This window comes from Litoribacter ruber (assembly GCF_018449405.1).
Taxonomy (GTDB): domain Bacteria; phylum Bacteroidota; class Bacteroidia; order Cytophagales; family Cyclobacteriaceae; genus Litoribacter; species Litoribacter ruber.
This window is the reverse complement of record NZ_JAHCMY010000009.1, coordinates 1-115,343: the sequence shown is the minus strand read 5'-3', so window position 1 is coordinate 115,343 and position 115,343 is coordinate 1. Positions and strand designations below refer to the sequence as shown.

Annotated in this window: 109 protein-coding genes, 2 tRNA genes and 1 riboswitch (1 of these 112 running past the window's edge); of the genes, 45 read left to right on the top strand and 66 right to left on the bottom strand. The window is 44.3% G+C overall.

Features of this window, described 5'->3' with window-relative positions:
• On the bottom strand, window positions 1-736 hold the 5' portion of the coding sequence (gene sucC, locus KI659_RS14595) for an ADP-forming succinate--CoA ligase subunit beta (RefSeq protein ID WP_213946096.1). 482 nt of this gene lie to the left of the window's left edge; 736 of the gene's 1,218 nt are visible here — the first part of the coding sequence; its start codon is at window positions 734-736; its stop codon lies beyond the left edge, outside the window.
• A gap of 138 nt (window positions 737-874) precedes the next feature.
• Between sucC and KI659_RS14590 the strand changes: the two genes are divergently transcribed.
• A complete protein-coding gene (locus tag KI659_RS14590) occupies window positions 875-1,525 on the top strand; it encodes an ABC transporter ATP-binding protein (protein WP_213946095.1) in 651 nt (216 codons plus the stop codon).
• A 19-nt stretch (window positions 1,526-1,544) separates the two neighbouring features.
• On the opposite strand, the gene KI659_RS14585 is transcribed toward KI659_RS14590, so the two are convergent.
• The 4 genes from KI659_RS14585 to KI659_RS14570 form a co-directional block, all read right to left on the bottom strand.
• A complete protein-coding gene (locus KI659_RS14585) occupies window positions 1,545-1,910 on the bottom strand; it encodes a response regulator (protein ID WP_213946094.1) in 366 nt (121 codons plus the stop codon).
• A 170-nt stretch (window positions 1,911-2,080) separates the two neighbouring features.
• A complete protein-coding gene (locus tag KI659_RS14580) occupies window positions 2,081-2,764 on the bottom strand; it encodes an IS1096 element passenger TnpR family protein (RefSeq protein ID WP_213946093.1) in 684 nt (227 codons plus the stop codon).
• 141 nt (window positions 2,765-2,905) lie between these two features.
• Window positions 2,906-3,523 (bottom strand): plasmid pRiA4b ORF-3 family protein, encoded by a 618-nt coding sequence (locus tag KI659_RS14575; protein WP_213946092.1) that lies wholly within the window; start codon window positions 3,521-3,523, stop codon window positions 2,906-2,908.
• 44 nt (window positions 3,524-3,567) lie between these two features.
• The gene (locus KI659_RS14570) at window positions 3,568-4,020 is read right to left on the bottom strand and encodes a peroxiredoxin (RefSeq protein ID WP_213946091.1); all 453 of its coding nucleotides are present in this window, start codon (window positions 4,018-4,020) and stop codon (window positions 3,568-3,570) included.
• A 136-nt stretch (window positions 4,021-4,156) separates the two neighbouring features.
• Here KI659_RS14570 and KI659_RS14565 point away from each other — a divergent pair, with 136 nt between their 5' ends.
• From KI659_RS14565 to KI659_RS14545, 5 genes are all read left to right on the top strand, one after another.
• On the top strand, window positions 4,157-4,960 hold the full coding sequence (locus KI659_RS14565) for a DMT family transporter (RefSeq protein ID WP_213946109.1): 804 nt from the start codon (window positions 4,157-4,159) through the stop codon (window positions 4,958-4,960).
• Window positions 4,957-6,423 (top strand): nicotinate phosphoribosyltransferase, encoded by a 1,467-nt coding sequence (locus KI659_RS14560; RefSeq protein WP_213946090.1) that lies wholly within the window; start codon window positions 4,957-4,959, stop codon window positions 6,421-6,423. Before KI659_RS14565 ends, KI659_RS14560 begins: the two co-directional genes overlap by 4 nt.
• Complete coding sequence (locus KI659_RS14555; protein WP_213946089.1) at window positions 6,423-7,340, top strand: ribose-phosphate diphosphokinase; 918 nt, start codon at window positions 6,423-6,425, stop codon at window positions 7,338-7,340. Before KI659_RS14560 ends, KI659_RS14555 begins: the two co-directional genes overlap by 1 nt.
• A 1-nt stretch (window position 7,341) precedes the next feature.
• Window positions 7,342-7,953 (top strand): bifunctional nicotinamidase/pyrazinamidase, encoded by a 612-nt coding sequence (pncA, locus tag KI659_RS14550; RefSeq protein WP_213946088.1) that lies wholly within the window; start codon window positions 7,342-7,344, stop codon window positions 7,951-7,953.
• A gap of 207 nt (window positions 7,954-8,160) precedes the next feature.
• Window positions 8,161-8,952 (top strand): PhzF family phenazine biosynthesis protein, encoded by a 792-nt coding sequence (locus KI659_RS14545; RefSeq protein WP_213946087.1) that lies wholly within the window; start codon window positions 8,161-8,163, stop codon window positions 8,950-8,952.
• 182 nt (window positions 8,953-9,134) lie between these two features.
• Here the strand turns inward: KI659_RS14545 and KI659_RS14540 are convergent, their stop codons facing one another.
• Complete coding sequence (locus KI659_RS14540; protein ID WP_213946086.1) at window positions 9,135-9,308, bottom strand: hypothetical protein; 174 nt, start codon at window positions 9,306-9,308, stop codon at window positions 9,135-9,137.
• A gap of 9 nt (window positions 9,309-9,317) precedes the next feature.
• Complete coding sequence (locus KI659_RS14535; protein ID WP_213946085.1) at window positions 9,318-10,370, bottom strand: saccharopine dehydrogenase family protein; 1,053 nt, start codon at window positions 10,368-10,370, stop codon at window positions 9,318-9,320.
• Window positions 10,371-10,548: 178 nt separating this feature from the next.
• Here KI659_RS14535 and KI659_RS14530 point away from each other — a divergent pair, with 178 nt between their 5' ends.
• The 3 genes from KI659_RS14530 (at window position 10,549) to KI659_RS14520 (ending at window position 13,446) form a co-directional block, all read left to right on the top strand.
• Window positions 10,549-11,109: a LemA family protein gene (locus tag KI659_RS14530; protein WP_213946084.1), complete on the top strand. Its 561-nt coding sequence runs from the start codon at window positions 10,549-10,551 to the stop codon at window positions 11,107-11,109.
• Window positions 11,110-11,113: 4 nt separating this feature from the next.
• Window positions 11,114-12,067 carry a M48 family metallopeptidase gene (locus tag KI659_RS14525; protein ID WP_213946083.1) on the top strand — a complete coding sequence of 318 codons (954 nt, stop codon included), beginning with the start codon at window positions 11,114-11,116 and terminating at the stop codon, window positions 12,065-12,067.
• Window positions 12,068-12,450: 383 nt separating this feature from the next.
• Window positions 12,451-13,446, top strand: a complete 996-nt coding sequence (locus tag KI659_RS14520; protein ID WP_213946082.1) for a bile acid:sodium symporter family protein — start codon at window positions 12,451-12,453, stop codon at window positions 13,444-13,446.
• A gap of 115 nt (window positions 13,447-13,561) precedes the next feature.
• Here the strand turns inward: KI659_RS14520 and KI659_RS14515 are convergent, their stop codons facing one another.
• Window positions 13,562-13,759, bottom strand: a complete 198-nt coding sequence (locus tag KI659_RS14515) for a hypothetical protein (RefSeq protein WP_213946081.1) — start codon at window positions 13,757-13,759, stop codon at window positions 13,562-13,564.
• A gap of 1,070 nt (window positions 13,760-14,829) precedes the next feature.
• On the opposite strand from KI659_RS14515, the gene KI659_RS14510 reads away from it, so the two are divergent.
• The 5 genes from KI659_RS14510 (at window position 14,830) to KI659_RS14490 (ending at window position 23,147) form a co-directional block, all read left to right on the top strand.
• Window positions 14,830-16,320, top strand: coding sequence for a calcineurin-like phosphoesterase C-terminal domain-containing protein (locus KI659_RS14510; RefSeq protein ID WP_213946080.1), 1,491 nt, complete (start codon window positions 14,830-14,832; stop codon window positions 16,318-16,320).
• Window positions 16,321-16,476: 156 nt separating this feature from the next.
• Complete coding sequence (locus KI659_RS14505; protein ID WP_246535426.1) at window positions 16,477-17,085, top strand: RNA polymerase sigma-70 factor; 609 nt, start codon at window positions 16,477-16,479, stop codon at window positions 17,083-17,085.
• Between the two features lie 153 nt (window positions 17,086-17,238).
• Window positions 17,239-18,132 carry a FecR family protein gene (locus tag KI659_RS14500; protein ID WP_213946079.1) on the top strand — a complete coding sequence of 298 codons (894 nt, stop codon included), beginning with the start codon at window positions 17,239-17,241 and terminating at the stop codon, window positions 18,130-18,132.
• A gap of 123 nt (window positions 18,133-18,255) precedes the next feature.
• On the top strand, window positions 18,256-21,699 hold the full coding sequence (locus KI659_RS14495) for a SusC/RagA family TonB-linked outer membrane protein (RefSeq protein WP_246535425.1): 3,444 nt from the start codon (window positions 18,256-18,258) through the stop codon (window positions 21,697-21,699).
• Between the two features lie 11 nt (window positions 21,700-21,710).
• Window positions 21,711-23,147 (top strand): SusD/RagB family nutrient-binding outer membrane lipoprotein, encoded by a 1,437-nt coding sequence (locus tag KI659_RS14490; RefSeq protein WP_213946077.1) that lies wholly within the window; start codon window positions 21,711-21,713, stop codon window positions 23,145-23,147.
• A 912-nt stretch (window positions 23,148-24,059) separates the two neighbouring features.
• On the opposite strand, the gene KI659_RS14485 is transcribed toward KI659_RS14490, so the two are convergent.
• Complete coding sequence (locus tag KI659_RS14485) at window positions 24,060-24,740, bottom strand: DUF6624 domain-containing protein (protein ID WP_213946076.1); 681 nt, start codon at window positions 24,738-24,740, stop codon at window positions 24,060-24,062.
• 992 nt (window positions 24,741-25,732) lie between these two features.
• Window positions 25,733-26,731, bottom strand: a complete 999-nt coding sequence (gene gap / locus KI659_RS14480) for a type I glyceraldehyde-3-phosphate dehydrogenase (protein ID WP_213946075.1) — start codon at window positions 26,729-26,731, stop codon at window positions 25,733-25,735.
• Window positions 26,732-26,937: 206 nt separating this feature from the next.
• Here gap and KI659_RS14475 point away from each other — a divergent pair.
• A tRNA-Glu gene (locus KI659_RS14475) sits at window positions 26,938-27,009 on the top strand.
• A 25-nt stretch (window positions 27,010-27,034) separates the two neighbouring features.
• Window positions 27,035-27,106: transfer RNA gene (locus KI659_RS14470), tRNA-Glu, on the top strand.
• Between the two features lie 377 nt (window positions 27,107-27,483).
• On the opposite strand, the gene KI659_RS14465 is transcribed toward KI659_RS14470, so the two are convergent.
• The 11 genes from KI659_RS14465 to pdeM all read right to left on the bottom strand — a co-directional run bounded on the left by KI659_RS14465 (window position 27,484) and on the right by pdeM (window position 38,196).
• Window positions 27,484-28,155 (bottom strand): TIGR02117 family protein, encoded by a 672-nt coding sequence (locus tag KI659_RS14465; protein ID WP_213946074.1) that lies wholly within the window; start codon window positions 28,153-28,155, stop codon window positions 27,484-27,486.
• Between the two features lie 140 nt (window positions 28,156-28,295).
• Complete coding sequence (locus tag KI659_RS14460; RefSeq protein ID WP_213946073.1) at window positions 28,296-29,753, bottom strand: hypothetical protein; 1,458 nt, start codon at window positions 29,751-29,753, stop codon at window positions 28,296-28,298.
• A gap of 10 nt (window positions 29,754-29,763) precedes the next feature.
• A complete protein-coding gene (locus KI659_RS14455) occupies window positions 29,764-32,628 on the bottom strand; it encodes a TonB-dependent receptor (RefSeq protein WP_449566798.1) in 2,865 nt (954 codons plus the stop codon).
• A gap of 244 nt (window positions 32,629-32,872) precedes the next feature.
• Complete coding sequence (gene gldC / locus KI659_RS14450) at window positions 32,873-33,214, bottom strand: gliding motility protein GldC (RefSeq protein ID WP_213946071.1); 342 nt, start codon at window positions 33,212-33,214, stop codon at window positions 32,873-32,875.
• A 110-nt stretch (window positions 33,215-33,324) separates the two neighbouring features.
• Entirely contained in the window at window positions 33,325-33,987 is a 663-nt protein-coding gene (locus KI659_RS14445) for a 3-oxoacid CoA-transferase subunit B (RefSeq protein ID WP_213946070.1), read from the bottom strand.
• A gap of 21 nt (window positions 33,988-34,008) precedes the next feature.
• The gene (locus KI659_RS14440) at window positions 34,009-34,704 is read right to left on the bottom strand and encodes a CoA transferase subunit A (protein WP_213946069.1); all 696 of its coding nucleotides are present in this window, start codon (window positions 34,702-34,704) and stop codon (window positions 34,009-34,011) included.
• A 6-nt stretch (window positions 34,705-34,710) separates the two neighbouring features.
• Window positions 34,711-35,655 (bottom strand): bifunctional riboflavin kinase/FAD synthetase, encoded by a 945-nt coding sequence (locus KI659_RS14435; RefSeq protein WP_213946068.1) that lies wholly within the window; start codon window positions 35,653-35,655, stop codon window positions 34,711-34,713.
• Window positions 35,652-36,359, bottom strand: coding sequence for a tRNA pseudouridine(55) synthase TruB (gene truB / locus KI659_RS14430; RefSeq protein ID WP_394370093.1), 708 nt, complete (start codon window positions 36,357-36,359; stop codon window positions 35,652-35,654). The genes KI659_RS14435 and truB overlap by 4 nt, the downstream gene beginning before the upstream one ends.
• A gap of 9 nt (window positions 36,360-36,368) precedes the next feature.
• On the bottom strand, window positions 36,369-36,578 hold the full coding sequence (locus KI659_RS14425) for a DUF3098 domain-containing protein (protein ID WP_213946067.1): 210 nt from the start codon (window positions 36,576-36,578) through the stop codon (window positions 36,369-36,371).
• A gap of 3 nt (window positions 36,579-36,581) precedes the next feature.
• Window positions 36,582-37,457 (bottom strand): cell division protein FtsX, encoded by an 876-nt coding sequence (locus KI659_RS14420; protein ID WP_213946066.1) that lies wholly within the window; start codon window positions 37,455-37,457, stop codon window positions 36,582-36,584.
• Between the two features lie 61 nt (window positions 37,458-37,518).
• On the bottom strand, window positions 37,519-38,196 hold the full coding sequence (pdeM, locus tag KI659_RS14415; RefSeq protein WP_213946065.1) for a ligase-associated DNA damage response endonuclease PdeM: 678 nt from the start codon (window positions 38,194-38,196) through the stop codon (window positions 37,519-37,521).
• Between the two features lie 222 nt (window positions 38,197-38,418).
• Here pdeM and KI659_RS14410 point away from each other — a divergent pair, with 222 nt between their 5' ends.
• A complete protein-coding gene (locus KI659_RS14410; protein WP_213946064.1) occupies window positions 38,419-38,853 on the top strand; it encodes a hypothetical protein in 435 nt (144 codons plus the stop codon).
• Window positions 38,854-38,865: 12 nt separating this feature from the next.
• The gene (locus tag KI659_RS14405; protein WP_213946063.1) at window positions 38,866-39,180 is read left to right on the top strand and encodes a hypothetical protein; all 315 of its coding nucleotides are present in this window, start codon (window positions 38,866-38,868) and stop codon (window positions 39,178-39,180) included.
• 4 nt (window positions 39,181-39,184) lie between these two features.
• Here the strand turns inward: KI659_RS14405 and KI659_RS14400 are convergent, their stop codons facing one another.
• Window positions 39,185-40,126, bottom strand: a complete 942-nt coding sequence (locus KI659_RS14400) for an aldo/keto reductase (RefSeq protein ID WP_213946062.1) — start codon at window positions 40,124-40,126, stop codon at window positions 39,185-39,187.
• 664 nt (window positions 40,127-40,790) lie between these two features.
• Here KI659_RS14400 and KI659_RS14395 point away from each other — a divergent pair.
• Window positions 40,791-41,210, top strand: a complete 420-nt coding sequence (locus tag KI659_RS14395) for a LytR/AlgR family response regulator transcription factor (RefSeq protein ID WP_213946061.1) — start codon at window positions 40,791-40,793, stop codon at window positions 41,208-41,210.
• Between the two features lie 20 nt (window positions 41,211-41,230).
• Here the strand turns inward: KI659_RS14395 and KI659_RS14390 are convergent, their stop codons facing one another.
• Window positions 41,231-42,445, bottom strand: a complete 1,215-nt coding sequence (locus tag KI659_RS14390) for an S-adenosylmethionine:tRNA ribosyltransferase-isomerase (RefSeq protein WP_213946060.1) — start codon at window positions 42,443-42,445, stop codon at window positions 41,231-41,233.
• Window positions 42,446-42,547: 102 nt separating this feature from the next.
• On the opposite strand from KI659_RS14390, the gene KI659_RS14385 reads away from it, so the two are divergent.
• Window positions 42,548-43,624, top strand: a complete 1,077-nt coding sequence (locus KI659_RS14385; RefSeq protein ID WP_213946059.1) for an o-succinylbenzoate synthase — start codon at window positions 42,548-42,550, stop codon at window positions 43,622-43,624.
• A gap of 57 nt (window positions 43,625-43,681) precedes the next feature.
• Here KI659_RS14385 and KI659_RS14380 read toward each other — a convergent pair whose 3' ends face one another.
• From KI659_RS14380 to KI659_RS14335, 10 genes are all read right to left on the bottom strand, one after another.
• Entirely contained in the window at window positions 43,682-43,873 is a 192-nt protein-coding gene (locus tag KI659_RS14380; RefSeq protein ID WP_143961448.1) for a cold-shock protein, read from the bottom strand.
• A 105-nt stretch (window positions 43,874-43,978) separates the two neighbouring features.
• A complete protein-coding gene (gene asnA, locus KI659_RS14375) occupies window positions 43,979-45,013 on the bottom strand; it encodes an aspartate--ammonia ligase (protein WP_213946058.1) in 1,035 nt (344 codons plus the stop codon).
• Window positions 45,014-45,191: 178 nt separating this feature from the next.
• Window positions 45,192-46,298 carry a lactonase family protein gene (locus tag KI659_RS14370; protein WP_213946057.1) on the bottom strand — a complete coding sequence of 369 codons (1,107 nt, stop codon included), beginning with the start codon at window positions 46,296-46,298 and terminating at the stop codon, window positions 45,192-45,194.
• Between the two features lie 234 nt (window positions 46,299-46,532).
• Entirely contained in the window at window positions 46,533-46,916 is a 384-nt protein-coding gene (gene mnhG, locus KI659_RS14365; RefSeq protein ID WP_213946056.1) for a monovalent cation/H(+) antiporter subunit G, read from the bottom strand.
• Window positions 46,909-47,184 (bottom strand): cation:proton antiporter, encoded by a 276-nt coding sequence (locus KI659_RS14360; protein ID WP_213946055.1) that lies wholly within the window; start codon window positions 47,182-47,184, stop codon window positions 46,909-46,911. The genes mnhG and KI659_RS14360 overlap by 8 nt, the downstream gene beginning before the upstream one ends.
• Window positions 47,181-47,660 (bottom strand): Na+/H+ antiporter subunit E, encoded by a 480-nt coding sequence (locus KI659_RS14355; RefSeq protein ID WP_213946054.1) that lies wholly within the window; start codon window positions 47,658-47,660, stop codon window positions 47,181-47,183. The genes KI659_RS14360 and KI659_RS14355 overlap by 4 nt, the downstream gene beginning before the upstream one ends.
• A complete protein-coding gene (locus KI659_RS14350; RefSeq protein ID WP_213946053.1) occupies window positions 47,657-49,183 on the bottom strand; it encodes a proton-conducting transporter transmembrane domain-containing protein in 1,527 nt (508 codons plus the stop codon). The genes KI659_RS14355 and KI659_RS14350 overlap by 4 nt, the downstream gene beginning before the upstream one ends.
• Window positions 49,180-49,533 carry a Na+/H+ antiporter subunit C gene (locus tag KI659_RS14345; protein WP_213946052.1) on the bottom strand — a complete coding sequence of 118 codons (354 nt, stop codon included), beginning with the start codon at window positions 49,531-49,533 and terminating at the stop codon, window positions 49,180-49,182. Before KI659_RS14345 ends, KI659_RS14350 begins: the two co-directional genes overlap by 4 nt.
• On the bottom strand, window positions 49,534-49,944 hold the full coding sequence (locus KI659_RS14340) for a Na+/H+ antiporter subunit B (protein WP_213946051.1): 411 nt from the start codon (window positions 49,942-49,944) through the stop codon (window positions 49,534-49,536).
• A 2-nt stretch (window positions 49,945-49,946) separates the two neighbouring features.
• A complete protein-coding gene (locus KI659_RS14335) occupies window positions 49,947-52,253 on the bottom strand; it encodes a putative monovalent cation/H+ antiporter subunit A (RefSeq protein WP_213946050.1) in 2,307 nt (768 codons plus the stop codon).
• Between the two features lie 320 nt (window positions 52,254-52,573).
• On the opposite strand from KI659_RS14335, the gene KI659_RS14330 reads away from it, so the two are divergent.
• The gene (locus tag KI659_RS14330; RefSeq protein ID WP_213946049.1) at window positions 52,574-55,084 is read left to right on the top strand and encodes a phosphoenolpyruvate carboxylase; all 2,511 of its coding nucleotides are present in this window, start codon (window positions 52,574-52,576) and stop codon (window positions 55,082-55,084) included.
• 44 nt (window positions 55,085-55,128) lie between these two features.
• Here KI659_RS14330 and KI659_RS14325 read toward each other — a convergent pair whose 3' ends face one another.
• Together KI659_RS14325 and KI659_RS14320 are read right to left on the bottom strand one after the other, a co-directional pair.
• Window positions 55,129-55,674, bottom strand: a complete 546-nt coding sequence (locus tag KI659_RS14325; protein ID WP_213946048.1) for a ferritin — start codon at window positions 55,672-55,674, stop codon at window positions 55,129-55,131.
• 161 nt (window positions 55,675-55,835) lie between these two features.
• Window positions 55,836-57,695: a CocE/NonD family hydrolase gene (locus KI659_RS14320; protein ID WP_213946106.1), complete on the bottom strand. Its 1,860-nt coding sequence runs from the start codon at window positions 57,693-57,695 to the stop codon at window positions 55,836-55,838.
• A gap of 104 nt (window positions 57,696-57,799) precedes the next feature.
• On the opposite strand from KI659_RS14320, the gene kdsB reads away from it, so the two are divergent.
• Entirely contained in the window at window positions 57,800-58,534 is a 735-nt protein-coding gene (gene kdsB, locus KI659_RS14315; RefSeq protein WP_213946047.1) for a 3-deoxy-manno-octulosonate cytidylyltransferase, read from the top strand.
• On the opposite strand, the gene KI659_RS14310 is transcribed toward kdsB, so the two are convergent.
• The 3 genes from KI659_RS14310 to KI659_RS14300 all read right to left on the bottom strand — a co-directional run bounded on the left by KI659_RS14310 (window position 58,531) and on the right by KI659_RS14300 (window position 60,223).
• On the bottom strand, window positions 58,531-58,875 hold the full coding sequence (locus KI659_RS14310; protein ID WP_213946046.1) for a hypothetical protein: 345 nt from the start codon (window positions 58,873-58,875) through the stop codon (window positions 58,531-58,533). The genes kdsB and KI659_RS14310 overlap by 4 nt on opposite strands.
• A gap of 146 nt (window positions 58,876-59,021) precedes the next feature.
• Window positions 59,022-59,516 (bottom strand): hypothetical protein, encoded by a 495-nt coding sequence (locus KI659_RS14305; protein WP_213946045.1) that lies wholly within the window; start codon window positions 59,514-59,516, stop codon window positions 59,022-59,024.
• The gene (locus tag KI659_RS14300) at window positions 59,513-60,223 is read right to left on the bottom strand and encodes a 16S rRNA (uracil(1498)-N(3))-methyltransferase (protein WP_213946044.1); all 711 of its coding nucleotides are present in this window, start codon (window positions 60,221-60,223) and stop codon (window positions 59,513-59,515) included. Before KI659_RS14300 ends, KI659_RS14305 begins: the two co-directional genes overlap by 4 nt.
• Before the next feature lie 294 nt (window positions 60,224-60,517).
• Here KI659_RS14300 and KI659_RS14295 point away from each other — a divergent pair, with 294 nt between their 5' ends.
• Window positions 60,518-61,759: a S8 family peptidase gene (locus KI659_RS14295; RefSeq protein ID WP_213946043.1), complete on the top strand. Its 1,242-nt coding sequence runs from the start codon at window positions 60,518-60,520 to the stop codon at window positions 61,757-61,759.
• Between the two features lie 78 nt (window positions 61,760-61,837).
• Here the strand turns inward: KI659_RS14295 and KI659_RS14290 are convergent, their stop codons facing one another.
• The 11 genes from KI659_RS14290 to KI659_RS14240 form a co-directional block, all read right to left on the bottom strand.
• Window positions 61,838-63,547, bottom strand: coding sequence for a DEAD/DEAH box helicase (locus tag KI659_RS14290; protein WP_213946105.1), 1,710 nt, complete (start codon window positions 63,545-63,547; stop codon window positions 61,838-61,840).
• Between the two features lie 228 nt (window positions 63,548-63,775).
• Entirely contained in the window at window positions 63,776-64,036 is a 261-nt protein-coding gene (locus KI659_RS14285) for an acyl-CoA-binding protein (RefSeq protein ID WP_213946042.1), read from the bottom strand.
• A gap of 173 nt (window positions 64,037-64,209) precedes the next feature.
• The gene (locus tag KI659_RS14280; protein WP_213946041.1) at window positions 64,210-65,496 is read right to left on the bottom strand and encodes a citrate synthase; all 1,287 of its coding nucleotides are present in this window, start codon (window positions 65,494-65,496) and stop codon (window positions 64,210-64,212) included.
• 298 nt (window positions 65,497-65,794) lie between these two features.
• On the bottom strand, window positions 65,795-66,211 hold the full coding sequence (locus tag KI659_RS14275) for a BrxA/BrxB family bacilliredoxin (protein WP_213946040.1): 417 nt from the start codon (window positions 66,209-66,211) through the stop codon (window positions 65,795-65,797).
• A 12-nt stretch (window positions 66,212-66,223) separates the two neighbouring features.
• Window positions 66,224-66,565 carry a DUF59 domain-containing protein gene (locus tag KI659_RS14270; protein ID WP_213946039.1) on the bottom strand — a complete coding sequence of 114 codons (342 nt, stop codon included), beginning with the start codon at window positions 66,563-66,565 and terminating at the stop codon, window positions 66,224-66,226.
• Window positions 66,562-66,996, bottom strand: coding sequence for a SufE family protein (locus KI659_RS14265; RefSeq protein WP_213946038.1), 435 nt, complete (start codon window positions 66,994-66,996; stop codon window positions 66,562-66,564). The genes KI659_RS14270 and KI659_RS14265 overlap by 4 nt, the downstream gene beginning before the upstream one ends.
• A complete protein-coding gene (locus tag KI659_RS14260) occupies window positions 66,993-68,216 on the bottom strand; it encodes a cysteine desulfurase (protein ID WP_213946037.1) in 1,224 nt (407 codons plus the stop codon). The genes KI659_RS14265 and KI659_RS14260 overlap by 4 nt, the downstream gene beginning before the upstream one ends.
• A gap of 9 nt (window positions 68,217-68,225) precedes the next feature.
• The gene (sufD, locus tag KI659_RS14255) at window positions 68,226-69,479 is read right to left on the bottom strand and encodes a Fe-S cluster assembly protein SufD (protein WP_213946036.1); all 1,254 of its coding nucleotides are present in this window, start codon (window positions 69,477-69,479) and stop codon (window positions 68,226-68,228) included.
• A gap of 29 nt (window positions 69,480-69,508) precedes the next feature.
• Window positions 69,509-70,270, bottom strand: coding sequence for a Fe-S cluster assembly ATPase SufC (gene sufC, locus KI659_RS14250; protein WP_213946035.1), 762 nt, complete (start codon window positions 70,268-70,270; stop codon window positions 69,509-69,511).
• 23 nt (window positions 70,271-70,293) lie between these two features.
• The gene (gene sufB, locus KI659_RS14245; RefSeq protein ID WP_213946034.1) at window positions 70,294-71,739 is read right to left on the bottom strand and encodes a Fe-S cluster assembly protein SufB; all 1,446 of its coding nucleotides are present in this window, start codon (window positions 71,737-71,739) and stop codon (window positions 70,294-70,296) included.
• Window positions 71,740-72,017: 278 nt separating this feature from the next.
• Window positions 72,018-72,491: an Lrp/AsnC ligand binding domain-containing protein gene (locus tag KI659_RS14240; protein ID WP_213946033.1), complete on the bottom strand. Its 474-nt coding sequence runs from the start codon at window positions 72,489-72,491 to the stop codon at window positions 72,018-72,020.
• A 410-nt stretch (window positions 72,492-72,901) separates the two neighbouring features.
• Here KI659_RS14240 and KI659_RS14235 point away from each other — a divergent pair, with 410 nt between their 5' ends.
• The gene (locus KI659_RS14235) at window positions 72,902-73,522 is read left to right on the top strand and encodes a toxin-antitoxin system YwqK family antitoxin (protein ID WP_213946032.1); all 621 of its coding nucleotides are present in this window, start codon (window positions 72,902-72,904) and stop codon (window positions 73,520-73,522) included.
• Window positions 73,523-73,780: 258 nt separating this feature from the next.
• Entirely contained in the window at window positions 73,781-76,597 is a 2,817-nt protein-coding gene (locus KI659_RS14230; protein WP_213946031.1) for a S9 family peptidase, read from the top strand.
• Between the two features lie 42 nt (window positions 76,598-76,639).
• Here KI659_RS14230 and KI659_RS14225 read toward each other — a convergent pair whose 3' ends face one another.
• The 4 genes from KI659_RS14225 to KI659_RS14210 are packed head-to-tail and all read right to left on the bottom strand — an operon-like array spanning window position 76,640 to window position 80,652.
• Window positions 76,640-77,029, bottom strand: a complete 390-nt coding sequence (locus KI659_RS14225) for a VOC family protein (protein WP_213946030.1) — start codon at window positions 77,027-77,029, stop codon at window positions 76,640-76,642.
• A gap of 39 nt (window positions 77,030-77,068) precedes the next feature.
• Entirely contained in the window at window positions 77,069-78,289 is a 1,221-nt protein-coding gene (locus tag KI659_RS14220) for a homoserine dehydrogenase (protein ID WP_213946029.1), read from the bottom strand.
• Entirely contained in the window at window positions 78,279-79,340 is a 1,062-nt protein-coding gene (locus KI659_RS14215; protein WP_213946028.1) for a homoserine O-acetyltransferase family protein, read from the bottom strand. The genes KI659_RS14220 and KI659_RS14215 overlap by 11 nt, the downstream gene beginning before the upstream one ends.
• A complete protein-coding gene (locus KI659_RS14210) occupies window positions 79,315-80,652 on the bottom strand; it encodes an O-acetylhomoserine aminocarboxypropyltransferase/cysteine synthase family protein (RefSeq protein WP_213946027.1) in 1,338 nt (445 codons plus the stop codon). The genes KI659_RS14215 and KI659_RS14210 overlap by 26 nt, the downstream gene beginning before the upstream one ends.
• A 193-nt stretch (window positions 80,653-80,845) precedes the next feature.
• Window positions 80,846-80,955: riboswitch (SAM riboswitch) on the bottom strand.
• Window positions 80,956-81,056: 101 nt separating this feature from the next.
• Between KI659_RS14210 and KI659_RS14205 the strand changes: the two genes are divergently transcribed.
• Window positions 81,057-82,100 carry an acyloxyacyl hydrolase gene (locus KI659_RS14205; RefSeq protein ID WP_213946026.1) on the top strand — a complete coding sequence of 348 codons (1,044 nt, stop codon included), beginning with the start codon at window positions 81,057-81,059 and terminating at the stop codon, window positions 82,098-82,100.
• Here the strand turns inward: KI659_RS14205 and KI659_RS14200 are convergent.
• From KI659_RS14200 to KI659_RS14180, 5 genes are all read right to left on the bottom strand, one after another.
• A complete protein-coding gene (locus KI659_RS14200; RefSeq protein WP_213946025.1) occupies window positions 82,085-83,011 on the bottom strand; it encodes a glycosyltransferase in 927 nt (308 codons plus the stop codon). The two genes, KI659_RS14205 and KI659_RS14200, sit on opposite strands and share 16 nt — an antisense overlap.
• A 2-nt stretch (window positions 83,012-83,013) precedes the next feature.
• On the bottom strand, window positions 83,014-84,177 hold the full coding sequence (locus tag KI659_RS14195) for an NAD(P)-dependent oxidoreductase (protein WP_213946024.1): 1,164 nt from the start codon (window positions 84,175-84,177) through the stop codon (window positions 83,014-83,016).
• 342 nt (window positions 84,178-84,519) lie between these two features.
• Window positions 84,520-87,000 (bottom strand): TonB family protein, encoded by a 2,481-nt coding sequence (locus KI659_RS14190; RefSeq protein WP_213946023.1) that lies wholly within the window; start codon window positions 86,998-87,000, stop codon window positions 84,520-84,522.
• A 1-nt stretch (window position 87,001) separates the two neighbouring features.
• Complete coding sequence (locus KI659_RS14185) at window positions 87,002-87,370, bottom strand: BlaI/MecI/CopY family transcriptional regulator (protein ID WP_143961411.1); 369 nt, start codon at window positions 87,368-87,370, stop codon at window positions 87,002-87,004.
• A gap of 184 nt (window positions 87,371-87,554) precedes the next feature.
• Window positions 87,555-88,304, bottom strand: a complete 750-nt coding sequence (locus KI659_RS14180; RefSeq protein ID WP_213946022.1) for an acyl-CoA desaturase — start codon at window positions 88,302-88,304, stop codon at window positions 87,555-87,557.
• A 295-nt stretch (window positions 88,305-88,599) separates the two neighbouring features.
• Here KI659_RS14180 and KI659_RS14175 point away from each other — a divergent pair, with 295 nt between their 5' ends.
• Window positions 88,600-88,962 (top strand): phage holin family protein, encoded by a 363-nt coding sequence (locus tag KI659_RS14175; protein ID WP_213946021.1) that lies wholly within the window; start codon window positions 88,600-88,602, stop codon window positions 88,960-88,962.
• Window positions 88,963-88,971: 9 nt separating this feature from the next.
• Here KI659_RS14175 and KI659_RS14170 read toward each other — a convergent pair whose 3' ends face one another.
• Window positions 88,972-89,400 (bottom strand): AlbA family DNA-binding domain-containing protein, encoded by a 429-nt coding sequence (locus KI659_RS14170; RefSeq protein ID WP_246535423.1) that lies wholly within the window; start codon window positions 89,398-89,400, stop codon window positions 88,972-88,974.
• Between the two features lie 144 nt (window positions 89,401-89,544).
• On the opposite strand from KI659_RS14170, the gene KI659_RS14165 reads away from it, so the two are divergent.
• From KI659_RS14165 to KI659_RS14145, 5 genes are all read left to right on the top strand, one after another.
• Window positions 89,545-90,126, top strand: a complete 582-nt coding sequence (locus KI659_RS14165; protein ID WP_213946020.1) for a hypothetical protein — start codon at window positions 89,545-89,547, stop codon at window positions 90,124-90,126.
• Between the two features lie 34 nt (window positions 90,127-90,160).
• Entirely contained in the window at window positions 90,161-91,063 is a 903-nt protein-coding gene (locus KI659_RS14160; protein ID WP_213946019.1) for a histone deacetylase family protein, read from the top strand.
• Window positions 91,064-91,221: 158 nt separating this feature from the next.
• Window positions 91,222-91,836, top strand: coding sequence for an OmpH family outer membrane protein (locus KI659_RS14155; RefSeq protein WP_213946018.1), 615 nt, complete (start codon window positions 91,222-91,224; stop codon window positions 91,834-91,836).
• Between the two features lie 102 nt (window positions 91,837-91,938).
• Entirely contained in the window at window positions 91,939-92,910 is a 972-nt protein-coding gene (locus tag KI659_RS14150; protein ID WP_213946017.1) for a deoxyhypusine synthase family protein, read from the top strand.
• A gap of 9 nt (window positions 92,911-92,919) precedes the next feature.
• Entirely contained in the window at window positions 92,920-94,560 is a 1,641-nt protein-coding gene (locus tag KI659_RS14145) for an OmpA family protein (protein ID WP_213946016.1), read from the top strand.
• A 237-nt stretch (window positions 94,561-94,797) separates the two neighbouring features.
• Here the strand turns inward: KI659_RS14145 and ggt are convergent, their stop codons facing one another.
• From ggt to KI659_RS14130, 3 genes are all read right to left on the bottom strand, one after another.
• Window positions 94,798-96,525, bottom strand: a complete 1,728-nt coding sequence (ggt, locus tag KI659_RS14140; RefSeq protein ID WP_246535422.1) for a gamma-glutamyltransferase — start codon at window positions 96,523-96,525, stop codon at window positions 94,798-94,800.
• Window positions 96,522-98,876, bottom strand: a complete 2,355-nt coding sequence (locus KI659_RS14135) for a S9 family peptidase (RefSeq protein ID WP_213946015.1) — start codon at window positions 98,874-98,876, stop codon at window positions 96,522-96,524. The genes ggt and KI659_RS14135 overlap by 4 nt, the downstream gene beginning before the upstream one ends.
• Before the next feature lie 138 nt (window positions 98,877-99,014).
• Entirely contained in the window at window positions 99,015-99,353 is a 339-nt protein-coding gene (locus tag KI659_RS14130; RefSeq protein WP_213946014.1) for an Hpt domain-containing protein, read from the bottom strand.
• 529 nt (window positions 99,354-99,882) lie between these two features.
• On the opposite strand from KI659_RS14130, the gene KI659_RS14125 reads away from it, so the two are divergent.
• The 3 genes from KI659_RS14125 to KI659_RS14115 are packed head-to-tail and all read left to right on the top strand — an operon-like array spanning window position 99,883 to window position 101,184.
• Window positions 99,883-100,098 carry a hypothetical protein gene (locus KI659_RS14125; RefSeq protein ID WP_246535421.1) on the top strand — a complete coding sequence of 72 codons (216 nt, stop codon included), beginning with the start codon at window positions 99,883-99,885 and terminating at the stop codon, window positions 100,096-100,098.
• Window positions 100,070-100,537 carry a DUF2452 domain-containing protein gene (locus tag KI659_RS14120; RefSeq protein ID WP_213946013.1) on the top strand — a complete coding sequence of 156 codons (468 nt, stop codon included), beginning with the start codon at window positions 100,070-100,072 and terminating at the stop codon, window positions 100,535-100,537. Before KI659_RS14125 ends, KI659_RS14120 begins: the two co-directional genes overlap by 29 nt.
• Entirely contained in the window at window positions 100,537-101,184 is a 648-nt protein-coding gene (locus KI659_RS14115; protein ID WP_213946012.1) for a DUF7255 family protein, read from the top strand. Before KI659_RS14120 ends, KI659_RS14115 begins: the two co-directional genes overlap by 1 nt.
• Here KI659_RS14115 and KI659_RS14110 read toward each other — a convergent pair.
• Together KI659_RS14110 and KI659_RS14105 are read right to left on the bottom strand one after the other, a co-directional pair.
• Window positions 101,181-101,795 (bottom strand): deoxynucleoside kinase, encoded by a 615-nt coding sequence (locus tag KI659_RS14110; RefSeq protein ID WP_213946101.1) that lies wholly within the window; start codon window positions 101,793-101,795, stop codon window positions 101,181-101,183. The two genes, KI659_RS14115 and KI659_RS14110, sit on opposite strands and share 4 nt — an antisense overlap.
• Before the next feature lie 116 nt (window positions 101,796-101,911).
• Window positions 101,912-102,802 carry a 3-hydroxybutyryl-CoA dehydrogenase gene (locus KI659_RS14105; protein WP_213946011.1) on the bottom strand — a complete coding sequence of 297 codons (891 nt, stop codon included), beginning with the start codon at window positions 102,800-102,802 and terminating at the stop codon, window positions 101,912-101,914.
• Between the two features lie 232 nt (window positions 102,803-103,034).
• Between KI659_RS14105 and KI659_RS14100 the strand changes: the two genes are divergently transcribed.
• Entirely contained in the window at window positions 103,035-103,862 is an 828-nt protein-coding gene (locus KI659_RS14100) for a CvfB family protein (RefSeq protein ID WP_213946010.1), read from the top strand.
• Here KI659_RS14100 and KI659_RS14095 read toward each other — a convergent pair.
• Complete coding sequence (locus tag KI659_RS14095; protein ID WP_213946009.1) at window positions 103,859-104,218, bottom strand: arsenate reductase family protein; 360 nt, start codon at window positions 104,216-104,218, stop codon at window positions 103,859-103,861. The two genes, KI659_RS14100 and KI659_RS14095, sit on opposite strands and share 4 nt — an antisense overlap.
• Before the next feature lie 111 nt (window positions 104,219-104,329).
• On the opposite strand from KI659_RS14095, the gene KI659_RS14090 reads away from it, so the two are divergent.
• Both KI659_RS14090 and KI659_RS14085 read left to right on the top strand, forming a co-directional pair.
• A complete protein-coding gene (locus tag KI659_RS14090; protein ID WP_246535420.1) occupies window positions 104,330-104,815 on the top strand; it encodes a YkgJ family cysteine cluster protein in 486 nt (161 codons plus the stop codon).
• Between the two features lie 48 nt (window positions 104,816-104,863).
• Entirely contained in the window at window positions 104,864-105,787 is a 924-nt protein-coding gene (locus KI659_RS14085; protein WP_213946008.1) for an ROK family protein, read from the top strand.
• Here KI659_RS14085 and KI659_RS14080 read toward each other — a convergent pair.
• Window positions 105,777-106,163 (bottom strand): magnesium transporter CorA family protein, encoded by a 387-nt coding sequence (locus tag KI659_RS14080; protein ID WP_213946007.1) that lies wholly within the window; start codon window positions 106,161-106,163, stop codon window positions 105,777-105,779. The genes KI659_RS14085 and KI659_RS14080 overlap by 11 nt on opposite strands.
• Window positions 106,164-106,337: 174 nt before the next feature.
• Between KI659_RS14080 and KI659_RS14075 the strand changes: the two genes are divergently transcribed.
• The 7 genes from KI659_RS14075 to rplT all read left to right on the top strand — a co-directional run bounded on the left by KI659_RS14075 (window position 106,338) and on the right by rplT (window position 115,070).
• A complete protein-coding gene (locus tag KI659_RS14075; RefSeq protein ID WP_213946006.1) occupies window positions 106,338-106,826 on the top strand; it encodes a DNA topoisomerase IV in 489 nt (162 codons plus the stop codon).
• 32 nt (window positions 106,827-106,858) lie between these two features.
• Window positions 106,859-108,763 carry a DNA topoisomerase IV subunit B gene (locus KI659_RS14070; protein WP_213946005.1) on the top strand — a complete coding sequence of 635 codons (1,905 nt, stop codon included), beginning with the start codon at window positions 106,859-106,861 and terminating at the stop codon, window positions 108,761-108,763.
• Window positions 108,764-108,883: 120 nt separating this feature from the next.
• Complete coding sequence (locus KI659_RS14065) at window positions 108,884-111,478, top strand: DNA gyrase/topoisomerase IV subunit A (RefSeq protein WP_213946004.1); 2,595 nt, start codon at window positions 108,884-108,886, stop codon at window positions 111,476-111,478.
• Window positions 111,479-111,734: 256 nt separating this feature from the next.
• Window positions 111,735-113,681: a threonine--tRNA ligase gene (gene thrS / locus KI659_RS14060; RefSeq protein ID WP_213946003.1), complete on the top strand. Its 1,947-nt coding sequence runs from the start codon at window positions 111,735-111,737 to the stop codon at window positions 113,679-113,681.
• A 167-nt stretch (window positions 113,682-113,848) separates the two neighbouring features.
• Window positions 113,849-114,403 carry a translation initiation factor IF-3 gene (gene infC / locus KI659_RS14055; RefSeq protein ID WP_213946002.1) on the top strand — a complete coding sequence of 185 codons (555 nt, stop codon included), beginning with the start codon at window positions 113,849-113,851 and terminating at the stop codon, window positions 114,401-114,403.
• Window positions 114,404-114,428: 25 nt separating this feature from the next.
• Window positions 114,429-114,623: a 50S ribosomal protein L35 gene (gene rpmI, locus KI659_RS14050; RefSeq protein ID WP_143961388.1), complete on the top strand. Its 195-nt coding sequence runs from the start codon at window positions 114,429-114,431 to the stop codon at window positions 114,621-114,623.
• A 102-nt stretch (window positions 114,624-114,725) separates the two neighbouring features.
• The gene (gene rplT / locus KI659_RS14045; RefSeq protein WP_213946001.1) at window positions 114,726-115,070 is read left to right on the top strand and encodes a 50S ribosomal protein L20; all 345 of its coding nucleotides are present in this window, start codon (window positions 114,726-114,728) and stop codon (window positions 115,068-115,070) included.
• The last annotated feature ends 273 nt before the right edge of the window (window positions 115,071-115,343 follow it).

The following is a 115,343-nucleotide window of genomic DNA, read 5'->3' as shown; positions in this document are numbered from 1 at the left end:
CAAGGTCTTTTTGTCTGTAAAGGGCGTTGTCGTCAAGGTTTACTTTAGCATCTACGGCCAAGATCTGGTCGTCAGAAGTCTTCAACACAGGGTTGATTTCAAACTGGGAAGAATCAGTAGCATCGTATGCATTATATAAAGCAGTGATAAATTTCACCATTTCCTTGAAAGCAGTTCCTTCCAAACCAAGTTTGAAGGCTACTTTTCTAGCTTGGAAGCCTTGCAGGCCTACTTTAGGGTCAACCCACTCCTTGATGATTTTCTCCGGAGTCTTTTCGGCTACCTCTTCGATATCCATACCACCTTCGGTAGAAGCCATGATGACATTGCTGCCAGTAGCTCTGTCCAAAAGGATGGAAAGGTAATATTCTTTTGGCTCGGAGTTGCCAGGGTAGTAAACATCCTGGGCTACCAAAATCTTGTTTACTTTCTTGCCTTCAGGTCCTGTCTGGATAGTCACCAAAGTCCCGCCTAGGATGTTTTTGGCTTTTTCTGTTACCTCATCCTGGCTTTTGGCCAATACCACACCATTGGATTGAGTTTCCTGGATTTTACCTTTACCACGTCCTCCGGCATGAATCTGAGCTTTCAGTACATACCATGAAGTACCTGTTTCTGCATTGAGTTGCTTTGCGGCTTCAAGTGCTCCTTCCGGACTATCGGCTACGATGCCCTCCTGGATTTTTACGCCGTATGACTTTAAAACTTCTTTAGCTTGATATTCGTGTATATTCATCCTAGTGAAAATTTTTGCCCGAAGTTAACTTTATATGTCCGTTTTTTCAAGGATTCAACCGCTCTTTTTGCCAAAAGAACCCTAATTTTAAGTTATTCCGTCAAATAGTTTTAAATTTGAACGTGTCAAAATTTAATTATGCTTACAGCTCAGGGAATTCATAAATATTACGGGGATCTACATGTACTTAAGGGTGTGGATGTTACTATCAAAAGCGGAGAGATCGTCTCTATAGTAGGGGCTTCGGGGGCCGGTAAAAGTACCCTGCTCCACATTCTCGGCACTTTGGACCAGCCCGACGAGGGGATGGTCAAAGTAGATGAAAACGAGCTCACCCGCATGAAAGGGGACAGGCTGGCCGAATTCAGAAACAGCAAGATCGGTTTCATCTTCCAGTTTCACAACTTGTTGCCGGAATTCACCGCTGAGGAAAATATTATGATCCCTGGGATGATCTCCGGGAAATCGCCTGAAGAGCTAAAGCCAAAGGTGCAGAAGCTTGCCGACCTGCTGGGTATTTCCGGTAGACTGGATCACAAGCCAGCCGAACTTTCCGGAGGGGAGCAGCAGCGGGTAGCTGTGGCGAGGGCGCTGATCAACGATCCGCAAATTATTTTTGCCGATGAGCCTAGCGGAAACCTAGACTCTGCAAGTGCCCAGTCTCTGCACGAACTGTTTTTTAAATTAAGGGATGAATTTGGACAATCCTTTGTGATCGTTACCCACAATCAGGAACTTGCCCAGATGGCAGACAGGATGCTGACCATGCAAGATGGAATAATGGTTTAAGGAAACTTAAACCATTATTCTATTTTAATTCATTGTCTTTTTCTAGTATTTCGGAAGGATCTACAGGTTTGGTAAAATAATGGTCAAATCCTGCATCCATGCATTTTTTCTCCCAGTTTTCGTGGGCATAGGCTGTCAAGGCATAAAACCGAGTGGAATTTTGCTTTTTGAAGCCATTTTGAGTCAAGGTGCGCATTACCTCAAATCCGTCAATCTCCGGGTCGTTGAGGTTCAGATCAATGACTACTATGTCAAACTGCGCGTTTACCAAAAGTTCAAGGGCTTCCGAACCACTGCTTACACAAACCACATCGGCCACCTTGGCCAACAATGCTGCGAAAACAACTCTATTGAGTTCATTGTCTTCGATATAAAGTATTCTCATTCCTATAAAAAAGGGGGGCTGGTATAAAACTTTTCTTTATGTTTTAAGCCCATTTGTTTCGTGTTATCCGCAAGTCGACTTAAATAAGTTAAGTAAAGATAGTAAAGAAAATTGATTTAGCCCCACCTTTTATTTTTGGAAAAAAACCTGAAACCATCTGAGGATACTGCTTAATCCACCTCAATAGTTTCTTGATTTCTTTTATGTTTTCTTTCCCACCTTTCGTCTTCCAAGATATCTTCATATTCCTCCATCAGATCCTCTAACCATTGACTTAGATGTAATGAGTCATCTTCTTCCTCAAGATCCTGTGGTGTCCAATCTACAAACTCCAGTAATGCATCGCGTAAAGCGTTTTTGGGGTTGTTGACAATTTCGCGGAATACCCTATATGCCTCAGCTCCGCCCAGATTTTCTGGAGGATTTATCCCTTCGTATTCCAAAAGGACTTCCTTCCCATCATATTTTTCCAAATCTTCTGGGGTGATTTCTTGGAAGGTAATGGTATGTGACCATCTGTATTTGTGATGATAGTTATACTGAAAAGGGGCGCCCTTACCCTTTAATAAAAATGACCTCTGTAAATAGGTTCTTTTGGGATTAAGAAGGTTTTGATTTTCAGGTATATTTTTGCCTCTTAATTCCCCTATTTTGGTTTTTGGCCGGTTTACATTGTCAACGAAGACATAGGAACTATCATTTTCCCAAATAAATACGCTTATAATTACGTGATTCAATCTGTGAAAATTAATGTCTCCTGGTACAAGCAATACTCTGCGAACTGGCTTGGGCATGTTGTCCAAAGAAATTTCAATCTTAATGGGACTTTTTGAAAGTGTTGTTTTGGTTTGCATAAAAAATATGGTTTAAAAATTTGCATGAATATAAAATACAGAAATTAAAAATAAAATTTTCGATTAAAAAAAATACCCAATGGACAGTAGGTAGATTGTCCATTGGGCAAATATTCTTATATCAAAAATGATAATAGACAGCTATAGATCATAATCCTCCAAAAAGTCCCGGAGCATCTTCATATTCACTTCATTTACATCCCAGGGATCCGTGTCATCTTTTTCCCAATCCAGCCATTCACGCATGCTGTGAAATTCGGGATGGTTGGGGTCATTGATCACGGTGAGGAAATACTGATAGCCGGCCGGTCCTCCAATGTCTTCTGGAGGGCAGTTACCCACAGCCTCCAGTAGTACTGGACTGCCTTCATATGCCTTGCGATCTGACAGGGTGAGCTTTTCAAAAGTGATCTCATGGAACCATTCATCTCCTAAATCGTAGAGGTACCAAAACGGAGCGGCATTTCGCTTGATGAAAAACTCCTCTTTTAAAAGAGTATTTTCCGCATCATCTATCTCATTGTCGACTTTGCAATGGTCCACTCGCCCAGTCTTATATTTCGGGTGATCCCTTTTGTCAGAAAATAGATAAAAGTGGATGTCATCCCAAGGCATAATGTATTGGATGATTTCATGGAGCCTTTCCATGGTAACATTGTCGGGTACCAGTACGGTCCTGAAAACCGGTACCGGCATGTGCTCCAACGAGATTTTGAGTTTGTAGAAATCGGGTTGGATAGATATGATTCGGGCTGTCATATTTGGTTATTATGGTATTAAAATCCAAGAATAAGAATTAAAAACTATTTTTCCACGACTTTCCCCATGCTTTCTATCATTTTTTGGATATGTTTTTCTGCTCCAAAAAGATCCTGGAAAACAGCGGCTATTTTGTGCTCACTATCCAAAAGATAAGTCACCCTTTTAGGCATATTGATGATGGGCATCAGGGCACCATACTGCTTGCAAACTTTTCCCGACCTGTCGGAAAGCAGTTCATAAGGTAATTTATGGGTCTTTTTGAACTTCTCGTGGCTTTCCATGCTGTCCTTGCTTATGCCGTACACCGGGATTTCAAAGGTCTCATAATTGTTGCGGAATGAGCAGACCTCTGCCGTGCAGCCTTTAGTAAAATCCTTGGGGTAGAAAAACAGGATGCAGGCCTGTCCCTGCAAATCTTTGGATAAACTGATGGTTTTGTTTCCTGTGGCCGGAAGAGAAAAGTCCGGTGCTTTTTGTCCGATTTTTAATGCCATAATCTTTTTGTGAATTGTATCTGGTTGAAAATGAGTAGGTGATAATTGGGCTGAACCAATTCCTGGTAATTTTAATTAATTTAACATTCTGATATAAAAATAAAGTTCTGTTTTGAGCAACAAAAGTATACAGCACATGCTCTTGGCAGGGGCGTTTTTTGCCATCATGAATGCCATGGTGAAATACATTTCCCACCTGCCTGCCATTGAAATCATCTTCTTCCGCTCCCTTTTTAGTTTGGTCTTTACATACTTTTTCCTCAAAAGGAAGCGTATCCCGCTATTTGGAAATAATAAAAAGCTATTAGTATTAAGAGGAATAGCCGGATCTATCGGCCTGATAGCATTCTTCTATACCCTGCAGAACATGCCCTTGGCGAGTGCAGTCACCATACAGTACCTTTCGCCGATATTTACCACGCTGCTGGGCATAGTGATTGTCAAGGAGAGAGTAAAACCCATGCAGTTTATTTATTTTGGAATTGCCTTTGCCGGGGTGTTGATGATCGAAGGTTTCGATCCCAGGATTTCGACTTGGTGGATGTTTGTCGGGATTCTGTCGGCGCTGTTTTCTGGCTTGGCCTATAATATCATACGCAAGCTCAACGTATCGGAGCATCCCTTGGTCATCGTTTTTTACTTCCCATTAGTTACGCTGCCGTTGGTCACGTTGATCAGTATTTTTACCTGGGTACAGCCACAGGGCTGGGATTGGGCTATTTTGTTGGGAATAGGTATCTTTACACAACTTGCCCAATATTACATGACCATGGCGTATCAAAATGCCCAGTTGTCCAAAGTGGCAAGCCTCAAATATATCGGGATCGTATATGCCCTAGGATTTGGTTTCTTTTTGTTTGGCGAGACCTACGACCTTCTGATCTATGTGGGAATGTTTATGGTTTTGGCCGGCGTGATTTTAAACTTGAAAAATAAATGAAAATAACCAAAGACCTCTACCAGAGCTCCCTGGCACTTTTGACTGATTTTTACCAGCTCACCATGGCCTATGCCTACTGGAAATCCGGAAAAGCGGAAGAGGAAGCCGTCTTCAACCTTTTCTTTAGAAAAAACCCCTTTCAAGGTGGCTTTACCATAGCCGCAGGGCTGGATTATGTGATCGATTATTGCCGCAATTTCCATTTTGACGAGCAGGACCTTTCCTACCTCGGGCAGATGAAAGGCAAATCGGGCGAGGCCATGTTTGAGGTTGCTTTTATCGACTATCTCAGGGAGATGAGATTCTCCTGTGATATAGATGCGGTAGAGGAAGGATCGGTGATATTCCCAAACAGCCCCCTGATCAGGGTGAAAGGCCCATTGATCCAATGCCAGCTTTTGGAAACGCCCTTGTTGAACATCACCAATTTCCAGACCCTAATTGCTACCAAGGCTGCCCGGATTACCTTGGCAGCCAAGGGGGAGGACGTGTTGGAATTTGGCCTTCGGCGTGCCCAGGGGATAGACGGTGCCTTGGCGGCCAGCAGGGCGGCCTACATAGGCGGTTGCTCGGCCACTTCCAATGTGATGGCTGGCAAACTCTTTGGCATTCCGGTTTCGGGTACCCATGCGCATAGCTGGATCATGTCTTTTGATTCCGAGATAGAAGCCTTCAAAGCCTATGCTGAGGCCCTGCCCGACAACTGTGTGTTTCTGGTGGATACCTATGACACAATTAAAGGAGTGGAGCATGCCATTGAAGTGGGCAAGGCCCTGCGGGAAAAGGGAAAAGAAATGCTGGGCGTGAGGATTGATTCCGGAGATTTGGCCTACTACAGCAACCGCGCAAGGCAAATGCTCGATGAGGCCGGCTTTGAAAATGCGAAAATTGTAGCCAGCAATGACCTGGACGAACATATTATGTTTTCCCTAAAAGTGCAGGAATCTTCCATCAACGTATGGGGGGTGGGAACCAAACTCGTAACAGCCTACGACCAACCGGCCTTGGGGGCGGTATACAAGCTTTCGGCCATCAAAAAAGAAGGCAAGTGGATACCCAAAGTCAAAGTATCACAGCAATCCATCAAAATAAATATACCAGGCTTTCACAATGTGCGCCGATTCTATAAAAACGGGGTAGCCAATGCAGATATGATTTTTCTTGAAAATGGAACTAACGACAAAAAGGAATTTCTGCTAATAGACCCCATAGACCCCACCAAGCGCAAGAAAGTAGGTAAGGACTGGGACAGTGAAGTCTTGCTGAAAAATATTTTTGTAAAAGGGGAAAAGGTGTACCAAAGGCCCGATATTCACACAATCAGAGAAAACACCAAGGCGAATCTGGCCAAATTTGACAAAGCCCACAAGCGGCTGGTCAACCCACACATTTACGCTGTGGGGCTTGAAGAAACACTTTATAACTTAAGAACATCATTGGTGTTAGAAGCCAAGGCAAAATAATGGAAGAAAGAAAGATAATATTTAGCACCGTTGCCTATCAATACCTTCAGGATCAGGTTTTGGAGTTGGGGGATTTTGAAAAAGGGGAAGTAGAAGTCAAAACTTTTCCTGACGGGGAGAGGTACCAGCGCATTCTGACTACCGTAAGGGGCCGGGATGTGGTATTAATCGGAGGCACGGTGAGCGATTCCGACACCTTGGAGATTTATGACTTGGCCTATGCCTTGATCAAGTTTGGGGCAAGGTCCATCTACTTGGTTTTTCCGTATTTTGGCTATTCCACCATGGAAAGAGCCGTGAGACCCGGCGAGGTGGTGACAGCCAAATCCAGGGCGGTGATGTTTTCATCCCTTCCCAGAACCAGCCTGGGCAATAACTTCATCTTCTTTGACCTGCACACGGAAGGCATACCCTATTATTTTGAAGGGCAGGCTTTGCTCAACCACATTTACTGTAAACCGATTGTTACTAGGGTAGCCCGTGAGTTGGCAAGTGATGGCTTTGTGATGGCCTGTACCGATGCGGGAAGGGCGAAATGGGTGGAATCCTTGGCCAACGACATGGGGGTAAATGCCGCGTTTGTCTTCAAGAGAAGAGTGAGCGGGGAGGAAACCGAAGTGACTTCCATCAGTGCCGATGTGGCGGGCCGGGATGTGGTAATCTATGACGACATGGTGCGCACCGGCGGTTCATTGGTCAACGCTGCCATGGCCTATAAAGAGGCAGGAGCTCAAAAGATTTTCACCATCACTACCCATGGGCTTTTCAACAATTACGCAATTGAAAAAATCCGGGACAGCGGGGTGATTGAAAAAGTAATCACCACCAACACCTATCCTCAGACCAACGACCACAACGGGTTTTTGCAGATAGAAAGTATAGCTTCATTGATTGTGGAAAGATTAAATATGAAATGATATGAAAGCATTAATTATCGTAGACGTTCAATATGATTTTTTGCCTGGAGGAGCTTTGGCTGTAAAGGAGGGCGACAAAATCATTCCTGTGATCAATTCGCTTCAGCCCAAGTTTGACCTTGTCGTGGCCACCCAAGACTGGCACCCAGCCGACCACGGAAGTTTTGCGAGCAACCATCCGGGCAAAAAGGTGGGGGATTTCATCAAACTGGGAGGAGTAGACCAAATCCTCTGGCCCGAGCACTGTGTGCAGGAAAGCCCAGGAGCCGAATTTCATGCAGATTTAGATAATAGCTACTGGGCCAAGGTTTTCAGAAAAGGAATGGATCAAAACCTGGACAGCTACAGCGGTTTTTATGATAATAACCGAAAGCAAGACACAGGGCTTGCCGCATACCTGAAGGGCAGGGGAGTGGATGAAGTGGTTGTCGTGGGACTGGCCGCCGATTACTGTGTAAAGTTTACCGTGCTGGATGCCATCCATGAGGGATTCAAAACCACTCTCATCAAAGACGCCACCAAGGCCGTAAATATACAGGAGGGCGATTTCGATAAAGCCCTTTACGAAATGCAACAAGCCGGCGCTCAAATCATACTTTCTGACAATTTTTAACCCGCGGGCAGGCATCGGTGTAAATGGGCCACAAAGGCCACCAAGTTTTCACGAAGTTTCACAAAGGCCACTTCGCGGAGAAAAATTTAAAAGTTTGAGAAAAAAGTGTAAAGTAAACTTAGGGCCAGACACCGACATCCGACCCGCCTCAGCGTGCAGGCATCCGACATCGGTCATCCGACATCTCACATACAAACACAAAAAAACATGCAACTACCCATTATCCAAATCGACTCTTTTACAGACACCCCATTTGCGGGGAATCCTGCCGCGGTATGCTTGCTTCCTGCGCCTATCAGCGAAGAGGGCATGCAGTTGATCGCTGCCGAAATGAACCTGAGCGAAACAGCTTTTTTGCAGCAAACTGGCGAAAACAGCTTTGGTTTGCGTTGGTTTACCCCCACCACCGAGGTGGACTTGTGCGGGCATGCCACCTTGGCCTCGGCTTTTATGCTGTATGAGGAGGGAGTGGTAGCATCAGATGCCGAACTCCTTTTTGATACCCGAAGCGGGATGCTGGTAGTAACCCGGTCTGGGGACGAGATCGTCATGGATTTTCCCCTGATTGAGACCAGAGCGCAGATCCATCCTGCTTTTGAAAAGGAGTTCTGCGGAAAAACCGTGGCAGGGGCAGCTACACTCAACGGGAATTGGATTATAGAATTGGAGAGCTATGATGAAGTGGAAAGCCTGCAACCTGATTTTGCCCAGATCGCTGAGCACAGCGAAGAAGGCATTATTATCACCGCCAAAGGGGACGACAAATACGATATATTTTCCCGCTACTTCGCCCCAAATATAGGCGTGATGGAAGATCCCGTGACGGGCTTTGCCCATTGCGCCCTGATAGACTACTGGCATAAGAAAACTGGAAAGACGGCATTGAAGGCCTATCAAGCAAGCCAACGCGAGGGCGAGATGCGACTGGAACTCCACGGTGACCGGGTGAAAATCTACGGCAAAGCCATCAAAATATTCGAAGGCTTTATGGAGGTTTAAGTCTAGAGGTTTAGTGTCCCGTGGCACATCACTTCGTTATATGCGCCACGGGACTGTTTAGGAGTTTAGGGGGCGATGTGTAATTTCATCCCAATTAAGCGAGCACTTCAGCTACTTAGAAAACCATCGTCCTAAAAATACTTTACTTAGTACCTAGTACTTAGTACCTAGTACAATATCAACTACCTTCTCCGCTTTCTGTAATATCTAAATATCACTATCATAAATATAGGCAGCAATATCACGGGCCAATAGGTGAGGAAAAGATCCGAAAGGTCCTCGTCGGCCGTTTCTCCTTGTGCAAATAAAATCAAGGGCAACACTGCCAAAAGTGTAAATAATAGCGATTTTTTCATATCAGGTGTTTATTGGTCTAGCCACTCTACCCCCTCAATTTCAAATATCAGCTTCGGTCCAAAGAGTTGTGCTGGTGTAAAATACCCATAAGTTTCCTTCAATTCCAAGACTTTCTGGGAAATAAGTACGGCCAGTTTAGCAGTAAGCAGATATGTCTCCGGCGTCTTAAATCTCAGCTCCACGGTGTCCTCCATCCGGTGATTGGTAGCTTTGCCATATACCAGGGCGATCCCCTTTTTGTTCTGCTCAGGGGTGGGGCCACTGAAGTTCTCGTCCACGTATTCCTTGATCATTCCTTTCACCCAGGAGTTTTGAAGGATTGGGTTGATCAATAATTGGGCTTTTAGCAGGTTATATGTCGTTTTTGAAACAGCCGAATACACTTCTATATTATCAATCCCTGTAGAAGTATAGGCCGTGGAGATATCGCCCCAGGGGATGGTCATGGCCCAGTTTTTCTTCATGCCGAAATGGATTTCCTTTCCCTCATGGCCTACGGGTACATTTTCGATTTTGCCGTCTTTGCGCACAGCGCCACCTTTGCCGAGGCTTTCCACCATCGTGGCCATGGTACCGTGGGACATAGCCCCGCCTAGGCCCATAAAAGCCAATTCCAAATGGGTGGCTTCCGGTAGCTTTTCCTTCAAAAAATTGGCCATACAGTCAGTAGGTACCACATCAAATCCTACCCCTGGCAGCACAATGATCTCGTTGTCTTTGGCCTGAAGGTCAAATTCCTTGGCCATCTCAAAAACCTCGATCTCCCCAGTGATGTCCAAATAATGGGTTTGGGTAAGCAGGCAGGCTTCGATCAAGTGCTTGGCAGTATGGATAAATGGCCCGGCACAGTTTAGCAAGACTTTTACACCACTGATGGCATCCACGATTTTGGGCACATTGTCGAGTGAAAACACCTTGTATTCCAGGTCGTAAGTAGCTGCAAGTGACTTTACTTTGCTTTCAGATCGGCCGGCGACGATAGGTTTCAGTCCTTTCAATACGGCTTGCTCCACTACTAGTTTTCCTGTATATCCCGTTGCTCCGTAAATAAGAATTGACATAGGCTGTTGGTTAGAGTTAATTTAAAAATAACGATTTTAATGAAGAATGGAAAGAGAAGATTGAGAAAATAGGATGCCATAAAGAACACTTATTAAGTCCTTGCGGAAAACATCCCGGGTATGAGACTTGTTGAAAATTGGCTATATTGTAGTGGTTTTTACATTTTAACATTAAAACATGAGCACAACTGTTATTTTGATAATTGTGGCGGTGGTTATAGGAATCTTTTTGGTTTCCCTTTACAACCGCCTGGTATCCCTGAGACACAACCGGGAAAATGCATTTGCCGACATTGATGTCCAACTCAAGCAAAGACATGATCTAATCCCCCAACTCGTCAGCAGTGTGAAGGGCTATATGGAACATGAAGCCGGAGTGCTGACCCGGGTGACTGAGGCGCGGGCCAAAGCCATGGGGGCATCAACGATTGAGGGGAAAATATCAGCTGAAAAGGAGCTAACCTCCGCCTTACAGGGTTTGCGTGTCTCAGTGGAGGCATACCCTGACCTGAAGGCAAATACCAATTTCCTCCAATTGCAGAATGAGATTTCGGATGTTGAAAACAAACTTGCAGCTTCCCGTAGGTATTTTAACTCTGCCACCCGCGAATACAACATTGCTGTGGAAAGCTTTCCTTCCAATATTGTGGCCGGGATGTTCGGCTTCCACAAAGAGCCTATGTTTGATGTTGGCGAAGACAGACAGAGACTGGACCAGGCACCTGAAATAAAATTCTGATTCTATGGCAGAGAAGTTTGTGGGTATACAAACCCAGATTTATAGAAACAACCTCAAGTCGACATTTCTGTTGATGGGATTCCCTTTACTGATTCTTGCTGCCGTATATGCCTTTTTCTACTTTATGTTGGCCGACCAATATGGGCAGCGTGACGTGGGCATAATCAACGATGCCTTTGTGTCTACCATCCCGGGGGTATTAATTGCCGTGGGGATCTGGTTTGGCATTGCTTACCTGATGCACAACCGCATGATCAGCAAAGCGGCAGGTTCCAGGCCCCTTACCCGAAAGGAAAACATGCGGGTGTACAACCTGACCGAAAACCTCTGCATCAGCAAGGGCATGAAGATGCCAAAAATCAACATCATAGAGGATCAGGCCCTGAATGCATTTGCCAGTGGGATCAATGAAAGCACCTACACAGTGACCCTGACCAGGGGCATTATGGAAAAGCTCAACGACGAGGAGCTGGAGGGGGTCATCGCCCATGAGCTGATGCACATCCGAAACCGGGATGTGAGGCTATTGATAGTTTCCATCATATTCGTCGGGATTTTCTCCTTTGTAGCCCAGATCCTTTATCGCAACATGCTGTATGGGAGCATGATGGGAAGAAGGAGGGACAAAAACCAAAACAACGCCATGTTGATCGCAATGGTGATTGCTTTTGTGGCGTTTTTACTCTCCATGGTCTTTAGATTTGCCATATCCCGCAAACGGGAATACATGGCGGATAGCGGCGCGGCCGAAATGACCAAAAACCCCAGAGCCCTGGCTTCCGCTTTGCGGAAAATATCGGGCAACTACCAGGTGCGTTCGGTTAAAAGTGACGATGTGGCCGAACTATTCATCGAGAACCGCCCCGATAAGTCCTCCGGCCTGATGGCCGCCATCACCGGCCTCTTCGCCACTCACCCGCCAATTGAAAAAAGGATTAAGTTCTTGGAACAGTTTTGATTGTGGTTTAGACGTTTAGTCGGCCTGCGGCCTGGTTTAGGGGTTTAGAAACCGCAAGCGGGGAGGAGGATGTGAGGTGGTTTCGCGCGAAGGGCGCTAAGAGGTCGCAAAGGGCGCGGCGTGTTGGTGTACTTCAATTTCTTTTTCGATCATCTTGGTCCTTGATCGAAGATACAGGGCACGAGCTGGTTTGAAGGTTTAAGGTCCAGAAGGGAATAGCTGCGCTGGATTCCCTTCTGGACTGATTAATGGATTAAGAATCTGGAGTATCTTACGTTAATCCAATAATCCATTAATCCATTCAACCTATTCATAGATTCGCGAAGCGGTTATCGGGAAATACCCCTGCCTTTGCCGGCAGGCTCTTAAACAGCGTAACAAACTTGAAAAAAATAAAGATAGACACCTTTGTATTGGCAATCATTGCCGTGGTGATAATAGCATATTTATTCCCTGAATGGGGTTCGCAAGGAAGCCAAGTGCCATTGGATATGGTTGCCAGCATTGGGATTTCCTTAATATTCTTCTTTTATGGGCTCAAACTCAGTCCGGAACGGATAAAAACAGGTCTAAAAAATTGGCATCTCCATATCCTTATCCAATCTGCTACTTTCCTGGTTTTTCCATTGATCATTATAGCTTTTCAGCCGTTTCTGGAAAGGCTATTTGACCACAAAATATGGCTTGCCTTCCTTTTCTTGGCAGCCCTCCCGTCTACGGTTTCTTCTTCAGTGGTAATGGTATCAATGGCCAAAGGGAATATTCCAGCCGCTATTTTTAATGCCAGTATTTCCGGACTGATCGGAATAGCCATCACCCCGCTTTGGGTAGGGTTATTCCTGAACCAAACCTCCTCAGACTTTAATCTTCAGGGTATTTACATCAAACTCCTGACAGAAATTTTATTCCCCGTTGTATTAGGATTGGGTCTACAGCGGTATTTTGGGGGGTATGTGCTAAGTTACAGCCGGCAGCTGGCATTATTTGATAAATCCATCATTTTGATCATTATCTATAAAAGCTTTGCCGAATCATTTGAGGAAAAGGTGTTTACCTCAGTAGTGGTGATGGATTTAGTAGGTATCACCTTTACGGTGGTTTTACTCTTCTATTTTGTATATCTGTTAATTGGACTCTTGAGTAAAAAATTAAAATTCTCTATAGAAGACAGGATTACGGCTCAATTTTGTGGCACCAAAAAATCCCTTGTCCATGGTACTGTGTTTTCAAAAATCCTTTTCAAGCATTCTGCTGCTATTGGGATAATCTTATTGCCTCTCATGCTCTTTCATGCCATACAGATCTTTATCATCAGTATTATTGCTTCCAGTATGGGCAAAAGAGAAGTTGACGGAAGACCGAAGCCTGTTATCCCTTAGGGTTAAACTTGGCCCGGTTGAGGCCGAAGAAGCAGACCCAACCAGCACAAACCCTGAATAGTCAGTTTTATCGCCATACAGGTGCATTTGCGGATATACTTACTGCTTTATATGCCTAATCATTATCATGAAGCTTCATGAGAAATACTCCGGCTATAAATTCAAAGAGCAAGGTAACACCAATTGCCAGAAGCACCTCCTCCGGATTTTGATCCTGATTTGCCCCACTTGTGATACTGTAAAGCAAGTAGGCAGCAAAGAGTATGAGTGCCACCAGTATTGTTGTGGCTATATATTTTGTTTTTAAAGTCATTATCTTAGTGGTATATATATGACTTTGTCAAAAACCTTACCATATATGAATGTAACAGGATGAGGCGTTGGTTTCACGTCATNATTAGCCGATTGGCAAAGCCCCGGTTAGAATTCATAATTCCATTCCTAATGATGTTTTTCGCTGCATTTTTTGCTTTTTTGAATGACGCACCCCATTGGTGGGAATACGCTAAGGCTCCAATCATAGCGCTTTTAATTACTTTCCAGGTATTTAGTATTTGGGAGAACTGGCAGTTTAAAAAGGTGATTAAAGAAGAAAAGCAAAGGCTGGAATAGTACCTTACGTTAATCCATTCATCTATTCAACTGTTTTTCTAAGCTTCTTCACCGTACCCTTTCGTGATTCCCGCTTAAGCCGCGATTCTCGTCCGGTGGGCAGGAAGGTGGGTTAGAAGGTTATTCGGCCTGCGGCCTGGTTTAGGGGTTTAGAAATCGCGAAGCGGCGAGGAGGATGAGGCGTTGGTTTCACGCCACGCGCGCAAAGAGAACAAATTACGGTCCCTGAGCGAAGCCGAAGGGATCGGCGAAAATGACTCCCGATGTCCACGGATTGGTTTAATGGTTTAAGGTCCAGAAGGGAATGGCTGCGCTGGATTCCCTTCTGGACTGATTAATGGATTAAGGGGAGGAAGTACCTTACGTTAAACCCTTAATCCATTCAACCCTTCAACTTTTTTATTCCCTAACCTCCTAAACCTCCTGATCCCGAAGGGATGATCGGGAAATAACCCTCTAAACTGCGCGGTTTAGAAGGTTATTCGGCCTGCGGCCTGGTTTAAAGGGTTTAGAAATCGCGAAGCGGCGAGGAGGATGAGGCTTTGGTTTCACGCCCACCTCCCGGAGATGGCTCACTCTAGAGTTGTTTAAAACAGCCAAAAGCTGCAACTAGCAAACAATCAAAAAGTAGCTTTTTTTATTTGACTTTTTTAATTTTCATTACCCTGGTATTACCCCAGTTTTAATTAATAATCACCAATGATAATTGGTATGGCAGATTTGAATGGATTGTCCCAAATTGGGGGCAGTAATCAATATAATTTGTCAAAAATGTTTAATAGAAGAAATTTTCTTAAAACCTTAGGTCTATCGGGGGTCGGACTTACAGGTTTTGGCTGGAGCACAGCAAATGGTTCAGATCTACTAGTGCCCAATTCCCAATTGACCTATAAACCTATTAGAGTAAGGGGGAAAGTGTCATCTCCTGAGGGCGCGCTAGCCGATGTGGTAGTTTCGGATGGTAGAAATGTTGTCGCCTCCCAGAAAGACGGAACCTATGAGCTCATATCTACCAGTGACCGTGAGTTTGTATTTGTAAGCCTGCCTTCTGGTTATCAAATTCCAAAATTGGACAACGGGTCGGCCAATTATTTTCACAGGCTGGATCCCCGGAAGGATGAGCAACAGGTTCATTTTAAACTGGAGCCTACTCTTCAGTCTGATGAAAACCATCACTTTATGGTTTTGGCCGATACCCAGATCCAGAATGAATATGAGGCCGAGCAGCTTCTGACTGTTGCAGCAGTCGATGTGAAGCAAACTGTAGATCGCATAAGTGATCCTAATATGTTTGGAATTGGATGTGGTGACCTTGTCTTTGACAAATTGGAGCTATTCAAGGATTATAACCAATCAGTGCTAACCACTGGTGTTCCCTTTTTTCAGGTAATAGGCAATCATGATATGGATCTAAATGTAAGAACTGATCAGCATAGTGGTCAGACATTTAAAAGCCTATTTGGTCCCACCTATTATTCTTTCAATCGGGGCGAAATCCATTACGTGGTGCTTGATGATGTCTTTTATCTAGGGGCCGATAAAAAATATATAGGCTACATTGATGAAGAACAATTGTCATGGCTTGAAAGGGATTTGGCTTATGTTGAGAAAGGTAAAACTGTAGTGGTTTCTTTGCACATCCCCACTTATACTGGTGCTGTGACTAGGTATCCCGATAGAGATACTTTGGGTGGTACAGTGAGCAATAGGCAACACCTCTATAAATTGTTGGAGGATTATCAGACCCACATTATGTCTGGACATACGCATTTTAATGACAACATGGTGATGGGTGATAAGCTATTTGAACATTGTCATGGTACCGTGTGCGGGGCCTGGTGGTCTGGCCCGATCTGTTATGATGGTACGCCAAATGGCTATGGCGTTTACAAAGCCGAAGGTTCTTCCTTAAGCTGGCAATATAAATCAACCGGTGAGGATATTGACTGCCAAATGAGAGTAGGGCGGTCCCACCCTGAATTTGCTGGTGAAATAAATGTGAACGTATGGAACTGGGATCCTTCCTGGGAGGTGTACTGGATGGAAGATGGTATCCGAAAAGGGCTGCTTGATAGAAGAACTACTTTAGACCCATTAAGTGTGGATCTTCATTTAGGTCCTGAGCTACCTTCGAGGAGAAAATGGGTGGAGCCCCAGCTTAATGATCACATGTTCTTCTTTACTCCCCAAGATGCAGCTTCATCCATTGAGATAGTAGCTAAAGATAGATTTGGACGAGAATACAAAGAAAAATTGGTTTAATATGCTCATAGCTTCTGTCCTGTGGATAGAAGCTATTTTTTATTGAGTTACCCATATCCTCCATTGCATTAGTAAGACGGTTAGACTGCCTGTTCATGGTTTATATTTAGAATGGCCCTCTTCTTCGGTCATCGGTCTTGTGTCCCTAATTATAAAATGAAATTGGTTACAGACATCAGTGCGGATAATTATGAATTCCATTTAAATACACTCTTCTACATGTTATTTCCCAACTCTGAAAAACAATTCAACCTTCTCTTTGAGGAGCACTGGCAGTTGCTATATAAGGCGGCTTATAGTCGGATACCTGATCAGGTAGTGGTGGAGGATATTGTCCAGGATATCTTCATTGACATCTGGAATCGTAGACACCAAATCAGTATTAACACCTCCATAAGGGCCTACCTGCTCACGGCAGTAAAATACAGGGTATTAAAATATTTGGACCAAAACAGCCACCATTATTTTGTAGACGTTTATGAGATGGAGATTGAAGGAAAAAAGGAGGACTTTGCCTTTTCCATGGATGAGCTGTATACCCAGCTGGAGGTGGCCTTGGGAAAATTACCCGAAAAAAGCAGGTTGATTTTTAAAATGAATAGAATTGAGGGCTATTCTGCCTCAGAAATTGCCGAAAAGCTTGATTTGGCTCCCCAGACGGTTCAAAATCAGTTAAGCAGGTCTCTTAAAGTGGTCAGAGGTGAATTGAGCCATCTTGCGCCGATGGCTGCGATGGTACTTTTGAAAGTTTATAGCGTGGGGTAATTCAGATTACCTAACTTATTTTTTTGATAACATATACTTAATCAATTTTCAAGGTAGTGACAGCTTCCAATCGGAACTCTATAAGTAGAAGCTGATACTATGAAAATTAATCCAAACATACAGAGTTTAATAAAGCGTGCGCTACTAAACCGATTGTCCGAAAAGGAGTGGGAAAAATTAAACTCCTGGTATGAAAGCCAAGAGAAAGAGGAGCTTACCATACATGACCATCTCCAGAGAAGTACCCCCAAGATTAAACAGAATTTATGGAAAGGGATTGAGTCCAAAATAAAGCGGGAAAGCAGGCTGGAGTATTTGCGTTATTCAGGTATTGCTGCCTCGGTCTTAATTATCTTCAGTCTAGCCACCCTTTTTTACAATCCCTTCACCATTGAGGATAAGAATCTTGAAGCCAAAAATCGAACAGTAGCCAATGGCATTGGGATGACCAAAACGGTTTTGCTTCCCGACGGTTCCAAAGCCACCCTTTTTCATAATACTTCCATTAATTTCCCGGAGGGCTTTTCAACCAATAGGGTAATTGAGTTAAATGGAAAGGCATTTTTTGAAGTTGAGCCAGACCCCAGCAATCCATTCCAAGTCCTGTCCGAGGGGATTCTAACCGAGGTTTTAGGTACCTCTTTCCAAGTAGACGGTCCAAAAAAGGCTGTTTCCGTGAAAACGGGAAAAGTTCAGGTACAGAAAGAAGGAAATGATTCACTGCTTTTTGAAGTTCCAGCCAGCCATTGGTTCAGACTTGTAGAAAACCGGGGGGAGGTCAGGGAGTTGGAAAATGCAGATTTAGAATTTGGTTGGCTGGAAGGTCAGCTCCATTTTCAAAAGGCTTCCATGGAAACCCTCACCCATACTCTGCAGGAATGGTACGGTGTTCAGATCTATTCAAACGCGGAAAAAGTCGACTGCCAATTAAGCGGCGAATTTAAGAAGCAGACTCTAGAGGACCTTTTGATTGCCATACAATATAGTATTCCATTAACCTATAAAATTGATGACTCCCATGTAAAAATCCAATTTAATCCCTGCTAAGAATCAAAAAAGGGACTGTTGCAGCAGTCCCTTCAAGCCCCAGCATTAATCTGTCAAATTTAAATTACTAGAACATTCAAATTTATGAAAAAAAAATTACAAGGCTCATTAAAACACTTGATAATGAGATTATTTTCACTTCTATTACTGCTTTGCATGGCCCAATCCCTAGTGTGGGCCGAAAACAGTAATGCCCAGAGACTGGATAAAATCCAGATCCAGGTTTCTGGCAAGAAACAGTCAGTAGCTGCCTATTTTCAGGAAATAGAAAAGCAGAGCGGATTTAGGTTTTCCCACGAAAGTAAACTGAATCTGGATCAGGTGATCGATCTGGATAAAGGGACCTACTCTGTCGAAAAGGTGTTGGAAGGCATTTCCGGTAAATCTACCTTGAAGTTTAAGCAGGTAAACCACACCTTGGCCGTAAGCCAGAAAAGTACTTCGGCAGCTACCTCGAAAGAAGAGAGACGAATCCGAGGAAGGGTAGTCGATAGAGAAACGGGAGAGCCTTTGCCGGGCGTCAATATTTTGGTAAAAGGTACAAACAAAGGTACAGTCACAGATATTGAAGGAGTTTATACTTTAATGGTTGAACAGGGTGATATCTTGGTGTATTCCTATATAGGGTATCAAAAAAGGGAAGTGGTCATCTTAAATCAAGAAGAGGTTAATATCCAACTTGATATGGATGACAGTGATCTCCAAGAGGTCATAGTGACGGCCCTGGGTATCAAAAGGGAGGAGAAAGCCCTTGGATATGCTACTCAAAAAGTAAGCGGCGAGGAATTATTGGATGCCAGATCTAACAACTGGTCTGATGCACTTATTGGTAAAGTTGCCGGTTTGAATGTGCTGTCAGCGGGATCAGGTCCGATGAATTCATCCCAAATCAGTCTCCGGGGTGACAATTCCCTGAATCCAAATGGAAATGCGGCCCTAATAGTAGTAGATGGAGTGCCCCTTAATAGTGGACTGACCTCCTCAGGGGTGGGAAGTGCCTATGGTGCAGGTTCCGGTAACGATGTGCCGGTGGATTTTGGAAACGGGATTGCGGATTTGAATCCAGATGACATTGAAAACATCACCGTTCTTAAGGGAGCAAGCGCCACTGCCCTCTATGGTAGCCGTGCTGCAAACGGGGCATTAATCATCACTACTAAAAGTGGAAAAAGTACACAGAAAGGATTGGGTGTTACTTTCAACAGCAACGTGAGTTTTAATGATGTTTTGCGCTGGCCTGACCGCCAATACGAATACGGTCAAGGTACAGGCAGGGCCTTCAATGCCGATGGCCAACCTTATTATTCTTATGGAGCATCAGAAGATGGAGCAAACACAGGCGGTACCAGCAGTGCCTTTGGTCCCCGCTTTGACGGCCAATACTATTATCAATATGATCCTGCCACACAAGCGCAATCCTTGGAGAGGCAACTTTGGAGACCCTATGAAGATAATGTAAAGGGATTTTGGCGAACTGGATCCACCATTACCAATAGTGTGGCTTTGGAGGGCAGTACCACTACCAGCTCAATGAGAGCTTCCTTTACCCACACCAAAAATGAGTGGATCATGCCCAATACGGGATTTGAAAGGTATGTGGCGGCCCTGAGCGTGAATCATCAGATAAGCAGTCGGCTTCGATTGAATGGAAAAGTAAACTTTATAAATAAGAACAGTGACAATCTTCCCGCCACTGGCTACAATAACCAGTCTATAGCTTACTTTATGATCTTTCAAAACCCGAACATCAGTTTGGATGCCTATAGACCTATCTGGCGCCAAGGAATGGAAAATGTCCAGCAATTAAATCCCTTTAGTAGCTTTATCGACAACCCTTATCTCATAGCTTATGAGATGACCAATTCAGTTAACAACAATACGGTGATTGGTAGCTTGAGTTCGACATATGAATTCAATGACAAATTTGACTTCATGTTCCGCTCCGGCATTGCGATGAGCCAGGAGGAAAGAGAGCAAAGGAGACCTTTCAGCACAGCAAATTTCCAAAGAGGCTATTTTAGGCAGCAGGATATCAAGAATTATGAAATCAATACTGATTTCCTTTTTTCTTACAAAGAAACTCTCGGTGAAAAAATGGACCTCAGAGCCAGTGTAGGGGGTAACCAGATGGTGAGAAACTATCGCATGATGGCAGCAGAAGTAGACGGGCTAGTTATACCAGGAGTTTTTGCCTTGAGCAACGGAATCAATAATCCTATGCTTAATTCCATAACTAGCAATAGAGTAATCAATTCCTTGTTTGGATTGGTCTCTTGGTCATTTGACGAGAAGGTTTATGTGGATGTTTCCGGCCGAAATGACTGGTCAAGCACCTTGCCTCAGCAAAATAGAAGTTTCTTTTACCCTTCAATCAGTACCAGCTTTATCGTATCTGATATGGTGGATCTGCCTAGGGCGATATCTTTTGCCAAAGTCAGATTGTCTGGTGCCCAGGTGGGGAATGACACCGAACCCTACCGTACCAGTAAATACTATGGGCAAAGTGATTTCCCAGGTTCGGCTTCGGTGCCTACACTTTTATATAACACCGATTTTAGACCAGAAACAAGTACCAGTTATGAGGCTGGCTTGGAGTTGATCTTCTTTAACAGAAGATTAGGAGCCGACCTCAATTTCTATCACACCGTAACCGACAATCAGATTTTGGAGGTGCCTATAGATATTACCTCTGGATTCTCAAGAGCTATATTGAATGCCGGAAGGGTGAGAAACCAAGGAGTTGAACTTGTATTGAACGGTTCTCCGATTGTGACAAATACCTTTAAATGGAATACGTTTGTCACTTGGGCTAGAAATGACAACCGGGTATTGGCACTTGCCGATGAGGTGGATGGGACTCAGGTGATAGGCAGGGGAGGTACAGCTTCTGTCATTGCTGAGGTAGGAGGGACCACCGGAGATATTTATGGATTTGGCTTTGTGCGTGCTCCAGATGGACAAATTGTCTATAATGCCAGCACGGGGTTGCCTGAAAGGCCCCAGGATATACAGTATATCGGAAATGCCTATGCCGACTGGAAAGGCGGTATCCGAAACGAGTTCACTTATCGCAATCTAAGGGCAAGTATTCTCTTTGATGGGCAGTATGGTGGAATAATATATTCCCAAACACATCATAAGATGGCAGAACAAGGTAAACTGACCCACACACTTCGAGGAAGAGAGGATGGTTTCATTATAGGTGAAGGCGTAGTGGATAACGGAGATGGGACATTTTCCCCAAATACAACACCTGTGGAATTGCCCGCTTATTATGCAGATTATTATAGAAGAGCCAATATTGAATCCAATTCATTTGATGCCTCTTTTATAAAACTTAGGGAATTGAGGTTTGAATATAATGTTCCCACCAGGTTTTTGGAAAAATGGTTAATCGAAAGGGCAGCGATTGCTGTATATGGTAGAGATCTGGCCATGTGGACAAATTTCCCAATGTTTGACCCCGAAACGGCTGCTCTAAATGGAGGAACATTACTTCCTGGTATAGAGATGGGCCAATTACCTACTCCCCGAACCTTTGGTGTCAACCTTACCCTTAAATTCTAATCTTACATTCCATGAAAAAACTAAATACATTTATAATGGCCTTGATATTGGGCTTAGGATCATTTTCCTGTGTATATGATTTTGATGAACTGAATACCAACCCAAACTTGGTCGACCGAATTAGTCCCGGTACTTTGTTGAATCCAATAATTTATGGGGTAAGTAGTTTTAATACTTCCCGAGCGGATGCCTTTACCTTTCAATTGATGCAGGTGGCTTTGCCATTTCCGAGTGCAGCAGGAGGAGTGCATCGCTATGATATAACAGAGGCAGCTGGAAACTCTACCTGGAATACCTACTACAGGTGGTTGATTAACATCAAGGAAATGGAAGCATCAGCGATTGAAAATCAAGATCCGAATTATGAAGCCATAGCCCTGACTTTAAGGGCCTGGGTTTATAGCCTTTTGACGGACAGTTTTGGGGATGTTCCTTTCCATGAAGCCTCAAGAGCTGAAGATGGAATTCTCAGGGCAAAATTTGATGGGCAAGAAGAAATTTATGCAGCCTTATTGGAGGGACTTGAAAGGGCCAACAGTCTGTATGATCTACAAAGAAGCATGATATTCGGGGAGGATATATTGTTTCAGAATAACGTGTCCAAATGGCAGAAATTCACCAATTCACTGCACCTTAGGTTATTGATGAGGATATCGAACAGGGAAGAAACAGGTGCCCTTTCCAAAATGGCCCAAATTATTCAGCAGCCTGAGCAATACCCTGTATTTAATTCAAGCGATGACTCTGCTATCCTGCGAATCACAGGCGTAGCTCCGAACCTTTCACCTTGGGGTAGAGCTATTGATTTCACGACTTTCAGGGCCATGTCCGAATTTTTCATTGATAATCTGAATGAGTTAGAGGATCCGAGAAGATCAAAGTTCAGCATCCAAGCCAGGGATTTGGATGGACAAACGGCCATTGGATTTAAGGGAATCCCTAGTGGATATATCAGCAATGAGTCAGCATTTGAGTTTATTCCCAGCAACCATAATATTGCCTTGGTACAAGTGCCCATGATCAGCTTAATAATGACGTATGCCGAAGTTGAATTTATCAAGGCGGAATTGGCCCAAAAAGGAGTAATCTCCTCCAATCCTGAGGCACATTATCAGGCCGGTGTAGAGGCTGCTATGAATCATTGGGGGATTGACCTTCCTTTGGGTTACTTCGATAATCCAGCTGCCTCCTATGATGGGACGTTGGAACGAGTAATGCTTCAAAAGTATTTGGCCTTATATTTTAACGATTATCAACAATGGTTTGAGTACCGCCGTACAGGTTACCCTGTACTTCCCAAGCAGCCAGGTATGTTAAACAACCAGCAGGTCCCTGTAAGATTCCGCTACCCTGTAGATGTGCAAATTCATAACCGATCAAATTATCAAGAGGCAGTAGCGCGTATGGGAGGCGATGACATCAATACTAAAGTATGGTGGGAAAAGTGAATTGATATTTAGAATTTATGTTTACTTTAACCATCTAAGTTTCGCTATAGCGATTTACTTAGATGGTTATTTTATTTTTTCTCTTGTGAACTTTCTTAACTGCGTGGTTTAGGAGGTTATTCGGCCTGCGGCCTGGTTTAGGGGTTTAGAAATCGCGAAGCGGCAAGAATGATGAGGCTTTGGTTTCACGCCCACCTCCCGGAGGGCAGGCGGAGACGCAAAGGGAAAGCGCAATGTAGAGATTGGGACTCCTGGTTTTTCTTAGCCTCATCGGACGCTTGACAACCACGGATGGGTTTAAAGGTTTAAGGTCCAGAAGGGAATAGCTGCGCTGGAGTCCCTTCTGGACTGATTAATGGATTAAGGAGCGGAAGTACCTTACGTTAATCCATTAATCCATTCAACCCTACAACCATTTCACGGGTTGGTATAAAGGTTTAAGGTCCAGCAGGGATTAGCTGCGCTAGAGTCCCTTCTGGACTGATTAATGGATTAGGGAGCGGAAGTACCTTACGTTCATCCATTAATCCATTCAACCCTTCAACCTTTTCACGGGTTGGTATAAAGGTTTAAGGTCCAGAAGGGATTAGCTGCGCTAGATTCCCTTCTGGACTGATTAATGGATTAGGGAGCGGAAGTACCTTACGATAATCCATTAATCCATTCAACCCTTCAACCTTTTCACGGGTTGGTTTAAAGGTTTAAGGTCCAGAAGGGAATAGCTGCGCTGGATTCCCTTCTGGACTGAGTAATGGATTACGGAGCGGAAGTACCTTACGTTAATCCAGTAATCCATTCAACCCTTAAACCTATTTCATAGATCCCCGCAGGGATGATCGGGAAATAACCTCCTAACCACCGTAGTTTATGAGTTTATTCGGCCTGCAGCCTGGTTTAGGGGTTTAGAAATCTCTACTCCCTAACCTCATGTAAAGTCGGTTCAGTGATGCCTTTTTGGGAGAAAAAGTCCTTGTTTATCATGAAGTGCATTTCCGTCATTTCGTTGAGGTATTTTTCGATTGGCTCTAGACCTACCGACTTTCTTCTTTCATTTACAGTTTCGGGATTGGCCAACGGTTTGGGATAGGCTTGGCATATGTTGGCTCTGTAGGTCACCTGGGTGCCGTAAATCTGTTGTTTTCCGGTGTTAAGGTTTACCCTATCCACAAGCATTGCATAGTAGCTGGGGTCTGCGTTTCCCCGGTCCACTTCAACTTTCATTTTCCTTAACACCCGGTTTTGGAATTTGGGGTTATGGTCGGCATGTTGGGCCATTAGCCAAAAATTCATGGAGCCTTTTTTGCCCACCAGGTCGTAGCCCGGGAATCCATGTTGCTTGAAAATTTTTTCAAGAGCTTTGGCATGGGTGGCGAAGACACTGTCTTCAAAAACCTTCCATTCCTCCTGGGTCAAATGCTGGTATCTGTCATTGGGAACAGGGCCTGCCGCAATCTGGTCAATCTCTGCCATCCTAGCCAAATCATCGGCTAAATCCTGGTTGAACGGGATCTGAGTTGATTGGGTAAGGGTATTCTTTTCCGTACAGGCAGCTAGTAGAATTGCTATGAATAAAATTTGAAGATTTGTTTTCATTTTATAACCGAAAAAAGTTGGATAAGTGGAAGGCTATAAAAGTAGGTATAAAATACTTAGAATGATATGAACCGAAGTTAAAGGCTCTTAAATTTTTAAACACTATGATAAACCTTATCCTGCAAAAGTCAATGTTGGCCACAAAGTCGCTAAGAACTTCATCCAAACTGCTTCTATATATATGTAGTTTAGAAGGTTATTCGGCCTGCGGCCTGGTTTAGGGGTTTAGAAATCGCAAGCGACGAAGGTGAGGGTTTGGTTTCACGCAAAGGGCGCGAAGAAGGTCGCAAAGGCCGCAAAGTTTTTGGAGATGGTTTAATGGTTTAACGTTCCGCATGGATTATGGAGCGAGGTCCCAAACGTTTGAGCGAAGTCGAAACCGTTTAAGACTTCTTCTCTTCAAGCATCCTCGGTGGCCGAGCGAAGCCTATAATAAGTACGAAAAACGAAGTACGATGGAGAAAGTTGGTTGAAGGGTTTAAGGTCCAGAAGGGAATAGCTTCGCCATATTCCCTTCTGGACTGATGAATGGATTAAGGAGCGGAAGTACCTTACGTTAATCCCTTAATCCATTCAACCCTTCAACTTTTTTATTCTCTAACCTCCTAAACCTCCCGATCCCCGCAGGGATGATCGGGAAATAATCTACTAACCTACGTAGTTTAGGAGTTTATTCGGCCTGCGGCCTGGTTTAGGGGTTTAGAAACCGCGAAGCGACGAGGAGGATGAGGCGTTGGTTTCACGCCCACCTCCCGGAGGGCAGGCGGAGACGCAAAGGGAAAGCGTAATGTAGAGATTGGGACTACTGGTTTTTCTTAGCCTCACCGGACACTTGACAACCACGGATTGGTTTAAAGGTTTAAGGTCCATAAGGGAATAGCTGCGCTGGATTCCCTTATGGACTGATTAATGGATTAAGGGGAGGAAGTACCTTACGTTAATCCCTTAATCCGTTAAACCCATCAGCCTATTCCGCAGGCCCTTAAACCCACTTACATTCCCGCAAGCTTCTCGATAAGGTCGGCGGTTCTGTTGGAGTAGCCGGCTTCGTTGTCGTACCAGCCTACTATTTTGACCAGGGTGCCGTTGGCGGAGGTCATATCGGCATCGAAGATACAGGAGTGGGGATTGCCCACAATGTCGATGGAGACAATTGGGTCTTCTGTGTATTCCAGGATGCCTTTCATAGGCCCTTCGGCAGCCTGCTTCATGGCGGCGTTGATTTCTTCTTTGGTCGCCTCCTTTTTCAGCAATACGGTAAGGTCGGTAAGTGAGCCATCTGGAACAGGTACTCTCATGGCCACGCCGTCAAGTTTTCCCTTGAGCTCGGGAAGTACCAATCCCACTGCTTTGGCGGCACCGGTGGTGGTTGGGATGATGGAATAGGCCGCGGCTCTGGCTCTTCTCAAATCCTTGTGCGGGGCATCCTGCAAATTTTGGTCTGAAGTATAGGCGTGCACCGTGGAGATGTACCCCTTTTCTATTCCGAAGGTATCGTTTAATACTTTGGCCATAGGGGCCAGGCAGTTGGTGGTACAGGAGGCATTGGAAACGATCTTTTCATCGCCTTTAAGAATTTCCTCATTGACACCTAAAACCACTGTTGGGATGTTGCCTTTGGCAGGGGCAGAGATGACTACCCGCTTGGCGCCAGCTTGTAGGTGCCCACCGGCTCCTTCTTCGTCCACAAATCGGCCAGTAGATTCCAATACCACATCTATATCCAGTTTTCCCCAGGGGAGGTTTTTGGGCGCACGCTCGGCATAGATATCAATTTTGCGGCCATTGACTAGAATGCCGCCTTCGGTGTTTTCCACTGTGCCGGCAAACCGGCCATGCACAGAATCATATTTGAGTAAATGGGCTAGGGTAGTGGGATCCGTAAGATCATTGATAGCTACCACTTCCACATTGTCTTTTTGCAGTAAAGCCTTAAAAGTGAGTCTTCCAATACGGCCAAAGCCATTAATTGCAACTTTTACCTTCGTCATTTCTGTTTATTTGTCTAATTCGGTTGTTCAAAACTTTTGCGAATTTACTAAAGATAGGGCGCATTCACTAGCCTAAAATATTTGAAGCTAGCAATCAGTGAATTAAAGGAAAAGTACAATTATTTTTTAGCGTAGTTTTGGATTGTGAAAAGAACCCTCTATATTTGCATCACCATTCGGAAATGACAAGAAAACAATTCTAAAATGGTCCGTTCGTCTAGGGGTTAGGACGCATCCCTTTCACGGATGAAACACGGGTTCGATTCCCGTACGGACTACTTAATTTCTTGTCTTTCCAAATATGGTCCGTTCGTCTAGGGGTTAGGACGCATCCCTTTCACGGATGAAACACGGGTTCGATTCCCGTACGGACTACGACAAAATGATGTTTATGCATCATCGTTCGGATTGCCAAAAGCATGATGAATTTTTGTTTTATGGTTGTTAGTGGTTAAAGTGAGTGAAAAATCCCAATCTTTTAGGTTGGGATTTTCATTTTTACACGTTTTGCTAATTTATCACAAAGCCCCTGCCACCTTCCTCCCGCACTCCCCCTATCAGACGAAAAAAACGCTAAATTCTTGGTCGGATGCTAAAACGGTCCGCTTCTTCGGTCTTCGGTCTCCTTATTTCTTAATTACCCCATTTCCATTATCATATTTCCCCATTTCTAAAAATATTTCCCTATTTCCTCTATTATATTTCCTATCATATTTCATTATTTCCATTACCATATTTCCCAATTTCCTTTATTATTTCTCCAAATAATAAAACACCCCCCAATCCATCGGTGTCCATAAAGAATTGCGCAGCCCTATTTTCTTCAATCCCCGGTTAGTCCAATTGTTACAGGTCCAAAATGCATGGTATTTTCCTTTGGCTCTATAAAACTGGTCGTAATCATAATAGCCATCGTGGTCAATGAGTATGGCCTTGCCGTCTTCCAGTTCAAAAGTCCCCAGGATATAATCCACCAATTCCAGATACATTTGCTCAGAGATCCAGATGCTGCTGGCGTGATCGCCTTCTCTGGGTTTGCCGTACATATAATCCACGTGCATGGCCGAGGTGGAAGGCAGAAATAAAGCCTTCACAAGGGTAGGGGCCGTAAGGTCTGCCATAGTGGGGGTGTTCAGGTAAAAATTTTTCTCCCCCCAGCCTATTGAAAGATAGGGTGTCTCAAACTCCCCGAAATGCTTGCCTTCCAAAACGTCTTTCCAGTCGTGGACTTCATGGGTGGTCGGGAGCACAAAGTCTGCATGCAGCCCATTGGTGTGTACAAATATCTCCACCTCCTTGGGGTACTCCTCCTTTTCTGGACCTACCGGAATGATCATTCCCAAAAATGCGGATAAAAAGTAAATGGCTCCCAATGTGATCAGGGCCAAGGCGGGGATTAAAAGTGTACGTAGGAGGGTTTTCATGGGTATAAGACGGAAGACCGAAGACGGGAGACCGAAAGCCGAGACTAGGGGCTGCGAACATTTAAGTTATAAAAGTTTGGGGAATAAAAAAAATCCCGACCTGGGGCCGGGATTTGGTTGTAAGCGTGGTAAAGTGGGTATTATCTTGGCAGGTCGTTTCCTACAAAGTTGTTGGGGTTGACTCTGCGGATATTTGCTCCCCACTTGGCATTGATTGCATCAATGAAGGTGTTGGCCACAAATGCGTGTGCTCTGGCATTTGGGTGGACGCCATCCACGGAGAAACCTCCGTTTGGCGGAATGATGGAGGCGTTTAGTCCAACACCTCCGGCGCTTACCTGTCCTGCAGCAGCCCGGTCAAGCAGATCCTTGATGTCAGCCAAAACCAGTCTGTCAGCATTAGCTTCAACGGCAGCGTTGATAAAACCGTTGAACGTATTGATTTTGGTCACTATCTCCTCCTGCTCGGATGGCAGGAGTACAAACTGGTCTTCTACAGGGTGGTTGATTCCTCTGATGGCACCGTTTACCGGTTGGCCCAGAGATTGTGCCAGAGGAAGTGTAGCCCTGTCATTGGCGTTGCTTTGCCTTATGGAAGGTAAGCCAAGCGCAGACAAATCGGTGAGGGTTTCATCTTCCATTACAAAACCGTTTTGGCCTGCGACAAAGGCAATAGTTCTCAACTCCCTTTCTTCCGCGGAGATTAAGCCCAAGCCTTGGACTTGTTCCAGTCCGGCATTATAGGGAATATAACCCTGGTTGGCTTGTGCGGCTTGTTCAGCCGTTACGGGAAGGGCATTCCAAGGAACCAATTGGAAATAGGGAAGCACATTTAAGCTTGGAATATTGGCCACCGCACCTTTGGCCTCAGGGTTTGACTGAAGCATGGCGCCCAACGCAGCTGTAAGCCTTGCTTGGAAATCCTCATTGGAAGTCAGGATGGATGGGTTGGAAGCTCCACCTGTAGCATAACCCAACACATCATTGTTGCCCAACCAAAAGGTGAAAAATGTGCCGCCATTTTGCATAGCTGCAGCTGCATCACCTACTACTGTAGATTCACCGGGTGCCGAGGCAAATCTGGCGTACATGGGATTGTAGGCCGGATTTTGGGGACTGTCAGGACCTCCCGTTTGCGGAATCAAGGCTGTGCCCAAGGTGATGCCCGGAACTCCAAAGTTGTTTAAGGCAGTTTTGTCGCCCTGGTAAGGTGAAGGAAAGTCTCCTGCTCCAATTGGGGCAGGGCCGGTAGCGCCTGTCTGAGGATTCACGGTCAAAACCAAGCGTCCCAAAGGCACCCCGCCAGGTCCCACGGCATAAAAACCATTTTCGCTATTGATGCTGGGAACATTAAACTCGCCTCCGCCAACTTCTCTGAGCTGCTCGGCCAACATTACTGCGAAAGAATTTTCCTGGCCTCGGTTGTAAAGTGCACCATCCATATAGCCCGCAGTGAGGGAATTGCCTATGCTGACCATTTTGGTGAAATCTGCCGAGCCTGCTGAAGGCTCTTGTACCGCTGTTTCGGGAAACTCATAGTTACAAGCCGATAGCGCACCAATGGATAGTAGAAATATATAGTGTTTTAAATTCTTCATAGGGCAGTGATTAATTTAAGAGTTCATCAAAGGTGATGGAAACGTAATAGATAGCTCCAATCGTCGGTCCGCCGAAGTTTTGGATGTATCTGTTGTTGAAAATATTAGATCCTCCAAGCTTGACGATAGATTTCAGGTTAGGCACCTTGTAGCTAAGTTGCGCGTCAAAATTGTGGATCTCCGGCACGTCGCCCTGCGCAAAGGTGGACTCCCAACGGAAGCCTGTCTGGTAGCGGTAGGTTACGTTAAAGCCTAGGTTGTTGTAGACTTTTCTATTTCCAAAGGAGATATTGGTTTTGTGTTCCGGCGTGTTGAAATCATTCAGAAAGCCAGCTCCAAGATCGGTGATCAGACGGTTGAAGTTATAGTTACCGCTCAAGGTATAATTGCTCGGTAAGTTGTACGTCAAGCCCAAAGCCGCACCGTGAGCCCTTACTTCTCTATCCACGATATTGGTATAAGTCTGGAAGGTGTTTTCCTGTCCAGGGATTGTGATAGGCGTCAAAAGGGTAGGGGCATTTACCGCGTTGATGGCACCCTCGTCAGTGTTGGGAAGTGCGCCAGGGAATACCTGTCCAGGTGCTCTTCTTACAGATGTCTGGGTGATGAAGTCATTATAAATGTTGTAATAATAAGCGAAATCAACCATTAACCTGTTGGATGCCAAAAGGCTCTTGTATCCGATTTCGAAGGATTGAACCTGCTCAGGTCTTAGATCTGGTAGAGACTCAATCTGAACCAGTTGGCCGGTAGCTTCAGGTGAGATCGGGCTTGCGCCTGCACCTACTGCAGCAGCATAGTTGTTTACAGATTCAATCGTGTAAGCATTTTCAAACACGTTGTATTTGTCTCTATAGAATGGCAAACCACCGATCAATCTTGCAGAAACCACATTCAGGTCAATGTGCTGGGCCTGGGTGGTTGGCATTCTGAAGCCAGTCTGGTAAGATAATCTGACGTTGCTGTTGCCTTGCGTCCAAACACCGGAGATTCTAGGGCTAAACTGGCCGTCAAAGTTCTCATTTTTATCATATCTGATGGAACCGGTCAATTTCAACCTGTCATCAAGCACCCTTTTGGAAGCCTGGGCAAAAGCGCCGTATTCCTCGATGGTGATGTCATTTCCTTCCACATCGGCGAAGATGGTTCCGTTGGAACGAAGGTCATACACTCTATAAGATGCGCCTACCTGCAAGTCCATGAAGTCAATCTCGTTTTTGAAGTCATACTGGCCTTCTGCCATGTACATTCTGGATTGGTCATTGAATAGGGAGCCTTGTGGGATCACGTTGCCTTGAACGTCAGCTTTGGCAGCTTCAAATTCAGGTGTGCCAGGTAAAAATCTACCCTGGTCAGCAATTCCCCTTGCAAACTCATGGGCATTGGCCTGCTGCTGGGGAGTACCCATGGAACCAGGGGCTACCTGCTGTTGCTGGAGCGCTCCCATGTATCCTAAGGTATATTGGCCAAACCAATCAGAGTTATTTCTCCATCTGTCGTTGATTGCTACACCGGTAAGGTCAGCGATATAGGAATCGCCGGAATTTTCAATGGTGGTATAACCTCTTACGAAGAAGTTGTCGCCTTTCAATTCAAGTTTGTGTTGGCTGATCTCAAAATTACTTAGAGAATACCTTTGAGCCCCAGTATAAACTGAAGTACCTGCGCCGTAATTAAAGGTGTAGGAAAGTTCAGCCCTATCGGTCACCCGGTAGTGCAAAGCTGCGTTTAACTTGTAGTTTTCAGCACCATAATCTACTAGGTGTCTTTCCTCGTAACCAGTTCTGGATACTACCTGATCTGGGATACTGCTTAGATAGCCTCCCAAACCCATACCTTGTGCCGCCTGTTGAACCCCGGCTACATTTCTGAGAAGTCCGATATTGTTGGATACTTCGTCACCAAAGACATGGACAGCATTTGCTCCCGGGTTGAAAGGCAGGTCGCCCTGTGCGGCTCTGTTTAAGTCAGTTCTGTCCGTACCGTACCAGTCTTCGGCTCTCATAAAGGAACCGTTTACTTTGAAGGCAAACTTGTTGTTGAAGGCATGTGCATATCGGATGGAACCCTGGTACATAGGCTGAGGGCTTTGTGGTTCTCCGGGACGTCCGTTGATATGGTTTACCCCTTGCTGATAGAAGGCACTCAAACCCTGGTATTCAAATGGGTTTTTGCTGTTTACCAAAAGGATACCGTTGAAGGCATTCGGGCCATAAAGGGCCGATGATGCACCAGGGATGAATTCCACACTCTCCACATCCAATTCCGATGGTCCGTTGAGGTTACCTATCGGGAAGTTCAGTGCAGGGGCCTGGGTATCCATACCATCTGTCAACTGCACAAATCGGGTATTACCGGTGGAGTTGAATCCTCTGGCGTTGATGATTTGGAAGTTGATGGAGGAAGTGGTCACGTCCACACCTTTCAGGTTGGCGATGCCTTTATAATAATTGTCGGCGGGGGTTTCCCGGATGGCCAGGATGTCCATCTTTTCAATGGTTACCGGGGATTGAAGAATACTTTCCTCAACCCTGGAGGCGGAGACCACCACTTCCTGTCCGAGCATGGTCTGCTCCTGAAGGCTGATTCTAAGATTGCTTACATTGGATTCGGTAATGGCCACCTCCTGGGAGGCAAAGCCCACCATGGAAAATATCAAGGTCAACGGGGGCTCCTGGTTGACCCGGAGGCTGAATCGGCCATTGTTGTCAGTGATGGTGCCGATAACTTTGCCTCTTACGACAATGTTGACACCGATTAGGGTTTCGCCCGTGTCGGCATCGGTCACTGTACCGGCTATATTGGTCTGCTGGGCCAATACCGTGAAGGGAGCCAAGGAAACTATGGCGACCAGTAGAAACACTGACAGCCACATTTTGCTGGTAAAAATTTTCATACGCATTAGGAGGTTTATTGCTTTTTTCAATCAATTCCGATTTAATGTTTTTAAACCGTTCCTAAATATATATGAAAATATTAAATACTCTCAATAGGTATTTAACTTATTTTTTTAATTTTTTGGAAACTAATATGTGTATTTTATGAACTGAGATAGGGGATGTGCACAAAAAAAGAGCAGGCTGTAAACAACCTGCTCTACTAATAGACTAAAATATTAACTATTTCTGCCTTTTATTTTCCTCATTGACATGCTCTACCAAGCGGTCACACAGAGCCTTCATTTCTTCCGACATATACTCATCACCGGTGCTGGAAAGGATGGTTTGGGACATCCCGCCAAGGATGTCGATGTAAAATCTTTTCATTTCCACTACTGACAAATCCTGGGTCCAAAGGTCAATTCTCAAGGTATTGTTGTTCAAATTGTCCCATACGTTCAAGCTGATGCTCTTGGTCGTTTCAGGTCCATCGGCCTCTTTATCAGTAGCATCCCACTCGATGTTTTTTGGAAGATTTTTTTCGTCTAATGTAACTTTAAATTTTATTTCTGAAGTTTTCATAGTTTTCCACTTGCGATTAATCAAATGCTAAATTACTAAAGAAAAGAAACTTTTCCTTACATAGCCACTTTTCCTTTTTGGAAATATAATTCTGAAATCAAAGGGTTCGATTAATTGTCAAAGGTCATTTCTGGGATTTCCCCATCTACTACCAATCTTCCTTCTGTTTTTGAAACAATCTCCTCAACCGATACCCCAGGGGCTCTTTCAAGTAGTTTAAAGCCTCCTTCGGGCAAAACCTCCATCACGGCCAAGTCCGATACAATTTTGTTGACACACTTGATCCCGGTGATGGGCAGGGAGCATTCCTTAAGCAATTTTGATTTGCCGTCCCTGCTGCAGTGCTGCATGGCTACGATGATGTTTTTGGCAGAAGCTACCAGATCCATGGCGCCACCCATGCCTTTTACCATTTTTCCCGGAATCTTCCAGTTGGCGATATCCCCGTTTTCTGAAACTTCCATGGCACCCAGAATAGTCAAATGCACATGTCCGCCACGAATCATGGCAAAAGATTCAGCTGAGCTAAAAAGGGAGCTGCCTTTCACCATGGTGATGGTCTGCTTGCCTGCGTTGATGAGGTCTGCGTCTACATTTTCCTCGGTGGGAAAGGGGCCGATGCCCAAAAGCCCATTTTCCGATTGCAGCACCACCTCCAGTTCATCCGGTATATAGTTGGCCACCAAGGTGGGGATGCCTATGCCTAAATTTATATATTGCCCGTTTTTTACCTCTTTGGCGATCCTCTGGGCTATTTGGTCTTTGTTTAACATGTTGGGTAGGGTTAAAATGGGTTATTTGCGGATAGTTTTCTGCTCGATACGTTTTTCATAATCCTTGCCCTGGAATATACGCTGTACATAGATGCCCGGGGTATGGATGGTGTTTGGATCCAGCTCACCTGCCGGCACCAATTCCTCTACTTCCGCAATGGTGATCTTTCCTGCAGCCGCCATCATGGGATTGAAATTCCTGGCGGTGCCCTTATAAATTAGGTTTCCGGCCGTATCGCCCTTCCAGGCCTTCACGATTGAAAAATCCGCCTTCAGGCATCTTTCCATCAGGTAAAGCTTGCCGTCAAACTCTCTAATTTCCTTTCCTTCGGCCACTTCGGTACCCACACCCGCAGGGGTGAAAAACGCGGGGATTCCTGCTCCTCCGGCTCGGACTCTTTCAGCAAGGGTGCCTTGTGGGATGAGCTCCACCTCAAGTTCTCCACTCAAAAGTTGTCTCTCGAACTCGGCATTTTCCCCCACATAGCTGGAGATCATTTTTTTGACCATCCTCTTTTTCAGCATCAGGCCAATGCCAAAATCATCCACGCCCGCATTGTTGGAAATACAAGTCAGTCCGGAAATATCCTTCTTTAAAAGAGCCGAAATACAGTTTTCCGGAATGCCGGAAAGACCAAATCCTCCCAACATCAAAACGGCGTTACTGGTAATATCACGGATGGCCTCATCGGCATCCTTTACAGTTTTATTGATCATACTGGTTTATTTATTTGGGTTTAAATGCCTAAAAATATCTTCTGCGGACTTTTTATCTTCCTTAAGCTGTGCTTTCAAGGCTTCTAAATTGGCGAATTTTTTTTCGGGTCTCAAGTAATGGATAAAGTTTATGCTGATGCGCTCGTCATACAGGTTGTCGGAAAAGCCGAATAGGTTCACCTCTACGGTTTTGGACTGCCCATCCACGGTGGGGCGGTTGCCAATATTGAGCATTCCCTCATACTGGTTTTCTCTCACAGAAGCCGTCACGGCATACGCTCCATCACTGGGTATGAGTTTGTAATCGTTAGGGGTATGGATGTTGGCAGTTGGAAAACCTATCGACCGGCCGATTTGTTGGCCTTTGATGACGATTCCGTTGAGCTCATAGGGGCGGCCCAAGAATTCGTTTGCCGTTTCGATGCGGCCTTCCTCCAGGGCCTTACGGATCTTGGTGCTGGAAATGCCAACCTGGTCAATGTCTTCGCGGGAGATTTCCTCGAGTTTAAAGCCATATTTGTCGATATTTTCCTTGAGGTGCTCAAAGCCACCTTCCCGGTTTTTGCCAAACCGGTGGTCGTAGCCTATCACCAGTTTCTTGGTTTTGAGCTTTTCAATCAATACTTTCTGGATGAATTCCTCGGAAGTAAGCTGAGAAAAAGCCTTCGTAAAAGGTATGGTCACCAAATGGTCGAGTCCAAATTGCCGCAGCAGTTTGGACTTTTCCTCAAAAGTGGAAAGCAGTCGGAGGTTGTGCTCATTGGGATATAAAACCAGCCTGGGGTGTGGCCAAAAAGTGATCAGGACAGTTTCGCCCTGCACCTGATCCGCAATTTCCCTAATTCTGGAAAGAATCTTCTGATGGCCCAAATGCACTCCGTCAAAAGTGCCGCTAGTGACTACGGCATTTTTAATTTCAGGAAGATTGTCAAGACCTTCATATATTCTCATTCTCTTTCCTTTTTAATTTTTTCGACAAGCTTAAGTACATCTTCAGCCTGTTCAAGTTTAAATTCCCCGATACGGGTTCTGGTAAGTTTGGACATATATGCGCCCACCTGCAGCTTTTCGCCCAGATCCCTTGCGAGACTTCTGATATAAGTTCCTTTGGTACAAACAATTCTGAAGTCAATTTCTGGAAGTTGGCAGCGGGTGATCTCAAATTCGGATACGGTCACCGGTCGCGGGTCCATTTGTACGGTTTTTCCCTTTCGGGCGGATTCATAAACCCTTTTACCGTCCACTTTGATGGCTGAGTGCATAGGGGGAATCTGCAAAATGTCCCCTGTAAGTTCGGCCACTGCTCCCTTGATCTGGTCCAGGGTCAGGTGTAAAGGATCGGCTACCGGTACAACTTCCCTTTCCAGGTCAAAAGACTCGGTGGTGCTGCCTAAAACGAACGTGCCGGTGTATTCTTTTTCCTGTGCCTGATAGGTGTCGATGCTTTTGGTTTTCTTTCCCGCACAAACTATCAGCAGGCCGGTTGCCAAGGGGTCTAAGGTACCGGCATGGCCAACTTTTTTGATTTTAAGAGCGTTTCTGACTTTTTTGACTACGTCAAAGGAAGTCCATTCATACGGTTTGTTGATGAGGTAGACAGCTTCAAAAGGTTTTTCTTCCTGCATTATCTTGGTTTCAAATGGCCAGTAAGCCATCAGGGGTGATTATTGCTTTTTTGGTTTGTAAAAGATGGCATAAAATTCAAAAAGAAAGCCAAAAAGCGCGATTACCGGGCCCAAGGTAAGACCCATAAAACCGAAACCATGCGGCTCGCCATCGAGTCCCATGATCACAAAGCCTAATGTGATGATGGCTATGCCGATCAACATCAATTGATAATTCTTTTTCTCAAAAGGGAAATGGTTCTGACTCATGATTTAATATAATTCGTCCAATGTCATATTTAAATATTTGTTTACCGCCCTGAGGGTGCTCAGTACGGACAGCAGCGCTCCCGAGATGATGAGGGCCCCAAAAAGAATGAGCAGCAGCTCGTAATTCTGCAATGCGCCGAATCCGTCCACGTTTGCCTTGGCGTACTCTATTAGCCCCAACAAGAGTGCGGAGGCAAAGATTCCGGCCAATGCCCCAAAGAAGAAGGCCCTTCCCAAAAACGGCTTTCTGATAAAGCCCCTGGTAGCCCCGACAAGCTGCATGCTTCGGATAAGAAAACGCTGGCTAAATAAAGCGAGACGGATGGTGTTGTTGATGAGCATGATCACGGTGAGCACCAAGATCAGTATAAAAGCTCCCATCACTAGGCTGACTTTCATGAGGTTTTGATTGATGGATTCCACCAGGTCATTCATGTAGGTCACCTCAAATACCCCGTTGAGGCTATGGATTTCTTCCACAATTTCCTCAATCTGCTCTGAGGTCTGGTATTCTTCTGCAATGGCAAGGGTATAGCTGTCCCGCAGTGGGTTGTCGTCCAGAAACTTGCTAAAGTCTTCGCCGGTGTCGGCAAGGAAGGATTCTGCGGCCTCATCGCTGGAAGTGAAGTTAATTCTTTTGTCCCCGTCTTTGGCCAACACGTACGGTTGGGATTCCAGCCAGGTGCCGATTTTTTTCTTTTCCTCCTCAGAAATGTTTTTGTTCAAAAAAACCTGCAATTCAATGTTTTCTCTGATTATGGAGGTGAGCGTTTTGGCTTGAATTACAATGACGCCAAAAAGTCCAACTATGAAAAGGGATAGGGTGATGCTGAACAGCACACCGAAAAATTTAAAGCTCCCGACTTTTTTTTTCTTCATAGAGGTAGATTAAGAATGTATGTCTTCCCAAAATTAATCAGGTATATGGATTAAACCAACCTTATGGGTTTAAATTGAAAAGAATCACTTTGGTACCGGTCACCAGGAAGAGTCGATCGGCGATTTCCGCGGTTACATTATAGAGCCCGGTGAACTTGCCAAAGGCTGGCAGTATAAGTTGGCCGGGCCGCTGGTGGAAACAGGGGACCTTGATTTTCCTGGCTCCGCTGCCGCCCGCTGAAAATCCCGGGTGTATATGTCCGCAGAGGTTTATTTTCCCCTCCTTGAGATCTTCCATCGGCTCATGGCTGAGGATCAAGTGATCCAGCTCCAAAGGCTGATCGATGACTTTGATGGTAGAACTCTGGTAGATTTTTTTTGGCAATATGTCATGGTTGCCTTTGATGAGTATAAAATTCACCTCGGTAAATCCCTCCAAAAATTCCTCCAGTCTAACCCATTGGGCATTTAGGTCACTGTGAAACAGGTCTCCCAGAAAATAGAAATTGGCAGGCTGGTAAGTATGTATCAGCTCTTCGATAATTTTATAATCCTCCAAATGGACGGATTCGGGCACCGCTATCCCCGCTTTTCGGAAATGCCCGGCTTTGCCAAAATGCGTGTCTGCTATGAATAGGCTGTTCGTGGCTTGGCAATAGGCGGCTTTTTCTTTGAGCAGATAAAGAGGCGAACCTATTGAGGTGGTGATGTATGGGGTTTGTGTGTCCAATTTTTGCATGAATAAATATAACGGTACCGGTCATCTTAAATTGGGTTTCCAGCCGGGTGAAATTAGAAAAAAATCCTAAAAAACATGAAAAATACCCCGATCGGGGTATTGTCCTGAGGGGGACAAGTTTGGTAAATTTGTATTCAACCACTCTTGATTTTTCTAGCAATACTGTTTTGGCTGAAGATTAGTAAAATATTTATCTATTGATTTTCTATAGCTTTCCGATATATGTCAGTTCTTCCTATTCAACCCCACATCCTGGAAAACCATTGGTCCAGTCTGCAAAAGACCGATGTAGGAATTCTTTTCAAGTATATTCCGCTTATGGAATCAGAATTTGAAAGGGCAAAAAAAATGAGCAGGATCACTGTGGGGTTAAACCAAGAGCTGCTGTGTGATTTCAATGATCTTGCGTGGGAGCTTTATAAGGATCTGGCATTTTTGGGCCTTGTGACATGTGCGGAATTTGACCAAGGTGAGATCACGGTGGAAGCGTGTGAACTGGATGCCATTTCAAAACCGGACCCTATGGTTTGCTTCAGGCTTTTGGCCACGGCCGTGCAGGGGCGGAGTTTTGAAAGTGGCCATTTTAAATTCTTGATAAAAATACAAGTCGTTTTGGCGATTTTAAAAGGACTCCGGAGAGCGTTTGACGGGGAGTAAAAAAGTATAAATATGTGGATAGCATCAGCAAATGGTTTCGTATTGATCGAAACCGCAAAAAGCGGAGTGGGCAAAGTGATTGTCAAGGCTTTTTGCCGGGAGGATTTTGAGGGGATGGTAGACTTAAACCGGATTTCGGATGGAAAGGATGAGTCGGGATATTACCATGTTTTGGTAGCCAAGCAGGAATTGGCTGATATCCTGGTCAAACTTGTGAAAAGTGTGGATTATAATAATTTTGAGGAGGCCATATCTTGCCATCCCGTTCAGGTAAAGAAAAAAGACGTGTATGGGCGCTTTCTAAAAGATGTGGGACAACTTTATTAATCCATTAAGGAAGTGAATCCGCTCTTGCTGTGACATACAGCAAATACCAATCTTCCCGACTTAAATTCACTTTTGCAGCCTCAGCACACCGCTGGATTCTCTGTGGTTTAGTGGAGCCAATGACCGGTTTGATGTTATAGGGTAGCCGTAAGATCCAAGCTACCAATATGGCTGCCGGGTTGGTGTCGTACTTTTCAGCTAGCTTCTCAAGTAGCCTTTTCACTGCCTTGGTTTCTTCCAGGTCGTTATCATTCAGGTACAGCCCATTGTCCAATGCTCCCCAAGCCTGGATTTCAATATTGTGAAGTTTGGAAAATGGTAGGAAGTCGCCGACCCCGTTTTGGGAAAACTTGGTGATGTTATAAGTCAGTCCTTCTTCGATTAATGCAGCGTGTTTTAAGCTAAACTGAATCTGGTTGGCCGTGATAGGCATGTCGCAATAATACTGAAGCAGCTGAATATGGGATGTAGACATGTTGCTTACTCCAAATCTTTTGACCAGTCCCTCGGACTTTAGATAATCGAAGGTTTCGGCAATTTCTTCCACATCCATTAGGGGATCAGGGCGGTGGATGAGGAAGGTGTCTAGATAATCCGTCTGTAGGTTTTTAAGGCTTTTGTCGATTTGTCTGATAAAGTATTCCTTGGATGAATGGTAGGTATTGAAGCCTCCGGCGGTGCCGAGTGAGATCCCTGCCTTTGACTGTATCTTGATCATTTCCCTTAATCCGGGATTTTCCTTCAGGATTTCTCCAAAAGCCAGTTCAGCTTTCCCCACATTGTAAATATCAGCATGGTCAAAAGTGTTGATGCCACAGTCCAGTGCCGCATGGATTGCTTTTCGTGCCTCTTCAATGTTTTCCTTCTCCAATGGGGAATCATCCCAACTGCCCCCAAGTCCCATGCAGCCGTAAATTATGTGGTGAGTCTTATTGGTTTCCGTCATTGCCCTGCAGTTGAATATTGTTTAGAGGGTGTTAAGATAATAAAAATATACAAATTTTTGCAGGGATAGTATTAAGTCTTGGACTCAATGGAGTTTGGTGGGATTATGTGTATACTTACCTATGTTGTTGAAAAAATCATATTGATTCATTTTGGGTGCCTTAAAGTTGAACTTTTGATGTTTGAGTAATATTTTTGCGGAGTTTTAACCAGTATAGTTATACGTTTACTTAGAATTGTCGTTTATACCGGATTTGGAAAGGTTAATGTGAAGGCCTAACCATTTATTAGGATATCTGATTGATTATCATAGTGGAAGGGGGAAAGTTTGGTTAGGCCATCTGAACATTTGTGTTTATAAATGTGTTTAAAAAATTAAACAGCTGATTGAACAAAAAATTAAGCTTATTTAATTCATTGCTGTTGAATTACAAATTTATTCCGTTTGTGTGCTATTATTCAATAAATGCTGAAATAACGTGGTTACAGTAGATTTTCTTGTTAAATTTGTTTTAAACATATATTTTGAACAAGGTATTAATTGTCTAGTGTGGCCCTCTTCGAAAGGAGACCTGATTAAATAAGTACCTGAATTTTAGAACAATTAGCTTTTGTTTTGTTTAAAATGGTGAGAGAGGTCGGAAATTGACGATTAAAGTTAAAATATGAAAGAGCTGGTGAAAGATTACCAAAAAAATGGCAATGGAAGTTCAAACGGTAATGGAGCGTTTAATGACAACGGTAACCTGTTAATCAAAAACGCTTTATTTGTAAGAGATAAAGGAAGTTTGGCGAAAGTGAAGTTTTCTGACATTCTCTGGCTCAAAGGTGATGGGAATTATACAACTTTAGTAACCCGCACCAAGGTTTATTCCCTGAGGAATATCCTAAAGGAATTTGAAGCCGTATTGCCGGAAGTGGATTTCATTAGAATTCATAAATCTTACATTGTCAGGGTGGATGAGATCAACACAATCTCTCCTAAGGAAGTCACAATCGTTGACGAAAAGGTACCTGTAGGTAGAACGTACTATCAAAAATTGATCAATGGAATCAATAAACTTGGCTCGGGAGGCCAAGAATAAGAGAAAATTTAAACCGCTTTTCAGCGGTTTTTTTTGTGCCATAATAAACTGCTGTCTCCATAGCTCAGGAATCTGTAGTCATTATTGAGTGCCGTGTTATAAATCTCTCTCCATCTGCCTTTTGAGAAAGCGGCCACCAAAAGGATCAAGGTACTGGCTGGCTGATGGAAATTGGTCACCAGGCCATTGCAAACTCTAAAGGAATATCCCGGCAGGATGAAAATCTCCGTACTGCCTACTATTTCCTCCAGATTGGATTTTTCCATGTGGTTTAAAATAGCCTGAAAACTCTCTTTATAAGTCGGCAACTCGGCATGTTGGTAGGGGAAAAGTTTTGGTATGAAAAAATCCGTATCTCCATTTATAATTTTTACCCCGTACCAATAGAGACTCTCCAATGTTCTCATGCTTGTGGTGCCCACCGCAATAATATTCTTATAGCTGCCAAGTAAATTTATGATTGTCTCCTTTCCAATGACCAGCTGTTCGCTGTGCATGGGGTGGTTATTGACCAGTTCTTCTTTTATTGGTTGGAAAGTGCCGGCACTCACATGCAGGGTCAGGAACTCCTGTGAAATATTCCTAGCTTCTAATTGGGCAAGGATTTCAGGGGTGAAATGAAGTCCGGCAGTCGGTGCGGCTACGGCACCTTCTTTTTTACTGTAGACCGTCTGGTATCGGGGTTTATCCTCGTCGGTCGCTTTCCTGTTTAGGTAAGGCGGCAAAGGTACCTCCCCAGTGGCCTCCACTACAGATACAAAAGGATGATTGGAATTCCAGGTGAAAGCTACTTTTCTGGATTCCCTGTCTATCAAGTTGGCCTCAATAACCGTCTCTTCACCATCTATTTGAACTTTTCCTTGAAGAATTTCACCCTCTTTCCATTTTTTCAGATTGCCGATCATACATTCCCAGGCCACCTCTTCCCGGGCTGCCATGATCTGGTTTATTTCCAGTGATGGTGAATAGGGCTTAAGCAAAAAGATTTCAATCCTCGCCCCGGTGGCTTTTTGGAAAATCAGTCTGGCAGGAATCACCTTGGTATTGTTGAAGACCAGCAGGCTGTTTTCGGGTATCAAGGTGGGGATTTGGTCGAAACGGTGGTGTGCGATCTCTCCGTCTTCAAAATGAAGCAGCTTGGAGCTGTCCCGCTGGGGCAGAGGGAATTTTGCTATTCTCTCATCTGGAAGTTCGTAATGGTAATCTGACAGCCTAACCTTTTCTAAATCGGACATGAATAAACTTAATTTTGTAATTTCATGGCAAATATAGACATAAATAGGCTTTCATAATATTTTGAGTGATTGATGGCCTAAAACCAAACGGATACTTGCCATATGAGATTGGAATTTGAGTGCATACCCTACATATTGGATTTTAAATTTGAAGCTGGCACTTCTCGCGGTGTTCTTAATACCAAGACATCTTATTTTATCAAAGCTAAAAGTCCCCGTTTACCCGGGCGGGTGGGTTGGGGAGAGGCCGGTCCCTTGCCAAAGTTGAGTTTGGATTATTGGGAGAATCTTCAAGAGGTAATCTCTGCCTATGCCTTGAGGTTTGAAGAATTGGACTTTCCAGAAAAGGTGGATGATGTTATGGGTTTTCTTCAACAGCATGTCAGTAATGACCACCCTAGTGTAAGGTTTGCTTTCGAGGTGGCCATATTGGACTTGATGAATGGTAGGACAAATCTTTTTGCAGAAAAGAATACCCAGACTTTAAGTCCCATCAAAATCAACGGGCTGATCTGGATGGGGGACAGAAAGTTTATGTTGGAGCAGGTTGACCAAAAACTCCGGGATGGGTATGATTGTATCAAAATGAAAATCGGAGCTATTGATTTTGATGAGGAGTGTAGGATTTTGGCACATATTCGCAGCAGCTTTGGTCCAGATGAGATTATATTGCGAGTAGATGCCAATGGGGCATTTGCAGTGGGTGAAGCCAGGGCAAAGTTGGATAAATTGGCAGAATTCGGGCTGCACAGCATTGAGCAGCCCATACGGCAGGGGCAGTGGCAGGAAATGGCCAAATTATGTGAGGAGTCACCGGTTGATATTGCACTCGATGAGGAGTTGATCGGTGTGTATGGAGAGCAGAGAGCTAACCTGCTGGATGTTATCAGACCACCCTATGTTATTTTAAAACCCACTTTACTGGGTGGAATCTGGGATACCCAGGAATGGATTGATTTGGCGGAGCAGCGGAATATTGGCTGGTGGATGACTTCTGCCCTGGAATCCAACATTGGACTGAATGCCATTTATCAATTAACAAGTTTGTATCGGCCGCATATGCCCCAAGGTTTGGGTACAGGTCAGCTTTATCACAACAATATCGATTCCCCACTCACTATTGAGTCAGGATTTTTGAGTTACAGTGAGCGTGAGAATTGGGTACTTCCCGAAAAATAGGCATAAAAAAAGCTGCTTAACTTAGTTAAGCAGCTTTTGCACTTTCAATGTTATATGTTATGCCAACTTTACATTTACAGCATTAAGTCCTTTTCTTCCTTCTTTAAGGTCGAAAGTTACATCGTCATCTTCTCTAACTTCGTCAACTAATCCAGAGATGTGTACGAAGTATTCTTTAGAAGATTCATCGTCAATGATAAAACCGAATCCTTTAGATTCGTTAAAAAATTTTACTTTTCCTGTGTTCATAATATTGTTATTGTATTTTATAATGATTCAAAGGTAAGCAATGTTTCTTAATTATCATCAAGTAATGAAAAAAAATATTTTTTTTCTGCAATTCTCGAATGGGATTTACATGAGGAATATGCCTGCATTTTGGCATTTTTCTACTTCTTCTGCAGGCCATATCCCTGTCTGAACTTCTCCTATATGTGTTTTTCGTAGCAAAAACATGCAAAGCCGGGATTGTCCTATTCCACCTCCAATACTTTCTGGAAGTTTTCCTTCCAGCAATGTTTTATGGAATAATAATCCTTCTCGAGCCTGACTATCAGTTATTTGAAGTTGATGTTTCAAAGCTTTCGCATCAACTCTAACACCCATAGAGGAGATTTCAAATGCCTGCTGTAAAATTGGGTTCCAAACCAGGATGTCTCCGTTTAACCCTTTTTTTCCATCCTCGCTTTCGGTGGTCCAGTCATCATAATCAGGAGCTCTACCATCATGGGGTTCACCGTTGGCTAGCTTGCCTCCGATTCCGATCAGGAATACAGCGCCGTATTTTTTAGCCGCTACAGTTTCCCTCTCCTTTGCTGACAGGTCCGGGTATTCTGCTAATAAATCCTCACTATGGATGAAGGTGAGCTCTTCGGGTAGGATAGGGGTGATGTCCGGATATTGTTCAAACACTTCCAGCTCCGTGGTTTTAATGGACTGATAAATCTTGGTCACGGTTTTCTTTAGGTAGTCTATCGATCTTTCCTCAGGCTTGATGTGTTTTTCCCAATCCCACTGGTCCACATAAAGCGAGTGGATAGGAGAGTAGTCCTCATCAGGTCTCAAGGCTCTCATATCGGTAATGATACCTTTTCCAGCAGAAATCTCGAGTGCAGCCAATTGCCATCTTTTCCATTTGGCCAAAGAGTGAACCACCACAGCCTTCTTTTCAGACTGGTTTTTTATAGGAAATCCTACAGGTCTTTCGATGCCATTCAAATCATCATTTATCCCTGTGCCATCCACTATCGCCAAAGGGGAGCTAATCTTGACAAGATTAAGGTTTCGGCGAAGGGATTTTAAAAAAGTTGTCTTTACCAATTCAATGGCTTCCTCTGTGTCTAGCCTTCCTAGAAGACTTTTGTACTGGGTTAATTCTGCTGTTTCCATTGTGTTATTTTTAATGAATGGGTTGAAAAGATACTTAATATGTAACAAAGGTATTTGTTTGTTGATTAAATCATAATAAAAAGCATAAATTTTTGAATAAATTATCAAGATTTGGATAAAAAATAAAGAGTCGGTAATTTTTACCGACTCTTATTGAAAATTTTGCAATGGATCAACCTCATTTAGGTAGTGGGAAGATGTAGACGGGCTTGGGGATGGAAAGGGTAAAATCAGTAGGGGAGACTTTTCCGGTTGTTTGATCCCTTTCAAATAACACAATTTCATCGGTATCCTGGTTGGCAATCAAAATCTGCGAAAGGTCGGGGGACAATAAGAAGTTTCTTGGATTCTCCCCGTTTACCCCAATTCTTTGAATGGCCTCCAGCTTTCCATCAGCCGAAATTTTAAAAACTGTCAACTGGTTGGCTTCTCCGCGGTTGCTGGCATAAAGGAAAGAGCCATCAGGGGTGATTCTGATTTCGGCACCTCCCTGTTCGCCAGAAAAATTCTCTTCACTCAATAAATGGCTCCCAACATGCTCGTAAGCACTCCCAGAAGAATTTTGGTAATGCCCAACCTCCCCCGTAAGCTCATGTATCAGATAAAGATGGTCTCCTGTTTTATCGAATATCAAATGCCTCGGTCCGGATCCCGGGGCTACCTCAATATCAAACGAATGGGTAAGCGGATTGGTGGCGGTTGAATCAAAATCATAAATTTTCACTTTGTCGATTCCCAGATCGCCCACGAACAACTGTCTACCATTGGGATGGAATACCGCCGAATGCACATGGGCAGCCTCCTGCCTTTCCTCGTTTACACTGCTTCCCGAATGCTCAACAGTCTGGACAGTTTTCAACAACTCACCATTTTCTCCGATCTGAAGGACTGAAAGGTTTCCCCCCTCATAATTACCAACTATAAGAAACTTCTCCGAGGGGTCAAGGGTGAGGTAGCAGGGAGCAGCTCCGTTTGAGGAGACTGTGTTTATTTTTACAAGGTTGTTGTTTATGGAATCAAACTTTAAAGAAGTGACTTGGCCATTATCTGTCTCTTGGACGGCATAGACGCGGTTGCCAGATTTAGTGGAGATTACAAAGGAGGGGTTTTCTATATGGGTGGCTATCGATACGATTTCTGGAGTTCGATTGGAATGGAAGCGCACAAGGTTTATTCCTTGCTTATCGGTTTCGGTATAGGTACCGACCAAGGCCAGAAAGCTATCTTGAGCGATGGCTGAATGTGTCATAAGCAGTGCTATGATTATGGTTAAAAATGATTTCATGACTTATTGTCAACCAATATTTTAGCCAAAAAAAAAGAGCATCCGACTGACTGCTCTTATTAATTAGATATATGATGTACGTGCGGTCTCCAAACCTGCTGTCAGGTTCTAATTTTACTTGACACTTTTCTTAAACATTTTGCGCCAAAGAGGCTTTGAGTAGCTTCTTTAGAACTTAATGTCCTGGGTGGCCATTTTTTGGCCATTGCTTTTCCACTTTGATCTACTAGCTTTTTAAACCTTTTTCTTCACGTCATCCGGCTCTTCTTCGGAAGAAAGTACGTGGGTTTTGGGGTGGTATTTACCCTTCAGGTCGTCATATTCCGAATTTTTCCACATCTTCACGCCAGTAAAATAACTGGCCCTTCCCAGCATGTGCGCACCCACCGGGGCAGTCAAAAGCATAAAAAGGATAATGGCCAGCACCCTTGAGGTGATGGAAAGGTCATTGAAGTAAAAAGCTGCCGCGATCAGGATCAGGCCAATTCCCAAGGTGGCTGCCTTGGTGGTCACAGAAATTCTTAAATAGAGGTCGGGCATCCTCACCACGCCGACGGCGGCAAGGAAAATGAAGACGGCACCTAAGGTGGACAATATAGCGATACTGATTTCAGTCATTTTTTTCTCTTTTTTCCAAATAATAAGAAAAGGCCACTGTACCCAAAAAGGCAATCAGCGCCAAAATCATGGCAATATCCAAAAAGGTGGGCTGGTTGGTATGGATGCTGTATATAGCAATGATGCCTATCCCAGTGGTAATGATTAGATCCAGCGACACAACCCGATCGGATAAGGTAGGGCCCTTCAGAAACCTAACAAAGATGATCAGGATGGATATGGCCAGTAGCGGCAATATGATATAGTATAAATATTCGTATAGACTCATCGCAAAATTTCTAATAGTTTTCTTTCAAAGCCATTCTTGATGCTGTGAATGAATGCTTCCTTATCACTTACATACATGGCATGAACGTATAGTACCTTTTTATCATCAGACACATCCAAGCTCAAGGTGCCCGGCGTGAGGGTAATCAGGTTGGCCAAAAGGGTGATTTCAAGATCTGTTTTGGCAGTAAGCGGTATACGGATTATCCCGGGCTTCATATAATAACGTGGCGTCATCACGTCATAGGCTACCTGCAAATTGGCCTTGACCAATTCATAGATGAAGAAGAAAAAGAAAGCAATAATTTTGGGCCCGCGGGTAAAGTATTTGTCATCCCTGCGGGAAGTGGAAATCAGCCAAAGTAGGATATAACTTAACAGGAAGCCGAATACGAATCCTTCGGCGGAGAAATTCCCGGTAAGTGAAACCCATATGATGGCCAGCAACATATTGCTGAGTAATTTGGTCTTTATCATGGCTGCGATTCATTTATAGGTCCCAAAACTGCTTCAATATATGGCGTGGTATCCATTAGCTGCTTTCCGATAATGGTGCTCAGTTGGATCACATGGTCGGCGCCAAGTCCGATATAAAGGGAAATCAAGGACAAAAACACAATTGGGAAAACCATGGCGGTTCTTTTTAGAGGCTTCAGCTCCCAGAAATATTTCACATTGATCTTTTTCGGCAATTTGTCCCCATCTTTCCAGAATACTTCCGCCCAAAGTTTTGCCATCACAAACAAAGTCAAGAAACTTCCTGCAATGATGAAGGCCACCAGCATAAAGTTCTCAATAGCAAAACCTGATTCTACCCAGAAGAGTTTGGCCCAAAAACCTGATAGCGGCGGAATACCTACCAGTGAAAATATGGGAATTGCCATCAAAAGGGAAAGTTTTGGATACTCCTTATACAGCCCGCCTAAGTTGCGCATGCTAAAGGTACCCTTAATTTTGAAGATCAGACCACTGACCATAAACAGGTTGGTCTTCACGATGATATCATGGATCAAATAGAAAACGGTCCCAATAAGGGCGGCCTCGGTAAACATACCCAAGCCGGCAATCATGTATCCAATATGGCCCACAATTAGGTAACTGAACACTTTCCTGATGTTATTTTGGATTAAAGCGCCAATACATCCTGTTAGGATGGTGAGCCCTGCCACCCAGCTGATGAGGTTAATCATAAATTCGTCTGGAACGAATATAAGGGTAAACACACGCAACAAGGCGTATACACCCACCTTGGTCAGCAATCCCCCAAAAATGGCCGAAATGGCCGGAGGAGGAGTGTGGTAGGAGGCAGGAAGCCAAAAATGCAAGGGGAAAACAGCCGATTTGATACCAAAGCCGACAAAGAAAAGTATGGCCGTAACATTCACCAGTCCTCGGTTTTCCAAATTGGCGACTTTTATCGAAAGATCCGCCATGTTCAGGCTACCCACTAGGCCGTACAGGATGGCAATGGCCGTCAGGAATATGGCCGATGCCAACAGGTTCATGGTCACATACTTGATAGAACCCTCTATTTGGGCTTTCTCCCCACCCAAGGTGATCAAAACGAAGGAGGATATGATGATAATTTCAAACCATACATACAGGTTGAAAATATCCCCTGTCAAAAATGCGCCATTCAATCCCATAAGGAGAAAATGGAATATCGGGAAATAGCCAAAACGTACCCGCGCATTGCGTACGCTGCCCACTGAGAAGATCGATACGGCCAATCCTGCCAGTGAGGTCAACAGTACCATTAGCGAACTTAAGGGATCCGCTATAAAGGTAATTCCAAAAGGGGCCTCCCAGCTTCCCGCTTGGGTCACATGGATTCCGTTTTTTAGCACTATGGTGAGTAGCCACACCGAAATACCCAGCGTGACCAAGCTCATAATTACGCTGATAGCCTTTTGGGTGTTCTTTTGTGTCCAAAAGAACATCAAAAGAATGGCTGTAAACAGCTGGGAAATGATAGGTAAAATTATGTAAGGGTTGCTCATAAATCTTCGTCAGTTGCATTCATTTCATCAAGGTCATCTGTTTTGACCACCTTATAGGCCCTTTTGATCAGGATGATGGCGAAGGCCTGCAGACCAAAGCTGATCACAATGGCGGTAAGGATCAAAGCCTGTGGCACTGGGTCGGCGTAAATTTCGGCCAGCACGTAAGAGGCATCGTCGATGATGGGTGGTTTTCCCTTGACAATTCTTCCCAAAAGAAAAATCAGCAGGTTGGCCCCGTTGCCCAGCAGGATGAGGCCGATGATGAGTTTGACCAAGCTACGCCGCAACATCATGTAAATGCCTGCCGCATACAGTAGCCCGATAATTATGACCAGTAATAACTCCATTTATATAGTTTCTGAAATAGTAAAGATAATGGTTAAGGTAACTCCCACCACAACCAGAAAAACCCCAATGTCGAAAAACAGGGCGGATCCAACCATGCCTATCACAGGCACTGGGTTTTCAAACCAAAGCCCCGTCATCAAGGCTCCCCCTGTGAAAAGAGGCGCAATGGCTGCTATAAGTGCCAAAGCCAAACCTATAGGCATGAGAAATCCCGGGTGGAATTTGATGATACCCCTGGTTTTTTCGATGCCGTTGGCAAAGGAGTGGATGACGAAAGCTATCGCCGCGATCAGGCCTCCCACAAATCCGCCTCCCGGCAAATAGTGGCCCCTGAGTAAAATGAATATGGCAAACAATAGCAACAAAGGCAGTAGGTAGCTCGATGCCGTTTTAAATATGATTGTTTTCATGCTTATTCTTTTTCAATGCTTTTAAGTCTGAGCTTCAACAAACTGAAAACCCCTATGGCCGCAATGGAAAGTACGATGATTTCCACCATGGTATCTGCCCCCCTGAAATCTACCAGGATCACGTTTACGACATTTTTTCCCTTGGCAAGAGTGTAGGCGTTTTCAGCATAATAGGCAGAAATCTCTCTCTCTAATGGCTCATTCAACACTTCAAGGGTCAACAAGCTGATGAGTCCGCCAAAAATCAAAGCCAACATGCCGTCTCTCACCCTGGAACCCGTGTCCGATAATTTGAGGTATTTGGGCAAATTATAAAGCACCAGTACAAATAGAATGACGGTAAGGGTATCGATGGAAAATTGCGTCATGGCAAGATCCGGTGCCGAGTAGAAGAGGAAAATCAGGCAGATGCTATAACCGATGATCCCCATAGCCGCCACTGCCACCAACCTAGAGCGAGTAAAGACGGTGAAAACAATGGAAACCGCCATGATGGCCAGCACAATGGCTTCGTATAGGGTGATTTCGGTGAGTTTCCCAAAGTTGACATACAGATCAATGCCCTTGAAAATCTTATAGGCCAAAAGGACGGATAAGAAAGTCAAGATAGATATCACATAATATCTCAAATAGCCGTTTTGCAGCACGTTGGTAACTCCCTTGGCGGTAGATTCAAAGATTCTGGTACATCGAAGGATAATGCTCATCGGCGAGATAGGCTCAAACCGGGTGGCTTTAGCCAGAAGGCCTTCAGATGGTTTCAGGATAAAATACAACCCAAGTCCACCCCCTATAGTGATGGTGCTCAAGAGCAAAACAACGCTCCATCCATGCCACAAGGCAAGATGAAAATCAGGACTGGTGTTCAAAATAGCCGCAGCCACTGGCTTTATCAGTGGAGAGTCAATGATCATGGGCAGCACTCCAAACACAATCCCAAGTCCGGCAAGAATCATTGGGGGAACGTACATCAGTGGGCTTGGCAAATGAAGCTTTTCATATTTTTGCGGTAATTTCCCCAAAAAAGGCTTGATCCCCGCCAGAAAACCGGCAAATAGGAGGCAAATATTGGTAAGAACAGCTGCGACAGTAAGGACAATTGCCCAGTCACCGTAGTGAAGGGTTGCTTCGTAAATCAGGTCTTTTCCCAAAAAACCAAAGGACGGTGGTATACCAGCATTGGAAATGGCCGCCAATATTGCAGCAATCCCCACCGGTAACATTACTTTGTTCAATCCTGAAAGCTGGCTGACATCGCGGGTTCCTGTCTCGTGATCTATGATCCCTGTGACCAAGAAGAGGGTTGCTTTGTAAAGTGCATGGACCAGAATAAAGACAGATGCCGCCAAAAGCGCATCATCCGTTCCCAGTCCGATGAGAAATACCAATACCCCAAGCGCTGAAATGGTACTGTAGGCCAGGATACCTTTCAGATCCAATCTGAAAACCGCATGAATGGCCGCATACAGCATGGTGACCCCACCTATGATTATCAGCGTGGTATTCCAATACTCATGGTTACCCAGTACAGGAGTAAATCGAGCCAGTAGGTAAATACCGGCTTTTACCATGGTGGCTGAGTGTAGGTAAGTGGAAACAGGTGTTGGTGCCTTCATGGCGCCGGGAAGCCAGAAATGAAATGGGAACTGGGCGGATTTTGTAAACGCACCCATGAATACCAAAAACAAGATCAAGACAAAGTAGGGATGGTTGTGGATGAGCTCCGTTTGGCCCATTAGCTCTACTATGCTGTAACTTCCCGTGACATAGCCCAGTAGAATCATTCCCGCCAGAAGAAACAGTCCTCCGAATCCGGTGATACCCAAAGCCAAGAGGGAAGACTTCCTTGATGCTTCACTATCATTGTTAAAACCAATCAGGAAAAACGAACTGATGGAGGTCAATTCCCAGAAAATGAAAAGCGTAATGATATTGTCTGATAGCACCAGCCCCAGCATGGATGACATAAACATGGCCAAGTAGCCATAAAACCTGTCCAAATAGACGTGTCCTTTCAAATAAGCACTAGTATAAATAAAGACAAGCGAGCCTATCCCGGTAATCAGCAAGGTGAACAGAAGAGAAAGCCCGTCCAGATGGAAATCAAAATTTATCCCAAGCTGAGGGACCCAGTTGTAAGTAAAATGATAGGTCTCACCGTTGGCTACTCCTGGGATAAAACTGAGGAAATAAATAAACAGAATAACCGGAAGGGCCGAAAGGAGAATGGATAAGTTCCCTTTAATTTGTTTGCCGATAACAGGCAAACAGGCTGCTAATAGAAATCCTGATAAAACAGAAAGGAGCATATAGATGTTTTCTAATTCTATTTAAAATGGATAAGGCAAATGATTGAAAATCAAATCGGTAAAAGCTATTTTGTTAAGCAAAATCCATTGGGGACCTGCCTTTGCTTCTTTGCAAAATACAAAAATTATATGAGAAGCTTAATCTGGCTTTTGATGATCGGTGAGCTCAGATTTAAAGCTTGTTGGGTAAAACATTGAAAATGAACAGGTTGTTTTTCAGGGGAGGAAACCGGAAATTTTATTTGAGGGTACTTTTTCAAAATAATTCAAAAAAAGCAGCATTTTGATTAACTTCATCTAAACACTAACCTATTAAACTAATGAAATCAACTTATGAAATAGAGGTAGGCAAACGCTTTACCATCTACAATAGCTTGTTTCTCGATTTGCCCTTCGATGATATTTATCAGACGGGAACCCTGTTGCCCATATTGGGTTCTGCCTGTGAAAAAGGCCTGGAAAAAGGGATGAGCCCCAAAGAAATCATCGAAAAGTTTTTTGAGGAAATGCTACAGTCGAAAAGTGAAAAGGAGAGACACGATGTGCTTTTTCAGCTCATCCAATATGTAGAGCGACAGGTCGTTCTTTTTGATTCCATTGAGGATGCGGCATTTGAAAAGATCAATGAAATCAATGGCAAGGGCAGCATGCGAGCTCTGGTGGCCCGGGCAGAAGCCGATGGCAACAGAAAAAAGCTAATCGAAAAGCTCAAAACCTTTTCCATCCGGATCACCCTGACAGCTCACCCCACTCAGTTTTATCCCGGAAATGTGCTAGGGATCATCACTGACCTTGAGTCTGCCATCGAATCCAATGACCTGGAACATATCAACCTGTACCTACAGCAGCTCGGAAAAACGGCCTTTATCAATAAAAGTAAGCCATCACCTGAAGAGGAAGCTGCCAGTTTACTCTGGTATTTGGAAAATGTATTCTACTTCAGTATCCCAGATATCATTTTCAGGATCTTGAAACAGCTCAACCTTTCCATCCATGATTGGGACAACCCCCAGCTTTTTCAGATTGGGTTTTGGCCAGGAGGGGACAGGGACGGAAATCCATTTGTCACCCATGAGGTTACTAAAACGGTTGCAAGCAGGTTGCAGAGGTGGATTCTCAAGTGTTATTACAGGGATATCAGAAAGCTGAGGAGAAGGTTGAGCTTCAAAAAGGTGGAGCCGATTATTCTAAAAGTAGAGGGTGATATTTATCAGTCCCTATTTGCTGATCAGGAAAACCCCATTCAAAAGGATGAGCTTCTTTCCCAACTTTATGAAGCCAGAGAAGCGATAATCACCTATCACAACGGCCTCTTCTTGGATCTGCTAGATGAGTACATCTTGAAGATCAAAATTTTTGGGTTTCATTTTGCCAGCATGGATGTGCGCCAAGACAGCCGCAAGCATGATGGCCTATGGAAGGAAATTCTGAATACTGATCAGTCGCCTACCATGGAGGAGTTGTTTTCCACTCAAAGCCTGCCGGAGAGCTATCAGGATGATTTCCATAAAGAAATGGTAGAAAGTTTCAAAACCATTCCACTGATTCAAAAGCAGAATGGGGAGGAAGGGCTGCATCGCTATATAATTTCCAACTGTCAATCTGAATTGCACATCATGGAGGTGTACCGTTTAGCACAGCTCACTTTTCCAAAGGAAGATGGATTGCCGCTGGATATTGTGCCGTTGTTTGAAACCATTGATGATTTGGCCAATGCCCCTGGCATCATGCGGAGTCTGTATCAGGATGAGCGATATTCCAAGCATTTGAAGAATAGGTCCATGAAGCAGACCATCATGTTGGGCTTTTCGGACGGCACCAAGGATGGTGGGTATATCCGGGCCAACTGGTCAATATTGAGAGCCAAGGAAGAGTTGACTAAGGTTTCGAAGGAATTTGGACTGGCGGTGGTGTTTTTTGATGGCAGGGGAGGACCTCCGGCTAGAGGGGGTGGGAATATGCATAATTTCTATGCTTCCCTTGGTACTGAGGTAGAAAATGAGGAAATCCAGGTTACGATACAAGGGCAAACCATCAGCGCAAATTACGGAAAGGAAATCACCTGTACCTATAATTTGGAGCAGTTACTGAGTGCCGGCTTGGAAAACCATCTTTACCCAACCCCCGAAAAGCAATTGTCAAATGAGCAGCGGGAAATTCTAGAGCAAATGGCCAAGTATAGCTATGATGCTTATAAGGATTTCAAAAACCACCCCAAATTCGTCCCTTACTTAGAGCACATCACGCCCCTGAAATATTTTGGTGAGGCCAATATTGGTTCCCGTCCCGTGAAGCGCAACAAGGATGAGGGGATGTCCTTTGATGATCTTCGAGCCATCCCATTTGTAGGGGCGTGGGCGCAGATGAAGCAGAACATCCCGGGGTTTTATGGGATCGGAAATGCCATCTCCACCATGGAAAAAGAAGGGAAGCTGGAAGATGTGAAAAAACTGTTTCAGGATTCCCTGTTTTTCAGGACCCTGCTTGGAAACAGTATGCAGTCTATGGCCAAGTCCAATTATAAAGCCACGAAGTATTTATCGGAAGATAAGGAATATGGAGAGTTTTGGAAAAAAATGCATTCGGAATACCAAGAGTCACTAAAGTACATCTTGGAAGTGAGCGGGATGAATTCCCTATTGGAGGAAACGCCGGTGATTAAAAGTTCAATCGCCATTAGAGAACGGATCGTGTTGCCCTTGATCACCATTCAGCAGTATGGAATACAGAAGTTGCTTGAAAATCCTGAGCTGAAAGATGAGGAAGTTTATCAGCGGTTAATCCTGCGATCAATGTTTGGAATCATCAATGCAGCAAGGAACGCTGCTTAAACACAATAAAAAAAGGCTGCCTGTTGATAGGCAGCCTTTTTACTTTACATCCCACCTTCGTTGGTGAGGTTGTGAAGTTTCCCAAGTTCTTGATCAATTGTCCAAAGACCAATACCCGCTTCTCCAATGATGTCGAAAATTTCCAATGCTCTTCTTGCCAAGGTCTCCTCTTCTCTCTGCTCGGTGACATACCATTGCATAAAGCTGAACGTGGCGAAATCCTTAACCTCAAAGCAGTGGTCCACAATCTTGTTGATCGATTTGGTTACCTGGATCTCATGCTCCAAGATCAGTTCAAATACCTCCCTCAAAGAGTTGAAGTGATGCTGAATGCTGTCGATAGCCGGCTGGATGGCGTGTCCCCCCGCTTCATTGATATAGTGGAAGATTTTCAGCATGTGCTGTCTTTCCTCTTCGGAGTGGGCATAAAGATGCTTCGCTGCGTTGGCATAACCCATCATGTCACACCAAGATGCCATTGAGAGGTAGTAAGCTGAAGACTTGCCTTCCATCTCAATCTGTTTGTTGAGGTGTTTTTCCGTATCATGAAGAAGCGAACGCTTCAGAGTTACTATTTCTTTACCTTTCATATGTGATTAATGTTTAATTGTTCCAAATGATATTAACAAAACTAATCAAAAATTAAGCTTAATAGTTCTGTTTCTGCTAATTTGGAATTGGTATAATTAAATATCTTAGAATAATATTCTGTTGATTTAATTTGTACTTAATTTAAATAAATTGTCTTTGGTTATTTTATTACCTGAACCTGGATATAGGAAGGATGCTCCTCTGAGAAATAGACCGTATGGTCAGCCTTTATAAAGTCCTCTTCTTCAGCTTTGAAAATGTTGTCCACGTATTTTTGAGGGTTTCGATCAATAAGGGGAAACCATGTGCTCTGTACTTGGAACTGGATTTTGTGCCCTTTTTTGAAGGTGTGGAGTACATCCTGTAGCTGGAACTTAACTTCAGTCACTTCTTCCGGAATAAATGGTTTTGGATCCGAGAAACTTTCTCTGTATCTACCCCTTATCACCTCCGAACGTACCATTTGGTGGTAGTTGCCCATCTGCATGCCGTCCTGCACATGGTCATGGTTAGGGGTGTCGGCTGGATATACATCTACCAATTTTACCACCCAATCGGCATCGGTGCCCGTGATGGAAACCATCAGGTTGGCAAAAATTTCTCCCGCCATCGTGACATCTTCGTCCAATACCTCAGTTTCAAATACCAACACATCCGGACGGCGGGCGGCAAAACGCTGGTCATCGGCCATGTATTTTCTTGGTGTGAAATTAAGTTTGATGTCCTGACTGTAGGGGACGGGTTTGTTGGGATCCGAGGTGAATGTTTCCTTTCCTTCTCCAGTTGGTTTGTCGCGGCTGGTCTTTTCATTTGCATGGAAATAATAGGAGACTTGTTCAGCCTCACTTGGCGGCCAAGTGTCAAAGGTGAACCATTCCTTTTTCCCTGTATCAAACATGTAAGCCTCAGGCAGGTCAGTTTGGCCATCTGCATCACCCTTGAGGAAATGGTGGAAAAACTTAGACTCAATATTTTCTTGATACCAGGTTGAAATGGAATCCCCAAAATACACATTGGAGACCGTCTGAACACCCCGCTCCCGTGCCCAGTCTCCATGAGACCACGGTCCCATCACAATGGTGTTGTAGTTGTCGTTATGCTTTTCGATAGTCTTATAGATTTCCAACGGACCGTATAAGTCTTCCGCATCAAACCAGCCACCTACTACCATCACAGCAGGCTTGATGTCCTCTTTCAGGTGGGGGATAATGGATCTTTCTTGCCAAAATTCATTGTAATCAGGATTTTCCTTGAGTTGGGTCCAGAAGAAATTATCCTCCTTATAATATTTGTCAGCATTTTTCAAGGGGCCCATGTCCATGAAGAACTGGTAACCGTCTTTCGTCCCTGGGTCTACCATTTCGTACCAGGCCTTATCTGTTGGGCCATCGTGCTGATAGCCAAAGACCGTGGTCGCCAGCCAGTAGCTGAGGAAGTAGGCGCCATTGTGGTGGAAATCGTCGAAATAAAAGTCACCAATTGGCGCTTGAGGCGAAACAGCTTTCAGGGCTTCATGGGCAAAAGGCAATGAGGCAGCTGAATAAAAGCCAGGGTAGCTGATGCCCCATTGGCCAAACCTGCCATTGTTATTATCTACATTTTCCAAAAGCCACTCAATGGTGTCATAAGTGTCGGTGCTCTCATCGATTTCCGTCATGCCTTCTTTTCGAAAAGGAACGGTCGGGCGCATATTGTCATAATCGCCTTCGGACATCCATCTGCCTCTCACATCCTGGTAGACGAAAATGTATCCATCCCGCATCATTTTTTCGGAAGGGCCCAAAGCAGGCTTAAATTTGTCCTCCCCATAAGGACCAGCGCTATAGGGTGTCCTTTGCATCACCACGGGATAATCCTGACTTGTGTCCTTAGGAGAATAGACTACGGTGTGGAGTTTAACCCCATCACGCATGGGGATCTGATATTCTTTCTTTTCATAATTGTCCTGTACATAGGACTGGGCAAAAGAAAGGGGTTGGATCAATACCAACAATAAAAAGGCAAAAGTGAGTTTTTTCATCATGGGTTCAATTATATTCTAAACTAATATACCAAAAACCTTAAAAAAACGCCAAAGAATATGATAAGGAGTGATATTTGGGGATAATTCACTAAAATTGTCCTATGAAAAAAATTGCACTTATCCCTGCCCGATATGCGGCCACCCGCTTTCCAGCCAAGCTTACGGCCGACCTTTGTGGTAAGCCCGTCATCGTGAGAACTTATTTGAGTACTGTGGCCTCAGGTGTTTTTGACGAGGTAGTGGTGGTGACCGATCACCAGGAAATAAGATCCCTGATTGAAAAGGAGGGTGGAAAAGTTTTTTATAGTGAAATAGAGCATCAAAGCGGGTCGGATAGGATAGCGGAGGCAGCCAAAGAGCTGGATGGTGACGTGGTGGTAAATGTGCAGGGGGATGAGCCGTTTCAGGATTCAGAGTCCCTTTCGAAGCTTGTGGAAGTTTTTGAGGACGATGATGTGCAAGTGGCCTCATTGATGACAGGCATTCAGGATTTACAACAATACAATGATCCCAATGCCGTAAAAGTGGTGGTGGATCAGAAGGGCTACTCTATGTATTTTAGCCGATCACCAATTCCATATTTCAGAAATCAGGATATCCAGAAGAACGTATACAGGCATATAGGGGTGTATGCCTATAGAAAAAATGCTTTGATATCATTTACCCAGCTTCCAAAATCCTATTTGGAAGAGGCGGAAATGTTGGAACAGTTGAGGTTATTGGAGGCAGGGATAAAAATAAAAATGGTCTACACCAACCATGAGACCATTGCAATTGACACCCCCGCTGATCTGGGAAAGGCAATTGAATTTTATAAATCAGAAAAGGGGCATTAATCCCTTAACTGAATATTTTTCTCATACCAGTCTGCGCCAAAATATCCACCTAAGTACATTAGTAGGTATACCGGCAATAGGTAGATCATATTGGAGTATTCTTTGCCCACAAAGAAAAAACAGGTGATGGTAGTGATCACCAAAAGGGGAGGGGTAAGAATCTTAAAGTATTTGAAAATGCCAGCTCCCACCAAAAACAATAGGACCGGGTAGGTCATTTTCAGGAAAAATGTTTCGTATCCAGCAATATGGATGGGGTCGAAGGTGCCAGCAATGTTAAGAGAAAAGACAATAATAAAAGTCCAAACAGCTAGAAAAAGGGATATTTTGAAAACTCGCATTGATTTGTGTTTAGTTATTATATTTATAACTGGTGCAAATTTCCGCAATTAACCAACACCATACAATACCGCGATCGGGGTATTTTTTACATCCCACAAATTATAATCCAACTATTTTCGTACTGCTAGCTGTTTGGAATTATTTATTAAAATCTTACCGGTGAGGTTCTCACCTGAGGCTCTTTAATGGTAATAAACGACTCATTTTCCTTGGCATGGCAGGAATTGCAACCGGTGGTAAACGTCCTGAATCCTTCCAAAAATGCGTTTTTGTCTCCTTGAAGAATTAAATCTTCCATCATCGCAATTTCATTGTCGATAAAGTGCTGCGCATTATCTGCTCTGGCCGGTCTTCTTTTCATTCCGTCTTCCAAAGTTTCGAGTAGGTGCTCTAACTGGTGGTCGGCATAGTCCCAGTTTTCATCCTGGCCCGCCCAATAAAGTTCGCTGTATCTATAGGCCACTTCCACCATGGTCCGGCTGAAGCCACCCATTTGGTTGGCGAGTTCTTCGAATTTCTCGTTTTGGTCACCTTTCAGCCAGCCGTCAGTTCCTACAGCCTGCTGGTCCTGATTGTTGTCACACGAGGAAAGGGTGAATGCGGCCAAGCCTGCGATTGCAAAAGCTTTAAATATTCTCATGATATTTCGTTTAATAGGTTCAACGTATGTACGGCAGCCAATCCAGCGGTTTCGGTTCTCAAGCGGCTGTGGCCCAGAGAACAGGGTTTGAAGCCTGCCTCAATTGCTGCCTTTATCTCATCAGGGCTGAAATCTCCTTCCGGCCCAACCAAAATTAGGTATTTATTTTTGGGATTTGCCAATTCAAAGAGATGATTGGGGATGTTTTGATCCACATAGGCGATAAATTTTTCAAAAGGTGCATAGTGGGGATCAGCGATGATGTCCTTGAAATCCAAACCGGTTTCTATTTCCGTCAATACACTCTTCAGGCTTTGCTTCATGGCCGAAACAGCCTTCTTCTCCAACCGATCGGACTTGAGGAAATTTCTTTCGGAATTATCCGTTTTCATGAGGATCATCCTATCCAGCCCTATTTCCACCGTTTTTTCTGTCATCCACTCCATTCTGTCCGCATTTTTGGTAGGGGCAATTGCCAAGTGGATTTGGTAGGGCTTTTCAGGGGCTATGGTTTCCTCCAATACCTGTAGGGTGGTGCTCTTTTGGGAAATGGAGTCAATCCGGCAAAGAGCTATTTTGCCCTTTCCATCGGTGAAGTGAATCTGGTCTCCGACTTTCTTTCTCAGTACTTTAACCAGATGCTTTGATTCTTCTCCCGGCAATTGGAAAGTAGGGGAGGTAAGCTCTGGATGGTAAAAAAGCTGCATAAATTTTTACTTTAAAGAATTCAAAAATAGTCAAAAATACCTGAAAACTCTTTATTCTTAAATTATTAAGGATTATTTGAACAATTATTTGTAAAATTTTTTGTTAGGCCAAAAGGATTTATTTCAAATGTTAAATTCCATTTTTTTTATTTGAAATAACTTATTTATCAAAATTGATTTTTCATAGATAAAATTGATTTTGAATAAGATTGGAATTTCCGTTATTGGTAGAATGTTTTGCGCAAAAACATTTAAAAGTATTTTGTTTTACATACCCTTATTTAAATGAAATTTATGGTCAATTTTAGAGTAAAGGCAGTTGTAGCATTTGCAATAGCAGGAATGATTTTTTCCTCTTGCCAAAATGAAAACATGGATGACTTTGCCAGTGAGGCAAAGGTAGATGAAACCCTGATTCCAGGCCAATACATAGTAGTATTGAAAGAAACTGGACTGAAAACCATCCAAAATTGGGGAGCCAGAAAGGATGAGGATAGAAATGCCCGCCTTAAAGGCTACGATGAGTTGCAGGAAGCTTTGAGAAAAGAGGTTTTGGAAGGATTCCGATTAAAACCGGAGCAAGTGGATCACGTATTTGGATCTGCTTTGGCAGGATTCTCAGCCCGCTTGAGTCCTGATGAACTTGCTGATTTGGAAAAGGATGATCGGGTAGAATTTATCGAGCAAGATCAAATCTATTACCTGGAAGATTTCAAGATGCCAAACATGTTTGTAAACAGCATCCTGCTTCAGTCTGGAGGCAGTGGCCAGACTACCCCTTGGGGCATCACCGAGATCGGTGGGGCAGTAAATGCTTCGGGACTTAATCGCTGGGCATTTGTCATTGACAGCGGTATTCAGCTCAACCACCCAGACCTGAATGTAAACTCCCAATATGGAAGATCCTTTGTGTCTGGCTATTCATCGCCTACAGATCAAAATGGTCACGGAACCCACGTAGCGGGTACTATCGCTGCCATTCACAACACCATTGGAGTAATCGGCGTGGCTGCCGGAGCTACTGTGGTACCGGTAAGAGTATTCGGTCCAACTGGCGGCTCTGCCACTTCTACTATTGTGTCGGGAATCGATTACACCACTCAGGTGGCCTTGGCTAACGATGTGGCCAACCTAAGCTTGGGCGGTCCTGCTTCAACTGCTTTGGATAATGCGGTAAGGAATCTGGCAGCCAAGGGCGTATTTTGCGCAATCGCAGCGGGGAATGAAAGCCAAAACGCCAACAATGTTTCTCCAGCAAGAGCCACAGGTACCAGGCTTTACACTATTTCCGCTTATGATATCAACGGTAGATTTGCTTCATTTTCCAACTTTGGAAACCCGCCAATTGTGGTTTCTGCACCTGGGGTAAATATCTACTCCACTTGGATAGGAAGCGGCTACCGCGCCATCAACGGAACCTCCATGGCTACCCCTCACGTGGCTGGAATCCTTTTGGCAAACAACGGTACGGTAAGATGGTCAGGTTATGTTACCAATGATCCGGATGGTAACCCTGACCGAAAAGCTAGAAGATAATAACAATGCGGTAAAAATAGAAAAAGCGCCATCAACTTGATGGCGCTTTTCTTTTTAACATTAACCTTTATAAACTAATCAACCTTTTGAAAGCTCAATATTTACTGCTTTACCTTTGATGGTATTAGAATTCATAACGTCGATTACATGCTTGGCATCCTTAGAAGGAACGTCCACAAAAGAGAAGTTGTCGAAAATATCGATTCCTCCAATGCTTCTGCCTGGTACTCCGGTTTCACCGGCGATAGCACCTACAATGTCATTCGGTCTGATTCTGTCTTTTTTACCAAGATTAAGGAACAACCTAGCCATGTTGGCATCTCTAGGGCCTTTTTCTCTGGAACGACGCGCACCTGGTCCAGCACCTCTTTCAGGTCTTTCTCCACGAACACCACGTCTGGCTCCTCTATCACCTCTGTCACCTCTTTCTCTGTCTCTTGAAGGTCTGCTTAGATCCAAATCGAAATTGAAATCTGAAACTTCTTTCAAAGATCCACCTAGTTGAAGTTTCATCAGTCCGATGGTAATTTGCTCCAGGCTCAAGCCTTCAGTCAGCATCTGGCCAATAGCAGCTTCGTAGAACTGCGTATCTTCCTCAATGGAAAGTTGTCTGTAAACATCTTTTACCAATTGATCTTTCTTCAGCTCTACCAACTCATCAGCAGATGGAGGAGTCATTTTCTGAATGGAAGTTTTGATGAACTTTTCAAGATCTCTCAATCTGAAACCATCTTTTCTTCCAGTTATGAAGTTAATGGCAGTACCGGATTTACCCGCTCTACCGGTTCTTCCGATTCTGTGAACGTAATTCTCTTCGTCCAAAGGAAGGTCATAGTTAAATACAGCCTCCACATTGTCCACATCGATACCTCTAGCGGCAACATCAGTTGCTACCAAGACAGTACAATGTCCTTTACGGAACTTGTTCATTACTTTGGTACGCTGAGCTTGAGAAAGATCTCCGTGAAGAGCCTCAGCTTGGATGCCTCTGGCAATCAAACCTTCAGTTACTTCATCTGTAGCTCTTTTCGTGTTACAGAATACCACGCTTAGCGCGTATTGATTGATATTCATCAACCTTGTCATCAACTCCATCTTCAACGAAGGCTTAACTTCGTAGTAGTGTTGTGCGATGTTCTCAACAGTCAACTCTTTTCTCAATACCTTAACAATCTCAGGGTTGTCCTGATATTTTCTAGTAAGGTCCAAGATAGGCTTAGCCATAGTGGCAGAGAAGAATACCGTTTGTCTTTCTTCAGGCATTGAGCTTAATATTGTCTCAATGTCATCTCTAAAGCCCATGTCCAACATCTCGTCCGCCTCATCCAAAATGATGATACCCACATTGTCTAGGTTCAAAGTCCTTCTGTTCATGTGATCCATGATACGTCCAGGGGTACCTACGACAATCTGAACACCTTTTTTAAGGCTTCTGATTTGTCTGTCAATTTGCTCGCCTCCATAAATACAAGTACTGGAGACGCCTTTTTTGTGTTTTGCTAATTTTACAATTTCACCTTCTACCTGTACGGCCAATTCCCTTGTAGGACAAAGGATCAACGCCTGAGGTTTGTTCAAAGATGGATCAACTTGATCAATAATCGGAATCCCAAAAGCTGCTGTTTTACCGGTACCAGTTTGTGCTTGGCCGATAACATCTTTTCCTTCCAAAAGGAATGGGATTGATTGTGCTTGAATAGTGGATGGATGGGTATAGCCCATGTCTTCCACGGCCCTTAAGATTTCAGCAGAAATCCCAAGGTCTGAGAATAATAATTCTTTTTCCATGATTTTTTCCTTACTTCTCTTTGCCATGATTTCCAGAAGTATCCCATACACGACAGACAGTAAGGAAACCCACGGCTTAGAAAAATGATAATTTTTAATTCGGGTGCAAAGGTAGGGGAAATATTTTGAATTACCAAGCAGGGTGGTAAAATCAATAAAATTTTGATGTTAATAAACCTAAAATAAAAGTGGATTATTTTGGAAGGCGGGCCTCAACCCGCCATCTGATTACATATGATTTTGTGAAAGGGATTTTACTTGGGCGATATACTTTTGCTCAGCCTCCTCTTTTGAGGTGCCCTTCAGTTTTTCCCAAGCATTATATTTCGCAGCTGCTTTAAAATCAAAGCCTCCCGGACGCTCGGTGTTGTTGTCACCTTCTGTAGCCTGCTTATAAAGGCCGTAAAGCTTCAATAGGTTTTCATTATCAGGTTTGCTGGTGAATCTTTTGGTCAACGCAACCGCTTCTTCTAAATTGTTGATTTCCATAGTAAACTTGTTTTAGTTGTTTCGGTTTCCAAAACTAACCCAAATAGCTTAGAGTTTGTCGCCCGAACGGATAATTTTTGTTAAATGTCGGGGAAATCCGAGGAGCAAGATGGGGTAGTTAATAAAAAAAGGCTACCAAAGTTGGTAGCCTTTTAAACAAAATAAAACGGGTCTTATCTTTTGTTGATGGAAACGTAATCTCTTTCGTTTGCACCTGTATATACTTGTCTTGGACGGCCGATTGGCTCGTTGTTTTCTCTCATTTCTTTCCACTGAGCAATCCAGCCTGGAAGCCTACCTAGGGCAAACATCACTGTGAACATATCCGTAGGGATGCCTAGTGCTCTGTAGATGATACCGGAGTAGAAATCAACATTTGGATAAAGCTTTCTTTCTACGAAATATGGATCGTTCAAGGCAGCTTCTTCAAGCTCCTTGGCAATATCCAATACTGGATCATTCACACCAAGCTTGGCCAATACATCGTCAGCGGCTTTTTTGATGATCTTAGCTCTTGGGTCAAAGTTTTTGTAAACTCTGTGTCCAAAGCCCATAAGTCTGAACGGGTCGTTTTTGTCTTTGGCTTTGTCCAAGAATTTCTTCGTGTCACCACCATCAGCCTTAATAGCTTCAAGCATTTCAATTACAGATTGGTTTGCGCCGCCATGCAACGGTCCCCAAAGTGCGTTGATCCCTGCTGAGATAGATGCGTACAAGCTAGCATGAGAAGAACCCACAATTCTAACAGTAGAAGTAGAACAGTTCTGCTCATGGTCAGCATGAAGGATTAACAACTGATCAAGCGCTTTGGCCACAACTGGGTCTACATCATAGTTCTCAGCCGGTAAGGCAAACATCATCTTCAAGAAGTTGGAGCAATAGTCCAAGCTGTTGTCAGGATAGTTGACCGGATGGCCTACTTCATTCTTATATGCCCAAGCCGCGAATGTTGGCATTTTAGCCAATAGACGGACGATGCTTAGGTTAACATCTTCAGCAGATCTATTAGGATCCAGTGAATTAGGATAGAAAGCAGTGAGGGAACAGATCAAAGAAGAAAGAACGCCCATCGGGTGAGCATTGGAAGGGAAACCGTCCAAGATCTTCTTGATGTCTTCGTGTACTAAAGTGTGGGTGGTTACTTCTCTGCTGAATTTTTCGTATTCCGATTGGTTGGGCAGCTCGCCATAGATGAGAAGGTATGCCACTTCAAGGAAGGTGGACTTTTCAGCAAGGTCTTCGATTCTGTAGCCTCTGTATCTGAGGATACCCTGCTCACCATCCAAAAATGTGATGGCACTTTTTGTGGAACCTGTGTTCTTATATCCTGGGTCAATCGTGATCAGCCCAGATTCACCTCTCAACTTGGCAATATTTACTGCCTTCTCATTTTCAGTACCTTCGATTACAGGAAGCGAATACTCTTTTCCATCAAAGGATAACTTAGCAAATTCAGACATAAAGTTTATATTTTATATGTAGTTAAATTCTAAAGAATAATTTAAAATTCTGGCATTAAGTTAACAATATTGGGCATAAAATACACGATAAATTATTTCAACTGGTGCATTTTGTGATGAAAGCCGTGAATTTTTATTGCTTATTTTTTCCCAATTCCCTTTTTCTCTTTGAGCCTTGAAGCGGGACCATATTCTTTATATGAAGGTTAGCGCCCAAACCAAAACAAAATTCTGAACCAAAGGTTTTTCAATGCCTATAGGTATTTAGCAAAAAAGCCCATGCGGGCTTTTTAATTTTTTAACAATAGTGCTCAAATACCTCAACAAGGTGGTCACCTATCAACTGGGCATTCCGGCCTTCGATGTGGTGCCGTTCAAGGAAGTGAACCAATTCACCATCCTTAAATAAAGCCATGGCAGGTGAGGAAGGAGGATAGGGAAGGGTATATTCTCTCACTTTTTTCACCGCCTCGGTATCGTTTCCAGCAAATACGGTGGCTAAGGTGCTTGGCTTTTTAGATGATTTCTCCAATGCGCTTCTCACTCCCGGTCGGGCCGCTCCTGCAGCACAGCCGCACACAGAATTGATCACAATAAAGGTTGTTCCTTTATGGCTTTTCAAGTGATTGTCTACATCATCGGCAGTTCTGAATTCCTGAAAACCAACTTCAGTCAATTCAGATCTCATTGGGGCTACTAATTCTTCTGGATACATAGTTATCTTTTTTTATAAAAAACCTAATTCTAATTTGGCTGCCTCGGACATCATGTCCTGAGAGTAGGGTGGGTCAAAGGTAAGTTCTATCTCTACATTGTTGACACCCTGTATTTGTTGGATCTTGGACTTTACCTCTGAAGGGATAAATTCGGCAGCTGGACAGTTTGGAGAGGTCAGCGTCATCAGCACATACACATTATTAACAGGGTATGCACTGATTTCATAGATCAATCCCAACTCGTAAACATCCACCGGAATTTCAGGGTCATAAACCGTCTTGATGGCATTTACCACTTTTTCCTTCAGTTCAGGAATTTCCAACTGGGTATTATTTTCTGTTTCTTGGCTCATAGGGCGTTCATCTTGGACTGGTACGCTATTGCATAAAATTTCATCTGCTTGATCATGGCAGCCAAACCATTGGATCGCTGGGAACCAATGATGCCTCCCATTCCAATCTTTTCTATAAAATAAAGGTCAGCATTGATGATCTCCTGGGGAGTTCGGCCCGACATCACACGAATCAAAAGGCTGATCAGCCCTTTGGTAATATCGGTGTTGCTGTCGGCATGGAATACCACCTTGTCATCCTCGGTGGTGGTGATCAACCAAACCTTGGATTGGCAACCTTTAATAATATTGTCTTCGGTTTTTTCCTCTTCGGGAAAAGCTCCAAGTTGGTTGCCAAGCTCCATTATATAAAATATGGTAGATTCCCTGTCGTCCCCCAGGATTTCAAATTCATCGATGATTTCGTCCTGTACCTTATTGATGTCTGTCATTTGTTCTTTAGTTTGGCAATCTTGCTCACACTTTCGTAAAGCCTGTCCACTTCTTCCAATGTGTTGTAAACAGAGAAGGAAGCTCTAACAGTTCCCTCGATTCGGAATCTGTTCATCAAGGGCTGCGTGCAGTGATGGCCTGTTCTCACGGCAATTCCTCCGGCATCCAGCATCATTCCCACATCAAAGGGATGCATGCCCTGGATCAAAAATGACAGGACGCTTACCTTATTGTCGGCAGTGCCATAGGGGATAAACCCTTTAATGGATGAAAGTTTTTCGGTAGCGTAGGCGAGAAGCTCGTTTTCATGATCTACGATCTGCTTCTTACCGACCGTATTGACAAATTCCAAAGCTTTTTCGAAAGCAATCACATCCCCGATATTGGGTGTTCCTGCTTCAAACTTGAATGGAATTTCATTAAAAGTGGTCTTTTCAAAGCTGACTTCCTTGATCATCTCCCCGCCTCCCTGATAAGGTGGCATGGACTCCAATACTTCCCTTTTTCCATAAAGAACTCCTAGGCCGGTGGGACCGTAGATCTTATGGGCTGAAAAGGCAAAAAAGTCGCAATCGAGTTTTTGCACGTCGATCGTCAAGTGTGAGGAGGACTGTGCTCCATCAAGCATAACTTTGGCTCCCACGGCATGGGCTTTGGCAATGATTTCCTCTACAGGGTTAATCGTGCCCAAAGCATTGCTGACATGAACGATGGAAACTAACTTGGTTTTTGATGTAAGTAGCTTTTCAAATTCCTCAAAAATAATCTCTCCCTTATCATTGATAGGAATAACCTTGAGAATGGCGCCCACCTCCTCGCAGAGCAGTTGCCAGGGTACTATATTGGAATGGTGTTCAAGGGTTGAAATGATTACCTCGTCGCCTTTTTTAACAAACTTTCTCCCAAAGGAGGAAGCTACCAAGTTTATGCTTTCAGTGGTGCCTTTGGTGAAAATAACTTCTTCCACTTCTTTTGCCCCAATAAATTTCTGAATGAGCTCTCTGGTATTCTCGTATTTTCGGGTAGCCCTATCCGCCAGGGTGTGGGCACCACGATGAATGTTTGAATTGTCAGTTTTGTAATAATAGTCAAGCGCCTCGATAACAGAAAGGGGTTTCTGAGTCGTGGCAGCATTGTCTAGATAGACCAAAGGCTTCCCATTTACTTCTTGGTGAAGTATCGGAAAGGAAGCCCTGATGTCTTGGATATTTAAACTCATATATTGCTTTTAGAAGTTTGTACCTAACTTTTTCTGAACCAAGTCAATACAATACTCTTTGAAAGCTTCAATTTTAAGGTGCTCTAAAACGTCTCCAGCGAATGCATACAGTAGGAGAGCCTTACCCTGCTTTTTGTCGATACCTCTCGCCTGAAGATAGAAAAGTGCCTCCTCATCCAGCTGACCAGTGGTACATCCATGAGAACATTTCACATCATCGGCCCAGATTTCAAGCTGCGGCTTGGTGTTGATTGTTGCCTCATCGGACAAGAGGATGTTGTTGTTTTGCTGGAAGGCGTTGGTTTTCTGCGCATCTTCACGAACGAAGATTTTGCCATTGAAAACCCCTCTAGATGTGTCGGCAAGAACCCCTTTGTAAAGTTCGTTGGACTCAGAATGAGGTTTTGTGTGGTCTACATTGGTGTGGTTGTCCACGTGGGTTTTTCCACCCAAAAGATAAAGACCGTACATGTTGCCCTCGCAACCCGAATCAAGCAGGTTAAGCGTAACATTGTTTCGGATCATGTCACCTTCCAGGGAAAGTACAAATGAGGTGAAAGTTGAATCCCTGTGAATGTCAGTCAATAGATTGTTGACCTCCAGAGCTTCGTTGTTCTGATTTTGTACTCTATAATAGTGTATGTGTGAATTGGAGGCAGTTTTGATTTCCACGCTTCCGTTTAGCAAGTAGGCCTGCTCATCCTGGCTCACGGTCTGCTCTATGAAGACTGCCTCTGTATTTTCAGCACAATCGATCCATAATTTGGGAGTGATAAGCTGTCCATCATTGGCTTTTACTAAGTTGAGAAGCAAAACCGGCTTGTCGAGCACCTTGTTTTTAGGAATCTGAATAAAAACGCCTTTTTCAAAACTGGCCTTGTTCAAAGCCAAATAGCTGTCATCGTAAAGGTCCTTAATAGAAAAAGGCGCCTCTGAATTGGTTACGTTGGTAACGGCGTAGCCTTCTCCCAAACTGCTAAGCTCAGCCGAAAACTGGCCATTGTTAAACACCACCACATCAGCATCCAGGTCTTTGATCATAGCCTTGGAAACATCCTGTTGGGTAAGCCCCAATGGTTTTGCCTGCTGAAAAGATTGAATCTTGGATTCTATCCTTTTGGTAATGTTGGTGAATTTATATTCTTCGTGTTTTGTGGTTGGGAAACCATTTTCACGAATAACTTGAGCAGCTTCACTATTACCATTCGGATGAACGGTTGCAAGCAGGCTGTCAGTAATATTATCCTTTGTGATTGTAGTCATTGTATAATTGTCTGGTTGGTAAATTTGGATTAGACAGTCGCTTTGTCTGCTTCCTCTTTGATCCAATCATATCCTTTTTCCTCAAGCTCCATAGCCAATTCTTTGGTGCCTGATTTTACGATTTTACCATTGTATAATACATGGACAAAATCCGGAACGATATAATCCAGCAATCTCTGATAATGGGTCACCACAATGGTGGCGTTGTTATCGGACTTCAATTGGTTTACGCCATTTGAAACAATCCGTAAAGCATCAATGTCAAGTCCTGAGTCTGTTTCATCCAAGATGGAGAGGGTAGGCTCAAGCATAGCCATCTGGAAGATTTCGTTTCTCTTTTTCTCTCCTCCGGAAAAACCTTCATTCAAGGATCTGCTCAGCAATTTTTGGTCGATCTCGACCAGCTTCATTTTTTCTTTCATCAAAGAAAGGAACTTCACTGCATCCAAAGGCTCCAAGCCTCTGTACTCCCTCACTTGGTTAACTGCCGTTCTCAGGAAGTTTGTAGAGGATACACCAGGTATTTCTACTGGATATTGGAATGCCAAAAACACACCTTCTCTTGCTCTATCTTCAGGGCTGAGATCAAGCAAATCCTTGCTCTTGAAAGAAACTTCACCTTCAGTCACCTCATATTCCTCTCTACCTGCCAATACGGAGGCGAGCGTAGATTTACCTGAACCGTTTGGTCCCATGATAGCATGGACTTCACCGGCTTTAACTTCAAGATTGATACCTTTAAGGATAGGCGTTCCTTCAACTGATGCGTGTAAGTTTTTTATAGATAGCATAATAGTAATTCAATTTTTAGATTTTATCCGACACTTCCTTCTAGGGTAAGGGCAAGAAGTTTTTGGGCCTCAACGGCAAATTCCATTGGAAGCTGGTTCAGTACTTCTTTAGCGTAACCGTTTACGATTAGGGCTACCGCATCTTCAGTGGCAATCCCTCTCTGGTTACAGTAGAAGAGCTGGTCTTCTCCGATTTTGGAAGTTGTGGCCTCATGCTCCACTTTGGCGGTGGAATTTTGGATATCTATGTAAGGGAAGGTGTGGGCACCACACTTAGACCCCATTAATAAGGAGTCGCACTGGGAGAAGTTTCGGGCATTGTGGGCCCTTTTCATTACCTGCACCTGTCCACGGTAGGAATTCTGGGATTTGCCCGCAGAGATGCCTTTGGATACAATTCTGGATTTGGTGTTTTTACCGATGTGGATCATTTTGGTCCCGGTATCGGCCTGCTGATAATTGTTGGTCACAGCCACGGAATAGAACTCCCCGATGGAATTGTCACCTTTTAATATACAGCTTGGGTATTTCCAGGTAACCGCTGAACCGGTTTCCACCTGCGTCCATGAGATCTTGGAATTGTCTCCAAAACAGATCCCTCTTTTGGTTACGAAATTGAAGATACCGCCTTTGCCTTCCTTGTCTCCAGGGAACCAGTTTTGGACGGTAGAATATTTTACCTCGGCATCTTTGGCTGCAAAAATCTCAACTACTGCTGCATGAAGTTGGTTCTCGTCCCTCTGAGGGGCCGTACAACCTTCTAGATAAGAACAGTAAGAACCCTCATCCGCTACGATCAAAGTTCTTTCAAACTGACCGGTGTTGGCGGCGTTGATTCTAAAATAGGTGGAAAGCTCCATTGGGCATCTCACCCCTTTAGGAATATAGCAGAAAGACCCATCGGAGAATACCGCAGAATTCAATGCCGCATAATAATTATCGGTCATCGGTACCACTGAGCCCAAATACTTTTTGACAAGTTCCGGGTGGTTGTGTACAGCCTCACTGAATGAGCAGAAAATGATACCAAGCTTGCCCAAGGTCTCCTTAAAAGTAGTACCTACCGAAACGGAATCCAGCACCGCGTCGACGGCAATGCCTTGAAGCCTTTTTTGCTCATTGAGGGAAATGCCCAGCCTTTCATAAATCTGAAGAAGCTCAGGGTCTACCTCGTCGAGGTTCTTTGGTTTTTTGGACTGCTTTGGGGCAGAATAGTATCTTAATTTTTGAAGATCAATTTTAGGGTAATGAACATTTGCCCACTCGGGCTCGGTCATTTTCTCCCATGCCCTGAAGGCCTTCAATCTCCAATCCAGAAGCCATTGCGGTTCTTCTTTTTTGGCAGAGATCCAGCGGATGATTTCCTCATTCAGACCAATGGGAGCCTCATCGGCCTCATAGTTGACCGACCAGCCATGTTCATATTCTTTTGAAGTAAATTCTTCTAAAATCTGATTGTCTTTGCTCATAAAGTCGAGTTATTTAGACTAATTACATTTTGTAGCGCAAAGATACAACATTAATCCAATTTTTTATGTTCAAAGACGTTTACAATTATTGGGTTTGGGAGTAAAATTTATCTATAAGCTGCTGATTTTTAGGTGTTTTTGATTGGGCCTGTAGCGCTTTTCCAAATTACAAAATCTATAAATATCAATAGCTTTGATTAGAAAAACACTAAATAATTTTTCCTTAGATTTAATCTAAATAGTGTTACTATAAGGCAGTCGCACCATAAGGATTCGCGTTATTGACTGTTATCAAATAGTTGGATAGGCCGGTTGATGCTTTCTTCCAGCACAATAAGGGTTTCGGTCCGGTCGATGCCGTCTACTTTCTGGATCTTGTTCAACACGTCCCTCAGGTGATTGGTGTCCTTGCAGATGATTTTTGCGAAGATGCTGTAATTACCTGTTGTGTAATAAGCGTTGATCACCTCAGGAATAGCCTTGAGCTTGATGATGACATTATCATAAAGGGAGCTTTTCTCCAGGTAAATCCCCAAAAACGCCGAAATGTCATATCCCAGTTTTGAGAAATCTATGTTTAAGGTAGCGCTTTTGACCACACCCATCTCTTCTAGCTTCCTCATGCGCACGTGCACCGTTCCCGAAGAAACAAAAACTTTCTTGGCAATTTCTGTGTAAGGAGTTTTGGCATCCTCATTCAAAAGGGAAATAATTTTTAAATCTACATTGTCAATATCTAAAATTTTGTCCATCTGAAAATGTTTAAATTAAGTTATGTGCAATAAACAGGTATGTAAATTATAAAATTGTTAAAAAATTCCAAAATTTAAATTTAGGAATAGGATTTGATTTTATGGTAGTTAATTTTGCTGGGAAGCTTAGTTGCTGAATATTAATTTTGGAGGGGTATAAAATAATGCAATTAAAGATTGAATTATTGGTTATTTATTCCATAATTTGTAACAGTGATTGAGCATAAAACTTTTGAATCTCTAAAGTTATATTTGGGTTTATATTCGGAAAAAGTCCTGCTGGTAGCAGGACTTTTTTTATGCCCCTAGAAAGTTTGGAATGATTTTTTCTACACGTTTATTGATTTTAAATGCAAATATTTGTTTTTGAAATTAATTTTTGTGAATTTTGAATTATCAACTTTCTAGGTATGAGAACATTTATTTTTACACTGCTTTGCTTTTCAGCGGTTTCGGTAAGTTTCGCTCAAGGAACACTTTTCAGTGCCTACGCACTTTCGGCGGATTTACTAATTCCCAAAACCACTGTAAATGATTATGAAAAGGATGATTTCCTAAGCTATTCCTACTACGAATCTGGCGAACTGAAAGCCATCAAGCCAATTGTGGACGGAAAATTTGAAGGAGAATTGCTGTCTTTTTATCCTGATGGAACTTTGAGAAGAAGAGAGTTTTTCGAAAATGGAAAATCCATGGGTGGGGTTTGCTTCGATATGGATGGAAAAATCCTTCCCTATGAGCCTTTCATGAAGTTTGCCGAATTAAAAGGCAAGGAAGATGCCGCCGATTTTGTGGATGGATACACCTCTTTCATCTTCAGAACCAAAAAGAGCGCTCTGCTTGATGAAGTGAAGGTTATCCTTAACATCAACCAACATGGTAAATTGGTAGGGTACAAATTTGATGGGCATGCAGATAAGGGAACCCAGGAAAGAGTTGATTATGTGCTGAGACAAATGCCTGATTGGCATCCAGCAATCGAGGAAGGGGTATATGTACCTATGGACTTCGAATTGACAATAAGAAAATAATTAAGTGTTTTGTGATGATAAAGTTTAAGGCTTGACCGTTTGGTCAAGCTTTTTTTTGCTATTTATTAAAATCCGGGATTGGGAATTACTTAAATTTTAAGCCTACTGTTATATCCCTCAAATTGGGCTTGTCAGCTTGATCCTTAAATATTTAAACGGATATCATAGCCTATATCTAATTATTGCTCCATTGATCACAATCCTCTGTAGTTTTGACGTTAATTCAAGTAAATTCCGCGTGAAAATAAATCAACCAGTATGCTTAATAAGAAGTTACTTGCCGCAGGACTGCTGATGACAATGTCATTTGGCCTTTCTGCCCAAGAAAAAAGGCCCCTGACCCATGATGATTATGATGCCTGGGAATCGGTCTCCTCTGAGAAGGTTTCCAAAAACGGAAAATGGGTCGCCTATGAAATCAGCCCCCAAGACGGAGACGGCAGGATTGAAGTAGCCGCCCATCAAAATCCTGCCGAAAAACATGCTATTCAAAGAGGGAAAAACTTTGTCTTCTCCAACAATGGAGACTTCCTCATGGGCTTGATCAAGCCCCAAAAGGACTCGGTTCGGGTATTAAAGCTGAAAAATACGGCCAAGGACAAAATGCCGAAGGATTCACTTTTCATCCTTTCTCTAGGCAATGGCGAAGTGGAAAAAATGGCCAAAATTAAGTCCTTTAAAACCCCAAAGGATAACGGTAACTGGCTGGCGGTCCATTTTGAAAAAGAAACCAAAAAGCAGGATAAATCCGATACCACTGAGGTAAAGGACAAGCCTAAAAAAACCGAGGGCACCAACCTTCTTGTGAGAAGTTTTGACGGGGAAAGAAAGTGGACCTTGGATAGGGTGAAGGATTACGGTTTTTCGGATGAGGGCAATTACCTGTATTTTACCAAAGCCACCGAGGATACACTGAAAAATGAAGGTGCCTACATCCTAAACCTGCGCAATGGGGAGACCACCCAAGTGGATGAAGGAAAGGTAAATTATGCGGGCATGGTCATCGATGGACCCGAGAAAAACTTTGCCTTCATGGCTACCGAGGACTCGCTAAAAGCCAAAAAGCCATATTACGATCTATATCTTTATGATATAGCAAAAAAGGACCTGAAAAAAGTAGCCGGAAAAGGCACTCAGGGGATTCTTGAATATGGTATGGTAAGCAAAAACGGCGACTTGGTATTTTCCAAAGATGGAAGCCGGTTGTATTTTGGTACGGCTCCAGATTATGTCACGTACGAGTATGAAGAAGACACTACGATCTTAAAAGAGGAACGGGTTTCCCTGGATATTTGGGGCTGGCAGGATGATGAGATTCAGCCTATGCAACTCAAGCAAAAAGATAGGAAAAACAAAAAAACATATTTGGCCACTTACCACATGAAATCGGGTAAAGTGACCCAGGTGGCAGATATGAAAGTTGAAAACATCAATAGGGACAAGTATGAGCGGCACAAGTTAGCCCTTGGGTCGGATGATAAGCCTTATCGCCGCAATTACAGCTGGGATATCCAGATCGGAAGGGATGTGTATGTGGTGGACCTGGAGACAGGGGAGAAAACCTTGGTGGAGAAAAACCTAAAAGGCTATCCGTCGCTTTCACCGGAAGCAAAGTTTGTGTATTGGTACAGCACGCCTGATAGCACCTGGATGGCCTATGACATCAAGACCAAGCAGAAAAGAAACCTTTTGGCCGAAATTGATGATATCAATTTTTACGATGAGATTCACGACAGCCCTTCCATGCCGTCAAGCTACGGAAACGGTGGATGGTTGAAAAACGATGAGGCATTCCTGGTTTACGATAAATATGATATCTGGAAGGTTGATCCTACAGGGAAGAAAGAACCAGTAAACATCACCAAAGGGGAAGGCCGTCAAAACAAAGTGAAATACAGAATCCAGACCTTGCATGAGGATGAGGAGGAATATGGTATTGATTCCAAATCACCATTAGTGTTGACAGCATTCCATGAATTTAGCAAGAAAAACGGTTTCTATAAAGGTGACCTGCAGGGCAAAAACTCCCCTGAGGAGTTGCTATTTACCGATCATCGCTATTACGGTTTGAAGAAAGCTGAGAAAAGCGATGAGGTGATTGTTAGGAGATCAACTTACCATGAATACCCAGACCTGTATGCCACAAGTCTAGACTTTGCAAACCTGAACCAAATCTCCGAAACTAACAGCCAGCAGGCCGATGTTAACTGGGGTTCTGTAGAATTGGTGGATTACCGCGCAAATGACGGTACGCCCATGCAGGGGTTGCTATTCAAGCCTGAGAATTTCAGAGAGGACGGCAACTATCCTATGATGGTGTATTTCTATGAAAGAAATTCTGATGGTCTACATAATTACAGACCACCTGCACCAAGTGCTTCTACCATCAATATTCCATTTTTTGTGAGTAATGATTACGTGGTTTTTGTGCCGGATATCAAATACGATTTGGGGCTTCCGGGGCCAAGTGCTTTTAATAGCATCATGCCAGGTGTACAAAAAGTGGCTGACATGGGTTTTGTAGATAAAGAAAACATGGCTATCCAAGGTCAAAGCTGGGGTGGATACCAAGTGGCTTATCTGATCACACAAACAGACATGTTCAAGGCTGCCGGAGCGGGGGCTCCCGTGGTAAACATGACTTCGGCTTATGGCGGTATCCGTTGGGGTACGGGTATGAGCCGTATGTTCCAGTATGAGCAGACCCAATCCAGAATTGGCGGTACGCTATGGGAAAAGCCTTTGTACTATATTGAAAACTCTCCCTTGTTTTACAGCGACCGTGTAAACACGCCAGTTTTGATCATGCACAATGATGCCGATGGCGCGGTGCCGTGGTATCAGGGCATTGAAATGTTTATGGCTCTCAAAAGGCTAAATAGCCCAGCCTGGCTTTTGGTGTACAATGATGAAGATCATAACTTGGTGCAGCGTAAAAATAGAAAAGACCTTTCAATCAGGTTGTCTCAGTTCTTTGACCATTACCTTAAGGACGCCCCGGCTCCCCTGTGGATGACGGAAGGACTTCCAGCCACTGAGAAGGGCAGGACTTTGAAGTATGAGCTTTCAAAATAAAAAATGATTAAAAAAATCCCCATCAGATATGATGGGGATTTTTTATTCCCAAATGCCTTGGGGAACGATTTCGAGTACATGTCCAAAAGGGTCCTCAAAATAAAAACTTTCCAAATCACCTTTCCACTTTTGGAAGTGGGTAATCCATATTCCCTTTTCCTTTACCCTTTCCAATGTTTTTTCATAATCCTTTTGTGATACTTCAAATGCCAAATGCTGCTTGCCGCGGGCATAATGGAGAGGAAGGTTTTTCTCTTCCTTGGTAGCCTCAGGGTTAAAGCAGAGCAATACCGAGCTGCCGCATCGGAAAAAGATATGGCGCCCTTCTACTTTTGATATTAAAGGCATTCCCAGTTTTTCATGATAAAATTCATGCGCTTTGTCTAGGTCATCCACATACAGGCAACTTTCCTTTATTTGGGTAAAATTCATGGTTGAGTTTTTGGTTAATGTCCAGTTAACCAATTTCGCTTACTCCTCGCTCAATTCCAAAGCCTGCGCCTCAAAATGGCTTGCTATTTTTTCCAAAGAAAGGTTTTTGTCTATTGCTAAAATAGAACCTCCCACAGTAAAGATTTTTTCCTTTATCCCTTCAATCAATTTGCTGTCAAAATTGCCGAGAACATAGTCCTTGCCCTCAAAAGTATATTTTTGATGATAAGGGAAGTTTTCTTCCAAAAGCTGAGAATCTGCAGTGATTACAAATTGGTGTTCGGAAGAGGCTGGAGCTGCGTATTGTTTCTTTAGGCCATTTTCAACCAATGTATATTTGAATCCAGAACTGCTTTTGGCCAAGTCGGAATATACTGCGGAACCCGTGGCCAGGCCTCCAGCACCTTTACCCTGAAAGTTTTGCAATCCTATGTTTTTAGACAATATGCTGATCGCATTATACTCATTTTCAACTTGGCTCAAAGGGTGATTTGGCCCTACCAAGGTTGGAAAAATTGAGGCAGACACATCTCCGTCTTTTACTGAGCTTAGGGCTATAAGCTTAATTTTTCCGCCTACTTTCTTAGCAAGTGAAAAGTCCTCAGCCTGGAGGTGGTCTATGCCAATGCAAGGGATTGACTTTTCATCAAGGTGGATTCCGTAGGAGTGGGCCGCCAAAATACAGAGCTTGCTGGCCACGTCACTTCCATTGATATCGAAGGAGGGGTCTGCTTCGGCATATCCATTATCTTGAGCCTGTTTTAAGGCCTCTTCAAAGTTTTGGTTTTCCTGCTGGATTTTGCTGAGGATATAATTGGAAGAGCCATTGAGAATCCCTTGGATTTCCTCAATTTGATCCCCTTGATATTGGGTGCTGATATTGGAGAGTACCGGGATGCTTGCGGCAACGGCTGCTTCGTATAAAAATTTACCTCCATGGGCTCTTTCAAGTTCCAATAGTTCTGGAAGGTGCTTGGCCACCAGTTTTTTATTCGCAGATATTACAGTCTTGCCCGACTCCAATAGCTTTTTGGCAATAAAATAGGCTGTCTCCGTCTCACTGATTAGCTCAACCCCGATTTCAGAATCCGCCAACAGGGCTTCAAGGTCATACTGAAAACTGATTCCTTTTGGCCGCTCCTTTTCTTTGCTTTTAACTGCAATGTGCTGGGGCTTGAGATTTTTTCCATCCTTATTGGCGATTTCATAATACCCTTGGCCTACTACGCCAAACCCTATAAGTCCTATTTTATTTCCCATTTTCTGTATATAGATAAAAAGATTTTAAGATGTAATGAAGTTGTTCGTACTCGATCAGAAAGGCATCGTGCCCATATGAAGAGCTGATTTCGGAATACTTACCGTCCAGGCAGTTTTCGGAAATGTATTGGCTTTCTTCCTTGCGGAATAGTTGATCGGTGTCGATACCTACTGTGAGCATTTTTGCTTTGATTCCCTGCAGAGCCCGCTCGGTGCCGCCACGGCCCCGTCCAAGGTCATGGCTATCCATGGCCTTGGTCAGAACCCAGTAGGACAAAGCATGGAACCTGTCCGCCAATTTTTTCCCCTGATACTGGAGGTAGCTGCTGACTTTGTAATTGTCCAGTTTCTCTTCCATATCATCCTGGCTTTGCTGAAAGGTATCCGGGTGCCTATAGGTAAGCATGCCAATGGCCCTGGCGGCTCTTAAGCCTGACTTGCCTGCTTCTGCAATCTCCTCTCCCCAAGTGCAGTCTGCTTGGATCGCCATTCTCTGCGCCTCATTAAATCCGCGGATCCATGGGGTTGACTTGGCGTTTGCGGCAATGATGATGCTGTAATCCAGCCTTGACCCGAGCTGATAAGTCCATTCCAAAGCCACCTGCCCACCAAGTGAACCACCAACCAAGGTATGGATATGCTCTACCCCCAGATGCTCCCTCAATTTCTCCAAGGCCCCTGCCATATCACGTGTAGTGAGTTGGGGAAATTGATAGAAATAGGGCTTCCCTGTTTCAGGATTGCTGCTCAATGGGTTGGTCGAGCCATAGCATGAACCCAATAAGTTGGTACAGATAATTTTATATTGCTTGGGATCGTAGAATTTGTCTTCACCCACCAAGCCAGACCACCACTCGTGCACATCGGCATTTCCGGTGAGGGCATGGTTGATCCAGATGACGTGGCTGTCAAGTGCTTCTGGGTTGCCATAAATGGTGTAGGCAATCTGGAATCCGGCCAGATCCTCACCGGATTCCAAAAGATACCTGTCTTCGTAATGAAATACTCTTGACTTGTCTTCAATCTCAAGCAAAGGAGAGTTTAGATTCATGTTCTTGCGTGGTTTTTTCTAATGCGTTTGATAGATCCGCCTTGATGTCGTCGATATGTTCAAGCCCAACTGATATTCTCAAAAGGGTAGGGGTGACGCCGGCCTTGAGCTGTTCCTCATCGCTAAGCTGCTGGTGGGTGGTGACAGCGGGCTGAATGATCAGGGTTTTTGCATCTCCCACATTTGCAAGATGGGAAATCAGCTCCAGGTTATTGATCAATGAGGTGGCTTCCTCTTTTTCTCCCTTTAGTTCAAAACTCAATACTCCTCCATATCCGTTTTTCAAATACTTCTTAGCCAAGTTGTGGTAAGGAGAGCTTTCGAGGCCGGGGTAATTTACCTTCTTCACTTTTGGGTGGTCAGCAAGCCACTTGGCTAATACCAAGGCATTGTCCACTGTCCTTTGAACTCTAAGTGACAGGGTTTCTAATCCCTGAAGTAAAAGGAAGGAATTGAAGGGGCTTTGGGCAGGGCCAAAGTCCCGGAGGCCTTCCACCCGGGCACGAATGGCAAAGGCTATATTCGGCAAACCTAGCTGGTTTCCTTCACCGAAGGCCTCCCAGAAATTAAGTCCATGGTAACCTTCTGATGGTTCTGAAAACTGTGGAAATTTCCCGTTGCCCCAATTGAAGTTGCCTGCATCTACGATTACACCTCCGATGGAAGTCCCATGTCCGCCAATCCACTTGGTAGCCGAGCTGGTCACTACACTGGCCCCATGGGCAATGGGCTGAAATAGGTAGCCCCCGGCCCCAAATGTGTTGTCCACTATTAAGGGGATGTCGTGTTTTTTGGCCACCGCCGCCACTGCCTCAAAGTCCGGAATGTTGAACTCGGGGTTTCCTATGGTCTCCAGATAAAGTGCCTTAGTATTTTCATCTATGAGCTTTTCAAAAGCAGCTGGGCTGTCATTCTCGGCAAACTTTGCCTGTATTCCAAGCCTTTTGAAGGCCACTTTGAACTGGTTGTAGCTTCCGCCATAGAGGAATGGCGTGGTGACAAAATTGTCCCCGGCTTGTAAGATGTTGTTTAAAGCTAAAAACTGGGCAGCCTGACCTGAGGCGGTAGCCACGGCAGCCACACCGCCCTCGAGAGCTGCAATGCGTTTTTCGAAAACATCCGTGGTCGGATTCATGATCCGGGTATAAATGTTGCCGAATTCTTTTAGGCCAAAAAGGTTGGCCCCATGTTCAGCGCTGTTAAATACATAGGAAGTGGTTTGATAGATAGGAACGGCCCTGGAATTGGTACTCGGATCGGGTTCCTGGCCTGCATGCAGCTGTAAGGTGTCGAAATGATAGTTCTTGGACATGGCGAAATTTTTTAAATTATGGAAAATAGGATTTTAGTGGGGCTCCGTAGAGGGAGCCAATGGAAACAAGCGCAACCTGGGAAGGTTACGGATTAAGAAATACAATAGCAGCAAACTCTCCTAGGGTTAGGGAAGTTAAAGAAACTGTAAAGATTGTTGGATAAGGAAATTCTTGCGTATATCATCGGTTAAGAATTTATATTTCCCAATGAGGATATTCTCATAGGGCAGGAATTGGCACCTTGGATTTTCCAGGTTGCCAGAGGGTCATAGAGCCTGTCTCTCACCTCTTCTGTATAAATCCCAACACTCAAAAAGCGATAGGATAGAACAAAGTAAAGCTATCGATGTTGAAAATGCAAAGCATAACTTCTTTTTTTATCAAAAATTCAACAGAAACCACCTTGAAACACTTTATTGCCATATTTATTAGCCTTTTGTCTTTTACGACCCATGCCCAAACGGTCCAAAAACTCAATGCCGAAATTAAATATGGATTTATTATCCCCCATGCTGAGGACCTCCGCCCCGTGTCAAGTACAAATCCCATTGGACTACAGCTCACCTATTCCCAAATGGGCCTGAGTCAAGAGGCTTACGAGGTCTGCAACTGCTTTTTTGATTGGGGAGTCCAGTTAAATTTTCATGATTTCAACAATCGCGATATTTTGGGGCAGGCTATTTCTGTTTCTACTTTCTTTGAACCGATATTGGCCCGATGGGACAAAATGAATTTCTCTATAAGGGGAGGGATAGGCACGAGTTACCTCACAAGGGTTTACGATGAACAGGACAACCCCGAAAACCAGTTCTTCAGCGCCCCGTTGAGCTTTTTGATATATCTCCAACCCCGTTTGAATTTTCAGATTTCAGAAAGCTGGGATGGCAACTTGTCCCTTTTTTACAACCATATCTCCAATGGGGGTCAAAGCCAACCCAATAGAGGCATGAATTATCCCATGTTAGGGGGTGGGGCAACCTATTATTTTGACAGGCAGCCATTTCCTGATTATTCTCCTAAAAGGGTTAAAGGTGGGGTAAGGTATTATGCGGAAGTGTTTTCCACCCAACGAAAAAGCGAAATGCGTGAGGGTAGGGATTGGGTTCTTGGCTTTGGTGCAGGGGCATACCACCCCGTTAGTGGGATCAATGCTTTAGGCTTGGGTGGGGAGTTGGCCCATGACCAATCCTTGAATCAGGCAGAAGAGGTAGGGGAAGGCTTTATTGCCGCCCCCTTTATTTCCCACCACTTCTTGTTTGGGCGCTTTGAATTTGCCCAAAGGTTTGCCTATTATGCTAGCAAGCCCGACAATTATACGAGCAATAATTTCTATCAAAGGTATATCCTTCAATACCGCGTCTGGGAAGGGCTACACCTTGGAGCATCTTTAAAAAGCCATGCCCATGTGGCCGAAAACATAGATGTCCGGGTTCAGTGGAAATTTTGATCCATACCTATCCTTACCTTTACATAATCCCAGCAAAAAGATGGTTTCAAAAAGTTGAGCCCATTGGCAACTTTGATAGCAGTGGGATGGGATAGCTTTTCCTTGATTCTATAGATGAGGTAATCCAGATAACGGGTATAAGTCAGGTAGATGAAGCCATATTTCAATCCTTTCATGAGCAAATTCTCCTTCTGGAATTTATAAAGGGATTTGTAATAGGGGTTGTAGCCTGATTTGGAAATATTTTGGGTGTGAAGCCGGTAGCCCGCGGTCACACATTCGAGAAACTTGATTTCCCACTTTTCCTTGATAATTCTAAACCACATGGGATAATCATCTATAAATGGATACCTTTCATCATACCCATCCAGTGTCTCCACCACATCGCGGCGGATAAGGGTGGCCATGGCTGGAATTGGGTTGTCAAGCAGGAGCGACCTTTCATAGGGCTTAGCTAGGGCTGCGCCGAAAGCAGGGCCATCCATTTTTTGTAACTTATAAAATGCCCTTGCACGGCTATAAATCAACCCGACGTTGGCATCAATCTCACAGTTCAGCAAGTTGGAAATGGAGTCGGGAAATAAAAGGTCGTCACCAGGCAAAACCTTGACCCAATCTCCGCTGATATATTTTAAGGCACGGTTAATATTGGGAGTAATGCCACTATTGACTGGGCTGGTGACCAATTCGCAATGGACAAAGCTAGCCGCATTTTCTTTGATCCAGTCTTCAATCAAGGCTACTGTATCATCTTTTGAATGGTCGTCGGTGACGATCAGTTCAATATTACCGTAATTTTGATTTTTAACACTGTCAAGGGTATCAATTATGAACATGCTAGAATTATAGGTCACCACGATTATCGATACTAGGGGGGACCTTTCAATTTCTTTTGCGCTATTATCCATCATGTCTAAAAGGTTTTTTCTTCCTGCAAAAGTGTTTCCTGCCACGCCTTATAGGCCAATGACTCATTTATTTCCACATCATCAAAAGTGACCACCTGACCAGGTTCCACCGTTCGGGTAAAATGAACCTTGCTCATCAACCCAATGGGTACATGGCTGGGTTCCTCAGCTATTTCCATGGCTTCACCCCTTACTTCCATGCTGCCAATTCCCTTCTCTATTAGTGTCCCCGCTGCTATGCGCTTTTTGGCTACGGTAGCCACGGATACAGTAGGAAACCTGCCATTATCAATCAATACCTTGTCGGTATGATAAAACTTCAGAATCGTCTTGGGAATTTCAAAATAGCAAAGATGGGTATGCTTGTAAAGCAGGTAATGGGGGCCGTCACCCATTTTGTAAGTCTTTAAGCCCGCAGCCAAATCATTATGATGGGTACCCACCAAAAATACACCCGGAGGCGCAGTGGGAGAAATGATGTAGTCACTTAGCACCTTATTCTGGGCCGAAGCGATAGTGGCTAGATGGAAAGCCCCTGCTTCCAAATTGTCGGTCTTTTCTCCGATCAAGCCTCTTTGCGCAATGTTGGCCCCAAAGGCATTGGCTACCAAGGCCTGCTCAATCTGCAGTTTGGTCCCATCAGTGAAAGAGGTTACCGAATTGACCGTGAAGCCCTGCTTTTTGGCCCAGAAAGTCATGTCGTCAAAGCCGGGGTTATGGTTGAGAAAACCTTTGATGTTGCCATATACCAAGGGGGTAAAGCCCATCTGCAAAGCTTCCTCCCGCAGGGCGGCAAGACATCCCGGTTGATCACCCTCCGCCTCGGTGATCTGGCCCCGGCTGGATAGCCAAGTCCCTGAAAGGACCTGCGTGTCGGCATCCATGGTTACGACCTTGACCCCATACTGGAAAGCCAGGTCGATAATGGCTGTGGAGTAAATGGGGTCTCCGGTGCTGACCACCAAAATATCCGAATGTTCAAGTACCTGTTGTATGGATTGGGTGATCAGCTCTTGGGATACCCCCAGATCAGGGATAATTCCCTTTCGGCGGGTGAGGATATAGCTCACCTCCATGTCCTTTCTCTTGCTGATCAGCCTGGCCAAACCTCTGGCAATGGTGCCAGTGCCCACGATCCCTACCCGGATCTTAAAAAGTTCTCTTCTCATGATAAAAAATTTTATGTTAATAATAAAAGTGAAACTAAAATACGGGAAGTTTGGGTAAAATGCAAAAAATACCATTTAAAAAATCATTAATTTGTGGTGAAATGCTTTTTTATAAAAAAAAGCCGCTCCATTTAAATGAAGCGACTTAGTGTTTTATTTTTTATATGTATCCAGCAATATTACCCCTACATCTTTGAAACTGCCGGAGTTTTGGTCTGTTGCTAGGATAAAGCCTTTTTCGGTCTTCGGTCCCATCACGGTGGGCAGGCTTCTGTCCTTTCAATCAAAGGAAAAAAGGCCAGCTGCATTGGCTGCAGGCAGTCGTTATTGCGGAAAACCAAATTATTTTTTCTCCTCTTTTGTAGTGATCAAGACCGCCCCGTGTTTAGCAGCAGAACCGTAAAGGGAGGTCGTCCTGGCTGGATCTTTCAGCACTTCGAATTTTTCAAAATTATTTGGGTCCAACTCTTTCAATTTTTCGTATTCGGTTACCCTACCATCTACAATAAATAAAGGTTGCTTTTCTCTTTTTTCGTCTAATTTCAGATTAACCTTATCTGATTGTAAATCCGTATAATTGACAGACCTTATTCCTTTTCTGGAAAGTACTTTTTCCACGTCTTTTAAACTACCCATGTTCACATTGTCATTTGCAGAGATGTTTGCAGTGACTTTAGTGAATTTTTCCAGTTGATTCAAATAGTTTTCAAGGTAGGCCTCAAACTTGATCAGGTCAAAAGTCTGACCGTTGAACTGGACCTCATCCTTGGATTTAATGTTTATATTGATCTGTTTTTTACTTGGCTCGGGGCCATAACCGGTTACTACAATTTCAGGGGTTGTGTGGCCAGGGCGGGAGTCAATGATTTTTTCCTCCTTTTTGTCACTTCCAGCCATTCTGAACTTAATAGGCAACCTCATCCTTACGGCAACCTCTTCACCTCTTTGTTTTCCAGGAATCCAATCCTCGGCATTTTCTATCAGCCTCAAGGCCTCCTCATCTGCACCGCCTCCAATGCCCCTAAGAACATCAGGGTTTTCCAGTTTTCCGTCTTTGGATACGGTGAAAACCACATAAACAGTTCCCTCAATATTGTTCTCTCTGGCTCTTTGTGGGTAGGTGATATTTTTGGATAGGTACTTGTTCCAAGCCTCCATTCCCCCAGCAGGCATAGGCGGATTTTCTACCACATCGTAAACCTCACTTTCGCCAATTACTGGTCTGACCGTCCTTGGACTTTCAGTTTTGGGGCGGGGTGCTTTTGGAAAGAAATCATGGCTTGCAGTATGGTCTCCTTGGCTGGTAAGCAAGTGTCGGATCGTATGCACAGTGGGTACAGGCTTGCCGTCTTTTTTGGCAGGTTCCCACTTAGGAGCATCAGGACCAGATAGAATAGCAATTACCTTTTCATCCAAACCTCCGCCAAAGCTTCTCTTGACTACGGGATTGGTAATGTTGCCACTCTCATCCACCACAAATTCAATTTCCAGTTCTCTTTGCAGATTCAGCATCCTTTCCTTTTCAGGCATGGAGATGGCGTTTTTCAGGAATTGATTCCAGGTTTCTTTTCCGCCCTTGGGCCTGGCTTCTTGATCCACGTTCTTCTCATACATTTTGCCATACTTCTTGGTAGTGATGGATTGTATGCTAAGGTTATCAATCATGCCCAACACCTTGATATACTCCTGGTCATCTTGGATATTGGTAAAGGTATACTGCAACTCTCCAATCTGCGCGGTAAGGGTGCCGTCTTTTAAGGGGCTGATCAGCTCGTAATGTTTGGGCTGCTTGATTTTGACCACTTTGATGCCCACCTCTAAGGTGTCTTTTGCATTTATCAGCTTGTTTTCCAGTTCGGAAAGGCCACTTCTGTTGATGCTTTCGGTAAGGAAGGATGGTTGATAGGTTTTCATGGACACCAGCCCGAGCAACATAGCTGTCAAGGGAAGTACCATCACCATTTTATACCAGTTGATTTTAGGCGACTTTTTCATCATTAATATTCTTTTTAAGGTTGTAGATCTAATGAAATAGTTGCCGATAGGAAGATCTAAGCCTTTAAAAGCTATTCTAATGATTAATTTCTTGTAATTCTCTTTATTGGGAACCTTGGCGAGCACCTTTTCATCGGCCAGGTATTCATGGGTATCGATGAGCGCTGTGCGCATGAGGTGTATGGCCGGGTTAAACCAAAACAATAAACTCAATATTTGATAATAGATCACATCATAGGTATGACCCTGGCGGATGTGTTCAATTTCGTGATTGATGATCTGCGCTTTTTCAGATTCATTCAATTTCTCTGTGTCATCCCAAAAGAGACGGTTGAAATAAGAAAAAATGGGGGCCAGGCCAAAGGTGGGGATCTTAAGGTACTTGTCCGTGATGTGGTAGGAGGACTCATACCAGCCTTTCCTGAAAAGGGCCTGAAGTTGATAAAATTGGGCTATCAGCCGGGCGGCCAATAATAGGGTGATAATTAAATAAGCAATGAAAAGATAATCGGTAATCTCCCAGAGTACGGGCAGCCGCGAACTGCTTACCGTGACCTCGGGGAGGCCAAATGAGCCAGCAATTTCTTCAGGTGCTTGCTGTGAAGCGAGCACCTGATAGAAATTTGTGTTTTCCAGAGAAATGCTGGGTTTGTTAAAGTCTACCGGGATCTCAATTATGGGAAAAAGCAGGGCTAGGAGGGGGGTAATTAAGATGTAAATCCTAGCTAGTGTAAAGGCTTTCTCATTTTTGATAAAGCACCAGTATATTCCGTAAAAAAAGAACAGACAAAAGGTGCTCTGCCAAATATAATTGATAGCCCCGGCCATGTTATTTGTTGATTACATCTGACTTAACCTCGTCCATCAATTTCTCCAATTCCTTTACATCAAGATTCTCATCTTTGGCAAAGAATGAGGTCAGTTTGGTGAATGACCCTCCAAAGTAACCTGTCAACAGGTTTTTGATAGAGAAACTTCTGTATGAATCCTTGGAGACTATTGGATAGTACTCGTGGGATTTACCGTAAGCCTTGTGCTTTACAAAGCCTTTGCGCTCCAAAATCCTGATGATTGTGGACACAGTGTTGTAAGCCGGCTTCGGCTCATTCATTTTTGCGAGGATATCTTTGACAAAACCTTTCTCGATATCCCATAGAATCTGCATAACCTGCTCTTCTGCGCGTGTTAATTCTCTCATGTTCGTATGGTTTTTTTTTGTAACTTAATCAGTTAGTTTTTTTAAAGCAAATTTTTTGGCTAAATCTTTCTATCGGCACTGTAAAAATAGTAAAAACCTCTCTTTTAAACAAATTATTTAGTTTAAAAATTAAACAGTTCGGTAAATTGGACGCAAAAAAGCCGCTATTCCTAGCGGCTCTCGGTTATGCTGTCTTCAACTTTATTATCCTTGTGGCATGCAGCAACTTAACTATTGGATAAGTCGGGTCAAACTCATACCACTTTACCGCAAAGTTTACTCTTTTAGGTAATTTGTGGTGGTTGTTCTGGAACAACTCGCCCAACATAAGGAAATCCAGTAGAAGTGAATTTTTTGATTTGTCATTGTTGTCAAAGTTGGCGTAGCCATACTTGTGTCCGCTCCAGTTTACAATGGCTCCGTGAACAGGTCCCATCATGAAGTGGATTGGAAGCAACAGGTACATTGCCCAGTGTGTGCCAGGCAATTCAAATACACTAATGCTCAATACATATATTAATATGTACAAAACTCCCCAGCCTACACGAGCCATCATGGAATCCGCCAAAAGGTCAAATTTGTTCCAGTCCGGAACGTCCTTTGAAAACCTTTCTTCCGGCTTCAGTCGGAAAGAGAAATAATCGTTGTAAATGTTTTTAGTCTTCCACATCATGGTGAACAAATTTTCTGTGTGATGTGGGCTGTGTGGGTCTTTTGGAGTGTCGCTGTAAGCATGGTGCATTCTGTGCAGGACAGCATAGGCTCTAGGGGACAGGTAGCTGCTTCCTTGGCATACCCACGTGAAGATATAGAAGAATCTTTCCCAGAATTTGTTCATGACAAACATCTGGTGGGCTGCATAACGGTGAAGGAAGAAGCTCTGGCAAAACAAGGAGAAATACCAGTGGAGTAAGAAGAAGACGATTAGGATCACTTATACTGAATTTAAATTAACACGAATTACAAAGATACTTTCAAATTGCCAGAAAGATAAACCAAGGGGGGCTAATTTTTCTTAAACATGATAAGAATCATGTTTTTTAGGAGTCGAACGAGTAGTTATTAACGATCTTTTTCTCGGAAATAATTCCTTTTCTATTAAATTTATTGAAAAATCGGTGGTTGGTCCTGGTAAATCTGGCTTGATGCTCTACGTTGTCCCTACTTCTAGAGAGGGTGGCAAGCTTTCTTTTACAGTCTTTCCATATTTAAAAATTAGAACTACCTTTATGAGTAAATCAAAAGAAGCAATGGGGATTTTAGTCCAGTTAATCGTGGCTGCCTTGGCGGTAGTGATCACGGCCTTTTTATTGCCAGGAGTAAGTGTGGATGGCTACCTGACAGCCATTGTGGTGGCGGCGTTCTTGTCTCTGCTGAACATTACCATCAAGCCTATATTTATATTGCTGACCATTCCCATTACGGTGATGACTTTAGGCCTGTTTTTATTGGTGATTAATGCGCTGATGATCCTGATAGCTGCTGAAATTATCCCGGGTTTTGCAGTAGCCGGATTTTGGTGGGCACTCCTGTTCAGCTTTATTTTATCTTTAATCAACTCTCTGTTGGGCGTGTCTCTAGGAGGGAAGTGATTTGTGTTTTTAAGCCGAGGGTATGGACCTGTCCTTATCCCTTATATATAAGGTGTTGATTTCATTTTCAGTATGGAGGTGCGGCTTCTGGCTGCTCTCCGGAATAGTGACCACGAGCACAAACTTTTCCTCGAGAAGTTTTTCGTCATCGATGTAATCCACTTCAAATATTTCAAAGCTTAATGCTGCCGGAGGCAGTAGGTGTTTTTGGTTGGCCTGATCGATCATAAACATTTCTTCCTCTGCATCAATGCCTATAAGTTGCTTTTTGTCGGAGATGCCAATGACCAGTTTGCCACCTTTGGTATTGGCAAAAGCAGCAATAGTTTTGGCAATCTTGGATTGATTGGAAATGCCCTGTTTGAAGTCCAGGTGGATTCCTTCTTGGGATTTCAATATTTCCTTAATGAAATCGTTATCTTTTTTTATAGAAATCATTTTATTTTTATATAATATGTTGTAATTTAATTAATTGAATGAGAATCGTATGCTTTACTTGACCTATATCTTTTTAAAGTATTACGGTGTTTTAATAAATTTGCTCACATTAACCACCAATTTAAATTGAAAACATTTCAAACAATGCTCACAAAACATGAAAACGACGGGATGAAGCCCGAGTCGATAGAAGGCCTTAAGCAAGAACTCAAGGCTACCGGTAAATCATTCAAAATCATACCAAGTGATGATAATTCCGATGAGTATGTCCATTTTCGTTTTATAGGCCTCTATGAAAATAAGGAGGTGATCTATGATTCCGTGCTTTTCACCCTAAGATTGCACCATGCCAGTGAAGTATATGAGCTTGCCGAACACAAGGCCGCCCAGAAATTCCCCAATTTTGAGGGCATCCATTATGAAGAAGACGAAAACGGTAACCTGAAGCCTTTATCCAGCCACGAGGAAGAAATTGGCTGGTACATCACCGAAATTATTATGGACATTGAAGATGAGGAAGCCGTGAAGGTTTCTGAATTTGTGGACCTGGATACCAACCATGACTACGGTATAGGCCTTGATGCAGCAATTAATGTGGAATCAATAGACGATGCCGTGATAGACAAGTTCATCAGGGATTTCAAAGAGGATACCCTTGTGCTTGACGAAACCCTTTATTCTTTTCAGTCTGCTGAAGAGGAGGATTTTGACGAGGAGGAAAGTTAAGTCGTTATGTGGCCCACGGTGTCTTTGAATTTCAATGCTTAAAATAGCTTGGTCACCCCTATATGCACACCCTTTGCCCAAGGGTCATAGGTTTCCTATGGAAAAATATAACCTCCTGCCCGAACAGCTTATTTATGAGGGTACCATCCGGGAGGAAAATTTGTTCAAGCCCCTGATGCTCGATGACAAATGGCTGCTTAATACCCATGACCCCGCCTATGTCGACAAGCTCAAAGGGCTCGAATTGTCCAAATCAGAAATCAGAAGGACAGGCTTTCCATTAAGCAAAGAGCTTGTGGACCGGGAAATCCATATTATGGATGGCTCGGTGGAGGCCTGCATGTATGCACTGGAGTTCCGAGTGGCGATGAACATCGCCGGCGGTACTCACCATGCTTTTACCGATAGGGGAGAAGGCTTCTGCCTACTCAACGACATCGCGATTTCAGCCAATTATTTATTGGACAGGGGATTTGCCAAGCAAGTATTGGTGATAGACCTGGATGTGCATCAGGGCAACGGTACAGCCGAGATCTTCAGGAATAAACCCGAGGTTTTCACCTTCAGCATGCATGGGGCTTCCAATTATCCCTTGCAAAAGGAGAAATCAGACCTGGACATAGACCTGCCCGATGGCGTGGGGGATGATAGATATCTGGAAATTCTGGACAGCTACTTGTCGCCCTTGCTGGATCAGGTGCAGCCGGATTTCCTCATATACCAGTGTGGGGTGGACGTGCTCGAAAGTGATAAGCTGGGTAGATTGGGGCTCTCCTTGGAAGGATGTAAAAACAGGGACAAGTTTGTACTTACTCTGGCAGAGAAAAACCATGTCCCCATCATGTGCTGTATGGGGGGTGGATATTCAGAAAAACTGAGTCAGATTTTGGAAGCCCATGCCAATACCTATAGGTTGGCCCAAGAGATCTTCTTCTAGGTTTTTCTTCGGTTAATCCTCTGCTGCTAAAATTATCCCTTGGAAAATAAGCACTTAGATAATTCTTAACTTATATTAACAACTTTAATAAAGTTTAAAATTTGGGAAAAGAATAGTTTGTTTATATTTGCCCCTAGTTGAATAAATGAAAGATTAAAGTGAGAAAACTAGGTAAAGTACTGGGAATTTTAGGCGTAACGGCCATGGCTTTCACTGCCTGTGACAATCAGGGCAATACTGCCAACACTAACACGTCTGCCGCTGCAGGTAACGACACAGAAGTATCAATTTCAGATCTTAAAGTGGCTTATATCCACACCGACAGTGTGATCAATAACTTCACGTTCTTCAAGGAGAAAAGTGCTGAGATCGCTGATAAGGGAAAGAAATTTGAAAGCGAGCTTTCTAACCGCGCAAGAGGTTTTGAGCAAGAGGTTGCCAATTTCCAGCAAACTGCCAACAACATGACTCCAAACCAGTCAAGAGCCAAGCAGGAGGAATTGATGACCAAAGAGAGAAACCTGGTTACTTACAGAGATAACCTGATGCAGGAACTTTCTGCTGATGAGGCCCAACTTTACAATGAAGTTTATGACCAGATTCAGGATTATCTAACCACTTACGCCGAGGAAAACAATCTTGAAATGATCTTGTCTTATACAAGAGGCGGTGGCGTATGGTATGCTAAAAACAGTTTGGACGTAACCACTTCTGTAATTGATGGTATGAACAGCCATTACAAGCAGAAAAAAGACACAACTGAGAAAAAGTAATTAACTCCTTATTAATAGGGATATAAAAGCTCGGTTCTTAACCGGGCTTTTTTTGTTAGTGTTAATTTTGGTAATTTTACTGGATATAAAACCATTTTATCTATGAATGTAACAACGTTTTTAAAACATAATTTCAGACACTTCAATGCCGCTGCGCTGATCGATGCTGCGGAAGGATACAAAACCCACCTTGACCAAAACGGCAAAATGATGGTGACTTTGGCGGGAGCCATGTCCACTGCCGAGCTGGGAATCTCCTTGGCAGAAATGATCCGTCAGGACAAAGTTCAGATCATCACCTGCACGGGAGCCAACCTGGAGGAGGATGTTTTCAACTTGGTGGCCCACGATTATTATGAGCGCATTCCTAATTATAGAGAGCTTTCTCCAGAGCAGGAACAGGATCTTTTGGATCGCCATATGAATAGGGTGACGGATACCTGTATCCCGGAAATGGAAGCCATGAGAAGGATTGAAAACGTGATCTTGGAAGAATGGGAAAATGCAGATAAGGCTGGGGAATCCTATTTTCCCCACGAGTTTTTCTATAAGATTTTGCTCTCCGGCAAGCTGGACGAATCTTTCCAGATTGACCCCAAAGACAGCTGGTTACTCGAAGCGGCCAAGAAAAATCTTCCTATCATCGTACCAGGATGGGAAGATAGCACGTTGGGTAATATGTACGCAGGGCATTGCATTTCCGGAGACATCAAAAATGTGCACACCGTAAAAAGCGGAATCCAGTACATGATGTTTTTGGCAGATTGGTACACCGAAAATGCGACCGAGGACAGCAAGGTAGGTTTCTTCCAGATTGGAGGAGGCATTGCAGGAGACTTCCCGATCTGTGTGGTACCAATGTTGCACCAGGATTTGCAACGCGACAATGTGCCATTGTGGGGCTACTTCTGTCAGATTTCTGATTCTACGACTTCCTATGGCTCCTATTCCGGAGCCGTTCCAAATGAGAAAATCACTTGGGGGAAACTCGGGCTAGAAACCCCGAAATATGTCATCGAATCAGACGCTACAATTGTTGCTCCATTGGTATTTGCGATCGTACTAGGACAATAATAACAAAGCATGATTCAAATCACAAAACCTTTTCAAAAAGCAGGCATTTTTACAATGCTTGCTTTTTCTGCTTTGGGCACCGCCCAAGCGCAGCAGATAGATCTAAGCGCGGTCAATACAGAATATGATGAACAGCATCCCGTATTGGCGCCTAGTGGGGATTTATATTTTTCTGTGGGATTTCACCCCAAAAACAAAGGAGGCGTGCAGGATGCAGGGGATATCTGGATGAGCCGCCCAAATGCCTCTGGCCAATTCTCCGAACCCCAGCAGGTGCATGCCCTTTCATCCAAAGGGAATGATGTACTCATAGGTTTTCCTTCCGAAAATGAGGCCTTGGTCTATCACGATGGCAGGGAGATGTTTAAGGGGATCCATCGCTACCACAAGGGTGACCAAGGTTGGCAGTATGGGGAAATGGTGAAGATTTTGGGATTCCGAACCAATTCAGACCACTTTAGCGGGAGGCTGCATGCCAATGGCAAAATCATGGTGATGACCTTGGAATCCTTCAGCTCCTACGGGAATGAGGATATATATGTGAGTTTCTTCGAAAATGGAAAATGGAGCACTCCACAAAACCTGGGACCTCAGATTAATACTTACCGACAGGAAATGACACCATCCCTATCGGAAGATACCAAAACCTTGTACTTCTCTTCCAATGGCCACGGTGGGCAGGGGGGAAGAAACGTTTTCTATGCCACCCGTTTGGATGAGTCATGGGAAAACTGGACCACTCCGGCCCCAGTTGGGGAAATCAACACCGAAGGCGTGGAATTGGGCTATCTTATGGCCAATGCTGATAATCTGGCTATTTATACTTCTACCCAAAACAGTGAGGGATTTGGGGACCTCATGATTGCTGACATTATGCAAAAGCAGATGGCAGAGGCTGTGATCGAAGAGCAACTTCCAGAGGTGGAAAAAAAACCCACAAAAATTGAAACCGTCAATAATACGGTACTTCCAGCAAAAGTGCCTGCCCCGGAATCGCCAAGAAAAGCTGAAAAGGTAATCTTGGACGAGGTTCAGCCCCGCAAGGTAACGGGGTCTGCCTCACAGCCTTCTATGCCCAAAACCCTTTCCATTAAGGTGCTGGATATTCAGACCCTAAAAGAGGTAGATTATCAGATCAGGGAAGTGAAGGCAGGGGAAGAAACGGTGCTTACCAAGAAAGAAATTGAAGAATTGAGTGGCGATCGCAGGCTGACCATATTTGCAAAAGGATATTTCCCGCAGACATTTTTAAAAAACACCTTAACAGAACTTCGCGATCCGGTGATGCTTACGCCTGCGGCCAAGGGTAATAGTATCGTTTTGGATAACGTGCTGTTCAAGAGGGGAACGGCTGACTTGACTGATATAAGCTCTTTGGAAAACATCAAAAAACTGGCTTCCTTCCTCAAGGATAATCCTGAGTTAAAGGTCCGAATCGAAGGACATACCGATAACCTGGGTGATCCCCAACTCAACAAGGAACTTTCAATGAGTAGAGCCAGTATGATCAGGAACCTGCTTATTGATGAAGGGGTCAAATTTGAAAGAATCCGTGTATCCGGCTGGGGCGGTACCAAACCCATTTCCGAAAACCAAACCGAAGAGGGGAGGAATATGAATAGAAGGGTTGAGTTGGTTATTTTGGATTGATTTTCCTTAACCGCTAAAATTACATTAAAGAAAACCGCAGAGGCGCGGAGGACACAGGGAGATTTAATTCTCTGCGAATTCCGCGCTACTGCGGTTATTTTTTTCCTGTTTTGCTCTAAAACTTTGTCAGCGAAGAAGTCTTGATGTAACTTCTTTTAAACCCTGACTGCCGTCTAGGCAGGTTTGTGGTACTTCGTGGCCCATTTGCCTCTGCGAAGTAGTGTCTTGCTTCCGCAATCAATACCCCACTGCCGTATCCATACCCCTAGGATCCGCGCCGCCTTCTAGTTTGCCGTCCTCTCTTACCAGGATGGCGTCAACTCTTCCAATAGGCCCTCTTTCTTCAAATTTGTGGCCTTTAGCTTCCATTTTGGATTTCAGCTCTTCATCCAGCTTGCCTCTTTCGAAGTAGATGTGGTCAGGCTGCCATTGGCTGTGAAACCTTCTGGCGCTTACAGCCTGCTGCATGCCCATTCCGAAATCAGTGACATTGACGATGGTCTGGAAAACTGAAGTAGGAATAGTGGAGCCGCCGGGAGTACCCACGACCATGTACAATTCTTCGTTCTTTTCCATGATCACCGGAGTCATGGAGCTTAACATCCTTTTTCCAGGCTCAATCTTGTTGGCTTCGCCGCCAAGTACGCCAAACATATTTGGGAAACCAGGTTTGATCGAGAAATCATCCATTTCATTGTTCAGCAGAAAGCCAGCACCATCCACGACTACATAAGAGCCCATGGAACCATTGATGGTGGTCGTGGCCGAAACCGCATTCCCCTTACTGTCAATTATGGAAAAATGGGTTGTTTCTTCAGATTCCTGGGGAATTTCTCCCTCAAATATTTCACTGGAAGGTGTCGCTTTATTTGAATCATAATCCTGGAAGCGCTGATCGAGGTACTCTTCTGAAATCAACGTTTTCACCGGGACTGGGTAATAATCGGCATCAGCCATATAAGCAGCCCTGTCAGCGTAAGTCCTTCTTTCAAGCTCAGTTTTCAGGTGAAGGTAATCTGCAAAATTATCCGGATTGGGATCCAGCTCATATTTCTCCAATAAGCCTAGCATCTGCAAAATAATTATCCCTCCGCTGCTAGGCGGACCCATGGTGATGAGTTTGTAATCCTTGTAGTTACCAATCAAAGGGGCTCTCCATACACTTTCATATTGATCAAAATCCTCCTGAGTGAATACGCCACCACCTCTCTGCATTTCATCCAGCATGGCCTTGGCCACTGGACCTTTATAAAAACCATCCCTGCCATTGTCACGGATATAGGTAAGTGTCTGTGCCAACTGTGCCTGCACCAACGTGTCGCCCTCCTGCCAGTCTTTGCCGGTAAACTGTACCGGGTCCACAGTAGAGAACTCTTTGAAAGTAGGGGAGGCGTTTTTGAATTTTTTGGCTTCTCTTTCAGTCAATACAAAGCCGTTGGCCAAGTCTATAGCCGGCTGTACCAGTTCCGCCCAAGGTAAGGTTCCATGGCGCTCGTAAGCCTTGACCATGCCGTCTACCGAACCGGGAATGCCCGAGGCCAAATGGCCCCTTTGGCTTTTCTGGGCCTGGGCCTCACCATCCTCATCCAAAAACATATCTCTGGAGGAGTTGATAGGAGATTTTTCCCTAAAGTCCAGCGTTTCATAATTCCTTTCAGCATCTCTGATCACAAAGAATCCCCCGCCACCGATATTGCCGGCCTCGGGAAAAACCACTGCCAAAGCAAATTGTACAGCAATAGCCGCATCTACCGCATTCCCACCTTTCTTGAGAATCTCCACCCCGACCTCAGAGGCCAGTGGATGGGCAGATACCACCATGGCGCTGTCGGCCAGCACCCCAATTTCCGATGAGCCTTCTACCCCGCGCCCCCCAGGCTGGGTGCCCGGTTGGTTGCAGGAAAATAAGATCAATAGAAGGGCCGCCATTACTGGCAGCCCTCTTAAGTTTAAGCTTTTAATCATTTCAATAAGTTATCGTTAAAGAGTTTCAAGATTCTCTTGTATTCATCTGTCCAGCTGCTGGGCTCCACAAAACCGTGGTCTTCCACCGGGTACACAGCCATTTCCCAATTATCCTTTTCCAACTCAATCAAGCGCTGGGCAAGCCTTACCACATCCTGAAAGTGTACGTTGACATCCACGATACCGTGGGCGATCAAAAGGTGACCCTTCAGGCCTTCTGCAAAATAAATAGGAGACGACCTTCTATAAGCAATAGGATCATTGAACGGCTCATTCAAAATGTTGGAAGTGTAGCCATGGTTGTAGTGCGCCCAGTCGGTAACCGACCTCAATGCCGCACCGGCATGGAAATACTCCGGCTCGTTAAATAGGGCCATTAAGGTAATAAAACCTCCATAGCTTCCACCATAAATCCCCATCCTCTCAGCATCAACGCCGTGTTGCTCAGCTAAGTATTTGGCACCGTCCACTTGGTCAGAAAGGTCTTTGCCTCCCATGTGGCGGTAGATGCCCGTTCTCCAATCCCTGCCATATCCGGCACTGCCTCTATAATCTATGTCCAGCACCGTGTAGCCCAAATCTGTCAGGAGGTTATGAAACATGTATTCTCTGAAATAATTGGACCACCATTTATGGACATTCTGAAGATATCCGGCACCATGTACAAATATTACACCTGCACCGTTGCTTTTTCCTTCCTCAGGCTTATACAATCTTGCCCAAACCATTTCGCCATCCTCAGCCTGAAACTGCACCAATTCGGGATCTCTCCAGTCATAGGCTTTAAAATCCTCGGATTTTCCATCCGTAATCTGCTGGGCATCCGATTCGCCTATAGGCTGCAGATACAGTTCCCAAGGCTTGTTGCTGTAGGAATGAAGGATGGCCATGTGTTTTTCATCCGGTGATAGAGACACATCATTATTACCCTCCATATGGGTCAACTTTTCCATTTCCCCGCCCATCACAGGCATTCTGTAGAAATGTCTTTCACCTGGATGAACCTCAGAAGTGGAAAGATACCAGTGGCTCTTGTCATTGGAAAGCTGGGGATTGAATACCTCATACTCGCCCTGAGTCAAGGCTTTCTTCTGCCCCGAATTGATGTCCAAAAGATAGAGATGGGAATATCCCGATTCCTCGGATTGGAAATAAATGTGTTGGTTGTCCGGCAACCAGCCAAAAGTACCGCCCCCGAAAGCGTACCCTATGCCGGGCCCCGCAATCCATGCCTCATCACGCTGGCGGTCAAGGGTGCTGACGGTCGCATTGTCCAAATCAACCTTGGCAATCCAACGATCTTTGTTGTCTTGCGATCTGATGCTCAATACTGCGTGTTCGCTGTTGTCAGAAAAATGGACTTTAGCAGGTATCACTTCGCGATCTTCTTTTTTCCATTCTTTATCCGGATAGTCTGAAGTATAATCAGGTAAGTCCTGGATCCCCTCTAGTCCGCTCATGTCTGCAATGATTACCGTATCCCGCTCCAGGTCATAGATGGCCAGTTGCATTTTAGATGCATCCTGACCTACCTTAGGCCTTGCAGGTAGGTTGATGGTATATCCTGTGGCATCCGCATAATCAGGGACGTCAGTGCTTTTAGGACTAATGCGCTCTACTAGAGTAAAGGTTGCATATTTCAAATCTGGAGAAAGGGAAAGGCTGCTTACACCTTTATTGTCCGCATAGAATGTAAACTTTTCCTTGTCGGCAGTCTGTTTTTTATACTCATCTGACTTCTCCTTCTTCTCCTCACGCTCTTTGATTACCTGCAGGAGTTCTAGGTTATCCTCTTTCAACCATTGCTCTTTTTCAGACTTTTCACCGTTTTTTTCCTTAGGCTTTGAGCCAGAATTAATGTTGGTGATCTTTTTCAAGCGCCCAGTGGAAATGTCAACCGTATATAGGTTCTGCCCGGATTCAAAGGCTATGTGCTCGCCCACAAACATCGGGTTGCTTATACGGTTACCAAGGTCAACCAGGGTTTGACTTTCATTTTTGGAAACCTCAAAAAGCATCAGGGCACCGTCCTTTACATATAACTTCTTACTTCTGTCCTGATTGTAAACTCCTCCGCCAGGATGAAGTGACTTTTTCTCCTGCAGACTTACCTTTTCGATTTGGGTAGGGGAGGCTATCTGGATTTTGTAGAGGGAGTCGGCAGGGTCACCCTCTTTGTTGTACTCAAAATATACCGTTTCCCCTTGCTGGTCCCATTGCACTTTGGATGGAAAGGTCCCCATCCATTTGGGGTCTTGCATGATCTTGGGAACCGACAGGTCACTAGTTTGGGCTGATGCATACTGCAAACTTAGAGCAGCAAACAGGCCTAAAATGAAATGTTTTTTCATAGGTAATGATGTTCAGCGTTTGTTTTCCTTTGCTAAATCTCGTTGCCACTTGGCAAAAGGGCAAAATAATAGTCCAATTTGTGTTAAAATTGGACTATCTACAATATTTCTTTTGTGAGTGGTTGTGGCTAAGGGTGGTTAGCCGAATTGTTCATTCAAAAAAAAACGCAATTCCTCGTCTACGGTTTGGAGATCCTGCATGAGTTGATCCCGGTGTTGGGGATAGATGGTTTCCGGATCGGATTCTATTTCCTCGAGCATTTTCCTCACCTGTAGGGCACCGATGTAACTCATGGTGGATTTGCCCTTGTGGCACCTCACTTTGATTTTAGCCCATTCTTTTTGCTCATAAAGCTCTGGTAGCTCCATGAGGTCTTTGAGGTTGGTATTGAGTATGACTTCCACCATTTGGTTGGCCATCTCATCGTCCTCTCCAAAATAATGAAAAATTGTGCCCTTATGAATGATTGTATACATAAAATCCGTCACGATGTTTCCAAAAAGTTATTCAATTAAAAAATGCATTATAAAGATAGTAAAATGTATTTTAAAATTTGTTAAACCTCTTGGATATTTTTTAATAATTATTTAAAGCTCATCTTGGGTACCAGATACTTGGTACCATGTGCCAAGTCTTTCAGCATCAATCGCTGTTATGCGCGAAGAAGCCTTCGTGTCCTTTCATATACGGTGTGTCCTTAGTGGCCCATTTTATTTACGCTCAATATCCGTTCTAGACCTCTCCATTTCGCTTCGCTTCAGTCGAGGTGACGAGTTGATAGCCGCGAAGAAGCCTTAGTGCCCTTCCTTATATTTTGTGCTCTTAGTGGCCCATTTTATTTACGCTCACTATCCGTTCTAGACCTCTCCATTTCGCTTCGCTTCAGTCGAGGTGACGAGTTGATAGCCGCGAAGAAGCCTTAGTGCCCTTCCTTAAATTTTGTGCTCTTAGTGGCCCATTTAATTATCGCCCATCCAACTCTTTTTACTTAAATTTGAACCTCCAATGCCCTTTGTCCATTATTATAGGGAAGCTTACATGAACAAGAACAAGAAACTATTCATCATCATAGGAGTCATTTTCCTGCTTATTATGCTCCTGATTGGAATCGATATTTCCACCAGGACTACTTTTCCCGGTTCAAAGGGAAATTTAAAAGAACGAATGGCTCCAAGCGATACACTCAATACCCATGGGGAAAAACAAGATAGACATCAGTAAAATTGACCTTGACGAACTCAAGGAAAAGACTACCGATTCACCTGGCACCTTAGACCATGCCCACCATACTGGCAGTGCCGTGATCAAACCCGAAGACAAAGGCAAGATCACCGGAAGGGCCCTTTCTGCAATGGAAACGCAAACGGATATGCAGATGGCCCAAATCTACCAGCAGATGCAACTCCTAGCTGACCAGGCCAAAGCCCTACAGGCCCGCAAGGAGATTTCGCACCGCATTTATCAGGCATCCATGTCTTTTGAACCCTTAATCAACCATCATTATTTTTTATATGAAAAGCAAAATGATGGTGATTTTCTGAGTATGGTTGCTCCCGAAGAATGGGGCAGAAAAAATAATGCCACATTTTTGGCCGAAGTAAAACTATTGGCCGACCACACTTGGGAAATTATCCGAAAAGGCGCAAAAAATAAAGACTAGTGCACAACATCAAGATTAATTACCTCATCCAGACCCTTCTGGATCAGGATATAGAAGTATATCCCCAATTTGATTTTCATGTTTCCCCATCCATTTTGGATGACAAGGGAAAAGCTCTGATCAAGGAGGTCTATAATGAACTTGGCGGGAACAACGGGCTGATCATTTTGCCCAAAGTCCGGGCGGATTTCAAGGTGGGCAACACCCTGTTTTTCTACGACAATGAAAACCATTTCAACCGCTACCGGCTGAAAACCCTCAAAACTGAGCTGTATGACCTATTTGCTTTTGGCTGGAAAGACGCCTATTTGCGGCTTTGCCGAACTTACGAGAAAGACTGTCTCCAGTCGGGGATGCAGGATAGGATATGGAACGGCCCCCCTGTGGCCAAAACCCATTTTGGCAAATCTGAAGATCCGGGTGATTTGACAGGCAACGGCTCCAGCGGGTGGAAACTGAATGCTTACAATGACGCACAGATTGACCTTTTCAGCAGACTTTACGGCTACAGATTGGTGCGTATTGCCAAGTATGAAAACATCATGCTCGGCGGTGGACTGAAATCGGTGGAGCAACTCATCCTCTCACCAGACCCCCAAGTGAAGCTGGGGCTGGCCAAGTGGCTGCAGCGTAAGGCCGAACTTTAAAACAAACCGTTGATTTCCCTGTCGATTTTTCCCACTATGTTGGAAAAATCCTCGGGGTTGGCCACAAAGTCAAGGTTGTTGACATCCACCACCAACAAATTGCCTTTGTCATAGCTGCCAATCCATTCCTCGTAATGGGAATTCAAATTTTTCAAATAATCGATTCGGATGGCATTTTCATAATCCCTTCCTCTTTTCTCTATCTGCCCGACCAGCTTTGGGATGTCCGCCTTGAGGTAGATCAACAAGTCTGGAGCCTTCACGTAATCGATCATGCTGTGAAACAGGTTGAGGTAGTTGTGGTAATCCCGCTCGGAAATCAGCTGGGACTTGTGTAGGTTGGCCGCAAATATATAGGCATCCTCATAGATCGTCCGGTCCTGGATGATGGAGATTTCACTCTCCCGGATCTTCTGGATCTGGTTGAAGCGGCTGTTCAAAAAGTAAACCTGCAGGTGAAAGGACCAGCGCTGCATATCCTCGTAGAAGTCCGCCAGATACGGATTGTTCTCCACTGCCTCAAATTCAGCCTTCCAGCCATAATGTTTGGACAGTTTTTCAGTAAGGGTAGTTTTTCCACTACCGATGTTTCCGGATACGGCGATATGCATGGGTTGTTTTTTCATTTTGTATAAGGGTTTGCAAAAATATAAAAAAATAACAGCCAATAGGGCAAAAAAGAGCCCGCCTCTAGGGGAGACAGGCTATCTTTTTGAAGCTAAGAGAGTTACTTTTTGAACCTCTCGGAAACCACCAGCTCCTTGCTTCCTTTGACATATTTGTAGAAACCTTCACCGGACTTTGCACCCATGTAGCCAGCTTCCACCATGTTGATCAAAAGTGGGCATGGGGCGTATTTTGGGTTTCCAAAACCGTCATGCAATACCCTAAGAATGGAAAGGCAGACATCCAGCCCGATAAAATCCGCCAACTGCAAGGGACCCATTGGGTGAGCCATGCCCAGTTTCATTACCGTGTCAATTTCCTCAATGCCAGCCACGCCTTCATACAAGGTATAGATGGCCTCGTTGATCATAGGCATCAAGATTCTGTTGGCCACAAAGCCAGGGTAGTCGTTTACTTCCACCGGAGATTTGCCCAAGTTGCTGGAAAGCTCCATGATACGGCTGGTAACCTCATCGGAAGTGGCATAACCTCTGATTACCTCTACCAGTTTCATTACCGGTACTGGGTTCATGAAGTGCATGCCGATCACCTTGTTGGGTCTGCTGGTCACCGCGCCGATCTTGGTGATGGAAATCGAGGAGGTGTTGGTGGCCAAAATGGTTTTTTCAGCACAGATGGAATCCAGCTCTCTGAAGATGTCCAGCTTGACTTTCACGTTTTCAGTGGCAGCTTCTACCACCAGGTCAGCATCAGCCACCCCGTCGTTTAATTTGGTGAAAGTTTTGATATTGGCCAAAGCCTGGTTTTTCTCCTCTTCGGAGATAAGCTCCTTACTAACCTGCCGGTCAAGGTTTTTGCTGATCGTGCCGATCGCGCGCTCTAGGGCGTCTTGGTTGAGGTCGATTAAGGATACCTGATAACCCTTCTGGGCAAAAACGTGGGCGATACCGTTGCCCATGGTCCCTGATCCGATCACAGAAATATGCTTCATAAAATTTGATATTTGAGTTTATGGTTAAAAAAGGCCCAATCGGCCCGATTTGTTTTGCTTTTTTGCAAGGCCTAAAATACAGGGATATTTGGCGTTTTCCAATTTGGGACAAAAATTTCAAAATATTGTTTGGTGCATAAGGAAGGCTTTGAAGATGAAAAAGAAGGGTTTGTTCCATTCCTTTGGGATTAATGCGTAATTTTGTGGATTCTAAAAACCCTATATCCGAATTATGAAAGAACTTGGAAAGATCAGCAGCCTATTGATTAACCGCTTCACACCCAACGGTGCCTATTTGGCCTTAAGAGACGGAGAGGAAGTTTTGCTTCCCAAATCATACCTGAAAGGTGATGAAAAAGAAGGGGAAGAAATAGAAGTGTTTGTCTATACCGACAGCGAGGACCGCCCCGTAGCCGTGACCAACAGGCCAAATGCTATTGTGGATGAGTTTGCGGTGATGGAAGCCAAGGAAATCACCAAGTTTGGAGCCTTCATGGATTGGGGCCTGCAGAAGGACCTTTTTGTACCCAAGTCCGAAATGGGCAAGGATATGGTAGAGGGCGAGAAGTATCTGGTCATGGTCTGTGTGGATCACAAAACCAACAGACTGATCGGCGTGTCCAAATACGAGGATTTCATTTTGACTGATACGCAGGGTTACGAACCCGGGCAGCAAGTCGAAGGAGTGGTGTTCGATGAATCGGAGCTGGGATTCAAAGTGCTTATCGAAGGTAAGTTTGAGGGGCTTCTTTACAAGAATGAGGTTTTCCGCAACTTGGCCGTAGGGGACAAGGTCAGCCCATTTGTCAAAAAGGTAAGGCAAGACGGAAAGGTCGACCTCATGCTTGAGGCGCCTACCAGAGAAAAATATGAAAAAGGGGCGGAAAAAATTCTCGAGATTCTAAAAGTCCGCAAATCTTTGCCCCTCCATGATAAATCATCCCCCGAAGAAATCCAAAAAGTGCTGGGTATGAGTAAAAAACATTTTAAACAGTCAATCGGTCAGCTATACAAGGATAAAAAAATCACCATTGAGCCAGATGGCATCCATCTTACTTAATTAAGTTTAAGAATGTCGTTAGGCTTAAGGCAAAGCACCGCTTTCTCCCTTTTGATGGCAATGGGTGCTTTGATCAGGTGAGGGTATTTCACCAAGATCTGCAGCCAGCTCTCATCATCCCAGGTTTTGCCTGCTATGTGCGCCTGGTAATCGGGATGGGCACGGTTGAGCAGGTCTTTGGGCCGCAGGTCCAGCTTGTCCAAAATGGTGCGCCAACCGGTAGTGGTGATTTTTTCCTTTTCTATGTTGATTTCATTCACATATCGGGATACGGATCGGGCATAAGCTCTGGCCTTCTTGTCTATAGAGTGATCGGGGGTATAGTAGAAGAACAATTCATTTGGATGCATCTTCATATTATGTGGCTTTAAGTGTATTTGAAATTAGAATAAAATCAATTCAAATGCAAATAAAAGAAGGTAAAATATTTAATATTTAAAATAAAGGGTAATATTAATTAGTGGTAGTTGACTGAAGGTTTTGAAAATATAAGCAGAAGCGAATATTCTTCCAATAAGAAGCTGAAGGATAAGCTGCGCAAGGTCAAGCCCAAGGAGCTGGATCAGATGTTTCACCGGGAGCATGAGAATTCCTTTAGGGAGATTGACTGCCTGAGTTGTGCAAACTGCTGCAAAACCACCAGCCCCATCTTCATTTCCACTGACATTGAAAGGATAAGCAAAACCCTGAAGATGAAAACGGGGGAGTTTATCGATACCTATCTGCGGATGGACGAAGAGGGGGACTATGTGCTGCAAAAAAGCCCCTGTTCCTTTCTTTTGGACGACAACACCTGTCTGATTTATGAAGACCGTCCAAAGGCCTGCCGGGAATACCCCCATACCGACCGCAAAAACATGACAGGCATATTGGCCTTGACCCTGCGCAACACTTTGGTATGTCCTGCAGTTTTACGTATTTTTCAAGTCTTTTCCCGGGAATTTAGGAAGTAAATCATTCTCTTTGCTATCTTAGGGCAATTAAACCTATTAAAATTAGATATGAATCAACAAGAAGAGCATTTTTTGGGGGTGGATGTTGGCGGTACCCATTTGAAAATTGGCTTGGTAAGCAGGCAAGGTAAAATCGTCTCCTTTTTTAAAGAGGATACCAGACCATATAAAGAACACCCCGACGGGTTTAATCTTTGTTTCCTTAGAGTAATCGGCAAATACCTGGACATGTTTCCGGAAGTCAAAAATGTCGGCATAGGCCTGCCAGGTCTGGTCAATAAAGAAAGAACCACCACCCTGGAAATCCCCGCCATCCCGGCGCTCAACGGATTTGACCTCAAAGGATCTCTTCAGAAGCTTTATAAAGACATCAACTTTTACCTCGAAAATGACGCGGCTGCCGCGGCATTCGGGGAACTCAAATTTGGGGTGTCACAAACCTCTCCCAACTTTCTTTTTATCACCATGGGTACCGGGATCGGGAGTGCCATGGTCATGAATGGTGAGATTTTCAAAGGAGCCAGGGGCAATGCCATGGAAATGGGCCATATGCTTTCCCGAGGCAACGAGGGGCTGGAAAAACTCATCGGCCGAAACGGGATACTCCGCATCATGCAGCGAATGATAGAAGCCTATCCCGAAAAAGCAGGCGAACTCCTGGACAAGGAATTGGGTACCCACTTGCTGGTGGACACTGCCAAGGCCGGCAATCAGGTATCCCTGATGGTTTTTGAGGAAGTGGGCCGCATCATGGGGGAGGCCATCGTGTCTACGGTGAGAATCCTGGACGTGAATGAAATTTACTTCGGCGGCGGCATCTCCGCAGGCTTGGAGTTTATGATGCCTTCTTTGGAAAAAACAGTGCGCCAGTACCTGACCAAATATTACCTTTCCGACCTGAGGATGGAAAAGGCGACATTGGAAAACAATGCCGGAACCTTGGGGGCTGCAGCTTTATGTTTTATGGATTGAGTGTAGTCACGGTCACCTCGCTGACCTTGTTTATAGAATTTAAGCGGAAAAGAACCTTTAGAGGTTCTTTTTCTGTTTCCACCCCTTCGCAGTTGGAGGAAGGTTCCAGAAAGTAGAAAAAGAAGGTTTGGCTTTTGTCCACCAGCTCCACACGGTCAGGCCTGCCAAAGGTTTTGATCAGCTCCTGGTTGTTTTTGCCCAAGAAGGAATTTTTGATACTTCTTATTTCGCTTTCATAGGCCAGTCGCAGTCCCAGACAGCCGTATCGGTCCTTTTTCCACTCCTCCGTATCGATAATCCCGGTGTCAAGCGGGCCGGTGCAGGAAAGTGTGGCAAAAACCAATAGGGTAAGGAGAACTTGGGGGATTCTGGACATAATGATTGGGATTTCTGGCCACAAAAGTAAGCAAAAATATATTTATAAGGATATTATACTTTGACTCAGGGAATTAATTTGGCCCAATAAGACTTATAGGCAAGGTGTTCCCTCGCACAGGCCGTTTTGATTCCCATAAAAATTCTATATTAGCGGCTTAATTAAATACTGATTATGTACAGAAGATTTGCCAAAGCCTTTCATTTCCTTTCTATTCTGCTCTTTATCATCCTTTTCATGTACATCTACGCGGCACTTCCCGAAAATGTCGCCTACCAGCTAGATGCTTCAGGCATGCCGGTCAAGTCGGTCGCCAGGGATACCTTCTTCTATTTTGGAATCGGAGCTTTCATTATCATCAACCTGATTGTTGTATTTTCAGGGAAAATGGTAGAAAAGCAAGCCACCACCAACCTAAGAAAGCTTTTCCCCACAGGAGACCCATTTAGCGACAAAATGTTGGGCTGGATCTATTCATTTGCGGGAATTCTAAACGTTTCCATGGTGATCATTGCCTTCTTTATCCATAGCATCAACAACCAATATGAGATCAAGACAGAGGAGTTCAGTCCATTTTTCTACATGATTCCTGTGTTCATGGTAGTTTGGATTATCCTGCTTTTTGCTATTTTAGGCAAAAAGTTAAGCCAGGTTAGGTCCTGATTAATTTAACATTCATCTGAATCAAGCATATTATGGCGTCAAACGTTCAATATACAGAAGACAGTATCAAATCCCTGGATTGGAGGGAGCACATCCGCCTCAGACCCGGTATGTATATCGGGAAGCTTGGGGACGGGAGCGCCCAGGATGACGGGATTTACGTTTTGGTAAAGGAAATTCTCGATAACAGTATCGATGAACACATGATGGGCCACGGCCGCACCATCGATATCAAGATCAGTGAACACAAGGTGGAGGTAAGGGACTACGGTAGGGGCATCCCATTGGGGAAAGTCATCGACTGTGTGTCCAAGATCAACACCGGTGGTAAATACGACTCGGGGGCCTTCCAGAAATCTGTCGGGCTAAACGGGGTCGGTACCAAAGCGGTAAACGCCTTGTCGGAATACTTCCGCGTGCAATCCTACCGCGACGGGGAAACCAAGGTCGCGGAATTTGAGAAGGGCGTTCTGAAAGAGGATAAGCCCATAGTGAAAAGCTCCGACCGAAACGGGACCAAAATCACTTTTTCCCCGGATAGCAGCGTTTTCAAAAACTACCATTTCATTCCCGAATACCTGGAAAACCAGATCTGGAACTATGCCTTCCTGAACGCCGGTCTTACCATCAATTATAACGGCAAGAAGTATTTTTCCGAAAGAGGACTTCATGACCTTTTGGACAGAAAAGTGGATGAGGACAGCCGCAGGTATCCCATCATTCACCTGAAAGGCAATGACATTGAAATGGCCATGACCCATAGCAACCAGTATGGGGAGGAGTATTACTCCTTTGTTAACGGACAGTTCACTACCCAGGGAGGTACGCACCTGACCGCTTTCAGGGAAGCGATCGTCAAGGCCGTCAGGGAGTTTTACAAAAAAGATTACGATGCTTCTGATATCAGACAAAGTATCGTGGCATCCATCGCGGTGAGGGTCCAGGAACCTGTTTTTGAATCTCAGACCAAGACCAAGCTCGGCTCCCAGAGCATCGGGCCGGACGGGCCCACTTTGAGGACGTTTGTCAATGATTTCATCAAAACCGAGCTGGACAACTACCTGCACAAGAATCCCGATGCGGCCAATAACCTGCTGAAAAGAATCCTGCAGTCCGAACGTGAGCGCAAGGAAATTTCCGGCATCAAGAAACTGGCAAACGAAAGAGCCAAAAAGGCAAACCTGCACAACAAGAAGCTCAGGGACTGCCGCGTGCATTATGATGACCCCAAAGCCAGCGATGAGAAGAAAAATGAAACCATGCTTTTCCTCACCGAGGGGGACTCTGCATCAGGTTCCATCACCAAATCCCGGAATGTGCAGACCCAGGCCGTATTCTCCTTGAGGGGAAAACCGCTCAACTGCTTTGGGATGACCAAAAAGGTGGTGTATGAAAATGAGGAATTCAACCTCCTTCAGCATGCCTTAAACATTGAAGACGGGATTGAAAACCTGCGATACAGGAAAATTGTGATCGCTACCGATGCCGATGTGGACGGAATGCACATCAGGTTGCTGATCATGACCTACTTCCTTCAGTTCTTCCCCGATTTGGTGAAAAACGGCCATCTTTATATTTTGGAAACCCCGCTTTTCAGAGTAAGAAACAAGAAGGAAACGATCTATTGTTACACCGATGAGGAAAGGCAGCGGGCGATCATGAAGCTGGGTAGCAAACCGGAGATCACACGATTTAAGGGGCTGGGTGAAATTTCCCCAAATGAATTTGGCGGCTTTATAGGTGAGGATATCCGTTTGGAGCCGATCATTTTGGGCAAAGACACCAAGATTGCCGACCTGTTGACTTTCTACATGGGCAAAAACACCCCTAACCGCCAAAATTTCATCATTGACAACCTCAAGATTGAAAAGGATTTGGTAAAGGAGGAAGAGGAAGCTAAAAGGAAAGCTAAGGAGGAAGAAAAAATAACGGCCTAAATTATTGCAGTAATAATGCAAAAATGCTAGAGATTGCATTATTGATGAAATTTTTTGATGCTTTTCATATTTTGAGGCTTGGGTTATAAAAATTACAGTATCGCGAAATATTTGTTTTAAATGAGTGATTTAGAAAACAACGGACCATTGGACAACGACGAGGAATTGCACGAGTCGATTCCCGTGACGGGCATGTACAAGGACTGGTTCCTTGATTATGCATCCTATGTGATTTTGGAAAGGGCGGTGCCGGCCATTGAGGATGGTTTCAAGCCCGTGCAGCGTAGGATCATGCACGCCATGAAGGAAATGGATGATGGGCGCTTCAACAAAGTGGCCAACATCATCGGGCAGACCATGCAGTACCACCCCCACGGGGATGCTTCGATCAGCGATGCCATAGTAAATCTTGGCCAAAAAGACCTTTTGATCGAAACCCAGGGCAACTGGGGCGATATCCGTACCGGCGACGGCGCGGCAGCGGCCAGATATATCGAGGCGCGACTTTCTAAGTTTGCCCTGGATGTGGTCTTTAACCCACAGACAACCGAATGGCAACTGTCATATGACGGAAGGAAAAAGGAGCCGGTTACTTTGCCGGTCAAGTTTCCATTGCTTTTGGCACAAGGAGTGGAGGGGATCGCTGTAGGCCTTTCTACCAAAATATTGCCCCACAACTTTATCGAGCTGATCGAAGGTTCGATAGAAGTCCTAAAAGGCGGACGTCCAACCCTGCTTCCAGATTTCCCTACCGGGGGATTGGGGGATTTTTCCGAATACAACGAGGGGATCAGAGGAGGAAAGATAAAGGTTCGCGCAAAAATCGAGGAAGAGGACAACAAAACTCTTTTGATCAAGGAGATACCATATGGTACCACCACCAACTCTTTGATCGAGTCCATTATCAAAGCCAATGATAAGGGTAAGATCAAGATCAAAAAAGTAACCGACAACACGGCTGCTGAAGTGGAAATCCAGATACAGCTGGCACCTGGACAGTCTCCGGACATGACCATCGACGCCCTGTATGCCTTCACCGATTGTGAGGTTTCCATTTCGCCAAATGCCTGTGTGATTATAGAAGACAAGCCTGTCTTTCTCACCGTCAACGATATTCTCTCCTACAACACCAAACAGACCAAGGAGCTGCTCAAAAGGGAGCTTGAGATCCGTAAGGCGGAGTTGATGGAGAAACTGCTTTTCTCTTCTTTGGAGAAAATCTTTATCGAAAACAGGATCTACCGCGACATTGAGGAGTGTGAAACCTGGGATGCGGTGATCGAAACCATCGACAGGGGATTGGAACCCTACAAACCTGATTTTTATCGGGAGATCACCACTGAGGATATTGTAAGGCTGACTGAAATCAAGATCAAGCGGATTTCCAGATTTGATGCTTTCAAGGCCGATGAGCTGATGCGCAAATTGGAGGAAGAGCTGAAAGAGGTGAATTACAACCTCAACCACCTGACCCAATATGCCATCAAGTATTATAAAGGCCTGCTGGATAAATATGGCAAGGGAAGGGAAAGAAAAACCGAAATCCGTGCTTTCGAAAACATTCAGGCCACCGTGGTGGCAGCCAACAATGCCAAACTGTATGTAAACAGAGCCGATGGTTTTATCGGTTACGGTTTGAAAAAGGATGAGTTTGTCTGCGACTGTTCCGACTTGGATGACATTATTGTCTTCAAACGTGACGGCACGGCCCAGGTGACCAAAATCCAGGACAAGGTATTTGTAGGCAAAGACATCATCCACGTAGCGGTTTACCGCAAAGGGGATGAGCGCATGGTTTATAACTTGATCTATCTCGACGGCGGCTCGGGTAGGGCCATGGTCAAAAGATTCCAGGTGCTCAGCGTCACCCGTGACAGGGAATATGTGCTTACCAAAGGCACCAAAGGTTCCAAGGTGATGTACTTCACAGCAAATCCCAATGGTGAGGCGGAAATTGTGACCGTTTACCTCACCCAAGGAAGTAAGGCTAGGGTGAAGGTTTTTGACTTTGACTTCTCCACCATTGAAATCAAGGGTAGGGGTGCAGGAGGAAATATCCTGACCAAATACCCGGTTCGCAAGATCCAATTGAAAATGGAAGGCGTCTCTACCCTTGGCGGTTTGGATATCTACTACGATGAACATATCGGCAGGCTGAACACAGATGGAAGGGGCCGATTGGTGGACAACTTCCTGGGGGATGACAAGATCATTGCCGTGTACCGAAACGGGGAATACGAGCTAACCTCTTTTGAGGTGACGAATAGATATGAGTCCAAGGACCTATTGCTTTTGGAGAAATTTGACCCCAAAAAGGTGATTTCAGCCATCTACTTTGACGGCACCTCCAAGACATATTTTGTCAAGCGCTTTATGGTGGAAACTTCTACCGTGAACAAGAAATTCAACTTCATATCTGACCACAGAAACAGCCAGCTGGAGGTAGTCAGCACTGAGGAGCAGCCTCAGGTGAAGGTGAAGCTTCAAAAAGGCAAGGAAACCGAAGAGGTAATCTACGACGTGGACATGCTGATCGACGTGAAGGGCTGGAAAGCCATGGGGAACAAACTAACCTCGCACACGGTCAAAAGCATATCCCTTCTGGCTCCCGTCAAACCCAAAAAAGAAGAAAACCCAGCCGATCTCACCGTCGGAGACAGCGTAGACCTAAGTGTCGATGAAGATGATGACGAGGAACAGTTGGGGTTATTTTAAAATGTTTAGGGTTTGAAGTTTATAGTTTAAAGCTTAAGGCGTTTGACAACTGAAAGTCCGTGTGGAGAGATCCACACGGACTTTTCTAGTTTTATGGACTATGGTCTATAAACTATGTACTAATAAACCATAAGCGTCCGCGCAGCGGACAATAAACCTCAAACAATTTTACATTTAACCATATCTTGGTCATATTTGTAAGATAATAGCGCACCTGTTTGTAAAGGTGCCATGTTTTACACTGTATATTTTAAAAATGTCTGAACAACAAATCAACATTACCCTGCCCGACGGTTCTGTCAGGCAGTTTGACAAAGGAATCACCGGCCACCAAGTCGCCCTTAGTATCAGCGAAGGATTGGCCCGAAACGTTCTTGCAGCCAAAGTGAATGGTGAGGTATGGGATGCCACCCGTGCGATCAACCAGGATGCCGAGGTGCAACTTTTGACATGGAACGACAAAGAGGGGAAAGGAACCTTCTGGCACAGTTCGGCGCACTTGCTGGCAGAGGCACTGGAAGCCCTCTACCCAGGGGTGAAGTTTGGGATTGGACCAAACATTGAAACCGGCTTTTACTATGATGTTGATTTTGGGGACAGGACCTTCGACGGGGCCGAGCTGGAAAAGATCGAGAAGAAAATGATCGAGCTGGCCAAGCAGAAAAACGAATACTCCCGCAAGGAAATCAGCAAATCAGAAGCCGTTGCCTACTACGAGCAAAAGGGGGACGAATATAAACTGGACCTTCTCGAAGGCCTCGAGGACGGTACCATCACGTTCTACGAGCAGGGCAATTTTACCGACCTCTGCCGTGGACCCCATATTCCAAATACAGGTTTCATCAAGGCTGTTAAGCTATTGAATGTTGCCGGTGCCTACTGGAGAGGGGATGAGAAAAATAAAATGCTTACCAGAATTTATGGGGTTACTTTTCCAAAAGCAAAGGAACTTCAGGAATACCTGGTATTGCTTGAGGAAGCAAAAAAGCGTGACCACCGTAAGTTGGGCCGCGAACTTGAGCTGTTTACCTTCTCCGAAAAGGTGGGACAGGGCTTGCCACTTTGGTTGCCAAAAGGCACCCTATTGCGCGAGCGCTTGGTTAACTTCATGAAGAAGGCTCAGGACAAATCCGGTTATCAGCAGGTTGCGACACCTCATATCGGCCATAAGGCACTTTATGAGACATCTGGCCACTACGCCAAATATGGAAAAGATTCCTTCCAGCCCATTGCCACACCGCATGAGGGGGAGGAGTTCTTGCTTAAGCCGATGAACTGTCCGCACCACTGCGAGATCTACAAACATAAGCCAAGGTCTTATAAGGACCTTCCTATTCGCTATGCCGAGTTCGGGACCGTCTATAGATATGAGCAGAGCGGTGAGCTGCACGGATTGACCCGCGTGAGGGGCTTTACCCAGGATGATGCGCATATTTTCTGCCGTCCTGACCAGGTGAAAGAAGAGTTTATCAAGGTGATTGACCTCGTGTTGTATGTGTTCAAAGCCTTGGGTTTTGAGAATTATACCGCGCAAATCTCCCTGAGAGATCCTGAGGATAAGGAGAAATATATTGGAGAGGATGCTCTGTGGGACAAGGCTGAGTCTGATATCATTGAGGCGGCCAAGGAGAAGGGTTTGGATACCGTGACCGAGCTTGGAGAAGCAGCGTTTTACGGGCCTAAACTTGATTTTATGGTCAAGGATGCCTTGGGTAGAAGCTGGCAGCTTGGAACTATACAGGTAGATTATAACTTACCTAATAGATTTGAACTCGAATATGTGGGTTCTGATAACCAGCGCCACAGGCCTGTGATGATCCATAGGGCACCATTTGGTTCCTTGGAAAGATTTGTGGCCGTGCTTATTGAGCACTGTGCAGGCAATTTCCCCCTTTGGCTTTCTCCCGAGCAGATCAACATCCTGCCGATTTCCGAAAAATTTGCCGATTACGCCGAGCAGATCAAGCAGCAGCTTGAGGATGCCGACATCAGTGGCAACCTGGACAACCGGGATGAGAAGATCGGCCGCAAGATCCGGGATTCAGAAATGAAGAAAGTGCCATTCATGATCATCGTGGGTGAAAAAGAGCAGGCCGAAGGCAAGCTTTCTGTCCGCAAACACGGTCAGGGCGACCTCGGAAGCTTCACAGTAGAGGAATTTGTAGCCTATTTCAAAAACATCATCACGGAGAGTTTGAATTAAAGAAGACGGTAATCCTTTCTATAGGGGTGAAAAAATTTTAACCCCTGCAGAAAGGGCATCCGACATCCTCCATCTTTAAATAAATTAAGGAATTAATTCTTTGATTTTTATAAAATAAAAATTATTGCGATATTTGCAGTCAAATTCATTAAACAACCATAACTATTTTGAGAGGAAGAAAACCGTTTAAACCGAGACAAGAAGAACCATATAAGGTAAATTCCAAGATCAGGGCCCGCGAGGTCAGGGTAGTGGGGGATTTTGTAGAAGGCGGCAATGCCGTGATGGCTACAGATGCAGCAGTAAGGCTGGCCCAGGAAAATGACCTTGATCTTGTTGAGATTTCTCCCAGCGCCAACCCGCCCGTATGTAAGGTGATTGACTATGCGAAGTTTAAGTACGAGCAGAAGAAAAAGCAAAAGGAGATAAAAGCCAACGCAGCAAAAACAGTAGTCAAAGAAATCCGATTCGGACCCAACACGGACGATCACGATTTTGACTTCAAGCTCAAGCATGCGATCAACTTCCTGAAAGAGGGTGCCAAGGTGAAGGCCTATGTGCACTTTGTGGGTAGGACGATCGTGTTTAAAGAGAGAGGCGAGATGCTTTTATTGAAATTTGCACAGGCACTGGAAGAGTACGGTCAGGTGGAGCAGCTTCCCAAGATGGAAGGTAAGCGCATGAACATCTTCGTTTCTCCCAAAGCAGGTAACAAGAAATAATTTCAACTAAATAAATACAGCAAAAATGCCTAAAGTAAAAACCAAATCAAGTGCAAAGAAGCGGTTCAAATTGTCAGGAACCGGCAAAATCAGAAGAAAGCATGCTTACAAAAGCCACATTCTGACTAAGAAGACGACCAAGCAGAAGAGAAATCTTACCAAAATGGGCAACGTCCACGAGTCAGACGAAGGAAGAGTAAAAGATATGTTGAGAATCTGATCAGATTCTTAACTTCTGACAAAACAAATTAATTAAGGTTATTATTCACCAGATGCTTGGTTTAAAGACCCTTCGGGCACCAAGAGTCAAAAATTAAAAATTATGCCTAGATCAGTCAACGCGGTAGCGTCAAGAGCAAGAAGAAAAAAAGTATTAAAAGCTACCAGAGGTTACTTCGGAAGAGGTAGCAACGTTTGGACCGTAGCCAAAAACAAGTACGAAAAAGGTTTACAGTACGCATACAGAGACAGAAAAGCGAAGAAGAGAGAATTCAGAGCCCTATGGATCCAGCGTATCAACGCAGGTGCCAGAGAGCACGGCGTTTCGTATTCCCAATTGATGGGCATGTTGAAGAAAGCAGAAATCGATCTTAACAGAAAAGTTCTTGCTGACCTTGCCATGAACCACCCAGAGGCATTCAAAGCTGTAGTTGAAAAAGTTAAATAAGCGAGCACTAAGCTTATTTTTCATACAAAAACCGTTCTGCATATGTAGGGCGGTTTTTTTGTTGTACTAGGCACTAAGTTGCGTGACTGTAACAAAAGTGTACTTCATTATTCCCGCCACGGTGGGCAAGCATCATTCGATATTCTACATTCATTATTTTTTTACCAAACGTGGCTGAACTGTGAACCACTTCATACTTAGGAGGGGTACCAAGTACCAGGTACCATGTACAACGTATTCTAGCAACAGAGGCTGTTGATAGCCATTTTGTCC

Coding starts and splice junctions, on each gene's coding strand:
- KI659_RS14590 (WP_213946095.1), top strand. CDS start 875: ATGCTTACAGCTCAGGGAATTCATAAATATTACGGGGATCTACATGTA.
- KI659_RS14585 (WP_213946094.1), bottom strand. CDS start 1,910: ATGAGAATACTTTATATCGAAGACAATGAACTCAATAGAGTTGTTTTC.
- KI659_RS14580 (WP_213946093.1), bottom strand. CDS start 2,764: ATGCAAACCAAAACAACACTTTCAAAAAGTCCCATTAAGATTGAAATT.
- KI659_RS14575 (WP_213946092.1), bottom strand. CDS start 3,523: ATGACAGCCCGAATCATATCTATCCAACCCGATTTCTACAAACTCAAA.
- KI659_RS14570 (WP_213946091.1), bottom strand. CDS start 4,020: ATGGCATTAAAAATCGGACAAAAAGCACCGGACTTTTCTCTTCCGGCC.
- KI659_RS14565 (WP_213946109.1), top strand. CDS start 4,157: ATGCTCTTGGCAGGGGCGTTTTTTGCCATCATGAATGCCATGGTGAAA.
- KI659_RS14560 (WP_213946090.1), top strand. CDS start 4,957: ATGAAAATAACCAAAGACCTCTACCAGAGCTCCCTGGCACTTTTGACT.
- KI659_RS14555 (WP_213946089.1), top strand. CDS start 6,423: ATGGAAGAAAGAAAGATAATATTTAGCACCGTTGCCTATCAATACCTT.
- pncA (WP_213946088.1), top strand. CDS start 7,342: ATGAAAGCATTAATTATCGTAGACGTTCAATATGATTTTTTGCCTGGA.
- KI659_RS14545 (WP_213946087.1), top strand. CDS start 8,161: ATGCAACTACCCATTATCCAAATCGACTCTTTTACAGACACCCCATTT.
- KI659_RS14540 (WP_213946086.1), bottom strand. CDS start 9,308: ATGAAAAAATCGCTATTATTTACACTTTTGGCAGTGTTGCCCTTGATT.
- KI659_RS14535 (WP_213946085.1), bottom strand. CDS start 10,370: ATGTCAATTCTTATTTACGGAGCAACGGGATATACAGGAAAACTAGTA.
- KI659_RS14530 (WP_213946084.1), top strand. CDS start 10,549: ATGAGCACAACTGTTATTTTGATAATTGTGGCGGTGGTTATAGGAATC.
- KI659_RS14525 (WP_213946083.1), top strand. CDS start 11,114: ATGGCAGAGAAGTTTGTGGGTATACAAACCCAGATTTATAGAAACAAC.
- KI659_RS14515 (WP_213946081.1), bottom strand. CDS start 13,759: ATGACTTTAAAAACAAAATATATAGCCACAACAATACTGGTGGCACTC.
- KI659_RS14510 (WP_213946080.1), top strand. CDS start 14,830: ATGTTTAATAGAAGAAATTTTCTTAAAACCTTAGGTCTATCGGGGGTC.
- KI659_RS14505 (WP_246535426.1), top strand. CDS start 16,477: ATGAAATTGGTTACAGACATCAGTGCGGATAATTATGAATTCCATTTA.
- KI659_RS14495 (WP_246535425.1), top strand. CDS start 18,256: ATGAGATTATTTTCACTTCTATTACTGCTTTGCATGGCCCAATCCCTA.
- KI659_RS14490 (WP_213946077.1), top strand. CDS start 21,711: ATGAAAAAACTAAATACATTTATAATGGCCTTGATATTGGGCTTAGGA.
- KI659_RS14485 (WP_213946076.1), bottom strand. CDS start 24,740: ATGAAAACAAATCTTCAAATTTTATTCATAGCAATTCTACTAGCTGCC.
- gap (WP_213946075.1), bottom strand. CDS start 26,731: ATGACGAAGGTAAAAGTTGCAATTAATGGCTTTGGCCGTATTGGAAGA.
- KI659_RS14465 (WP_213946074.1), bottom strand. CDS start 28,155: ATGAAAACCCTCCTACGTACACTTTTAATCCCCGCCTTGGCCCTGATC.
- KI659_RS14460 (WP_213946073.1), bottom strand. CDS start 29,753: ATGAAGAATTTAAAACACTATATATTTCTACTATCCATTGGTGCGCTA.
- KI659_RS14455 (WP_449566798.1), bottom strand. CDS start 32,628: ATGTGGCTGTCAGTGTTTCTACTGGTCGCCATAGTTTCCTTGGCTCCC.
- gldC (WP_213946071.1), bottom strand. CDS start 33,214: ATGAAAACTTCAGAAATAAAATTTAAAGTTACATTAGACGAAAAAAAT.
- KI659_RS14445 (WP_213946070.1), bottom strand. CDS start 33,987: ATGTTAAACAAAGACCAAATAGCCCAGAGGATCGCCAAAGAGGTAAAA.
- KI659_RS14440 (WP_213946069.1), bottom strand. CDS start 34,704: ATGATCAATAAAACTGTAAAGGATGCCGATGAGGCCATCCGTGATATT.
- KI659_RS14435 (WP_213946068.1), bottom strand. CDS start 35,655: ATGAGAATATATGAAGGTCTTGACAATCTTCCTGAAATTAAAAATGCC.
- truB (WP_394370093.1), bottom strand. CDS start 36,359: ATGGCTTACTGGCCATTTGAAACCAAGATAATGCAGGAAGAAAAACCT.
- KI659_RS14425 (WP_213946067.1), bottom strand. CDS start 36,578: ATGAGTCAGAACCATTTCCCTTTTGAGAAAAAGAATTATCAATTGATG.
- KI659_RS14420 (WP_213946066.1), bottom strand. CDS start 37,457: ATGAAGAAAAAAAAAGTCGGGAGCTTTAAATTTTTCGGTGTGCTGTTC.
- pdeM (WP_213946065.1), bottom strand. CDS start 38,196: ATGCAAAAATTGGACACACAAACCCCATACATCACCACCTCAATAGGT.
- KI659_RS14410 (WP_213946064.1), top strand. CDS start 38,419: ATGTCAGTTCTTCCTATTCAACCCCACATCCTGGAAAACCATTGGTCC.
- KI659_RS14405 (WP_213946063.1), top strand. CDS start 38,866: ATGTGGATAGCATCAGCAAATGGTTTCGTATTGATCGAAACCGCAAAA.
- KI659_RS14400 (WP_213946062.1), bottom strand. CDS start 40,126: ATGACGGAAACCAATAAGACTCACCACATAATTTACGGCTGCATGGGA.
- KI659_RS14395 (WP_213946061.1), top strand. CDS start 40,791: ATGAAAGAGCTGGTGAAAGATTACCAAAAAAATGGCAATGGAAGTTCA.
- KI659_RS14390 (WP_213946060.1), bottom strand. CDS start 42,445: ATGTCCGATTTAGAAAAGGTTAGGCTGTCAGATTACCATTACGAACTT.
- KI659_RS14385 (WP_213946059.1), top strand. CDS start 42,548: ATGAGATTGGAATTTGAGTGCATACCCTACATATTGGATTTTAAATTT.
- KI659_RS14380 (WP_143961448.1), bottom strand. CDS start 43,873: ATGAACACAGGAAAAGTAAAATTTTTTAACGAATCTAAAGGATTCGGT.
- asnA (WP_213946058.1), bottom strand. CDS start 45,013: ATGGAAACAGCAGAATTAACCCAGTACAAAAGTCTTCTAGGAAGGCTA.
- KI659_RS14370 (WP_213946057.1), bottom strand. CDS start 46,298: ATGAAATCATTTTTAACCATAATCATAGCACTGCTTATGACACATTCA.
- mnhG (WP_213946056.1), bottom strand. CDS start 46,916: ATGACTGAAATCAGTATCGCTATATTGTCCACCTTAGGTGCCGTCTTC.
- KI659_RS14360 (WP_213946055.1), bottom strand. CDS start 47,184: ATGAGTCTATACGAATATTTATACTATATCATATTGCCGCTACTGGCC.
- KI659_RS14355 (WP_213946054.1), bottom strand. CDS start 47,660: ATGATAAAGACCAAATTACTCAGCAATATGTTGCTGGCCATCATATGG.
- KI659_RS14350 (WP_213946053.1), bottom strand. CDS start 49,183: ATGAGCAACCCTTACATAATTTTACCTATCATTTCCCAGCTGTTTACA.
- KI659_RS14345 (WP_213946052.1), bottom strand. CDS start 49,533: ATGGAGTTATTACTGGTCATAATTATCGGGCTACTGTATGCGGCAGGC.
- KI659_RS14340 (WP_213946051.1), bottom strand. CDS start 49,944: ATGAAAACAATCATATTTAAAACGGCATCGAGCTACCTACTGCCTTTG.
- KI659_RS14335 (WP_213946050.1), bottom strand. CDS start 52,253: ATGCTCCTTTCTGTTTTATCAGGATTTCTATTAGCAGCCTGTTTGCCT.
- KI659_RS14330 (WP_213946049.1), top strand. CDS start 52,574: ATGAAATCAACTTATGAAATAGAGGTAGGCAAACGCTTTACCATCTAC.
- KI659_RS14325 (WP_213946048.1), bottom strand. CDS start 55,674: ATGAAAGGTAAAGAAATAGTAACTCTGAAGCGTTCGCTTCTTCATGAT.
- KI659_RS14320 (WP_213946106.1), bottom strand. CDS start 57,695: ATGAAAAAACTCACTTTTGCCTTTTTATTGTTGGTATTGATCCAACCC.
- kdsB (WP_213946047.1), top strand. CDS start 57,800: ATGAAAAAAATTGCACTTATCCCTGCCCGATATGCGGCCACCCGCTTT.
- KI659_RS14310 (WP_213946046.1), bottom strand. CDS start 58,875: ATGCGAGTTTTCAAAATATCCCTTTTTCTAGCTGTTTGGACTTTTATT.
- KI659_RS14305 (WP_213946045.1), bottom strand. CDS start 59,516: ATGAGAATATTTAAAGCTTTTGCAATCGCAGGCTTGGCCGCATTCACC.
- KI659_RS14300 (WP_213946044.1), bottom strand. CDS start 60,223: ATGCAGCTTTTTTACCATCCAGAGCTTACCTCCCCTACTTTCCAATTG.
- KI659_RS14295 (WP_213946043.1), top strand. CDS start 60,518: ATGGTCAATTTTAGAGTAAAGGCAGTTGTAGCATTTGCAATAGCAGGA.
- KI659_RS14290 (WP_213946105.1), bottom strand. CDS start 63,547: ATGGAAAAAGAATTATTATTCTCAGACCTTGGGATTTCTGCTGAAATC.
- KI659_RS14285 (WP_213946042.1), bottom strand. CDS start 64,036: ATGGAAATCAACAATTTAGAAGAAGCGGTTGCGTTGACCAAAAGATTC.
- KI659_RS14280 (WP_213946041.1), bottom strand. CDS start 65,496: ATGTCTGAATTTGCTAAGTTATCCTTTGATGGAAAAGAGTATTCGCTT.
- KI659_RS14275 (WP_213946040.1), bottom strand. CDS start 66,211: ATGTATCCAGAAGAATTAGTAGCCCCAATGAGATCTGAATTGACTGAA.
- KI659_RS14270 (WP_213946039.1), bottom strand. CDS start 66,565: ATGAGCCAAGAAACAGAAAATAATACCCAGTTGGAAATTCCTGAACTG.
- KI659_RS14265 (WP_213946038.1), bottom strand. CDS start 66,996: ATGACAGACATCAATAAGGTACAGGACGAAATCATCGATGAATTTGAA.
- KI659_RS14260 (WP_213946037.1), bottom strand. CDS start 68,216: ATGAGTTTAAATATCCAAGACATCAGGGCTTCCTTTCCGATACTTCAC.
- sufD (WP_213946036.1), bottom strand. CDS start 69,479: ATGACTACAATCACAAAGGATAATATTACTGACAGCCTGCTTGCAACC.
- sufC (WP_213946035.1), bottom strand. CDS start 70,270: ATGCTATCTATAAAAAACTTACACGCATCAGTTGAAGGAACGCCTATC.
- sufB (WP_213946034.1), bottom strand. CDS start 71,739: ATGAGCAAAGACAATCAGATTTTAGAAGAATTTACTTCAAAAGAATAT.
- KI659_RS14240 (WP_213946033.1), bottom strand. CDS start 72,491: ATGGACAAAATTTTAGATATTGACAATGTAGATTTAAAAATTATTTCC.
- KI659_RS14235 (WP_213946032.1), top strand. CDS start 72,902: ATGAGAACATTTATTTTTACACTGCTTTGCTTTTCAGCGGTTTCGGTA.
- KI659_RS14230 (WP_213946031.1), top strand. CDS start 73,781: ATGCTTAATAAGAAGTTACTTGCCGCAGGACTGCTGATGACAATGTCA.
- KI659_RS14225 (WP_213946030.1), bottom strand. CDS start 77,029: ATGAATTTTACCCAAATAAAGGAAAGTTGCCTGTATGTGGATGACCTA.
- KI659_RS14220 (WP_213946029.1), bottom strand. CDS start 78,289: ATGGGAAATAAAATAGGACTTATAGGGTTTGGCGTAGTAGGCCAAGGG.
- KI659_RS14215 (WP_213946028.1), bottom strand. CDS start 79,340: ATGAATCTAAACTCTCCTTTGCTTGAGATTGAAGACAAGTCAAGAGTA.
- KI659_RS14210 (WP_213946027.1), bottom strand. CDS start 80,652: ATGTCCAAGAACTATCATTTCGACACCTTACAGCTGCATGCAGGCCAG.
- KI659_RS14200 (WP_213946025.1), bottom strand. CDS start 83,011: ATGATGGATAATAGCGCAAAAGAAATTGAAAGGTCCCCCCTAGTATCG.
- KI659_RS14195 (WP_213946024.1), bottom strand. CDS start 84,177: ATGAGAAGAGAACTTTTTAAGATCCGGGTAGGGATCGTGGGCACTGGC.
- KI659_RS14190 (WP_213946023.1), bottom strand. CDS start 87,000: ATGGCCGGGGCTATCAATTATATTTGGCAGAGCACCTTTTGTCTGTTC.
- KI659_RS14185 (WP_143961411.1), bottom strand. CDS start 87,370: ATGAGAGAATTAACACGCGCAGAAGAGCAGGTTATGCAGATTCTATGG.
- KI659_RS14175 (WP_213946021.1), top strand. CDS start 88,600: ATGAGTAAATCAAAAGAAGCAATGGGGATTTTAGTCCAGTTAATCGTG.
- KI659_RS14170 (WP_246535423.1), bottom strand. CDS start 89,400: ATGATTTCTATAAAAAAAGATAACGATTTCATTAAGGAAATATTGAAA.
- KI659_RS14165 (WP_213946020.1), top strand. CDS start 89,545: ATGCTCACAAAACATGAAAACGACGGGATGAAGCCCGAGTCGATAGAA.
- KI659_RS14160 (WP_213946019.1), top strand. CDS start 90,161: ATGCTTAAAATAGCTTGGTCACCCCTATATGCACACCCTTTGCCCAAG.
- KI659_RS14150 (WP_213946017.1), top strand. CDS start 91,939: ATGAATGTAACAACGTTTTTAAAACATAATTTCAGACACTTCAATGCC.
- KI659_RS14145 (WP_213946016.1), top strand. CDS start 92,920: ATGATTCAAATCACAAAACCTTTTCAAAAAGCAGGCATTTTTACAATG.
- ggt (WP_246535422.1), bottom strand. CDS start 96,525: ATGATTAAAAGCTTAAACTTAAGAGGGCTGCCAGTAATGGCGGCCCTT.
- KI659_RS14135 (WP_213946015.1), bottom strand. CDS start 98,876: ATGAAAAAACATTTCATTTTAGGCCTGTTTGCTGCTCTAAGTTTGCAG.
- KI659_RS14130 (WP_213946014.1), bottom strand. CDS start 99,353: ATGTATACAATCATTCATAAGGGCACAATTTTTCATTATTTTGGAGAG.
- KI659_RS14125 (WP_246535421.1), top strand. CDS start 99,883: ATGCCCTTTGTCCATTATTATAGGGAAGCTTACATGAACAAGAACAAG.
- KI659_RS14120 (WP_213946013.1), top strand. CDS start 100,070: ATGGGGAAAAACAAGATAGACATCAGTAAAATTGACCTTGACGAACTC.
- KI659_RS14110 (WP_213946101.1), bottom strand. CDS start 101,795: ATGCATATCGCCGTATCCGGAAACATCGGTAGTGGAAAAACTACCCTT.
- KI659_RS14105 (WP_213946011.1), bottom strand. CDS start 102,802: ATGAAGCATATTTCTGTGATCGGATCAGGGACCATGGGCAACGGTATC.
- KI659_RS14100 (WP_213946010.1), top strand. CDS start 103,035: ATGAAAGAACTTGGAAAGATCAGCAGCCTATTGATTAACCGCTTCACA.
- KI659_RS14095 (WP_213946009.1), bottom strand. CDS start 104,218: ATGAAGATGCATCCAAATGAATTGTTCTTCTACTATACCCCCGATCAC.
- KI659_RS14085 (WP_213946008.1), top strand. CDS start 104,864: ATGAATCAACAAGAAGAGCATTTTTTGGGGGTGGATGTTGGCGGTACC.
- KI659_RS14080 (WP_213946007.1), bottom strand. CDS start 106,163: ATGTCCAGAATCCCCCAAGTTCTCCTTACCCTATTGGTTTTTGCCACA.
- KI659_RS14075 (WP_213946006.1), top strand. CDS start 106,338: ATGTACAGAAGATTTGCCAAAGCCTTTCATTTCCTTTCTATTCTGCTC.
- KI659_RS14070 (WP_213946005.1), top strand. CDS start 106,859: ATGGCGTCAAACGTTCAATATACAGAAGACAGTATCAAATCCCTGGAT.
- KI659_RS14065 (WP_213946004.1), top strand. CDS start 108,884: ATGAGTGATTTAGAAAACAACGGACCATTGGACAACGACGAGGAATTG.
- thrS (WP_213946003.1), top strand. CDS start 111,735: ATGTCTGAACAACAAATCAACATTACCCTGCCCGACGGTTCTGTCAGG.
- rpmI (WP_143961388.1), top strand. CDS start 114,429: ATGCCTAAAGTAAAAACCAAATCAAGTGCAAAGAAGCGGTTCAAATTG.
- rplT (WP_213946001.1), top strand. CDS start 114,726: ATGCCTAGATCAGTCAACGCGGTAGCGTCAAGAGCAAGAAGAAAAAAA.